Source organism: Luoshenia tenuis (assembly GCF_014384745.1).
Taxonomy (GTDB): domain Bacteria; phylum Bacillota; class Clostridia; order Christensenellales.
Window position 1 is genome coordinate 1 of record NZ_JACRSO010000002.1, and the last position, 114057, is coordinate 114057.

The window sequence follows — 114057 nt, forward strand, 5'->3', positions numbered from 1 at the left end:
GCGGCAGGTAGCACAATACGCAGTTGGCAGACATATTTATGCGTTTACGCATCCCGCGAAGAGCAGAGGGCTTCGCCCGCACATGAAATACCACCCGCTTGGCGGGTGGATGTTTATTGGCTTAATAGATTTATTGTTCGTCTTGCATTTGTTCTTGGTAGAGCCGCAGGGCGGTCGAAAGTTGATCGGGACAGGAGGTATTGCCGCGGCAGCGGATGCCGCTAAGCTTCTGGGCCACTTCGTCTACGCTTTGCCCCTCGCATAGCTTGGATAACCCCTGGAGATTGCCCGAGCAACCGGATTCAAAGCTCAAGTCGTGGATATGCCCGTCCTGTACGCGAAAGCGGATCTGACGCGAGCAGGTGCCGCGGGTCCTATAGGTAACAGCTACCCCGCGCGCGGCGTCCAAAGGCTCAACTCGTAGGGCGTTTTGGCTATGCATCATGGTATATTCCTCCTGGTTACAGCAATGTCGTTTGGTCATCCTCCTGCGGTGGAAGAGCGGGGATGGGGTTAGGATTGAGCAGCGCATCAATCAGCGCGCGGTATGCCAGGCCGGAGCGCTTTTTCCAGTTATTGCACAGCTCTTTGGCCAGCTCGCGCGTAGCGATGTTCAATTCCATTTGAAATAGCGTAACGCCCTGCTCCACTGCTTTGAGGGTAACCAGATATTCATCCTCGCTGAGCTTTTGGTAATCGGCCACTACCTGGTTTTCTTCCAGCAGCTCGGCCCGGCTGGCCAGGGCAAAGTGCTTGATTTCCAGCCGAAGCAGGGGCGGGATACGATCTAAAAATAGCTCAAGGGCTTGGTTGCCTTCCGCCGTCAGGTGGAAAGGACCACTGCGGCTCTGGCTATCCGGGCAAGCCAATAGGTTGTTTTCCACTAGCTCGAACAGGGCCTGCTGCAATTCAAAATAGTCCAGATACCCGGTCTGATCCATCAAGCGGATGAGCTGCTCGTTGGTGGGGGGCATGCGCAGCTGCTGGATCAAATAGAGCAACAGCAGCTTTTTATTGGCCAAAAGGGTATTCATATCCATCATTTCGTTTAAAACACCTCTTGTAATATTATACCCTATTTGCTGGGGATAGGCGAGAGATAAAGGACAAATAAAAAACTCTCTCTGCAAAACAGAAAGAGTTTTATACCGCCCTTAAGGCTCCCGTTATACAGCGAAATCTTTCAGCTGCTCTAACAGGTCTGCACAATCCTCGCTCTGAATTTCGAGGGTGATCGGCTTGCTCAAATCCAGCGAGAAGATACCCAGGATGGACTTGGCGTCTACGACATAGCGGCCGCTGCGCAAATCGATATCAAAGGCATAACGGGATACGATATCCACAAACTTTTTGACGCTCTCCGTCGTCGTCAACTGAACGGTAAGAGATTTCATGGTGACACCTCCTTGCTGTTTTAGGATCTCTTCGATCCAAAAATAGTATACCACAAAATGGCAATACATTAAACATAATTTACTTAACGTGACGTAAAGAAGTGCACAAAATAACTGCGTGAGACATGTGCATATTGTACAAAGCCGGCGGAACATGAACAGCTGGGCAGATTAGCCTTGATATAGAAAAACATCCGTCTATCGACGGATGTTTGTTGGTGGGGTTAAATGGGCTCGAACCATCGACCTCTACGATGTCAACGTAGCGCTCTAACCAACTGAGCTATAACCCCATATAAGCGCGGTGCTTTTTTATTATATCAAAAGAGTCAAAAAATGCAAGCCCTAATTTGGTTTTTTCACCAGCTGCGTTTGGATTTAACGCCGAACAGTATCCATGTGGATTTAATGCTATACGTGGTAAAAAATACTGCCCTTTTCGGGCTTGTCTCCACCTTGACACGCTCTGAACGGCAACGGTATAATAGACCTTGCAAGACAATCCTGTGGTGTGCGTCACGCTTTATTTTAATCCTACAGAGTTGATTTGGGAGCTTGGGTCTGGCGAGAACGGCCATGCCCTCTACGGGAGGGAAGGCCAGCGGCGCCAGTAAAGCACCCCCCTGCCACGAGGCGGGAGTTAAAATCAAAGTGAACGGCACAACGGGGACCGCCCTCCGGCGTTAAAACCGGGGGGCGTTTTTATTTGCCGCGGTCTTAATGGCGTGACAAGCTGTGCGCTTTATGCGATAATAAAATCATCGCAAAGAATCCATTGTAAAGGAGACTTGAAAGATGCTGTATCCTCAATTAACCGATAGCCGGATGGTGTTTGACTTAAATGGCGTGTGGGATTTTAAGCTGCTGGATGAGGGCCAGTGCCCGGCGGTGGATGGGCCGGTCCAGGATGCGATTCCAATGGCGGTGCCCTCCGCCTATAATGACCTTTATGAGGGAAGGGCGTTTAAAGAGCACGTAGGGGATATGGTTTACCAGCGCAGCTTTTCCGTCAGCGCGCCGATGCTGGAAAAACGCCTGGTGCTCCGCTTTTCCAGTGCGACGCATCAGGCCACCGTCTATTTGAATGGGAAATTATTGGGCAAGCATAAGGGCGGTTTTTTGCCCTTTGAGTTTGAGATCGGCCAGCAGGCGCGGCGTGGAGAGAACCTGCTGACGGTGATCGTCAACAATATCGTCGATTATTCCACGCTGCCTTGCGGGCGGCTGGTCACCGAGAAATATCCGGGGTTGGCGCCCATGGTGCGCAACTACCCTAATTTTGACTATTTCAACTATACGGGCATTATGCGGCCGGTAAAGCTTTATACCACGCCGCGGAATTATATCCGCGATATAACCGTGGTCGGGCATATGGACGGCAGCTTCTCCTATAAAGTAGATGTGCAGGGCGAGGGCGAGGTCGCCGTGGAGATGCTGGATCCCGACAAAAAATGCGTGTTTAAGGCGCAGGGGGCCAGCGGCGAGGGCAAGATCGAGAATGTACGGCTTTGGGCGCCCGAGAACCCGGCACTTTACGACCTGGTGGTGCGGCTGGCAAGCGGAGATGAGCAGGATAGCTATACCGAGCCGTTCGGCTTTAGGGATATTTCGATTCAGAACTGCCGGATCTGTTTAAACGGCAAACCTGTTTATCTTAAGGGGTTCGGCAAGCATGAGGACAGTTACGTCAACGGCCGCGGCTTTAACGAGGCGCTCAACGTAAAAGATGTGGGCCTGCTTAAATGGATCGGCGCTAACTCCTTCCGCACCAGCCATTACCCTTATAGCGAGGAGATGATGCGCCTTTGCGACCGCGAGGGCATCATGGTGATTGACGAGGTGCCGGCAGTTGGCCTGCATACCGCCTTTACCGCCACGGGCATGCTGGGCGGCGAGCCCAATGGCACCTGGCGCACCTTGCAGACCGCGCAGCACCACCGGGATGTGATCAACGACCTGATTGCCCGGGATAAGAACCATCCCTGCGTTGTAATGTGGTCAGTCGCAAACGAACCGGCCAGCGAGGAGGAGGGGGCCAGGGAATACTTTGAACCGCTGACTGTTTTGGCGCGGCAGCAGGATCCCCAGCACCGCCCGGTTACGATCGTGACCTATGAGGGTTCCAGTCCCGAAAAATGCAAGGTGGCCGAATTGTGCGATGTATTGGTTATCAACCGCTATCGCGGCTGGTATGATACCGAGGGGAACCTCCCCGGCGCGGCGGCTAAGCTGAAAGACGAGTTTGAACGCTTCCACGCCCGCTGCCCGGAAAAGCCCATCATGCTGGGCGAGTATGGAGCGGATACCATTGCCGGCATGCACGACGCCACGCCGACCCTCTTTAGCGAGGAATATCAGGTGGCGTACCTCGAGGCGTACAGCGAGGTGTTCGATTCGCTGCCCTATATTACGGGCGAGCACGTGTGGAACTTTGCGGACTTTGCTACGGCAGAGAATATCCGCCGGGTACAGGGCAATAAAAAGGGCATCTTTACCCGAGACCGCCGCCCCAAAATGGCTGCACATTACCTTAAAGGCCGCTGGACGGGGTTTGAAAAGGAATAGGGGACTGCTTACGACGAAAAAAGCCGGCGCGATCTTCGTGCCGGCTTTTACTGTGCTTTTTGTATTTTTTTAAGAGGCTTATCCTTGGCGGGAAATCTCTAAATTTCGCCTCCCAATTAAACAGCCTAGCGCCTATTGTACACTCGGCCTATGTCGTAGTATATAATAGTGACAGCTCTGAACGGGGCGCTAGTATATAATAGTGACAGCTCTGAACGGGGCGCTAATGTAAAACAAAAGCGCATCCAGGCTTGTCCGGGTGGCGCCGATGTTCATAACGAAACTTAAAAACAAAAATCCGAGTGTCCATATGGACACTCGGACTGGTCGGGGTGTAATTATATGATTTGATGAAACCTAGTAAAAGCAATGGTTTGCAGGCTGTAAGCAAGAGGCTTTTATCTAAGTTCTCAAAAGATAATTATCTTTTGCGGTAGTTCCTGTTTTAATTTCTGTATTCGCTTTTTTTTATCTTTATTTTTAAAGTGACTCATAAACATCAAAAGTCCCTTTAAAGCCATATCTGCGTAGTTTAATTTTCTTTATTCGCAGAGCCTCAGAATTCTGTACTTCATATGAAGTAAAATACCATATGGCGTCCGGTGATATTCTATCAACTATTTTCTTTATATAGATACTATCTACTTTGCCGTAACTGAATCCATATGAATATACTTTGTCAATGGTATGGTTAAGCTTCCTGAAAAAGTCATTATATTTTTTTATCGGTCCATCAGTATCTTTTTTGAACGACATTATCATATCATCCAAAAAGGAAGAATGAATAAGGGGACTTTCAGAGGTATTGTCGATAAAATCACCATACATCATATTGTCTTCTCCGTGTCCAAAAACAAGCTTTTGCCCCACTCGGTTATGTACATGGATGACCTTTTTTATTCCATATAACTTCTGCAGAGTTTTAGTATAGTTAAAAGTGAAAAATTGTGCATCTGGTTGAGAAAATAATGCTTTTAGTGTTGTTTTACAAGTGAATTTTCCATCATCAATTAGTAATTGTATACTTTTAATCCATAAACGGAAAAACTCCTGCCATATTTTGGAGCAGTAAATAAAACCGCTGGTAAGCATATCCATATAAAGTAAGTATTTTTCCATTAATTCATTATCTTCTTCATCTGTCTCACCTTCTTTGTGGTTTGCTTTCGGTAGTTTACCGTTAAAATTAATATATGCTAATGCTTCTTCAAAGTTACACCAGTTCTCTCCACACGCTTTGTCCATCGCATTTAATAAAATTTCTGCAGCAAACTCGTCGGGGGCTATATTTTTCAAGTCTTCCCAATATACTGTTTCATCACGCGATTGAAGTGTCTCTGGGTACATATCTATTAGAAATGACCTAAAATTATTATATTCTGTAGGGATTTTATGTGCAATATCAAATCCATTTCCGATTATAAATAAGGAACTCATAGTGTCCACCTCCAATCTAAATTACTATTATAATACATTGATGACAACCCAATTGAAAGTTCTTTCGTAAGAATTAGTATATTGCAAAATTTAAATCCAGCGTTACATAAATCAAAAAATCTGCTTTGAAATAATATTTTCAAAGGTTGGTCAAACGACTAAATTCGAACCCGAGCGTGTGCCGACGCTGCACATCCGCTCTCCTGGGGATTGACGAATTATACGTGGCTTCATCGCCTAGAGGCCGCTGGTCCGCTATCAGCCTATGTAAAAAAGAAACACCTGCTTGTACAAGCAAGTGCTTCTTTGGTCGGGGTGACAGGATTTGAACCTGCGACCTTTTGGTCCCGAACCAAACGCGCTACCAAACTGCGCTACACCCCGAAGAAATCGCGTCAACATCCAATAATATACACTAATCGCTGCGTAAAATCAAGCATTAGATCAATAAAATTATGCTTTTTTTGAGGGGTGAAATCTGGCATGCGGGGAGAAGAAACAATGAATTTACAAAATGGAGGTTTATCTAGGTTACAGGTTGTGATATAATATCTCAAGATATTGCAGGATTCGACGGAGAGGAGGGGCGCAATGGCAAAGAGTAAAATCAAGCGTAGCCGGCGCATTAAGCCCCGCTTTTTTGTTTTTATAGGCATTATCGTCATCATTGCCGTTTTGGTGATATGGAGCGTGCTGGGCGGGGCGACTAAGACCGCCGCCGTGCAGTGGGGCCAGCTGGGCAGCACGCACAGCGCCAAGGCCGTCCTGCTGCGGGATGAGCAGGTGATCAGCGCTGAGAGCTATGGCAAGATTATATACTTTGCAGCTGAGGGTGAGCGGGTGGCCAAAGACGCCAAGATCGCCGAGGTATTCCGTCCGCAGTTTACCGATAAGGATTTGCAGGAGTATTATACGGCCCAGCAGGCGGTGCTCAAACAGCAGCAGACCCTGATGCAGGATATCGTAAACGAGGATCTGACCAAGGTGTCCGATCAGGTGGATGCACAGTTTACCGAGATCGAGGCAATGGTGCGCAGCGGAGATGTGACAAGCTCCCTGCGGTTAGAGCGCGCCCTTAACAGCGCCCTGCAGGAGCGGCATACGACGTACCGCAACCTCATCACCGAGGACGACATACTGACCCAGCTTTACGCGCAGGAGGATGCGCTGCAGTCCAAGGTCGATCAGGCAAAGACCGAGGTGGTCGCTCCCTATTCCGGGGTGGTCAGCTTTTATTTGGACGGGCGTGAATCGCTGCTCAATCCGGAATCCATGGCGGAGTTGACGTATGAGACTGTGGAAACCGTGACTAAGGATGCAAAGGCCAAAGGTTCTACCGACGCGAACCCGCAGATGCCGCTTTTCAGAGTGGTCAATAACGCCAAGTGGTATGTGTTGATTTTATCCGATGGCGGCGCGGTGGAGCTTAACGCGGGGCAGAGCGTGAACCTTAATTTCTCAGGGTATGCAGGCGTAGATTATGCCGGGACTTGCACGGATGTACGACCTTCCGGCGATAACGCGCTATATGTCATCGAAATGTCACAGGATATCGGGGCGCTGCTTAGCGAGCGCAACCTGGATGTGACTGTGGGCAAGCAGATGGAAGGATTGAAAATACCGGCATCAGCGTTGCAAACGCAAGAGGGCGTGCGCGGCGTTTATGTAATAGATGGACAGGCTAAGACATTTGTCCCCGTCAAGGTTTTGGTGGAGGATGGATCCGCAGCCATCGTTGAGGCGTTGGGGTCTGAAAATCAGCTGGAGGTTAACCAGTTGGTGCAGATCAAGTAGCAAAGGAAAAGGTGAGATGGAATGACAGCGCAGATACCCCAGAACATTGCGCAGGTTTTCCAGCGAATGGAAGAGGCCAAGGTGCAGGCAGGCCGGACGGATACCGTCAGGCTGATTGCGGCGACAAAGACGCAATCGCCTGAAATCATCGACCTGGCCGCGCAATATGGGGTAAAAGAGGTCGGCGAAAACCGGGTTCAGGAGCTCAAGGATAAATTTCCTGCTGTTTCCAGTGATTTAAAATGGCATTTTATTGGACAGTTGCAGGTAAATAAGGTAAAATACATACTTGAGCAGGTTGTCATGATCCATTCACTGGATCGGATAGCCTTAGCGCAGGAGATCGAAAAGCGCGCCGCAAAAGCCGGGCTGGTCATGCCGGTCCTGGTTCAGGTCAATATTGGCCGGGAGATGGGCAAGGGCGGCGTTGCGCCGGATGAGGTCGAGTCCTTTATCCGCCAGATCGCGCCTTACGAGCACCTGTCGGTGCAGGGGCTGATGGCCGTTCCGCCGGCAGTGCCGGAGAGCGAGCAGGCCAGGCCTTATTTTAAGGCCATGCGCGAGATGCTTTTGGCGCTGCGGGACAAGCAGATTCCCCACATCCAAATGCGGGAATTGTCCATCGGGATGAGCCATGATTATGAAGTGGCCATCCAGGAGGGTGCCACTATGGTACGCGTAGGTTCCGCCATTTTTGGCAAGCGAAATTATTTAGTGTAAAATTTTAAGGAGGAGTTCCCTTATGGCTGGTAAAGTGTTTAACAAACTGTTGGATATGATCGGGCTCGAGGAGACCGTTATTGAAGAGGAAGATGAAGAGATGATGGACGAGGAGTATTACGAGGAGGAAGAGCAGGAGCCGGTGCGGCCTGCCCGCAATACTCATCGCGATAAAGGAGGGAAAGTGTTGCCTATGCCGCAGCAGCCGTCGTCTAACGCTATGAAGATGCTGGTTTATCAGCCGATGAGCTATGAGGATACCCAGAGCATTATCGACAATTTGAAGATGAAAAAGCCGATCATCGTCAATTTGGAGTTGCTGGAGGTAGACATCGCCCAGCGCGTGCTCGATTTTATGAGCGGCGCGGTGTATGCGCTCAATGGCAGCATTCATAAGGTATCCAAGGGTATCTTTGTGCTGGCGCCCATCAATGTGGATATCAGCGGAAATATTCCGGAGGAGAATAAGGGGCGCAGCAACAGCAGTTTTTTCTCGCTGGCCAATAAGCGGGAAGGCTAGGGATAACTTTTGGTAAACGCTTGGTACTATGTCTTTCAGGGCATTGAGTATTTTTTATCGGCACTGAGCTGGTGTATTATCATCAATACGCTGCTGAGTTGGTTTATGGAACCCGGACATCCGATCCGCATTTTTTTGGACCGGTTGACCTACCCGTTTGTGGCGCCGTTCCGTAAGATCGCTATGCGCATCGCGCGGAACCTGCCGATAGACCTGTCGCCGTTCTTTGCCCTGATAGCCTTACAGTTGCTAACCGTACTGATCAACGCGATCGGCGTTCGGGTCGGCATGAATTATTACTTTTAGGGATAGGATGAGATAACGTTGGAGGCGAAAGAGCAGGCGCGTTTTCTGGCACAGGCGGAAGACCGGCTGCGACGAACCTCGCGCAGCGGCCGAATCGAGTATCTCTATTTTGCCGATCCCGCGATGCGTGCGAATATCAATCGCCAGCTGTTGCCGCGCTATCCGGACTGCCAGATCCTATGGGAGGGCGGCTATCCAGGTGCGGAGCGTCAGGCGGCGGCCCTATGGCGGGATGACCCGGCACAGGTGGATCTGCCGATCTGCGCCCTGTCCTTTGAATGGGATGCGCGATATGGCACGCCGGAACATCGGGATATACTAGGGTCGCTATTGGGGTGCGGCATCACCCGCGAGCGGCTGGGCGATATCGTACTGGCGCAGTGCCAGGGCTGGTGCGTGGTTTCCCGGGAAATAGCGGATTATTTGATCGCCAACTGGGATTCCGCTGGCAGGGTGCGCTTGCGCAAGGTATCTAAAGTCGATTTCGACCAGATCCAAGTGCAACAAGAGCCGGTCAAAGTGATTCGGGATACGGTGCTTTCCCTAAGGTTAGATGCGGTTTTAGCCAGCGCCTTTCAGGTTTCGCGCAATATCGCCTCTGAATGGGTCAAGGCAGGACGCGTCAAGGTCAATTGGGTAGAATGTATGAAAACAGACCGCGCGCTCGCACAGGGGGACTGGTTATCCGTCCGCGGCAAAGGGCGCGCGCAACTATATGAGGTCGGCAACCGCAGCCAAAAGGGGCGCACCTGGGTGGAGCTCCATCGGCTGGGGGAGCCGGGCGCAAGGAGGTAGTGTATCCAAATGGGCTTAACCAAGGAAGATGTGTTTAAAAAAGAATTTTCAGTGGTGTTCCGCGGATATAAAGAGCGGGAAGTGGATGCCTTTTTGGATGAGGTTATCGCTACTTTTGATGAATGGGAAAAAGTAAAGGCGCAGATGCAGGAGGATATGCAAAAGCTGCAAAAGCGCATAGACGATTACGTCGCCCTTGAAGATACGCTGAAGGAGACCATTGTATCGGCTCAGCGCGCGGCGGCGGATATTACCGCGAAAGCGGAGCAGGAAAAAGAGGATATCCTGGCGCAGGCGATGGCGGATGCTGCCGAGATCCAGAGCGGCGCGCAGCACGACGCGGATGCCCTTTTGGGGGAAGCGACCCGGCGCTGCGAGGAGATCGAAGCGCAATATCGTACCATCGTTGCCAAAGGCAAGGATATGCGCGATGCGATCATGAAACTGGTCGCCTATCAAATGAAAGAGCTTGAGGACCTGCCGATGGGCGCGGAGCCGGAAGAGGCAAATGCCCCCGAGGAACAGGAGGAGCAAGCGTAAAAAGGTGCAGATGAGGGCCTGGAGATCCAGGCCTTTTATTTTTTAAAATATAGCGGCCCTTTTTTGGATACAATGGAAATATGGCTTAATAGGGATGATCAGAAGGGCTGGGTATCGCATGTTAAAAGAGATCAAAGAAGAGGAGCTGGCGCGCAGCAAATGGCTGGCGGCAGCTGAGCGGATGACGGAACGGCTGGAACGCACGGGTATCACACAATATGTCGAACTTCAGTTTGACCTGAAGCGGATGCTATGGCGCAGTTTTCTCTCGGGCATCGCCCGGGGGTTGGGCTATGTCATTGGGTTTACCGTGCTGGGCGCGTTTTTGCTGGTCGTCCTGCGTAAACTGGCGGAAACGCCGCTGGGCCAATCCATCGTAGGGTGGCTGGCAAACTGGCTGCAATAAAAACGGCCGGTGTCAATCCTGTGGGAAACCTCTAAAGATTGTATAATTTGTATCTGCTGCGCCTGCGCCTTTTATTAAGGCGCGGGCTTTTGCTGCTGCAGCATGTTCGAATGCATTAAATGTGTGGGCTGCTTTTAAGGCTAATTGCGTTGAAGAGCCGGGAACTACCCGTTTAAGGCATGCTTTGGCGATTATAACGTCAGCTTGCGCAAAATGCAGGCAATATGTGGTATAATGGTCGAAGTTCATCGCATGGAGGAAACTTATGCTCATTCTCATTACTATTTTGTTGGGGATCGCGCTGGATCAGGGCAGCAAATTTGCAGCGCTGCAGCTGCGCGACCTGCCGGGGGGAACCTATCCGTTGATCCCGGATGTTTTCCACCTGACCTACGCGGAAAACCGTGGCGCGGCTTTTGGCATTTTGCAAGGGCAGCAGTGGCTGCTGGTGGCCATGACGTTGGTGGTGGTGGCGATTATGCTGTTTCATGTCTACCATGAAAAGGATAAGCCCCGCATCTATAAATTTATGGTGGCCTGTTTGATCGCCGGCGCGCTGGGTAATTTGATCGACCGGGTGCGCATCGGATACGTGATCGACTTTTTTGATTGCCGGTTCATCCAGTTTGCCATCTTTAATGTGGCCGATACGCTGGTCTGCTGTTCGGTAGCCGGGCTGTGCATTTATTACATCTTTTTCTATGGAAAGGAAAAGCGTGCCCTTCCTGGGGCAGATGAACAGCCTAAGGGCGATGCCCATGAATGAGCCCATGCAGTGGCGGGTAGAATCTGAGGCGGCAGGAACCCGGCTGGATAGCTGTCTTTCCCAGCTTACAGGTTTGTCCCGCGCCCATGTGCAAAAGCTGATCGCCGGCGGCTGCGCCAGCCGCAATGGACGTGCCTGCAAACCCTCTGATAAAGTGCAGGAAGGGGATCTCATCGCACTGACCATACCCCAGGCTCAGGAATTAGCGGTGGAACCACAGGACATACCCTTGGATATCCGCTATGAGGACGGGGACGTGATCGTAGTGAATAAGCCCAGGGGCATGGTGGTACATCCGGCGCCGGGCACGCCTGACCATACGCTGGTCAACGCACTGCTTTACCATTGCAGGGATCTGTCGGGCATCGGCGGGGTACTGCGGCCGGGGATTGTACATCGGATCGATAAAGACACAACTGGCCTATTGATCGTGGCGAAAAATGACGCGGCGCACCAGGCCTTGGCGGAGCAGATCGCTAAGCGAACCTGCGGGAGGATCTATTGGGCATTGGTGGAGGGCGCCGTAAAAGAGGATGACGGACAGATCGTAACGCGGATCGGCCGCCATCCGACGGATCGAAAAAAGATGGCCGTGCTGCGGGAGCAGGAGGGGCGAGAGGCGGTCACCCATTACCGCGTACTGCGCCGTTATCCGCGGGAAACGCTAGTGGAATGCCGCTTGGAGACCGGGCGAACGCATCAGATCCGCGTGCATATGGCGCATATTGGCCATCCGGTGGTGGGAGATGCGACCTATGGCTACAAAAAGCAGCGTTACGCCCTGGAGGGGCAGTTGCTGCACGCCAAAGAGCTGCACTTTATCCATCCCGCTACGGGAGAGCCCGTTTCGGTGCAGGCGCCGCTGCCGGATGATTTTGCCGTACTGCTGCGTAAATTGGAAGCGCAGCTGCCAAAAAATACGGCCGAAAATGACGAAAAATAATAGACTTTTGCCCTGCCATGTGGTATGATGCCAAAAGGAAATGACCTTTAAATCGGTACCGTGAGACCGGCAAGGTGTAAAGTGGATTGAAGTAGGCGTGTGCCTTGCCGTACGACGGTAAGGCGCTTTTTTTATGCGGAAGTGAGGGGGAGCGTATGCGGGAAAAAAATGTGTTGATGGATGAAGCGGCTATGAATCGGGCGTTGGTACGGGTAGCGCACGAGGTGATCGAGCGCAACCACGGGGTGGACAAGCTGGTCATCGTAGGGATCCAGCGCCGCGGGGTGCCGCTTGCCAAACGGCTGGCGGATAATATCGGCAAAGTGGAGGATTGTCAGATCCCTGTGGGCGTCCTGGATATTACCTTTTACAGGGATGATTTATCCCTGCTCAACGAACAGCCCACGCTGAACAATACGGATATCCCCTTTATGATCACCGGCCAGCACGTGATACTGGTGGATGATGTGCTCTACACCGGGCGCACCGCCCGGGCGGCGATGGATGCGGTGATGGATATGGGACGGCCCAAGACCGTTCAGTTGGCAGTGCTCATCGACCGGGGGCATCGGGAACTGCCGATCCGCGCGGATTATGTAGGTAAAAATGTGCCTACCAGCAGCAGCGAGGCGGTACAGGTGCATGTGCAGGAGTTCGATTGGGAGAACCGCGTGGTGCTTTGCGAAAAGTAAAATGCTTTGAAACGGCCTGGGGCCGTTTGGGGATAGACGATGCAAAATGAGGAGGAGTAAGGGATGGACAACACAAAGAAGAACTGGGGGCAGATGACGCTGCTGGGCATCCAGCACGTATTTGCCATGTTTGGCGCCACAGTACTGGTGCCGCTGCTGACGGGGCTGGATACCTCGGTGGCGCTGTTTTGCGCCGGCGTAGGGACGATCCTGTTCCACCTGATCACCAAGCGCAAGGTGCCGGTATTCCTGGGTTCCAGCTTTGCCTTTATCGGGGCGATCCAGGTGGTGGCCAACATGATGAGCGGCGGCGCCGAGATGGGGACGCCTGAGTACATGGTCGGCCTGCAATACGCCACGGGCGGCATCATCTGCGCGGGCGCCATGTATCTGGTGCTGGCGTTGCTGGTCAAAGTATTCGGCACCGAGCGGGTGCGCAGCTTTTTCCCGCCGGTGGTTACCGGCCCGATCGTCATCACCATCGGCTTGATGCTGGCGCCGACGGCTATCAACAACATCGTAAACGATGCGGCGACCAGCGTGGCCCTGGAGGGGACGGCGCTTTTGAGCAACTGGATCGTCGCCGCGGTCACGATCATCACGATGATGGTGGTATCGGTCTTTGCCAAGGGCTTCTTTAAAATGGTTCCCATTCTGTTCGGCATCGCGGGCGGCTATATCGCCTCGCTGATCTTTACCTGGTGCGGCGTGCCCATGGTCAACTTCCAGCCTCTGGCAGAGGCGCAGTGGATCGGGCTGCCCAACTTCATGCTGCCGCTGTTTGATTGGCGCGCGATCGCGGTCATCGCGCCCCTGGCCATCGTGACCTTTGTCGAGCATATCGGCGATATCAGTGCCAACGGCGCGGTCGTCGGGCAGGACTTCTTTAAAGATCCCGGCCTGCACCGCACCCTGATCGGCGACGGTGTAGCCACGATGTTCGCCGGCCTGATCGGCGGCCCGGCCAACACCACCTATTCGGAGAATACCGGCGTGCTAGCGGCAACGCAGAACTATAACCCGGCCACGCTGCGCCTGGCGGCGATCTTCGCCATCGTCTTGAGCCTGGTAGGCAAGTTCGGCGGATTTTTGCAGACCCTACCCGGCCCCGTCATGGGCGGCATCAGCATCATCCTGTTTGGGATGATCGCCTCGGTAGGCCTGCGGACGCTGGTAGAAAATCAGGTAGACTTTAAGAGCAGCCGTAACCTGATCATCGTAGCGGTGATGCTGGTCATGGGCCTGGGCGGCGCGGCCTTCCAGATCAGCGATCAGATCAGCATCAGCGGCGTAGCGCTCAGCGCCATTATCGGCATCGTACTCAATAAGGCGCTGCCGGAGCGGATCGACAAAGCGGAGAAATAAAACTTTCAGGGGGCGGAGCTGGGAGCCCGCTCCCTTTTTATACCGGCCCTGCGCCGCACGAGGCGGGGGATGGTTTTGAAGTGGAAAAAATGGCGATGATAAAAGAAAGGAGTGCAACCATGGCTTTAGAATGCAAAGATCTGCTGGGGATGCAATACCTGAACCCGGAGCAGATCAATGAGATCATGCATACTGCCGAGCAGATGAAGCAGATTTTGCTGCAAAGCAGCAAAAAAACCCCGCATTTGCAGGGCAAGTCCATCGTAACACTTTTTTATGAGAACAGCACCCGCACACGGATGAGCTTTGAGCTGGCCAGCAAGTATATGAGCGCGGCCGCCGCCAATATTTCGGCCTCTACCTCCAGTGTACAAAAGGGGGAAACGCTGATCGATACCGGCCGCACCTTGGACCGGATGGGGACGGACCTGATCATTATCCGCCATCCCATGAGCGGCGCGCCGCACCTGCTGGCCAAACACGTAAAGGCCGGCGTGATCAATGCCGGGGATGGGATGAACGAGCACCCCACCCAGGCGCTGCTGGACCTTTACACCATGCGGGAGAAAAAGGGCGCGGATATAAAGGGACTGCGCGTGGCCATCGTGGGGGATGTGGCCCACAGCCGCGTGGCGCGTTCTAATATCTGGAGCCTGACCAAGCTGGGGGCGCAAGTGCGCATCTGCGCCCCGCGCACGCTGATGCCAGTGGAACTGGAAAAGACCGGTGTTCAGGTGACCAGCAGCGTGGAGGAGGCTGTAACCGGCGCGGATGTGGTGATGGGCCTGCGCATTCAGCTGGAGCGTCAGAAGAAGGGGCTGTTTCCCTCAGTAAAGGAATATAACGATTTTTATGGCCTTACGCCCAAACGGATTAAACTGGCGGACCCGGAGGTGCTCATCATGCATCCAGGCCCCATGAACCGCGGCGTAGAGATCTCATCGCAGGTAGCGGACAGCGCCGCCTCTGCGATTGACGAGCAGGTGACCAACGGCGTTGCGGTGCGCATGGCCCTGCTTTATATGCTGACCAGAAAGGGGAGTGTAAAATGAAACTGCTGATCAAAGGCGCGCGCGTGGTGGATCCTTCTCAGAAAATCGACGGCGTGCTGGATGTTTTGATTGAGGAAGGAAAGATCGCCAAGATCGCCCCAAATATCGATTATGCTGCTGGCGAGGTCGTAGATGCCGATGGCCTGACCCTGATCCCCGGTCTGGTGGATATCCACTGCCACCTGCGCGACCCCGGCCTGGAGTATAAAGAGGATATCGTTTCCGGCACCAAAGCGGCGGCGCGCGGCGGTTTTACCAGCGTGTGCTGCATGGCCAATACCAAACCGGTGGCGGATAACCCGGCGGTGATCGCCTATATTCGTGACAAGGCGAAAAACGAGGGAGCGGTTCACGTCTATCCCATCGGCGCGGCCAGCAAGGGTTTGGAAGGCAAGGAACTGGCCGAGATCGGCGAGATGAAGCGCGCCGGTGCGGTCGCCATCTCCGATGATGGCAAGCCCATCATGAACACGGGTTTTATGCGCTTGGCGATGGAATATGCCGCGGACTTTGGGCTGAAAGTACTGGACCACTGTGAGGATAGCGGCCTGGTGGACGGCGGCGTGATGAACGAGGGATACGTATCCACCAAACTGGGGCTGCGCGGCTCGGTCAATGTAGCCGAGGAGATTCATGTGGCGCGGGATATCCTGCTGTGCGAGCAGTACGGCCTATCCGCCCATATCTGCCATGTTTCCACCAAGCGCTCGGTTGAAATGGTGCGCCTGGCGAAAAAGCGGGGGATCAAGATCACCTGCGAAACCGCGCCGCACTATCTGGCGGCTACCGATACCTGGGTCGCGGAGAAGGAATATGATACCGCTACCCGCGTCAACCCGCCGCTGCGCACCAAAGAGGATCAGGAAGAGCTGATTAAGGGCCTGTGCGACGGGACGATCGATTGTATCGCCACGGACCATGCGCCCCATCACAGGGACGAGAAAATGGTGGAGTACGACCTGGCGGCCTCCGGCATCTCCGGTTTTGAGACGGCGTTCCAACTGTGCTATCAGGCGCTGGTGCTCTCGGGCAAGCTGGATGTAAGCCGGCTGATTGCCCTAATGACTGTGCAGCCCGCACAGATTCTGGGCCTCCCGGCCGGGACGCTGGCCGTGGGCGCGGCCGCGGATATCGCGCTGGTGGACCTTGACTGTGCGCAGACGATCCGGGTGGAGGACTTCCTTTCCAAGGGGAAAAATTCGCCCTTTGACGGGATGGCGGTTACCGGCCGCGTGGTGCATACGCTGGTGGATGGCGAGTGGGTCTATCGGGACGGCTGCATTGCCCCGCGCTTTGAGGACTAAGGAGGGAATAAGCATGATTGACCGGCTGATCGACGCGATCATTGAAAAGCAAAATCCCACGGCTGTGGGTTTGGATACCAAGTATGACTACCTGCCGGAGGATTTCCGCAAGGCCTTGATGGCCGGCGTCACCAAAGCGGATGTGGCCGAACGCGCGGCTAAAGCGGTATTTAACTTTAACCGAGAGATCATCGACGCGGTGTGCGATATCGTCCCTGCGGTAAAGGTACAGGTAGCTTATTATGAGATGGCGGGCCTGCCCGGCATGCGCTGTTTTTACGATACGCTGGCCTATGCCCGGCATCGAGGGCTGGTGACTATTGCCGATATCAAGCGCAACGATATCGGCGCCACAGCGCAGGCCTACGCGGCCGCTTACCTGGGTAGCATGTCCATCGAGGGGAAGGCGGTGGAGGCCTTCCCGGCGGATTTTGTAACGGTAAACGGCTACCTGGGTACCGATGGCATCAAGCCCTTTGCCGACGCCTGCCGGGAGAACGACAGGGGCGCCTTTATCCTGGTCAAGACCTCGAACCCTTCCTCGGGCGAGCTGCAGGATCTGAAGGTGGAAGATGGCCGCACCATTTACGAGGTGATGGGCGACCAGGTGTGCCAGTGGGGCGGCGAGCTGACCGGCAAGTATGGCTATAGCGACCTGGGCGCGGTGGTAGGCGCCACCTATCCCGAGCAGGGCGAGGCGCTGCGCAAAAGGCTGAAAAGCGTCTTTTTCCTGATCCCGGGCTATGGAGCCCAGGGTGCGGGCGGCAAAGAACTGGTGGGCTGCTTTGACGAGCGGGGCTTGGGCGGCGTGGTCAACGCCTCGCGCAGCATTCTTTGCGCCTATAAAAAGCAGGATACCACGGATTTTGCCCTGGCTGCCAAGCGGGAGGCCGAACGGATGAAGGCCGATATCGCCCAGGCGCTGGAACAGGCCGGAAAGCCCATGATAACCGAATGCGCGAAATAGAGGAGTGCCCTACATGAAGGATATTGAAGCACGCGTTATAAAAAATGAGCCAATCGCAAGCGGCATCTTTGAGCTGGTCGTGGAGTTGGGCCAGGAGGATATTGGCCGGGTACAGCCCGGGCAGTTTGCGCAGTTGCAGGTATCAAACGCGCCGCAGCTGCTGTTGCGCCGTCCGATCAGCATCAATAGCTATGATGAAGCGCATCATACCATGACCTTTGCCTATCAGGTAAAGGGCGAGGGCACGGCAAAGCTAGCGCTTTTGGCGCCGGGCCAGCTGCTCAAAGTGCTGGGCAGCTTGGGCAATGGCTTTTGGCCCAAACCCAGCATGAAAAAGATTTACGCGGTGGGCGGCGGCATCGGCGTGGCGCCGCTTAAGTATTGCCTTGAAAAATGGCCTCAGATCGCCTGGAAAGCCTATCTGGGCTTCCGCAGCGCTGAATTTGTCTATCAGCTGTCTCAGTGGCAGGCGCTCTGCCCGGATGGGGTGACCGTGGCCACGGAGGATGGTTCGCTGGGCCTGCGGGGTTTTGCCACCCAGCCGCTGGCCGAGGCGCTGGAAAATGGCGACCAGCCGGACATGGTGATCGCCTGCGGGCCGCTGCCCATGCTGAAAGCCCTGCAGAAGATCGCCCTGCAGTATCCGGATATCCCCTTTATGGCTTCGCTGGAGGAGCGCATGGGCTGTGGGATCGGCGCCTGTCTGGTGTGCAATTGCAGGATTCGTACCACCGAAGGAGAGCAAACCTATCGCCGCGTCTGCGCCGATGGGCCGGTATTCCCCCTGCGGGAGGTGATTTTTGAATGAGCAAGCCGAATTTGAATGTAGAAGTGTGCGGCGTAAAATTCAAAAACCCGCTGATCGCCGCCTCGGGTACCTATGGCTTTGGCCGGGAGTTTAATAAGCTATACGATATCGCTACGTTGGGCGGCATCTCGGTCAAGGGATTGACGCTAAAACCCCGCCTGGGCAACCCGCCCTCCCGCATCGCGGAGACCCCCATGGGGATGCTCAACAGCGTGGGGCTGCAAAACCCCGGGGTGGACGCCTTTATCGCCGAGGAACTGCCCTGGCTCAGGCAGCGGGACCTGGCGGTGATCGCCAACATCGCCGGCTCCACAGTGGACGATTACTGCCAGATGGCCGAAAAGTTCCAGAATCAGCCGGTGGAGATGCTGGAACTAAATATCTCTTGCCCCAATGTAAAGGAGGGCGGCGTCGCCTTTGGAACGCGGCCTGAATCGATCCTGGAGATTACCCGGCAGGTCAAGCGGCACGCTATGCAGCCCTTGATGGTGAAACTCTCGCCCAACGTGGCGGATATCGGCGAGGCGGCGCTGGCAGCCCAGGAGGGCGGCGCGGACGCGATCTCGCTGATCAACACGCTGACGGGTATGGCGGTGGATGTGCATAAGCGCAGGCCCATTTTAGCGAACGTTACAGGCGGGCTTAGCGGCCCGGCAGTCAAGCCGGTGGCGCTGCGTATGGTCTACCAGGCTTCGCACAAGGTCAAAATCCCGGTGGTGGGCATGGGTGGCATCATGACGGGGGAAGATGTGGCGGCCTTTATGCTGTGCGGCGCCAGCGCCGTTATGGTAGGCACGGCCAACCTGGCAGACCCGGTGGCCTGCCCGCGCATCCTGCGCGAGTTTGAGGAATATCTGGCGCGCGCAAAGGTCAGCCGCGCCAGCGACTTGGTGGGCAAGCTGGAAGTATAAGGCTATCATAAAAGCAGGCGTTATCCTAACGCCTGCTTTTTGCATACTATGAATTGCCTGTGCTATACTGAAAAAAAACGAAAAACGATGGCTTCCTTTGAGGTGACGATAATGGCAAATGTACGCAACAAGAAAAAGGATAAAAAGGTGCGGGCGCCTTTCCCGGTCAGCTACACGCTGGGAGAGGAGCTGTGCAATTCCATCTCCCATGGCGTAGGGGCGGTTTTTGCGGTGCTGGCGCTGGTGCTCATGCTGGTGCAAACCGTGCCGCAGGGGGACCCGTGGAAGACCGTATCCGCCGCCGTTTATGGGGCGTCGCTCATCCTGCTGTACACCATGAGCACGCTATACCATGCCTTTAAGCCCAACCTGGTCAAGCGAGTCTTTCGCATTTTTGACCACTGTACCATCTATTTTTTAATTGCCGGGACTTATACCCCTTATACGCTCAACACCCTGCGCGGGCCCTGGGGCTGGTCGCTTTTCGGGGTAGTATGGGGCATTACCCTGCTAGGCGTGGTGCTAAACGCCATCAGTATAGAAAAATTCAAGGTCTTTTCCAGCATCAGTTATATCGTAATGGGATGGGCGATCATCCTGGCCTTTAAACCGCTGTACGATAACCTGGCATCAAGCGGCCTATGGCTGTTGATAGGCGGTGGGGTGTGCTACACGCTGGGCATCATCTTTTACGCGCTTAAAAAGTGGCGCTATATGCACTCCATCTGGCATGCGTTTGTGCTGGCCGGCACGGTGATGCACTTTTTCTCCATCTATCTTTACGTGCTGGCCTAGCCTTCAATCAGAGCCAGCGCCTCGATCTGCGCGGCCTGGGGCGTAACGTAAAGCGTGCGCTGGTGGTCGTAAATCACCATGCCCGGTTTGGCGCCTGAAGGTTTACGCACGTATTTTCGGGGTGCATAATCCACGGCGATATTGCCCGACCCCCGCGAACGGGAATACCATGCTGCCAGCAGCGCGGCTTGTTGCAGAGTCTCGGGCGTTACCTGATTGGCGCTTTGCCGCACGATGACGTGAGAGCCGGGCGCGTCTTTCACGTGCAGCCACAGCTCGTCAGGCGCAGCGGTACGCAAAGTCAACCGGTCGTTTTGCAGGTTGTTTTTCCCTACCAGGATATCGATACCCTCCGGCGTTTGGTAGTGGTAGGGCTTGGAGGCCGCAACGCGGGCCTTTTTTTGTTTGGAGCGGGCATGGCTGGCATTAATATAGCCTTCGCGCTCCAGCTCCTCGCGGATCTCGGAGAGCTCCTCATTCGAGTCGCATTTATCCAAATTATCCAGCTGCCCCTCCAGGTAATCGATCTCCTCGGCCGTCTGGGCGATCTGGAGGGTAAGCTGTTCTACCGTGGTCTTGGCTTTGTTGTACTTTTTATAATACCGCTGCGCGTTCTCGGAAGGGGTAAGCTGCACATCCATCGGGATCTCCAGCGTACCGCACTCCGGGTCATAGTAGTTCGTGACTCGGGCGGCGGGCAGCCCGCCTTGCAGCTGATGCAGGTTGGCGGTCAGCAGTTCGCCGTACAGCCGCCAGGTTTCCATCTGGGCACAGTCTGCGATCTGCTCCTGCTGCAGGGCGCTTTTTTTTCGGCAGCGCTCCAAATGGGTCGATACGGCATGCACCATGGCGCTTTTGCGTTGTTTTGCCCGCATCTGCCGGTCCCGCAGTACGTAAAAGTCATCCAGCGCTTTGCAGGCCGAAGGGTAGCTCTTGAGATGGTCAAAATCGTAGCCGCGCGGCTCGAAGGGGAAGATCTCGGCCGGATGCTTCTCTGCATCCAGCACCAGCGTGGGATGAAAAGCACCTGCGCGCATTTCAGCAAAAAAATCCGCAATGCGCCGGACGATGCTGTCAAAGCGCATGGTCTCGGCATCGGGTATGGCCGCATGCTCGTCTCCGGCGCAGATCAGGCTGATTTGTGCCGCGGTAGAGGGGGCAAGGCCCATCACCTGGGTTTGAAGATGCTTGGCAAGCCCCAGCCCTGGCGCGCGGGATAAAAGCGCGGCAAGACCGGCTTCATCCAGGGTAAGCGGGTTGACCTTGTCCTGGGAAGGGGGCAGCGTATAATCCATGCCCGGCAAAATCTGTCGCACCCGGCTCATATCCGCGCTGACGCGGTGTGCCGAATCGATGATGCGGCCGCTTTCGTCCAGAAAAATGATGTTGCTGTGCCGCCCCATGATCTCCACCATCAGCCGGCGCTCCACCAGATCGCCCAAATCGTCCATCGCTTCAAAGGTGATCTCTACGATACGCTCCATCTCCAGCTGGCGCATCCCTAACACACGGCTGCCCTGCAGGTGCTTACGCAGCAGCATGCAGAACATGGGTGGCTGCATGGGGTTGGGCTTATTATGCCGGGTCAGGTGCAGGCGCGCCTGGCTGGCGTTTGCCGTCATCATCAGCAATCGGTTTTGCCCTTGTGAGCGGATCAGAATATGGATCTCGTCCTTTTCGGGCTGGTTCACCCGGTCTACACGGCCGCCGGCAATCGCCTTTGAGACCTCGGCACATACGGCGTGCAGCATCAATCCATCTAATGGCATATTTCAAAACTCCTTTGTAGTTGGCAGAATAATCATTTGAAGCAGTCTAATAGGTCTATTATACTGTATTTGCGGCGTATTGAAAAAGGTTTTTAAATTGCCTGACCCGCGGTGGGCGTGTTATAGTGTTAAAAAGAACATAAGTTCCCATTTTAGGAGGAAAAACGATGCGCTTGGATGGAAGAAAACCGGATCAGCTCAGGCCGCTAACGCTGATCCCTGGATTTATCAGTTCGGCCGATGGATCGGTGCTGATCCAGTGCGGCCAGACAAGGGTGATCTGCACGGCGATGGTTGAGGAGAAGGTGCCGCCGTTTCTGGAGGGGAAGGATCAGGGCTGGGTCACCGCGGAATACGCGATGCTGCCGGGTTCTACCCGTACACGTAAGGCGCGGGGCGGCTCAAAGCCGGATGGGCGCGGAGTGGAGATACAACGGCTGATCGGACGCTCGCTGCGCGCCGCGGTGGACTTGCAAAAGCTGGGCCCGCGCACCATTACGCTGGATTGCGATGTAATTGAAGCGGATGGCGGCACGCGCACCGCATCGATCTCCGGCGCATATGTGGCTTTGGCGCTCTGCTGCGATAAGCTGTTGCGGCAGGGATTGGTGCAGGAGAATCCGGTGATCCATCAGGTGGCCGCGGTTTCGGTCGGCAAAGTGGAGGACATTGCGGTTTTAGACCTGAATTATCCGGAGGACGCCAGGGCGCAGGTCGATATGAACGTGGTGATGAACGAGCGCGGCGATTTTATCGAACTTCAGGGGACGGGAGAGCACGACACTTTTAATGAAGCGGACCTTCAGGCTTTCCTGCGTCTGGCAAAGCTGGGAATCAAAGAGATCATGGCGGCGCAAACAGCCGCGTGTACCGAAACCAACGCGCAGGAGGGTTAAGGCCATGCAATTGGTGATCGCTTCTAATAATAAGGGGAAGATACGGGAGATCAAGGCGATCTTCTCGCAGCAATTTGACCCTATCGTATCGCTAAAAGAGGTAGGGATTGCCTTGGATACGGTAGAGGATGGGGACAGCTTTGAGGCCAATGCGCTGAAAAAGGCGCGGGAAGCCGCTGCGGCTTTGGAACAGCGGGGCATAGAGGCCGCGGTGCTTAGCGATGATTCGGGAATCGAGGTGGAGTACCTGAACGGTGCGCCTGGGATTTATTCCGCCCGATATGCGGGGGAACCCAGCGACGATGAGCGCAATAACCAAAAGTTGATTGCAGCGCTCCGGGAGGTGCCGCCTGAGCAGCGCGGCGCACGCTATGTGGCCTGCGTGATCTTGCTGATACCTGGGGAAGACCCTATCGTAGCCCATGGCTATTGGGCGGGGCAGATCGCACTGACCCCGGCGGGCGAGGGCGGCTTCGGCTACGACCCCTATTTTTATTTACCGGAATTCGGTTGCACAGCCGCTGAACTGAGCGCGCAAGCCAAAAATAGGATCAGCCACCGGGCAAAGGCGTTGCAGATGCTCTATACACGATATGAGGCAAAAAAGAAATGAGGATTCTGATCGTGAGCGATTCGCACGGCAGGATTGCGCCCGCGCTGCGCAAGGCGCGGGAGCTGGGGGAACTGTCGCTATTGCTGCACCTGGGCGACCATGGGGAGGACGGGAAGCAAATGGCACAGGCCTTGAAGATCCCTTGCCGTTGTATACAGGGCAACTGCGATTTGGGCAGCGGCCTACCCGAAGAAATGCGTCTTCCTTTGCCGGGCAACGGTTGGCTAATGGCCTGCCATGGGCACCGGTACGGCGTAAAATACACGCTTGACCGGTTATTTTACCGCGCCATGGAGCAGGATGTAAAAGTGGCGCTTTTTGGACATACCCACAGGCGGTATTTGCAGTGGGAAGGCGGCATCCTGCTGCTTAATCCCGGTAGCTGCGCGCAGCCTGCGGACGGGGCATGTTCAATGGCGCTGCTGGATGTGGATCGGGATCATTTTGAAGCCCGCCACATTTTTTTAGAAGAAATACCCGGCGGCGAATAATGTATAGTTTTTGCTAAAAAAATCCGTAAAAAGAGTTGACAAGCCGGGCCCTCGCTGCTATAATTCTATCTTGTCAGCCGGTTATGCGTGCGCCCTACTAAGTGAGGACGGTTGCCACACTCACGCTTTCGGTGCAAGGGTTTCTGCTCCAACAAGGCTTATGCGCCTGTAGCTCAGTTGGATAGAGCAACGGCCTTCTAAGCCGTGGGCCAGGGGTTCGAATCCCTTCAGGCGCGCCAGTAAGGTTGTTTGTGGTGAGTATAGTTCAGCTTGGTTAGAATGCCAGATTGTGGCTCTGGAGGTCATGGGTTCGAATCCCATTACTCACCCCATTTTTTTGTTGGGGTGTAGCCAAGTTGGTGAAGGCACGGGACTTTGACTCCCGCATTCGTAGGTTCGAGTCCTGCCACCCCAGCCATTTTACCTATGACCCATTAGCTCAGTTGGCAGAGCACTTGACTTTTAATCAAGGTGTCCGGAGTTCGAATCTCCGATGGGTCACCATTAACCCTATGGGATGCACCTTGTGGATATGCGGGCGTGGCGGAATGGCAGACGCGCCAGACTTAGGATCTGGTGCCCTCGGGTGTATGAGTTCAAGTCTCATCGCCCGCACCATTACTTTCATGCGGTAGTAGCTCAATGGTAGAGTGCCACCTTGCCATGGTGGATGTTGCGAGTTCGAGTCTCGTCTACCGCTCCATTTTGCGGGTGTAGCTCAATGGTAGAGTTCCAGCCTTCCAAGCTGGCTGTGTGGGTTCGATTCCCATCACCCGCTCCACTATTAGCTTAAATACCCAATTGCGGACCGCTAGCTCAGTTGGTAGAGCACCTGACTCTTAATCAGGGTGTCCAGGGTTCGAGCCCCTGGCGGTCCACCAGCTAAAACCTCAGTAAACGTCAGTGTTTGCTGGGGTTTTGCTTTATGTTCCTTTGGTGCGAAACACAAGTGATCATAAATATGCGGGGTGTTTCGCACCACATTTCTACCCTTTTGGCCCTAAAAATGTGTTACAAATAGTTGCGCGCTTCGGCAAAAGAAGCTATATTGTAGTTGTGAATTGTTACAATACAATTTGTTGCAGTCGCTCCCCGCGAGGGGAGCGTGGATTGAAATTGTTGCTCGCAAATAGTCCGCCCGATGAATATGGGTCGCTCCCCGCGAGGGGAGCGTGGATTGAAATAGGTTTTGCGGGGTCTGGCCTGTCCGGCGCGCTAACGTCGCTCCCCGCGAGGGGAGCGTGGATTGAAATAAAGTATTCCTGCCCGTCGCAGTCCTCACACGGCGGGGTCGCTCCCCGCGAGGGGAGCGTGGATTGAAATCTTTCTCCCGCCGCGCTTTGGTCTCGGGGGTCGCGTCGCTCCCCGCGAGGGGAGCGTGGATTGAAATTACCGGGCCACCGCGTAACCGTTCATCCGGCTGGTCTCTCCCTGCAGGGGGAGAGACGGTCGAAATTTTTATAGTCTGCTAAAGGATGTGTTTTAGCTCACTAAGCTTGTATCTTTTAGTAGCTTTACATGAAAGCGACCGCGCCTTAGCGCGGTCGCTGTTGTCATATAGACGTGACGGCGCAGAAAAAGCGCCATAAATCGCAAAGATTATTCATAACGCAAGGCTTAGCTCCCATACATTGGTCATAGGAAAAGGGGGTAGCTTTATGCGGATATGGATCTTGACAAAAAAGAATTTGGCGCGCGCCGGCATTATAGCGCTAGTTGCACTGGTGGCGGTCGGCGCGCTGTATTGGGGCGGCGGGCAAGCTGCCAGCAGTGTATTTGGTACGGCTAAAAAAGAACTGCCCGTTTATTCGGTGGAGCAAAGCAAAAAGAAGATCGCCATTAGCTTTGACGCCGCCTGGGGCGACGAAAAGACTAGCGATATCCTTTCGATACTGGATGAATACCAGGCAAAATGCACTTTTTTTCTCGTAGGGTTTTGGGTAGATAAATATCCTGAACACGTAAAGGAGATCGACGCTGCCGGACACGAGATCGGCAATCACTCCACCAATCATCCGCATATGGCCTCGCTATCCGAAGGCGAGATGCAATATGAGATCAAAACTACATCGGAAAAAATAACCGCTTTGACAGGCAAAGAGGTCAAGGTATTCCGCCCGCCTTTTGGCGAATACAACGATTCATTGATCAAGACTTGTAAAGGCATGGGGATTCAGGCCATACAGTGGGACGTAGACAGCTTGGATTGGAAGGAACAGGGCGTGCAGCCCATGGTAGACCGGGTGCTGAATAACGTAAAACCGGGATCTATCGTGCTTTTCCACAACAACTCAAAATATATTACAGAAGCGCTGCCTACGATTTTGAAAACCCTCAAAGACCAGGGATATGAAATCGTATCGGTCTCTGACCTCCTGCTGCCCGAACCAACCACGATCGATACACAGGGCATGCAGCATTCCGCTGAACCTACGCCTACAGCCGCGCCGGAGGAACAGCCGGAAGCGCCGCAGCCGGTTGCGGACGATTCGCCGGCCGCATAAAGATTTATTCAATATACCGCTATCACGGATAGCGGTATATTTTATTTTTGTTGGGAATATAAATTTTATAGACAATTATATTGACATAGCAATAATGTATTGATATTATACAAATGTAGACAAATTATAAATAATGTGGCGAATAAAAGCGTTTTTGCTCTGATATTCGCTGGAGCTTTTAATGTGCAAACGCTTGAGCTTTTCAACTTATATTTAAGAATCCAGAAGAGAGGTGATAAATGCAGATACGGCGATCCCGGCGACGCCAGACCGGAGCGGCAGACGGATTTGGCTGGCGGAGAAGTAGCCCACTGGGACGTGGCTTTGCCGAAAGAAGTTTTGAAAGAACTAGGGGGAAATATCATGAAGAAAGTAACCATAGGCGCGCTGGGGTTAGCGCTGAGCGCGATAATACTGCTTGCGGCCTGCACGCCGCAAGCAACGCAGGGCAGCACCGCTTCTGAGGCCTCATCTGCGCAGGAATCATCCAGCACCTCAGCAGCAAATGCAGACCCGGTTACCTTGGAGTTTTGGGATATGTTGTGGGGACCGGATGCCTATGCGACCGCGGCGGAAGAACTATCTGCAAAGTATACAGAAGTTGCGTCTAATGTTACCGTCAACTACACCAGCGTAGCGTGGAGCAATTGGTTTGAGCAGTATTCTACTGCGTTAGCATCCAATGCCGCACCTGATGTAGCCACTGGCGGCGGATACATGCCCTTTCAGTTTGCCGCCAGCGATGAAACGGCCGACCTGAAGTGGATCTATGACGAGTGGAAAAAGGAAGGCACGCTGGATGATTTCCTGGAAGATGACTGCGAGTACTGGAAATGGAACGATAAGTACCTGGCGATTCCTTCAGACAAAGATTTCCGTGTCATGATCATTCGTAAGGACTGGCTGGATGAAGCTGGGCTGTCCATGCCTAAAACCTGGGATGATGTATATGAGACGGCTAAGGTATTCAGCAAACGTGGTGATGGCATCTATGGTCTGACCCATGGCGCGCATACCGGCGGCACTGGAACGGTATTTATCCATTTCTTCGGCGCAAACTATGGTGGTATTCTGTACGACAAAGATGGCAACGCCAAGATCGATAACGAGGGAACCTATGCCATTCGCGATTTTCTGTTGAAATTGCGCAATGAGGGCCTGACCCCGGAAAGCGTTGCGACCCAGACGGGTGACGACAATGTGAAACTGTTTGCTTCTGGCAATGCGGGTATGATCATCACAAACAACGACCAACTCAAAACGATGTGGCAGTCTGGCTTTACGAAGGATCAAGTAGCCATCGTGCCGCCGCTGACAGCGCCCAACGGCAACAGCTATTCCGCCGTCAGCCGCAATGGGCAGATGATCTTCGAAGCTTCCCAGAATAAGCAGACGGCCATGGAATTCCTCAAATGGTTCAACGAGAACAGCGAGATCCTCTGGACGGAGGGTCAGCGCAATAATATTCCTGCCCGTATCAGCATTCAGAAAAACGATATGTTCAAGGGTGATTTCCGCGAAGAGACGATTAAGTCTTATGCTCCGGTTGGCCATCAGTTCATCTGGCCTGTGACGCATGGTATTCCTTCCGCGTCTTACGTTGAAGGGCAGAAGTATGATATGAAGCTTGTTCAGGGCGCTTATACGATGAATGATAACGATTTTAAGGCCTTAGCCAAGAGCCTAAACGACGAACTGCAAGCTACGATCGACGATATGGATAAATAGCCCGGAGATCGTCTGATCCGTTAAAACAAAGCAGAGGCAAAAGGCCTATGACAGGCGAAAGGAGAGGTAAAATGTCTTTGAAGTTAGGCATCATCGGTTATGGGAATATGGCGTCGGGCTGGCACGCAAAGATCCCCACACAGCTGCCGGAGGTGGACCTGGTGGCGGTGCACGACATCGACCCGGAGCGGGTGGCGGCGGCCAGGGCGGACGGGTACCGGGCTTACGACAGCCTGGGGGATTTTTTAAAGGACGAAGAGGTCAACTTTGTATTGGTGGCCACGCCCAATGACTTCCACAAGCCGCTGGCGATAGCGGTGATGGAGGCGGGGAAGAACGTGATGGTGGAAAAGCCGGCCACGCTGAGCGCCCGGGACTGGGAGGAGATGATGGCGGTATCATCCCGCACGGGCAGGGTGCTGACCGTGCACCACAACCGCAGGTGGGATTTGGATTACCTAAGCATGAAGCTGAATTTAAGCAAGGGTTATATCGGTAAACCCTATGCCATTACATCAGCCCATCAGCAGTGGCGCCCCGTGAAGGGGCCGCAGAAATGGCGGGATATTCCGGAGCATGGCGGTGGATTCTTTTACGACTGGGGGGTGCACCTGTGCGACCAGATTTTGATGCTGGATCCGGAGAATAAAGTCAAATCCGTATATCTGCAAACCAAAAGCATCCATCGTCCCCTAGTAGATGATTTTGCCAAATTGCAGCTGACGATGGCTGATGGATTGCTGATTGAGGTCTATTTAAGCACATATGTGCAAAAGCCGCTGCCGCGTTGGACGGTTTACGGCGACATGGGAACCTTTGATGTCAAGGACTTCGGCTGCCATGGCGGCACGGTCAAATCCATAGCCTACGAGGCATGCGGGATGCAGATGGAAAAAGAAGGGGAACCGGTGGAGTTCCCAATCGAAGTGGCGCAGGTGCGAGATGGCATCACCAGGGATGATGAACGGGAAGCCGGCGGCGCTGCCTGGGTGGAGCTGTACCGCAACCTGGCGGATGTGGTGGACAACGGCGCGGAATTGATCGTCAAGCCCGAGCAGGTGCTGCGCACCATGAAGCTGCTGGATGCGGCGTTCCAGTCCGCAAGGACGGGCGAAGTGGTTCACACGGATATTTAATCGATAGGCTTACCGGCAATAGACCCTGATAGACCCTCCTAAAGATATCAGGGCGTGTTCCCCTCTAAATTTGCAGCTGATTTGACACAGAAGAGCATGGCGTTTATATATTGAAGCGCCATGCTCTTTTACTGCCAACTGACGCAGCTGGCTGTGTTGGAATAAAAAGCACAGCGGATGCGTATGATGAACAAAAGGGTTGATTTGGGGAGGATGCGTAAAGATGGAGGGTCATCAGCCGACCAATACAGTGACGCTAATGGGAAAGGTACAAGGAGAGATCAGCTTCAGCCACCACGTGATGCAGGAAAAGTTTTATAAATTGACGTTGGAGGTCCCGCGGCTCAGTGGGCAGGTCGATGTGCTGCCCGTTACGCTGGCGGAGCATCTGATCGAAGGGATGGCGCTTTCAGATGGCGCACAGCTTTGGATCAAGGGGCAGCTGCGCTCTTATAACCGCTTAGTGGACGGCGCCAGCCGCCTGGTTTTAACGGTCTTCGCTTTGGACGCGGAGCTGATTGCAGATGACGGCATGCCTTTAAACGGCGGCCCCAATGAAATATTTCTGGACGGGTTTTTATGCAAACCGCCGGTATACCGTACAACGCCCTTTCAGCGCGAGATCGCTGACCTGCTGGTGGCGGTCAACCGGGCCTATGGCAAGAGCGATTATATCCCCTGCATCGCCTGGGGCCGCAACGCCCGCAAGGCCGGGCAGATGAAGGTGGGGGATCACGTGGTGCTGCAGGGTCGGCTGCAAAGCCGGGATTACCGCAAAACTTTGCCTGAAGGAGAAGTGACCCGTACAGCCTATGAGGTCTCCATCGTACGGTTAGATTTACTGTAAACCTATTACCGTGTAAAAACGCTGCTTTTAGAAAGCAGCGTTTTTTTGATGGCGGAAATGCCGGTTTTATAAGAATGTAGATTTTTTTCGCTGGAACGCCCTTTGATTTCGCACGCTAATATGTTAAAATAATAAAAAAGTTATCTTGAGCGCGGCAGGCGCGTCAGCAGGGTATGTTTTTTACGATTGCGTTGGCGTTCGCTGCACGGAACTGTTGCGGAATTAAGGATCATAAAAGGGGTGAGGCCGGTGCGCATCGCAAGAGTAGAACGGGATGGACAGGTTTTTTATGCGGCCGTAGAGGGGACGCTTCTCCGGCGGCTGGAGGGATGCATTTTTGATGAAGTCCGTTTGACGGATGAAACCTATCGTTTAGACGAGGCGCGGCTGCTTTCCCCGGTACAGCCCAGCAAGGTCGTGGCGGTAGGGATCAATTATGCCGACCATATGGAAGAAATGAAGCACCAAAAGCCGGAGGACCCGGTGATCTTTATCAAACCGGCTTCCTGCGTGGTCGGCCCGGATGAGCCGATCGTCCGCCCGCCGCAATCGGCGCGGGTGGATTATGAGGCTGAGTTGGGCGTGGTGATCGGCCGGCACTGCCAGCGGATCGGCGCAGACGAGGCTATGGATTATGTACTGGGCTTTACCTGCGTAAACGATGTGACCGCGCGGGATATACAGCAAAAAGACGGCCAGTGGACCCGGGCAAAAGGCTTTTATACCTTTGCGCCCATCGGCCCCTGGATCGAAACGGCGTTTGATTATACGCAGGCGGATGTGGAATCGCGCCTGAACGGGAAGGTCTGCCAGCACAGCAACACCCGCCTGTTGATGAACCCGATCCCTAAGCTCATCAGCTTTATCAGCCAGGTGATGACGCTGGAGGCGGGAGATGTGATCGCCACCGGTACGCCGGCGGGCATTGGGCCCATGGTGGCCGGAGATGTGGTGGAGATCGAGGTCGAGGGCATCGGGATACTGCGCAATCCGGTGATCGATTGGGAATGACGGGCATTGATGAGAAAGGAGTGGGTCAGCGGTGAGAAATGATGCAAAGGGTCTGGGGGAGGACATCCAGAACCTTTATAAGGCTATTTTGACGCTGCAAAGCGAAGAGGACTGCGTGCGCTTTTTTGAGGACCTATGTACCATACAGGAGCTCAAGGCGATGAGCCAGCGCATGGAGGTGGCCAAGCTGCTGCGCAAGGGCGGCACCTATCATGAGATCGCCGAGGCTACCGGCGCCAGCACGGCCACGATCAGCCGGGTCAACCGCTGCCTGATCTATGGGGCCGAGGGCTATACCACTGTGCTAAACCGCCTGGAAGCACAGGAAACACAGGAAAAATAAAGGGGTAAACATGAATCTGACAGAAAATTTAAATACGCCACAAAAACAAGCGGTTCTGCACACAGAGGGGCCGCTTTTAATTCTGGCCGGCGCCGGATCGGGTAAGACCCGGGTGCTGACCCACCGCATCGCCTACCTGATCCAGGAAAAGGGCGTGCGCCCCTGGAATATTCTGGCCATTACCTTTACCAACAAGGCTGCTAAAGAGATGAAAGAGCGCGTGCAGTCCCTTTGCGGCCCGGATGGCGACGAGGTCATGGTTTCTACCTTCCACTCTTTTTGCCTGCGCATTCTCCGCCGGGAGATCGAGCATCTGCAGCCCTTTACGCGGGGATTTACCGTTTATGACGCGGACGATCAGGATAAGCTGATGACCGCCTGCATCCGTAAGCTGGGGCTGGCGGAGAAGTCCTATCCTTCCTCCTGGGCGCTCAATAAGATCAGTAAGGCCAAGGACCGGGTGATCGGCCCGGATGAATACGTGAAGGAATTTGGCGGTAGCGAGCCGCTGGCAGCCCAGATCGCGGAGATTTACCGCACCTACCAGGATGCGCTGACGCAGTACAACGCGCTGGATTTTGACGATCTGATCATCAAGGCGCTGGAACTGTTTTACATGAACCCGGATGTGCTGGAGTACTATGCCCAGCGCTACCGCTATATCCATGTGGATGAATACCAGGATACCAACTACGCCCAATACATGCTGGTGCGCACACTCTCCATGGCGCACCATAACCTGTGTGTGGTGGGCGATGACGACCAGAGCATTTACGCCTGGCGCGGCGCGGATATCCGCAATATCCTGGAGTTTGAGAAGGATTTTAAGGACGCGGCGGTGATCTATCTGGAGCAGAACTACCGCTCTACCGGTAACATACTGGAGGCGGCCAATCAGGTGATCGCCCACAACGCCGGGCGCAAGCCAAAAAAGCTGTGGACGCAGAGCGGTAAGGGAGACCCCATCCAGGTGATGCAGGTCAACGACGAGCGGATGGAGGCCGAGTATGTGGCAGCCCGTATTCTGGATATGGTGGCGGGCGGCGAATACCGCCGGGCGGATATCGCGGTGCTGTACCGGCTCAACGCCCAGTCCCGCGCGCTGGAAGGCGCCTTTGTGCGCCACCGCATTCCCTACCGGGTATTTGGCGGGCTAAAATTCTATGCGCGCAAAGAGGTCAAGGACATCATGGCCTATTTGCGGCTGATGGTCAACCCTAATGATGAGATCTCGCTGCGGCGGATCATCAACGTGCCCAAGCGGGGCATTGGGGAAACATCGGTAAATCAGATCTTTGAGGCGGCGGCCAACCATGCCGATACGGCCATGGGCCTGATCTTAGATGAAGAGAAGATGAAGCAGCTGCTGCCCAAGGTTTATAAAAAGGTGGCGCCCTTTGGCGAGTTGATCGCAAGGCTGCTGGCCTTTAAGGAAATGATGCCTTTGCAGGAATTTGCCGAGCACCTGATCGAAGAGACCGGCATTGGCCCGGGTTACGAGGCGGATCAAAGCGAGGACGCCAAGGGACGGCTTGAAAATATCCAGGAGCTTTTGGGCGCGATCGGCGAGTTCGCCATCAATTTCCCTGAGGCTACGCTGGAGGACTATCTTGACAACGTGGCGCTGATTAGCGATCTCGATAATCTGGACGAAGGGCAAAGCGCGGTAACGCTGATGACGCTGCACTCGGCCAAAGGTCTAGAATTCCCGGTGGTATTTTTGTGCGGCATGGAAGATGGAATCTTTCCCCATCTGCGCATGAATAGCGACGAAGAGGCAAACATAGAAGAAGAGCGCAGGCTGTGCTATGTGGGCATGACCCGCGCGCGGGAACGGCTGATCTTAGTCTATGCCCAGCTGCGCACGCTCTTTGGCTTTACCCGCAGCTGCCTGCCCTCACGGTTTTTGCAGGAGCTGCCGGAAAGCTGCCTGGCGGGCGGACGGCGCCCGAGGACGCCCGAACCCAAGCAGGACGACCTGTTCGGTACGATGGGCGGCGCAAAACCAACCACAAAGAGAGGCGGTTACGGAACGTCTGCCGGCCGCGGCGCGTTCCCGGGGGGCTTCCCCGGCGGCGGCCCAAGCGTGAAAAAGTCCGCGCCGGCCGCGGTCAATAAGCCTGCGGATCTGTCCGCGATCAAACCCGGCGTAAAGGTACAGCACAAGCTCTTTGGCACTGGCCGGGTGATCGGCCTGAAGGGCGAGGGCGCAGGTACCATTGCCCAGGTGGCCTTTGAGGGCAAGGGCATAAAAAATCTGGCGCTATCCATGGCGCCGCTGGATGTTGTGGAGGAGAGTTAGATGGAGGACCCAAGGCTTATAAGGATGCGCCAGCTGGTAGACGAGGTGAACGAGCACGCCTACCGGTACTATGTGATGGATGCCCCCATCATCAGCGACGCACAGTGGGATAAGCTGTTTGATGAACTGCGGGACCTGGAAAAGGAGACCGGCACGATCCTGCCGGATTCGCCCTCCCTGCGCGTAGGCGGAACGATTTTGGAGGCCTTTACGCCGCATACCCACTTGGGGCCGCTTTGGAGCATGGATAAGGCTAAGACCCGCGAAGAAGTCGAAGTATGGGCCGCCCGGGCGGAAAAGCTGTGGGCCGCTTATAATGAGGATGCGGTGGAGAAGCTGCCGCCTATCCGCTATACGGTAGAATATAAGTACGATGGGTTGACCATCAACCTAACCTATCGGGAGGGGAAGCTGGCGCAGGCCGCCACCCGGGGCAACGGCCGCACGGGCGAGGCGATCCTGGAGCAGGTGCGCACCATTCCTACTGTGCCGCTTTCCGTGCCCTGCATGGATACCTTTGAGGTGCAGGGCGAGGGGATCATGCGCCTTTCCAGGCTGGAAGAGTATAATAAAACCGCGCAGGAGCCGCTGAAAAACGCGCGCAATGGGGCGGCAGGTGCCCTGCGCAACCTGGACCCCGGAGAGACCGCGCGCCGTAAATTGGATATATTCTGCTATAACGTAGGCTATTATGAGGGACAGCCGCCCTACCGCACCTATGCTGAGATGACCGCTTTCTTGCAGGAAAACCGCTTTCCGGTGGGCGAGTTCTTTCGCCCCTGCGAGGATCTTAATCAGGTCATGGAAGTAATCGAGCAGATCGACGCTACGCGGACGGAGCTTGATTACCTGATCGACGGCGCGGTCATCAAAATAGACGATCTGCGTACCCGCGAGGTACTGGGGCATACGGACCGGTTCCCGCGCTGGGCGCTGGCCTATAAGTTCTCCGCTGAGGAAATGACGACAGTAGTCGAGACGATCACCTGGGAGGTAGGCCGCACCGGAAAGCTGACGCCGCTGGCGCATGTCGCGCCGGTGGAACTGGCTGGGGCCACGGTAAAGCGCGCCACGCTGAACAACTTTGGCGATATCCAGCGCAAAAAGGTGCGTCTGGGCGGCAAGGTATGGATCCGGCGTTCCAATGAAGTGATCCCCGAGATCATGGGGGGCGTGGAGGATGCGGAGTATCCCGGAGAAGAGGTGCTGCCGCCAGAGGTCTGCCCAGCCTGCGGAACGGTGCTGGAAGAGATCGGCGCGAACCTGTTTTGCCCAAACTCCCTGAGCTGCCCACCTCAGCTGATCTGGCGGATGGTGCACTTTGCCTCCCGGGAGGCAATGGACATTGAAACCTTTAGCATCAAGACGGCGGAATTGCTGTTTAAAGAGCGGGATGTGCGCCAAGTAGCCGACCTGTACGCCTTAAAGGCTGAAGACTTGGTCGACCTTGAGGGCTTTGCGGAGAAAAAAGCGCAGCGCCTGCTGGATGAGCTGGAAAAGAGCAAGACCCGGCCGCTGGGCAACTTTCTGCACGCATTGGGCATTCCGGGCGTGGGGCGCAAAACGGCAAGGGATCTGGCCGAGCATTTTGGCTCGCTGGAGGGCCTGATGCAGGCCGATGCGCAGGAGCTGGAGCAGATCGACGAGATCGGCGGCATTATCGCCCAGAATATCGTGGGCTTTTTTGCAGATGGGCATATCCGCAATGGCATTGAGCGGCTGCTGGCTGCCGGCGTCGCCCCAGTGCACCAGGCGGTGGAAAAGGCGCAGGATAATTTCTTTACCGGAAAAACCTGCGTGCTCACCGGTACGCTATCCGAGCTGAAGCGGGATGAGGCCAAGGCGCTGATCGAGCAGGCGGGCGGCAAGGCTGTGGGCAGCGTTAGCAAAAAAACGGATTATGTCATCGCCGGGGAGGAAGCCGGCTCTAAGCTGGATAAGGCGCTGCAGCTGGGTGTGACGGTGCTCAGCGAGGCTGAATTTCTGCAAAAAATTGGATATTTGGGCAAATAGCGGTTTTATAACGATTGCGCGCCTTTTAATTTGCGCGCAATTCTGCTATAATAAATTTGAATAGTGCCTAAGGAGAGTGAGCATGTTGGAGCAACAGGTCGCAAGTATGACGGGGTACGGCCGGGCCACCGCGCAGATCGAGGGACGCGAGATGACGGTAGAGGTCAAGACCGTAAACCACCGTTATCTGGACATTGCCCTGCGCTTGCCCCGGGTCTTTTCTTTTTTAGAGGATGACATCCGAAAGATGCTGCAATCGCGCCTGAGCCGCGGGCATGTGGAGTTCTATGTGAATTACCGCAACCACCGGGATGATTCAAAATCAGTCGAGGCGGATGTGGCGCTGGCCAAAGCCTATATGGACGCCATCGGGCAGCTTAGCGCTAGCAGCGGCCTGCAAAATGATGTGACGCTGAGCTTTATCAGCCGCCTGCCCGAGGTGCTAAACGTTTCCGAGACGGAGGAGGATCAGGACGCGCTGCGGGAATTGATGCGCGGCGTACTTTCCAGCGCGCTGGATCAGCTCAAGGCGATGCGCTTGACCGAGGGGCAGGAGATGGTGCGGGACGTAAGCGGACGCATTGAGACCATCCTTGTGCTGGTGGGGCAAATCGAGGCGCGCTCTACGCAGACGGTGGACGAGTATTATCAAAAACTGCGCGCGCGGATAGCCGAGCTGCTTGAAAACGTGCCGGTGGATCCGGACCGGATCGCGACCGAGGCGGCGGTATTTGCCGATAAGGCTTCGATTGCCGAGGAAACCGTGCGCCTGCGCAGCCATATGCAGCAGTTTCTCGATACCCTGCGGGGCGAGCAGCCTTGTGGGCGCAAGCTGGATTTTATCGTGCAGGAGATGAACCGGGAGATCAACACTGTAGGCTCTAAAGCTTCGGATGCGGAGATCCTGTCTAAAGTGGTGGATGTGAAAAGCGAGATCGAAAAGATCAGGGAACAGGTGCAGAATATCGAATAGAGAAAAGAGATCAGGGTTTGGAGGAGTTATGAGCATCAGATTTATCAATGTCGGCTTTGGCAATATCGTATCGGCCAACCGACTGATTTCCATTGTAAGTCCAGAGTCGGCGCCGATCAAGCGGATCGTGCAGGACGCGCGGGACAGGGGACAGTTGATCGACGCCACCTACGGCCGTAGGACCCGGGCGGTTTTAATCATGGACAGCGACCATGTCATCCTCTCGGCAGTGCAGCCGGAAACCGTGGCCAACCGCTTGGATAATAAGGATAGCCAGACAATGGAGGATGATGAGGAGTCATGATCGCAAGGACGTACAATAAGGGCCTATTGGTGGTTATTTCAGGCCCAAGCGGCACGGGCAAGGGCACGGTATGCAAGCGCTTGCTTGAGAAACACCCGGAGATTAAGCTCTCCATCTCGGTGACCACACGCCAGCCCCGCAAGGGCGAGGTGGAGGGGAAAAATTATTTTTTCCGCACCGAGCAGGAGTTTAAACAGATCATGGAAGAGGGCGGCTTTTTAGAGTGCGCCCAGGTGTATGATTCTTACTATGGCACCCCTAAAAAGTACGTGCGCGAACAGATGAACGCCGGGCACGATGTGATTTTGGAGATCGATATCCAAGGGGCGCTCAAGGTAAAAGAGCGGTTTGAAGAAGGCGTGTTTATCTTCATTCTGCCGCCGTCTATGGAGGAGCTGCGCAAGCGCATCACCGGACGGGGGACCGAGAGTGAAGAGGCGATTTTAAAGCGGTTCCAATCCGCCTATCAGGAGCTGGATTTTATGAACCGGTATAACTATGTTGTGGTGAACGATGAGGTAGAGGCCGCCGCGGACCGGATCGCGGCCATCATCCAGGCGGAAAAGTGCCGCGTGGATCGCAACCATCACATCAACGAACAATTATTAGGAGGCGTCATTTAATTATGCTATACGATTACCTGGGAAAGTTGTTGGAAAAAGCGGATTGCCGCTATACGCTGGTGGTAGAGGTCGCTAAGCGTGCGCGCCAGCTGGTGGATGGGGCGGAGCCGTTGGTTGAAATGGACGAGCCCAACACGGTAACGATGGCGGTACAGGAAATCGTAGTAGATAAGATTACTTTTGAGGGTGTGCCCGAAAAGCGCGACTAAGCGCTGGGGGATTACCGGCCTTTAAGAGAGGGGAATTTGGGGATGTTGCAGGGTAAAAACGTGGTGCTGGGCGTAACCGGCGGCATCGCTGCCTATAAGGCGGCCGAACTGGCCAGCGCTATGGTGAAAAAAGGGATCGGCGTTTATGTCATCATGACCCGGCATGCTACCGAATTTGTCGCCCCGCTGACCTTTGAAACGCTGACCAACCACCCCGTGGTGGTGGATATGTTTATGCGCAATACCCCCTGGGAGGTAGAGCACATCTCCCTGGCTAAACGGGCGGATGCCTTTCTGGTCGCCCCGGCAAGCGCGAATTTTATCGGCAAGCTGGCCTGTGGAATTGCCGACGACATGCTGTCGACCACGGCCATGGCCACGACGGCGCCGATGGTGATCGCCCCTGCGATGAACATGAACATGTATGCCAGCGCCGCAGTGCAGGAGAACCTTGCCACTTTGCAGCGCCGGGGCGCGGTGATCGTCCCCCCGGGCGTGGGGCGCCTGGCTTGCGGAGATGTTGGGCCCGGGCGGCTGGCAGAGCTGCCCGAGATTCTGGATACGGTCTATGCCGCACTGGAGACGCGTCAGGATTTAGAGGGACGCATGGTTTTGATTACCGCCGGCCCGACGCGGGAGGCGATCGACCCGGTGCGCTTTTTATCCAACCGCTCCTCGGGCAAAATGGGCTACGCGCTGGCTGCGGCGGCTAAAGCGCGGGGCGCGCAGGTGCTCTTGATCAGCGGACCTACGCCCTTGCAGGCGCCGGCTGGCTGCCAGAAGATCGATGTGCTAAGCGCAAAAGAGATGTACGATGCGGTAATGGACCATTACGCGCTCAGCGATCTGATCATCAAGGCCGCCGCTCCGGCTGATTTTACGCCTAAGCGATATGCCGCCCAAAAGATCAAAAAGGTACCGGGCCAGGATGAGCTGGTGCTGGAATTGGAAAAGACGCCGGATATCGCCGCCGCTTTGGGCGCTGTCAAGGGCGAGCGGGTGCTGGTAGGCTTTGCGGCGGAAACGCAAGAGGTTTTACAGCATGCCAAAGAAAAGCTGCGGGATAAGAATATGGACATCATCGCGGTAAACGATGTTTCCCAGCCGGATGCGGGGTTTGACGTGGACACCAACCGGATCGTTCTGCTTAACCGGGATGGAGAGGAAAAGGCGTTGCCGCTGCTGAGCAAGCGTGAAGTGGCGGACCGGATTTTGGACGAGGCCATCCGCTATCTGGCTTGACGGTAAGGGAAAATAAGCGTGCGGCATTGCGTCCGTGCGCTTTTTATTTGTAGACTAAAAAGGGGGTGCAGCTATGCCGAAAGTGGCCCAGGTGATCGTCGATATCGCCCACAGCCAGGTGGACCGGGTGTTTGACTATGCCCTGGGGGCGCTGTGCCCTGTACCCGGCTCCCGCGTTAAGGTTCCCTTTGGGCGCACCCAAACTGAAGGGTATGTGGTCGCGCTGGCCAGTGAAACGCAGGTGCCGCAGGATAAGCTGCGCCCGATCACGGCTATCCTGGATGACGCGCCGGTGATCGCTCCGGCGCTGATCGATCTGGCTTTTTGGATGCAGCGGCACTATCACTGCCTGCTGGCAGAAGCCCTGCGGCTGATGCTGCCTCCGGGCTTGCGGGGAGAGCGCATCAAACCCAAACAGGCCCTGTTTGCCGCGTTGGCTGTGGGCGAACAGGCGGCGCTTGAGCTGGCACGGGGGCTTGCCCGCCGCGCGCCGCGCCAGGCGCAGGCACTTTTGGCGCTGATAGAGAGAGGGCAGGTATTGCCCGCTGCGGCGCTGGAAAAGGAGATACCCGGCGCACGAGAGGCGCTGCGCGCCCTGCAAAAAAAGGGCGCCGTCGTGTTGCGGCAACTAGAGGTAGGGCGCGGCGCCTATCAGGATCTTAAAATGGAAGCCGCGCAGGTGCAACCCCAGCTCAGCGCCGGACAGGCAGGCTGCGCGGATGCGATCATGCGCGGGGTGGAAGGGCATAGCGGCGTATATCTGCTGCACGGCGTGACGGGCAGCGGCAAAACGGAGGTTTATTTTGCCTGCCTCTCGCGCGTATTGCAAGAGGGGCGCACGGCTATTTTGCTGGTACCCGAAATATCGTTGACCCCCCAGATGGTGGCCCGCTTTCGCGCTCGCTTTGGCGCGCAGGCGGCGGTGCTGCACAGCCGCCTTTCCCTGGGGGAGAGGTTTGACGAGTGGTGGCGTATCCGCACCGGCCAGGCGCGGGTGGCCATCGGCGCGCGTTCGGCTATCTTTGCCCCGGTGGAGCAGCTGGGCCTGGTGATCATCGATGAGGAGCACGAATCCAGCTACCGGGCCGAAAACGCCCCGCGCTACGATGCGGTGGAGGTCGCCGCGCGCAGGGCGCAAAAGGAGGGGGCGACGCTGGTGCTGGGTAGCGCAACCCCTTCGCTGGAGCGCTATGCCGCAGCCAGGGATGGCCGCATTTCTTTGCTTGAGCTGCCAGAGCGTATCGGCGGGCGGGCGCTGCCCGCGGTGCAGGTGGCCGATATGCGCGAGGAGCTGGCAAGGGGCAACCGCTCGCTGTTCAGCCGCGCGCTTGCCGTACGCCTGAAAGGCTGCATGGCCCGGGGCGAGCAGGCGATCCTCTTTGTCAACCGGCGCGGGCACAGTTCTTTTGTATCCTGCCGCAGTTGCGGCTATGTGATGGAGTGCCCCAACTGCGCAGTCTCCATGAGCTACCACACCCATCCTGAACGGATGGTATGCCACTATTGCGGGCATACAGCTTCGGTGCCCCAGCTTTGCCCGGAGTGCGGCAGCCGCTACATCAAGTATTTTGGCGCGGGCACGCAACAGGTTGAAAAGGCCCTGCGGGAAATGCTGCCCCAGGCCCGAGTGCTGCGCATGGATCTGGATACCACCAAAACCAAGGGGGCCCATGTAGAGATTCTGGAGGCGTTTGAGCGGGGAGAGGCGGATATCCTGATCGGCACCCAGATGGTGACCAAGGGGCTTGACTACCCCAACGTTACATTGGTAGGCGTATTGGCTGCGGATATTACGCTGAATATTCCGGATTACCGCTCGCCAGAGCGCACCTTTCAGTTGATCACGCAGGTGGCGGGCCGGGCGGGCCGGGCGGATCTGAGCGGTCAGGTCGTGATACAGACCTATTCGCCCGAACATTATGCGATAGCTTTGGCCGCCCGACAGGATTATAAAGCCTTTTTTGAGCGGGAGATGCGCGCGCGCAAGGCCTGCCAGTACCCGCCATTTGCGGTATTTGCGCGGGCGCTTTGTTCTGCCGGCCAGCAGGATGAGGCGATGCGCGCCGCCAAGGGACTGCAAAAGTTTATTGCGCGCTATATGCAACAGCACTTTCCGCAGTGGGAGGGCTGTTGTTTGGCCAGCCATGTGCAGATGGCGCCACTAAGCAAGATCAAAAATGAATATCGCGCCCAGCTTTTGCTGCGGATCGCAAAAAATGATAAAATGAAATATGCACTGGAATACTTACAGGTAGCCTTTGAACAATGGCAGGCCCAGGAAAAGTGGAAGGGACATGCCTATTTTGAGATCAATCCGGTCAATATGGCCTAAACAAGCAGGAGGATGAGAGAAAATGGCGATTCGATCGATCGTATTTGAAGGGGATGCGCTGCTGCGCAAGAAATCCCGCATCGTGACGGATTTTAACGACCGTTTGCACGCGCTGCTGGACGATATGGCGGAGACCATGGCCGCGGCGGATGGCGTGGGCCTGGCCGCGCCGCAGGTAGGCATTTTGCGCAGAGCCGTGGTCATCGATGTGGGTGAAGGGGTGATCGAATTGATCAATCCCGAGATCGTCGCGACCGAGGGCGAACAGGACGGGCCGGAGGGCTGCCTGAGCGTGCCGGAGCGCCAGGGTATGGTCATCCGTCCCATGAAGGTCAGGGTCAAGGCGCAGGATCGTAACGGTAACTGGTTCGAGTTAGAGGGGGAAGAACTGCTGGCCCGGGCTTGCTGCCATGAGATCGACCATTTAGACGGCGTGCTTTTCATCGATAAGATGTACCAGGAGTGTAGCTTCGAAGAGGAAAACACGCAGGAGGAGCAGGGCGAATAATGCGCATTGTATTTTTAGGTACGCCGGAGTTTGCGGTGCCCTCGCTGGAGATGCTTTGCAAGGAGGGTTATGAGGTGGTGGCCGCCGTTACCCAGCCAGACCGGCCTAAAGGGCGGGGTAAAAAAATGCTGCCGCCCCCGGTCAAAGTTGCGGCGCAGGCGCTGGATATTCCGGTGTTGCAATTTGAACGCATCCGCAGGGCCGAATGCGTGGCGCAGCTGGAAGCTTTGGATATGGATTTAATGATCACGGCGGCCTATGGGCAGATCCTCTCTCCCAAAATTCTGGGGTTGCCGCGTTCGGGCTGCATCAACGTGCACGGTTCGCTGCTGCCCGGCTACCGTGGGGCGGCGCCTATCCAGTGGGCGATCATGAACGGCGAAAAGACCACGGGTATTACCACGATGTTTACCGACGCGGGAGTGGACACTGGAGATATGCTGCTGCGCCGTGAAACCCCTATCGGCCCGGATGAGACCGGCGGGGAATTATATGCGCGCCTGGCCGATATCGGCGCCCAGGTGCTAAAAGATACGTTGCGCGAACTGGAAGCGGGTACGCTCACGCGCACGCCTCAGGACGAAGGGCAAGCCTCTCATTATCCGATGATCGATAAAAAAGTGGCCTATATTCATTGGGACCGCACGGCCGCGCAGCTGCACGACCATTGCCGTGCGCTGGACCCGGCGCCCTTTGCCTGGACGCGGCTGGAGGGACAGAGCTTTAAGATCGCAAGGATCGATCCCGTGGAATGGGCAGGCGAAAAGCGGCAGCCGGGCACGATTTTAGCGGCCGACCCCAAGGCGGGGCTGATCGTCGCCTGCGGCGATGGCGCGGCGCGCGTGGGCAGGCTGTTGGCGCCGGGCGGCAAGTGGATGAGCGATAGCGAGTACCTGCGCGGCAAAAAGCTGCCGGTCGGCGCAATTTTTGAGCCGTCCTTGCCGCTATGACCGGGTTGGATGCGCGCAGGCAGGCCTATGATGCCTTGCGCGATATTGAAAATAAGGGCAGTTTTGCAAACCTGCGCCTGAAAAAGACGCAGCTGGACGATGAGCGGGATGCGCGCCTGACGACCCAGCTGATCTATGGCACGCTGCAATGGCAGATCTATCTGGACTATTGCCTGCAGGGCTACATTCGCGCCAAAAAAGTACACCCGGGCGTGCGCACGCTTCTGAGGATGGGCGCCTACCAGATCTTGAAAATGGACCGGGTGCCGGATTCTGCTGCCTGCAACAGCTGTGTCGAGTTGGCAAAAGCCGTAGGGCTGGGTCGGCTATCCGGCTTTGTCAACGGCGTGCTGCGAAATCTGTCCAGGACAAAGGATAGTATTTTGCTGCCGGATGAAAAAAAGCAGCCCACGCTGCGGTTATCCGTGGAATTTGGCTGGCCGCTTTGGCTGGTGGAATACTTTATCGGCGCGCTGGGCCTGGAGGAGGCCTCCGGGCTGCTGCGCCATCAAATGGATTATGGAGAAGTATGCATCAAGCCCAACCGGCTTAAAGTGAGCCCGGCGCAATGGGACAGCTGGTGCGCGGACCAGGCGGAGCGGCTGCGCCCCGCGCCGCTGGCGGGGGATGGATACTACTGGAAAGGCGTGCCCGCGCAGGAGCCGGCCTTTAACGAAGGCTGGTTTACCGTACAGGGGGAGGCTTCCCAGTTGGCTGCGCGGCTGGTGGAGGCGCGGCCAGGGCAAAAAATACTGGATCTGTGCGCTGCGCCAGGCGGAAAAAGCTGCGCAATGGCCATGGAAGCGCAGGGTAAAGCGCTCATCACGGCCTGCGACCTGCACGGCCACCGGGTTCAGCTAATCGAAAAAAATGCGCACCGGCTAAGGGTGGCGCTTGAAACGCTGCAGTGGGACGCTTCGCAGCCGCGGCCGGCCTGGAACGATGGTTTTGACGCCGTGTTGGTGGACGCCCCCTGCTCCGGCCTGGGGCTGCTATGGGAAAAGCCGGACCTGCGCCACCGGGTCGTTGCGCAGGACATTGCGGCGTTGGCAAAGCTGCAACGGGATATTCTGCACTGCGCGGCCCGCTACGTGCGCCCGAGCGGGCGGCTGGTCTATGCGACTTGCACCATGACGCATGAAGAAAATACGGAGCAGGTACGGGATTTCCTATCCAGCCACACCGATTACGAACAGGACGATTTTTCGCCGCTTCTGCCTTCGGGCCTAAAAGCCCGCGTGGCAGACGGCGGATTGCAGCTGTATCCCCATGTGGATGGAACGGCAGGGTTTTATATGGCGCGCTTCAGGCGCAAGGAGAGGTAATGGAAGGCAAAGCATTATTGGATTTTTACCCAGAGGAATTGGAGGCCTATTTTAAGGCGCGGGGTCTGCCGGCTTATCGGGCTAAGCAGGTCTTTTCCTGGCTACATAAAGGGCGGGGGATCGACGAGATGACCAATCTGCCCAAAGCGCTGCGCGAGCAGCTGGCCCAGGGCATGCGGCTGGGCGGCGTGCGCATTGAAAAGAGTGTGACCAGCAAGCTGGACGGCACGGTCAAATTCCTGTTTGCTCTGGAGGACGACAATATTATCGAAGGCGTACTCATGCATTATAAGCATGGGGATACGCTTTGCATTTCCAGCCAGGTTGGCTGCCGGATGGGTTGCGCCTTTTGCGCCTCTACCCTTGCGGGCCGGGTGCGCGACCTGCACGCGGGAGAGATGCTGGGGCAGGTACTCTCCGTCAATCGCCTGCTGGAAGAAAAGGGCGGGCATATTTCTAATATAGTGATGATGGGCAGCGGTGAACCGCTGGATAACTATGAGGAGTCCATCCGCTTTTTGCGCCTCGTATCCCACCCGCAGGGGGTGCAGATCGGGCTGCGGCACATCTCGCTGTCCACCTGCGGCCTTCCCCAGCAGATCAGGCAGCTGGCCCGGGAGGGGCTACCGGTGACGCTGTGCCTGTCGCTCCATGCGCCGGATGATGCGCTGCGCCGCGAGATCATGCCCATCGCCCGGCAATATGGGCTGGATGAAGTGATGCAGGCCATGCGGGATTATGTACAGGCCACGGGGCGAAGGGCGATTTTTGAATACGCGCTGATCCGCGGCGTAAACGATGCGGATGAGCAGGCGATGCGCCTGGCTAAGCTGGTGCGCGGGATGCAGTGCCATATCAACCTGATCCCCATTAACGCCGTTGTAGAGCGCAACTGGGCGCCGCCGCCTGCTAGCCGTATTCAGGGCTTTTTAAATGTATTGAATAAATGCGGCGCATCTGCTACCATCAGAAGGGAAATGGGCGACGATATCGAGGGCGCATGCGGCCAGCTGCGCAGGCGCTATTTGGAGCGGGAGGAACCCTCATGCAATATTCAGCCGTAACCCACCGCGGCTATGTGCGGGAACAAAATGAAGATGCCTATTATTTACCCGGGGCAGAGGGCGCGCCTGGCAATTTGGCCATTGTGGCCGATGGTATGGGCGGCCACCGCGCGGGCGAGGTAGCTAGCGCCATGGCCGTGCGCAGCGCGGTTATCGCCTTTGGCCGGTTGCAAGATACGCCGGGGATGACGCTGCGGGAAAAGATATTCCAGGCGATGAACGAGGCCAACCGGGAGGTATATGAGGCTACCCAGGAAAGCGAGCAATACGCCGGTATGGGCACCACCATGACCTTGGCTGTACTGGATGAGGAAAAGATCGACCTTGGGCACGTGGGGGACAGCCGCGCCTATCTATTTCACGAGGGCGCGCTGCGCCAGATCACGCGGGACCATACCCTGGTGCAGCAGCTGATCGACCTTGGCGAATTACTGCCTCAGGAGCGGCGCGGGCATCCGCAGGGCAACATCATAACCCGGGCTCTGGGCACGGCGCGCATTGTGGATGTAGACCTGATCGAGGAAAAATGGCAGCGTGGCGACATGCTGCTGCTTTGCAGTGATGGGCTGACCGGCGCGGTAACGGATGAAGAGATCGCCGCGGTTCTTGGCGGGCAGGAGCCAAGAGAGGCGCTGCAAACGCTGCTGGGCCTGGCGCTTAAGCGCGGCGGCCGTGACAATATTACTATAGCGTTGATATTGCACGGAGGTGACGCGCAATGAAGGACCGCTTGGAGGGCCTGGTCATAGCCGATACCTTCGTACTGCAAGAGCGCATCGGCGCCGGGGGGATGGCCCTGGTCTACCTGGCCAGGCGGGTGAGCGATGGTTTGCCGGTGGCGGTCAAGATCCTGCGCAACGAGCTGGCGGAGGATCAGGTTTACGTGCGCCATTTTTGGCGGGAGGGTGAAACCCTGGCCAACCTATCCCATCCCAATATTGTCAATATTTATGGAATTGGCGAGCAGGATGACTTATTTTATATGGTCATGGAATATCTGCCTGGGCAAACGCTTAAACAATACATAGACCAGCGCGGCGTGCTGGAAGTGGACGAAGCGCTGGATATCGCCATGCAGATCTGCAATGCCATGCAGCATGCACACCAGAATAACGTGATCCATCGGGATATCAAGCCGCAAAACGTGATTTTGAGTCGGGAAGAAAATGGGCATATCCACGTAAAAGTCATGGATTTTGGCTTGGCCAAACCCGTGACCTCGGCCACGCGCACGATGATGGACGGGGTGCTGGGCACCGTGCAGTACATCTCCCCCGAGCAGGCCAGAGGCGATGCGGCAGGTAAGGGCTGCGACATCTATTCGCTGGGTGTTTTGATTTACGAAATGGTCACCGGAACCGTGCCTTTTAAGGGGGATACGCCGGTGGCGATCGCGCTGAAACACATCCAGGAAACGCCGCCGCCGCCCACCGTGTTTGCCCCGCAGCTGCCCAGGGCTTTGGAAAAAATCATTTTAAAAGCTATGGAAAAAGAGCCGGGCAAACGATATTCCAGCGCCAAAGCCATGTGCAGGGATCTGGAAATGGTGGGTCTGTACCCGGAGGGCGATTACGTCCAGGATGAATATGTGGACGATAAGACCCGTATGATCGACTTAAAGGATCACCTGCCTGGCGATGATGAGTGGGAAGATGAGGATGAAGCGCCGGCAGGGAAGGATCCTGTAGCCGTGGGGCGCATCGTGCGTATCTTCGTGGCGATGGTCATCGTTTTAGGGTTACTACTGACGATGTTTTTTATTGGCAACCGGATGATCCAGAACAGCGATACCCGGGTCAACATTAAAATGCCTTCCGTAGTGGGGCAGACCGAGCAGGATGCCACCCATGTCCTGCGGGACGAACGCAACCTGCGCGTCAATATTAAACAGGAGCGTAACGATACGGTGCCAGCGGGAAATGTAATTGAACAGTACCCGCTGCCAGAGGCGATCATCAAAGAGGGTGAAACCGCTACGCTGATCGTGAGCATCGGCCCGGAAAATGTGGATGTGCCGGACCTGAAAGGCATGCAGCTGGATGCCGCGCGCACGGAGCTGGAGCGGGCAGGGCTTGAGATCGGCAACGTTTATGAGGAGAGCAACACGTATAAACCGGGCTATATTTTTAGACAGGAGCCCGCGGCGGGAGAATCCATCACGGCGGGTGAGGCGGTGGACATCTTTGTCAGCGCACAAGATGAATAGATAGAGAGAAAAAAGAAAATGGGGGGACGCTTGACATGAGTGAACTGTATGAGCGACCGATCCGCTTGGTGCAAAACCGCATCGGGCGCAACTACCTGGGCGGCAGGGAGACGGACCGTTTCCGTGGCCTGCCGCAGGAGCAGTGTGTGGACGACGACCGGCCGGAATCCTGGGTAGGTTCTACTACGCGGGTCAATCGCCTGGAGCTGGGAGAGGACCCGAATAAGGGGATGGCCTACGCGGCCCTGCCCGGCGGTGGGCAGATGCTTTTAAAGGAGCTGATCGACCAGGCGCCGGAACAGTTTTTAGGCGCAGCGCATGTGCGCCGCTGCGGCGCGGATACCGGCGTGCTGGTCAAGCTGTTGGACGCGCAGCACCAGCTGGGCCTGCAATGCCATCCAGATCGCAAGGATGCCATGAAGTATTGGAATTCTCCTTACGGCAAGGAAGAATCCTGGTACATCATCGGAAAGCGCACGGACGCGGATGAGCCGCCTTATGTGCTGCTGGGCTTTAAAGAGGGCGCCAGCATTGAAGAATACTCCAAATATTATTTTGCCGGCGACGTGCCCAGCATGGAAAAAATGTGCCACAAGATCCCTGTAGAGGTGGGACAGATGTTCCATGTGGCGGCAGGCTGCCCCCATGCCATTGGCGGCGGATGCTTTGTGATCGAGGTGCAGGAGCCTTCTGATATCACATTGGGTGCGCGGCGCAAGCATTTTGACGACCCGGCGCAGGAGGCGGCGTTTGACGAACGGACCATGCGCTGTTATCATTACGAGGGCGCCAGCTATGAGGAGAATCTGGCCAAATACTTGGTGGAGCCGGAGGTTCTCCAGCAGACGCCGCAAGGCCGGGAGCTTAAGCTGATCGGCCGGCCGTATACCAACTACTTTTCTGCAACGCGGCTGGAGGTAACAGGGCGTTTGCAGCCTACGCAGACTGGCGCCTTTACCATCGCCATCGTTTTATCCGGCAGCGGTAAACTTGAAACGCGTGCAGAGAGCATGCAGGTAAAACAGGGGGACGAGATTTTTCTGCCTGCGGGCGCCAAAGATGTGGCCTGGCAGGCGGATGGCGATGGGCTTTGTGTGATTTGCAGCCACCCGCCAGAGATATTTTAGCGCATTTTAAATTGGAGGTTTGAACTTGTCGGTACAAGAGGATCAGCTAAAAACCGGAATCATCCTGCAGGGCATCGGCGGATACTATGAGGTGCTGGATGCCGCGGGCCGGGTGCATACCTGCAATGCAAGGGGAAAACTCCGCCAGGAGGTGGGCAAACCCCTGACGGGAGATCATGTATCCTTTTTACCGGCCAAGGATCAGCAAAACGGACGTATTGAGCACATCCGCCCCCGTAAAAATCAGCTGGTACGCCCGCCCGCCGCGAATATCGACCAGATGATCGTCGTGATCACGGCCGGTGTACCCGCGGCGGACCTGCTGCTGTTGGACAGGCTGCTGATTCAGGCGGAGCAGTGGGAGATGGAAGCGGTGCTCTGCATCAACAAATGCGATATGGATGAAGATGGCCGTGTAGAAGAGGGCATCCGCCGGGAATATGCGGCTACGGGTTATCCGGTGCTATCCGTTTCGGCTAAAAACGCGGAGGGGATTGATAACATTACCGCCCGCCTGAAGGGGAAGGTCACCTGTTTTGCGGGGCAATCCGGCGTGGGCAAAAGCTCGCTGATCAACCTGCTGCTGCCGGGAGAGGAAATGGAGACCGGAGGTCTCAGCAAAAAACTGGCGCGCGGGCGGCATACCACACGCCGGACGCAGTTATTGCGCGCCGGGCCGGACACCTTTATTATGGATACGCCGGGCTTCAGCCTTTTTGAGACCAATATTGGCGATCCGGAGCTTTTACAGGAATACTATCCCGAATACCGTTCTTACCAGGGGCAGTGCCGCTTTAACGGCTGCCTGCACGACCGGGAGCCGGATTGTGCTGTGCGCCAGGCAGTTGCCGAAGGGGAACTGGCCAAGGGAAGACATGAGCGCTACCGCACGTTGCTTTCGGAGGCGCGCGAACAATGGAGGAGACAATATGATTAAGATCGCACCATCGATTTTAGCGGCGGATTTTGCGGCTATGGGGCAGGAGGTAGCTTCCCTGCAGGCGGCGGGGGCGGACCTGGTGCATGTGGATGTGATGGATGGGCGCTTTGTGCCGAATATCTCGCTGGGGCAAGGGATGGTACAGGCCATCCGAAGGAATACGGCTTTGCCGCTGGATGTGCATCTCATGATTGAAGAGCCTGAGCGCTATATCGGTGAATTTGCCGCTGCCGGGGCGGACGTGATCTCCGTCCACGCGGAGGCCACGCGGCATTTACACCGGGCGCTGGGCCTGGTACGCGAAGCTGGGGCAAAGGCAGGCGTCGTGCTCAATCCGGCTACCTCGCCGGAGGTTTTGCGCTACATTTTGGATAAGGTCGATCTGGTACTGGTGATGACGGTCAACCCCGGCTTTGGCGGGCAGGCGTTTATCCCGCAGATGCTGGAGAAGATCGCCTACGTCCGCCGGATGATCGACGAATCCGGATATGCGATAGACCTTGAGGTAGACGGAGGGATTGATGCGCGAACCGCCCGGCAGGTGGCTGCCGCCGGGGCCAATGTGCTGGTGGCAGGTTCGGCCGTATTCGGTGCGCAGGACCGCGCGCAGGCCATCGAGGAGCTTAAAAGCCATGCGCGCGTTTGATTGCCTGATCGTACTGGGCGGCGCCCGGCCGCCGCTGGAACAATTGCGTGGCCTGGCGCAGGCGGCGCGGTGGGTGATCGCTGCGGATAAAGGCGCGGAATACCTGTTAGAGGCTCAGGTGCCGATCGACTACCTGGTGGGCGATATGGATTCGCTCCCGCCGGAGCGGCTGCAGGATTCGGCGCTTGCGCATACCGAAGTTAAACGCTATCCGACCCATAAAGACGATACCGACGCCATGATCGCGGCCGAGCTGGCGTTGGCCCTGGGCGCCGGTTCTATCGTATTTGCGGCGGCGCTGGGTACGCGGCTGGATCACATGCTGGGCAACATCCAGATCCTTTATAAATTGCATCGGGATGGCGTGCGGGCACAGATCGTGCAGGGGAGGGCGCGTGCTTTCGTGGGCAGCGGATGCTTTACCATTGAGGGAGAAGTAGGCGATACGGTCTCGCTGTTTCCGCTGGGCCGGGCGCATATTGCCGATACGAGCGGCTTGGAGTATCCGGTTATGGATGCGGACCTGCCCATAGACCGGCCCTTGGGCGTGAGCAATGTGCTGACCGAGCCTCAAGCCGCAGTAACCGTTGAAAACGGATACGTCCTGGCCGTGATTCCGGGTGAAGATTAGCGTAAAAGCTGGTATCCAACGATTTACGTAAAACAAAAGAAACAATAAAATATCGCTTTTAAAAGCGCGCACCAAATTGATGCGGCATACGTATACTACAGTATGTTCAAGCAAAAGGGGGTGGGCGCTTTGGGCAGGTGCCGCGCAACAAGGGGAAGGTCCTCCGGTTGTACGAAAGTGCTGGGTATATTACTGATCGCCGTGGGATGTATCCTGATTATTTGCTGCATCCCATCCTGGTTTTGGGCGCTTATCACCGGCGCAGCATTTATCATAGCCGGCGTATTATTTTTGAAATGCCGCTAGTGAAAATGGAGGAGGGGTTATCAATGAAATTTATCTGTATCCGTGCACCCAAATGCCTGCGCGGGATTTTGCGCAGGTTTACAGGCAAGAACAACGGCTAAAGCCCTGCAACAATCACATAAGGTGAAAAGAAAAAAGCGAAGATCGGTTTGATCTTCGCTTTTCTATACGTTTTGCCTCGATACGAGCCATTAGATGGCGCGCTGAACCTTGCCGGAGCGCAGGCAACGGGTGCATACATGCATCTTTTTCGTGGTGCCGTCCACCATCACGCGAACCTTCTGAATGTTGGGCGCCCAAATGCGGCGGCTCGCACGGTGGGAGTGGCTGACAGCGTTGCCGCTCATCACACCCTTTTTGCAAATCTCACAATATTTAGCCATATCTGATTCCACCTCCTTCAAGGTAGGCCTTTAAATCTATCCATAAAACAAAAGTATTTTACCATTGTTTGTGATAATTTGCAAGCTAAAATCGTAATCTAAATTAAAATTAAACTTGTCGAAATCCCTCTAAATCGATTGAAAACAGGCGATTGCGGGCAACCTCCAGATAACATGGTTGCGAATTCGCGTAAAATATCGTATGATATATGGGATAAAAAGTATTTTGCGCAAAGCGGCCGATAGGAGGTAACGTGTATGGCAGCAAAAATTATAAATGATTTAGGGTATATCAGCATAACCGATGACGTCATCGCGACGATTGCGGGTACCGCGGCTGTGGAATCATACGGCGTCGTGGGCATGGTTGCCAAGCGGGCTACCGATGGGATCATGGAGCTTTTGGGGCGCGATAATATCATGCGCGGCGTCCGGGTAGATACTTCGAACGACCGTTTGGTGATCAACCTGTACATCATCGTACAGTATGGCATCTCCATCGCCCAGGCGGGCTCTTCGCTGGTGGAAGCGGTCAAATTCAATGTGCAGAAGCTAACCGGCCTGGAAGTGGATAGCGTTAACGTTATGATCCAGGATATCCGCGTGTAAGGGCTTGGTTGAGGGAGGAAAACAGAATTGTCTATTCAGGCGTTAGACGGGCAGGGCCTAAAACAGATGATCTTGGCTGGCGCAGCATTGCTGGAGGCAAATGTTGCGCATTTGAATGCTTTAAACGTGTTCCCGGTGCCGGATGGCGATACGGGCACCAATATGTCGCTTACGCTGAGCGCCGTCGTGCGCGAGCTGAGCGCGCTGGATGACCAGGCGGGGACGGATGTGGTTTCTGCGGCCGTAGCGCGCGGCTCTTTGCGCGGGGCACGGGGCAACTCGGGCGTAATTTTATCCCAGTTGTTCCGCGGCTTTTCTAAAGCCATGACCGATAAGGCCATGATGGATGCGGCGCATTTTGCAAGCGCCGTGCAATCCGGCGTTGAGATGGCTTATAAAGCCGTGATGAAGCCCAAAGAGGGTACGATTTTAACCGTGGCGCGCGCCATGGCGGATACGGCCAAGCGCGCCGCGCGCAGCGGGCTGGATGTTTTGGGCGTATTGGACGCGATGTTGGAGCAGGGCCAGATCACCCTGGACAAGACGCCGGATATGCTTCCGGTGCTCAAGCAGGCCGGCGTAGTAGACGCGGGCGGAAAAGGGCTCTTGCTGATCTATACGGGTTTCCGTTATTCGATCCTGGGCCAGCCGCTGCCCGAGGGCGCCGCTGTAGAAAAACAGCGCGAGATCGAGGTGGAATCCACCGCTAGTGAGGTGGCGGAATTCAAAAGCCTTGCGGATATTAAATTTGGCTATTGCACGGAGTTCTTTGTCGTCCGTCTGAAAGAGGGCGTGGGCGAGGCGCAGCAGGATGACCTGCGCGACAAGCTGGGCGCCATCGGGGATTCCATCGTCGTGGTGGGCGACCCTGAGATGATCAAGGTACACGTACATACCAACAATCCCGGCCAGGCATTGCAATACGCGTTGGAGCTGGGCGAGCTTGGCCCGGTCAAAATTGAAAATATGCGTGAGCAGCACCGAGAGATCATGCGTAAGCAGGGCAGACCTGTGGACGAGGATGCGGCGCCTGCGGCGCAGGAAAAAGAGGTTGCCCTGGTATCGGTTTCCGTGGGCGAAGGGATCGGTAGCATCTTTAACGATCTGGGAGTGGACCGCCTGATCGAAGGCGGACAGAGCATGAACCCCAGTATTGAGGATATCGCCCGAGCGGTGGAGGAAACCAACGCCAAAACGGTGTTTGTGCTGCCCAATAATTCCAATATCATCCTTGCGGCCCAGCAGGTAAAGGATATTTTACCGGATCGCAGGGTCGAGGTGATTCCCAGCAAGTCGATTCCGCAGGGCATCTCGGCGATCCTCGCTTTTAACCTGGATAGCAGCGTGGAGGAAAATGTTGAGCGCATGACCGATGCGCTGGCCTCTGCCCATTGCGCGCAGATCACCTATGCGGTGCGAGATACGGAAAATGGCGAGTTTACCATTAAAAAAGACGATATTCTCGGCCTTTTTGACAGCCAGATCCAAATTGTGGGTAACGATGTGGATACGGTCGTTAAAGACCTGTTAGTCAAATGTATTGGCGACTGTGAGATCGTTACCGGATTTTATGGGGAGGATGTCAGCGAGCAGGCGGCTGGAGCCTTGCGGGATGCTTTGGAAGAACAGTTCCCGGATTGCGACATCGAGATGCACTTTGGCGGGCAGCCGCTCTACCATTACATTTTCTCGGTAGAGTAAGCGCTTATATAAGGTGTGGAAGAAAAGGGGCGGAAAGCGCCCCTTTTTTTGATAGAACGGCGGGGGAGGAGCTGTAATGGAAGCACCCATCAGCGTTTTGCCGGGCATTGGCCCCCAACGGGCAAAACTATTGGAAAAACTGAATCTTTTCACGGTAGACGACCTGCTGCATTTTCTGCCCAGAGGGTACCGGGATTATAATCAAACCACGTTGATTGCCCAGGTGGAGCTGGGCGAAGAAGTGGTGATCCGTGCGCAGTTGGCCTCGCAGCCGCGGGAAGTGCGCCTGCGTGGCGGGATGACGCTGATCCAGGTGAAGATCGAGGACGACAGCGGTTTGATCGAATGCGTTTGGTTTAACCAGCCGTTTATGAAGCGGGCCTTGACGGGTGAGGATTCCCTTTACTTTATTGGCCGGGCTTCGCGCCGGCAGGGGCGGGTGCAGCTGCTAAACCCCACGATAGAAAAGCTGAATCCCGCTAAAGACGAGGCGCTGCCGCTGATGCCGGTCTATCCGCTGACACAGGGCATCTCGCAAAAGGTGATGCGCAACCTGGCGATCGCAGCGTTAGAGTACAGCCGGGGGAAGATCGCAGACGCGCTGCCGCAGCGGTTGAGGCAATATTGCGGCCTTTGCGAGGCTGGGTTTGCCATAGAAAATATCCATTTCCCAAAAGACCGGGAGGCACTGCGTCTGGCGGGGCGCAGGCTCTCTTTTGAGGAGTTGCTTTATTTCCTGGCGGCGGTGGCGCATTTAAAAGGAGAACGCCTGGCCCTGACGGATGGACAGGCCTGCATTTACGATGCAACTAAATTCAATGCCGCCATAGAAGCCCTGCCCTACGACTTGACTGGGGCGCAGCGCCGGGCGCTGGATGAAATTCTGGCCGATATGGCGCAAAACAAGCCCATGAACCGTTTGCTGCAGGGCGATGTTGGCTCGGGTAAAACGGCAATCGCAGCGCTGGCCCTGTATGCGGTATATCTTTCCGGCCGCCAGGGCGCTTTTATGGCGCCCACGGAGATTTTGGCCGCGCAGCATGAAGAGAGCCTTAAAGAGTTTTTAAAGCCGCTGGGCGTGCGTATCGCACGATTAAGCGGGGGCATGCCCGCAGGCAAACGGCGGGATCTGCTGGCCTTTTTGGAAAGGGGGCAGATCGACGTCTTGGTGGGTACGCATGCACTTTTGCAGGACGATGTGCGCTTTCAGGCGCTGGGGCTTGTGGTGACCGATGAGCAGCACCGTTTCGGCGTTGGCCAGCGGGCGCGTTTGGCCGATAAAGGCAAGGGCGTAGACGTGCTGGTGATGTCGGCCACGCCGATCCCGCGGACGCTTTCGTTGATCTTGTACGGAGATTTAGACGTTTCAGTCATCGATGAGCTGCCGCCGGGGCGCCGCCCGGTGCAGACCAGCATGGTACCCGAGCGCAAACGCGCGGATATGTACCGGTTTATCTTAAAAGAGGTCGCCGCCGGCGGCCAGGCCTACATCGTCTGCCCGCTGGTCGAACAGAGTGAAACCCTTGAAGTACACTCCGCGCAGGAGCTCTACCGCCAGCTGGCCAAGGGCCCGCTCAAGGAGATCGCGTTGGGATGCGTGCATGGCAAAATGCGCCCAGCGGAAAAGGAAGCGGCGATCAGCGCCTTTACGGCGGGAGAGATCAAAGTGCTGGTGGCGACCAGCGTGATCGAGGTAGGGGTAAATGTACCCAACGCATCTATTATGGTGATCGAAAATGCCGAGCGGTTTGGATTAGCTCAGCTGCATCAGCTGCGCGGCCGGGTGGGGCGGGGCAGCCGGCAGTCCTACTGCTTTTTAATGGGCGGGGATCTATCTCAAACGGCGCGGGAACGGCTGGAGCTGCTTACCCAGACGCAAAACGGATTTGAGCTGGCCCAAAAGGATATGGAGTTAAGGGGCCCAGGTGAATACTTGGGCACGCAGCAGCATGGTACGTTGGACAGTCAGCTGCTTAGGCTGACGCAGAACTTGCAGGAAGTTTATGAGGTGCGCGAAATCGTCGAAATGCTAAGCTCTGATGCAAACTGGCAAGTGGAAGCCGAACTGGTTTTTAAGGCCGCGATGGCCCGCCATGTAAAACGGTTAAAGAGCATAGCCATGAATTAAATAAAATCAAGCGAGCGCAAAATACCGTCAGGGAAAACCTGGCGGTATTTTTGTAAAAATTGCCTGTATGCTCAAAAAGCATAATGCAAATTATAGTGCTGTGGAATCAACGATTTCGCAAAAAAGTGGTAACCGACATTTACCAGCTTAAAAAACTCCCGGCTGGGAGAACATAGGTTTAAGCTGATGCAAGGGAGGTGAGCACAAGTGGCACGTAATAGCAGCAACCGTCTGGTTGTACCGGAAGCGCAGCAGGCGATGGATACGATGAAGTACGAGATCGCTCGCGAGCAGAACGTGAACCTGAAGCAGGGTTACAATGGCGATTTGACCTCTAAGGAGAACGGGACTGTCGGTGGTTACATGGTTAAGCACATGATCGAGCAGTACGAGCGGAATATGTCCAAATAACCTAAGACCATTAAATCTGATCCTAAATTCCATTGAAAGGAGGTGAATCAAAATGGCGAATAGCTCCAACCGTATTGTTGTCCCCGAGGCTAAGCAGGCTATGGATAACATGAAGTATGAAATCGCGAAGCAGCTGAACGTGAACCTGAAGCAGGGTTACAATGGTGACCTGACTTCTCGTGATGCTGGTTCCATCGGCGGTGGTATGGTAAAGTCGATGATCGAGCAGTATGAGCGTTCTATGGCGAACAAATAGTTTTAGCGATAAGCTAAATTGAAGCGGCAGTTAAGCAAAAGCTTGGCTGCCGCTTTTTATTTGTGAAAAACAGGGCAGGCTTCGGCTATCCACATCATATCCCGACGATAAACGCCATAAAATGCAACAATGAGAAGCATACGTGAAGGAGGGATTGGGGTGGATTTGCGAAAACCCCGCAAATGGCTGGCCAAGCATGGCGCCAGTACGGTGCTGGTTTTGGCGGTGCTGATGATTTTTACCTTGACTTTTGGAGATAAAATTTTACCGGTCTGGAAGGAAAATGAGCTGAAACCCATTTATGGGGCGGAAACCCAGGAGAAGGTGGGCGCGGTAGTCTGCAATATCTACTGGGGCACCGAGTATGTGCCGGATATCCTCAAGGCGCTTAAGGAGCGGGATATTAAGGCCACTTTTTTTATTGGCGGCATGTGGGCTAACGACAACCCGGAGGTTCTTAAGCAAATCGTATCTGATGGCCATGAGATCGGCAGCCACGGCTACAGCCATAAGATGCACAGCAAGCTATCGCTGGATGAAAACGTAAAAGAAATGGAAAAGGCGGCTAACGCCATTGAACCGATCACGGGAACGACAATTTCCCTTTTTATGCCCCCATCTGGCGATTTTGGGCAGGCGACGTTGCAGGCGGCTAAACAGCTGAATTATAAGACGATCATGTGGTCTTGCGATACCATCGACTGGCGCGACCAGCAAGACGATGTGCTGCTGGGGCGCGTGCAAAAAAAGATGGCGCCCGGCGGCATTATCCTGACCCATCCAACCGCGGCCACGGCGCGCATCTACGGGCAAATGCTGGATTACCTGACCGGCCAGGGCTACAGGCTTTGCCCGGTGGGAGAGTTGATTGCCGCTGAGGATTGATGAAGGCGGAGAAAACGGTTATACTAGGGGAAAACACGTTAGTAGAATACAGGAGATAAAGCACGGATGAGCAAACAGTTTTTTGAGCATACATTACCCAATGGCGTGCGGCTGATCGCCGAACCCATTCCTTACTTCCGCTCCGTAGCGGTGGGCATCTGGGTGCGTACCGGCTCGGTGAACGAGCGGGAGGAGCAAAATGGCTACTCTCATTTTATCGAGCACATGCTTTTTAAAGGGACCGGACGGCGCAGCGCCATGCAGATCTCCAGCGAGATCGACGAGATCGGCGGGCAGCTCAACGCTTTTACATCGAAGGAATGCACCTGTTACTACGCTACGGTACGCGATGAGCATATCGACATCGCCATGGATGTGCTCAGCGATATGTTCCTGCATTCGGCGTTTGACCCGGCCGAGATCGCAAAGGAAAAGGGCGTAGTCATCGAGGAGATCCATATGGTGGAGGATACACCGGAGGACTTGGTACATGAACTGTCGTCCAGCCTCTATTTTGCGGGGCATCCGTTGGCCCGTCCCATCCTGGGGCCGGAGCAGAATATTGCTGGTCTCGATCGTGCGGGGCTGGTAGGCTATTTTAACGAACGCTACGGCCCGGAGGAGATCGTTATCGCCTGCGCGGGCAAAATCGATCCTGAGCGATTTGTAGCCCTTTGCGAGCAGCATTTTGGCGGGTACAAGGCAGCGCCCACCGCGGTCAAGGATAAAGTGCCGCCCGCAACGGGAGATAGTAGCGAAGTCCGCTATAATGGGCGGGTCAAGGATATCGAGCAGCTGCATTTTTGCCTGGCGCTACCGGGCGTGGATTCGGAAAGCGAAGATATCTATACTTTGTCTGTTTTAAGCAATATCCTGGGCGGGGGCATGAGCTCGCGGCTGTTCCAGTCCCTGCGGGAAGAGCACGGGCTGGTGTACACGATCTATGCTTATCCCACCGTTTACCAGGCTGGCGGCAAGCTGGCCATTTATGCGGCGTTAAACGCTTCTCAGGGGGTAAAAGCGGCGCAGCTGATTGAGGAAGAATTGAACCGGCTTAAAGATGATTTGACTCTGGAAGAAGTGACCAAGACCAAAGAGCAGCTGAAAGGCAATTATATCCTGGGGCAGGAGTCTACCTCAGCGCGGATGAGCGCTATCGGCAAGGGCAAGTTGATGCGTAATTTCGTGCGGACGGAAGACCAGATCCTGTCTTTGATCGAACAGGTTACCCTGCAGGATGTGCGCAGGCTGTTTTCGCAGATGATGGAGTCGGACCGGCGCTATCTCTCCCTGGTGGGAAGGATCGAGCGGGAAGAGCAGATGTGCAAAGCCCTGGGGATCAATTTTTAAGAAATTCAGGATAGCAAAAGGCGCGGAATCATTCCGCGCCTTTTTGATGTGCAAAGGTTAATTTACTTTTCGTAGCAATTTACGATCTCGCCGTAGAAGTAGGTGTGGAAATCCCCGTCGCCATAGTAGCGCTGCAGAATATCGGGACAGACCAGCGTAGGCTCCATGCTCTGCTTGGCGATAACTTTGCACTCATAGTGCAGTTCGCATTCGCCTACGATCGGCGCCGCAACGCTTTGGGCGGCCTCTGCCGTCAAACCGCAGGCCGCAAATTTATCGCCCTCGCGTCCGGATCGGGTCCCGCAATAGCCCAGCTCCTTTTTCATATCATGCAGCGGAATGCTGACGGTAAAGTTCTTCATCTCGTTAATGGCCTTAAAGCTGTGGCGGGAATAGCGCACCATGACGACAAAGACCGGCTTGCCCCAGTAAACCCCTACAGAGCCCCAGCCAATGGTCATGGTATTGGGCGCGTCCAAGCTGCCGGTGTTTAAAAATACGCCGCCGTTTCCCAACTGCCGGGTGACAAGATCCATTTTATCGGTATAATCTAACTGATTCATTACAAAATCCCTCCTTCAAATACTATATGCCCATTATAAAATCCTTATTTTGGAAATGCAAGCGGCGTACATGGAATGTATGGTTTTGGAAATACTAGGGGTAAAAAGGGAGGGAATACCGTTTATGGAAAACAAAAGATTGATCCCTATATTATGTGTGCTGCCCGTTGTGGCGCTGCTGGTGGGCGGCGGCGCCGCATATATCGGCAATAGGACTGGGCCCAGCACCCTGCCGCAGGAGATTGCCGCACAAACTACGCCTGCGCCGACAGCTGCTCCCACTGTGCAGCAAAGCGCTGCACCGGAGGAGGAAGCCGGTGCGCTGCGGGAGAGCGTGAACCAGGATACCAAAATCGTATTGGAGAAAAAATTTATCCAATGCGGCCATACCGTGGAGAAGACGCTCCCCCAGCAGAGCTATGCGGGTATGACGGAAAATGAGCTGGCTAAAGCCGCCAGCCCGGCAAAAGTGGAGAGCTTCAGCGCGAAAAAGGTGATCTTGTCGCAGGAGTCTGAGGGATATTGCCCGGATCATGCCAAGCTGCAATGGAAGGATGATGCGGTGGAGATCCTCTGCCCCAATGAAGAGGGCCAGTTGGTGCTGAAAAAGAAACTGGAGCTCTCGCTGGAACTGATGCCAAAGGAAGTACGGGAAGAGCTGGAGCAGGGAATTCTGTTTGGATCCCTTGATGAAGTGGAGCAGTGGCTGGAGGATATCGCCAGCTGATTTGACAGCCCCGGTATTTTCAGCGTATAATTTGCAAAAAGCGCATGAAATGGGGTTAAGATGATGCAGCAATCCATTGAAGAATATATCGTAGCGCTGGCACAGCGTGCAAAAAAAGCATCCCGCCAGCTGGCGCAGTTGACCAGCGCCCAAAAAGATGCGGCGCTTGAAGCCATGGCGCAGGGACTGGAGGCGAATACGGCGCAGATTCTGGTGGAAAACGCCAAGGATATGGCGGCCGGAAGGGAAAACGGTCTGTCTGCCGCGCTGCTGGACCGGCTGGCGCTAGATGAAAAGCGGCTGGCCCAGATGGCGGAAGGGCTGCGCAGCGTAAAAGCGCTGGAGGACCCGGTCGGCGAAGTGGAAGGTATGGTCAAGCGGCCTAACGGTCTTTTAATCGGTTGCCAGCGGGTGCCCATGGGCGTTGTGGCGATCATCTACGAAGCGCGCCCCAACGTGACCAGCGATGTGGCGGGGCTTTGCATCAAGGCCGGCAATGCAGCAATTCTGCGCGGGGGCAAAGAAGCTTTGCACAGCAACCTTGCGCTGTCCAAGGTGCTGCGCGATGCGCTTAAGGGTACAGATTGCCCTGAGGATGCGCTGTTGTATATCGACCAGGGCGGCCGGGAGGCGACGACATACCTGATGCAGCTCAACGGCCTTGTAGATGTGCTTATCCCCAGAGGGGGCGCGGGGCTGATCCAGCATGTGGTTAAAAACGCTACCGTACCCGTGATCGAAACGGGCGTTGGTAACTGCCACGTATTTGTAGATGAAACGGCGAAGATCGATCAGGCCATCGATATCGTCATTAATGGCAAGACGACGCGTCCGGCGGTGTGTAACGCCCTGGAGACGCTGCTGGTCCATCGTTCCATTGCGGCCGAGTTTTTACCCCGCTGTGCCCAGAAGCTGAAAGAAAAGGGCGTTGAAATTCGCGGCTGTCAAAGAACGCGCGAATGGATACCGGATGCTTTGCCTGCCAGTGAAGAAGATTATGCCACGGAGTTTTTGGATTTGATTCTGGCCGTTCGCGTCGTTGACGGTTTGGATGAGGCAATAGCCCATGTCCAGCGCTATTCCACCGGCCACAGCGAATGCATCGTCACCGAGAATTATTCCAATGCGCAGGCCTTTTTGCAGCAGGTGGACGCGGCTGCGGTATATGTCAATGCCTCCACCCGCTTTACAGATGGCTTTGAGTTTGGTCTGGGGGCGGAGATCGGCATCAGCACCCAAAAGCTGCACGCCAGAGGACCCATGGGGCTTAAAGCTTTAACGACCACGAAATATATCGTTTACGGAAGCGGACAGATCCGCTGACGGGAACTAAGTTTTAAAGGCGCTGTGAGCGAGGCTCACGGCGTTTTTTTTATTTAAAGTTGGTTTTAGTTTAAAAACAGGCTTTATAAAACCCTTTTAATTTAAAGTTTTTTCTGTTAATATAAAACTAGATATAGATAAAAGAACAGGATAAAAGCAAACGGGTCGTTTGCAAACTGTTAACCAAACGGGAAAATTGAATACGAAGGGGAGAATTGTGCATGAAAGTCTATGAGACAGCGGACATTCGGAACATTGGCATCGTAGGGCACGGCAGCGAGGGTAAAACCACCCTGACCGAGGCTATGCTGTTTGCGGCCAATGTGATCGAAAGGATGGGCCGGGTAGAAGACGGCACCACCACCACGGATTTCGACCCCGAGGAGGCGAAACGGGGCATCTCAATCGGCGCTGCCATGGCGCCCGTCGAATGGAACAACTGTAAGATCAATGCGATTGATGTTCCGGGTTATTTCGACTTTGTGGGCGAAATGGTCGGCGCGCTTCAGGTTTCAGACAGCGCACTTATCGTACTGGGCGCTACCACAGGTCTGCGCGTGGGCGCGGAAAAAGCATGGGCTTATTGTGAGCAAAACGGCATTGGCAAAGTCTTCGTCGTCAATCAAATGGACCGCGAAAATGCGGATTTCAACAAAGTTTTAGCAAGTGTACAAAATAAATATGGTTCTTCTGTCATTCCTTTGCAGCTGCCGATTATGGAGGGTGGCGTATTCAAGGGCTATATCGATTTGCTGGCGATGAAAGCCGCAGAATTTTTGCCCAAAGGGCAGATCAAAGAAATTGAAATTCCCGCAGCACTGCAGGATGAGGCAGCTTCACTGCGCGAGCAGATGGTGGAAGCGGCTGCAGGCAGCGATGATGATTTAATGGAAAAATATTTTGCCGATGGCGATCTGGAGCAGGCTGATTTGGAAAAGGGTCTGAAGATGGGGATAGCAAACGGCAGCGTAGTGCCGGTGCTGTGCGTATCGGCGCTGATGGATCAGGGTATCGGGGCGCTGATGGACTTTATCTGCAAATTTATGCCCAACCCCGCCCAGCACGCGCCGGTAATCGGCACGCAGGTGAAAGGCGGCGCGGAGGTCGAGCTGACTGCCGACCCCAACGGCCCGTTTGTCGCCCAGGTCTTTAAGACCATTGCGGACCCGTTCGTCGGTAAGCTCTCCCTCTTTAGGGTGTGGAGCGGTACGCTTTCGTCCGACGCTACGATCAGCAATGCAAACGTAGATAAATCCGTGAAGATCAGCAGTCTTTCCATCCCGAGAGGTAAAAAGCAGATCGCGGTGCCCAAGCTTTGCGCGGGCGATATCGGCGCCATCGCCAAACTGCAAAACACGATGACGGGGCATACCCTGTGTGCTTCGTCCAACCTGATCACCATGCCCGAGATCCAGTTCCCCGCGCCCTGCATCTCGCTGGCGGTGGCCGCTAAAAAGCAAGGTGATGAGGATAAGGTCTTTGCGGGGTTGCACCGGTTGGAGGAAGAGGATCCTACCTTTACGCTGAAAAAGCAGTCTGAAACGACGGATACCCTGATCTCCGGCCAGGGCGAACTGCATTTGGAAGTGATCTGCGCCAAGCTGAAAAATAAATTCGGCGTTGAGGCGGCGCTTAATACGCCCATCGTGCCCTATCGGGAAAGCATCCGCAAGCCTGTGAAGGCGGAAGGGCGGCACAAAAAGCAGTCCGGCGGGCATGGACAGTTCGGCCATTGCTGGGTAGAGTTTGAACCTATCTCCGATGGCTCGGCTGATTTTGAATTTGTTGATAAGGTAGTCGGCGGCGTGGTACCGCGCCAATATATCCCGGCGGTGGAAAAGGGCCTGCGCGAGAGCATTCGCCACGGCGTACTAGCGGGCTATCCGGTGGTGGGCATCCGCTGTACGCTGTATGATGGTTCCTATCACCCGGTGGATTCTTCCGAAATGGCCTTTAAGGTCGCGGCCAGCCTGGCCTTTAAAAAGGGCTGCGAGCAGGCCTCTCCGGTCTTAATGGAACCCATCTATCAGATGGATATTCTGGTGCCGGATAAATATATGGGCGATGTGATCGGCGATATGAACCGGCGGCGCGGGCGTATTTTGGGGATGAATCCCGTTGGGGATGGCATGCAGCAGGTAACCGCGGAGGTTCCACTGTCGGAAGTGTTTACGTACGCGACCGATCTGCGCTCCATGTCCCACGCGCGCGGCTCGTTTACGATGCAGTTTGCACGGTATGAGGATGTGCCGGCCAATATTTCGGCTAAAGTGATCGAAGAAGCCAAAAAGAGGATGGCTGACGAGGAGTAAGGAATTGCTTAAAAGCCCTGCCAACTGGCAGGGCTTTTTTATGTAAACGCTTTTTTACTTGACAAAGCTCGGAAGGGATGCTTAAATAAATTTAAGATAAGTCCGCTTGAAGTGCGGTATCGATGTATTGGAGAAGCAAAGACGCTTAGACCAATTTGGTCTAGGCGTCTTTTTTTATCTATTTTATTGAAATAGAGGCAGAGGAAGTGGAACAAATGGCAGAATGGTTGACGCTAGACAAATTGTGCGCGCTCCCGGAGCTAAACGGACTTAAACGCGTTACGCCTGAAGTAGTTGGCGACTCCGATATAGCCGGTATATTCGTGCTGGAGCATGAGGAGGCGATCAACTGGATCCCAAAGGACGGATTTGTCTTGACGAGCGAAAGTTTTGTTCGAGAGGGAAAGATGCAGCCTGATAACTTTATCGCAGCCCTTAAATCCCACGGCTGCACGGGGTTGGGCATAAAGGTAGATTGTGAGCTGAAACAACTGCCGCCTGCGCTCATAAAGGCGGCCAACCAACAGCAACTGCCTTTGGTTGAGATACCCCATTACTATTCTTTTGGCCAAATCATGCGTGTAGAAAGGGAACAGAGCCTCCGCTTTGCGCTGAATCGAATGGAGCAAATGCAACGGGCTATTTCCCGGCTAAGCGATCTATACTATTCGCGCGCCGGTATGGAAAGGCTGCTAAAAGAAATCGCCCAAACGCTAGGTGCCGCTATCTTTTTAACCGATACTGGTTTTAAGGTGTTGGTGAGGCGTATTTTTGGCGGAGAAAAATGGCTTGAATGCCAGGAAAAGCTGCGATTGCTGACGGAAGCGAACACACAGCTGTGCCAGCTCAATGATACGAACGGGAATTACCGGCAATTTATGTTGGGAGAGCGTACTGCCCGTTTTTATGTGCAGGCCGTACCTGACGCGAATATTTACCTATGTATCTTTTCGGAAATTAATGATTTAGAACAGGAACAGCGGCTTTATGTTCAAAGAGCAGCGGATATCCTATCGTTGGAGTGGTCGCGCAGCGGAGGTATTGAACGCAGCAAGGAGGTCCATGAATCCTTTCTTGAGTTTTTAAAAACTGCATCTGAAAAGAGCGAATATGAAGTGATAAGCCGCTGCGCACAATATGGCTTTGACTATAAGCGCAAGCGCGTTTGTTTGACATTCATGCCCCAGGACTTGGACGCTGACGTTTGGAATACAGCTGACGCACGGGATGCGATCGTACAGCTAATAAAGAGCGATGCGAAAGATTGCCTATCCTATATCTGTTCTGGTTCCAATAGTATGACGGTATTTTTACTGTTCTCTAACCGAATCTCTTCAACCATGGCCGTTGCCGCGGCACAGCAGATTGGCAAGCGCTATCTTTTACAGCAGCGCGCCTGCGGGCTGAAGCTATGTGCGGGCGTAAGCCGATGTTACCAGCGAACCAGTGCAATAGGGACTGCCTACTGCGAGAGTATAAAAGCCATCCAGCTGGAGCGGGAGCTGGGTCGGAAGCCGGAGTTAGCGTTGTACCGGGACGGAATGATCTATCAATTGCTACGCCAGCTGTCCTGGCAGGAATTAGAAAATATTTGTCAAGATCAGATACAGTCCCTGGCAGACTACGATAAAACCTGCGGCTCTGCGCTGATCCAGACGCTTAAAACGTATTTTGAGTGCCAATTTAATCTTTCCGCCTGCGCCGCAAAATTATCGATCCACCGCAATACCATGCGCCAGCGTATGGAAAAGATCGAGAGCTTGTTGCAGGCAGACCTTGAGGCAGCGGCAAATGGCTACGCGCTATATGCCAGCCTGTGTGCATGGGAGCTGCTTGCGGGGGAGGAGAAGGAAAAAGGAATGCGCCCATTGCAAAAGGAGGCCTAGCCCGCAGGAGCTGGCGTTGGAGATAATTAAAGTGAGCCAGGTTTAATCGAGAGGCCGCCGACTGCATAACCGCACCCGAAATAAATAGGGGGTACAGGAATGACCCTGTACCCCCAATCTAGCTGTCTTTTATAACTGGCTTATTCAATGGGAATGTTGCGTGCCTTTTCGACCTGCTCGCCATTGATTTTAGGCAGATTCACGCTCAACACGCCATCCTTATAGGCGGCCGAGATCTTGGCGTCGTCAATGCCGTCCAGACTGAAGCTGCGCTGCATGTGGCCGACGCGCCGCTCGTTAAAGACGTAGTTTTCTTTTTCTTCTTTGCGCTCGCTGTCCATGTTGGCGGCAATCGTCAAAACGTCGCCCTCCACCTTCAGTTCGATCTTATCCTGCGGTACGCCCGGCAGTTCAGCCTCCATCAGGTAATGGTCGCCTTTATCTTTTACATCTACGCGAAAAGCATTGCCACTAAAGAAGCTATCCCGGAAGAAGGGGGCGAAGAAGCTATCGTCAAACAGCTGCGGCAGGTTATTGTCACGGCGATGACCACGGAACGGAACCATATTATACATAAAGAAACCTCCTTTGCGCTCATCGGCGCATCATTTTTATTAGCTTGGCTCTTGGGGGACCCTTTTATTCTCGTTCCCCTTTGAACAGCTTTAGTATAACTTAATAGTCAAAGAAAGTCAAAGAATATAAATTCGAAAAAAATCCGTTTTGGGCGATGAAATGAGTTTAGCGCAGCAGCTCTTTTCCTTGCGCCCGCAAGCGCGCTTTTTCATAGTTTTAGGGGCAAAAAGAATTTCCGTTTGCCAACTCTGTCCTAGGTGCAGTAAAATAGAGCCATATCACGAAAGGCGGAGGATGGAAAAGATGATCGCAACAGTATGTCTCAATCCTTGTATCGATAAAACGGTCAGCATTTCAAGCTTTGTGTATGGCGGTATGAACCGCATTATAGAAAAGCGGGAAGACGGCAGCGGCAAAGGAATCAACGTGGCGATCGCTGCCCGACGCATTGGCTGTGAATCCGCTGCGCTTGGATTTATGTATCAGGAGAATTACGCGCCTATTGAAGCGCGTTTAAAGGCCGAGCAGGTCCCGTTTGACTTTGTATGGTGCCAGGGCGCCGTACGGACCAATACTAAGGTATTGGATCTGGAAAAGTCCATTATTACCGAGATCAATGAAAGCGGCACGCCGGTTACGGATAAAAATATCGAGGCCATGAAAGCTTCTGTACGGGAATGGAGCCAAAAGGCGGACCTGATGGTATTCTCAGGCAGCGTGCCTGCCGGATGTGGCACGCAAATCTACCGGGAATTGATGGCGGCCGCACGCCCGGGCACCCGCTGTATTCTGGATACCGAGGGAGACCGGCTATTAGAAGGCCTTAAGCAAAATCCGTATCTGATCAAACCCAATACGTTTGAATTAGAGACCATTGTAGGACGCAGCCTGCAAACGCCGCAGGAGGTTTATAAAGCCGCCACCACTTTGGTGGACCGGGGCGCGCAGCTTGTAGCCGTTTCCATGGGCGGCGACGGCGCGCTGATTACGGATGGAAGCGCGTGTTATTATTCTGAGGCGTTAAAGGTAGCGGTCAAGAGCACCGTTGGCGCTGGGGACTCGATGGTGGCGGCTTTTTGCAAGGCTATTGAAGGCGGCCTTTCTCTGGAAGAGGTATTCCGCTATGGCGTAGCGGGCGGCACTGCCGGGGTGATGACAGAGGGGACGGAGTTGATCCGCCGGCAGGATTTTGAGCAAGTGATGGGGCAGGTCAAGGTCCAAAAAATTGCGTAAAGGATACATGCAAAAGCGGCGGTTATCCGCCGCTTTTTTTACTTCATTTGGTTCAACTTCTGGCTGATGGGGCAAAGGGGGATACACAATAAAAACCAGTAAAGGGTATAAAGAGGGCAGATTTGCCCTAACAGGTTGAAGCGTTTATCGGAATAATCCCAGACGCCCATATTCAGTTTTTTGTTGACCACGCAACCCACGGCAAATTCTACCGCCGTGATACAACCTGCTCCGGCCAGACTTTTAGCCAGCACCTTGCGTTTCCCCATCTTCTGGTTCACTTTGCACAACGCAACCAGGCAAGCGCCGCCGGTCAGCGCCATGGTCCAATGGGTACGCTTACGCCAGGCCAGCTCCAGCAGGCTGTAGCCCATTGCACCCAGGCCAAAAATGGCCAGATTTTTTCCGCGCGGAGAGGACATAGGCTAGATGTCGCCCCGGGTCAGGTTATCGGCATAATCGCACAGGCTTTCGTATGAATTGATGTGGTCTGCGCGATAGCCCATAGCTTGCTTAACGTAAAAGGGAAGGGTCTCATAAAACGCGCTGGCTTTGGGGTCCTGCTCGATCAGGTTATATAGATCGCTGTACTTTGTCATATTCATCACCTCATCCCTAGTGTGGGCCGCACCGCGACGCATTATGTGTGGGGAAAATTACCGAGTTTAGGTAAATGGATTTTTGGTAAAATAGTTGTATGATTGGCTAAAAAATCCATAAAATATACTTGCCTCCCCCGGCGGTTCATGCTATAATATGCTGGTCGCGAGTTCTAGCCGATAAATGTGGAGAGATGGCTGAGCTGGTCTAAGGCGCACGACTGGAAATCGTGTATGGGCTAATACCCCATCAAGGGTTCGAATCCCTTTCTCTCCGCCATGTTGCGAGTGCGTTCGCAACAGTTATCCCGTCCTTTGCAGGGCGGGATTTTTGTTACTCCGCCGTTTCTTGCGCCTATGGCGCACGCACCAGGTTTAAAGGAGAGAGCAATGTCAGACCGGTTAAATGAAATCCTAAAGCAAGCGCAGCAAGATGAGAATGTGCGTAGCGCCGTTCTTTACGGATCGCGTGTAAATTGCGAAATACAGCCCGACCCATACCAGGATTATGATCTTTATTTCATCGTCCAGACGGTTGAACGCTTTGACGTCTCCAGTATATCCGGCGTGAAGCTTAGTTTTGAACCGAGCAGGGTATATCCGGAGCTATTTCCAGATGAATGCGTATACCTCATGTTGTTTGAAGACGACAGCCGGGTGGATTTAACGGTTTGTACCCTCAAAACCTTCTTGGAAAAGCATAATAAGGGCGAATTGATGCGGTGCCTTCTGGATAAGGACGGAAAGATACCCTCACTGAACCAAAGCGATGCCAGCGGAACGTGGGTAAGCCCCATGGACGAAAAAACGTTTCAGAATACCTGCTCGGAATTTTTCTGGGAGATACAAAATATGGTGAAAGGCCTGAAACGAGATGCGCTATCCTATGCTATGTTTATCCGGGATATTTCGCTGAGGGATATGCTCAACCGCCTTATCGACCAATGCATAGGGATTCGGAACGATTTTAAAGTATCGGTGGGCACGCTTGGCAAATTTAGAAAAAACTATCTGACGCAGAGCGAATATGACCTTTATCAAAAGACGTACCGATCCAATACCCAGCAGGATCGCATCGATTCATTATTTTATATGCTGGATTTATTCAGCTTGATGGGAAAATGGGTAGCCGCAGCGCGCCGCTTTGATTATCCGAAAGACAAGGAGCAGGTGGTGCGCGATTATCTGCAAAGGGCAGGATTGAAGGGCGAGTAGAAAGCTGTTTGCACCAATTTGCAGATTTTTGGCGCGTATGAATTCGTAATGCTTTAGGAGATAAAATGGCAGCATACGGATCTTACATTGAACGCGGCGGCCAGATGTGGTATAAAATGAATAGCGTCCTATAACTAGAGCTGTGAAAAGGAGTAGCCATGAACCATACGATCATCCGCGTACTCCCCGGCAGCATTGCCGAGGAAATTGGGCTGGAGAGGGGCGACGCCCTCGTATCGATCAACGGCCAGCCCATCGTTGACCGGATCGATTATGAATATTTTATCGCGGAAGACGCCCTGGTTTTGCAGATCCTGACCAAGGATGGGCAGCAGGTTGAGGTGGAGATCGAAAAGGACCCGGAAGAGCATATGGGCCTGGTCTTTGAAAATGAATTGATGGATCATATGCATAAATGTGCCAACCATTGCCTGTTTTGCTTTGTCGATCAGCTGCCCGAAGCGGCGCGCGATAGCCTGCACTTTAAGGATGACGACTGGCGCCTTTCCTTCCTAATGGGCAACTACATTACCTTGACCAACGTGACCGAGCGGGAGTTTGAGCGTATTCTGGCGCGCAGGCCCAGCCCCATGTTTATCTCCGTCCACGCTACGGACCCTGCGGTGCGCTGCCACATGCTGGGCCATAGGCAGGGGGGCAAGCTGATGGACAGGCTCTGCCGAATGGCGCAGGCCGGGATCTATTTCCACACACAGGTGGTATTTTGTCCAGGGATCAATGACGCAGCGGTCTTAGACCGCACCATTGATGAACTATCGGCCCTGTACCCGCACTGCGCCTCCCTGGCGGTGGTGCCGGTGGGGCTTACCGGCCACCGGGAAGGATTAACGCCCCTGCAGCCGGTAGGCGCTATGGAGGCAGAGGCGCTGATCTTGCAGGTTGCCGCCTGGCAGGAAAAGCTTTTATCCAAGCTGGGGACGCGTTTTGTTTTCGCGGCGGATGAGTTTTATACCAAGGCTGACCATCCTCTGCCGCCGGGGGAGGCGTACGAGGGGTATCCGCAGATTGAAAACGGTGTGGGGCTGGTCCGCCAGTTCCAGGATGAATTTAGGGAAGCGTTGGCGGCTCACCCGGAGGGAATACGGCAAATTTGTGCCTGCAGCGTCGTAACAGGATGTTCGGCGGCGCCATATATCGCTGAATTATGTGATATAATAAATAGTAAGGCGGCTGCGGTGCGCGTATTCCCGGTGGTAAACCGCTTTTTCGGGCCGAGCGTAACGGTGGCCGGGCTGGTGACCGGGCAGGATATCCTGCATACGTTAAAAGGCGCGCAGCTTGGCGAGAAAGTCCTTCTGCCGCGCTGTATGCTGCGCAGTGGGGAAAGCGTGTTTTTAGACGATACGCCGCTGGCCGATCTACAGGCTGCGTTGCAGGTGCCGGTTGAAGTTGTAGATGTGGATGGGGCTGCATTTTTTAGCGCCCTTCAAAGAAAAACTGTTTTGTAATAGGTAAGGAGCAACCATGATTAAACCCTTAGTCGCCATTGTTGGCCGCCCCAATGTGGGCAAATCCACTTTTTTTAACCGCATAGTGGGTAAGCGCGTCTCCATCGTGGAGGATACGCCTGGCGTTACGCGCGACCGGATCTATGCGGATGCGGAGTGGCTAAATTACCACTTTACCTTGGTGGATACCGGTGGGATAGACCTGGCCAGCGAGGACGTGCTGCTTTCTCAAATGCGCGCGCAGGCGCAGATCGCCATCGATACGGCAGACGTCATCTTATTTATGGTGGATGCCAAACAGGGGCTGACAGCTGCCGATGAAGAGGTGGCTGATTTTCTGCGCCGTTTTAAAAAGCGCGTGATCCTGATCGTCAATAAGGTGGATAACTACCCCAAACTTGATAATTACTATGACTTTTATGCTCTTGGGCTGGGCGATCCCTGGGCGGTTTCCGCCGGGCAGGCGCTGGGTCTGGGCGACGTGCTGGATGAGATCGTTTCCCATTTTCCGGAGGAATCCCGCGGCGATGAGGAAGAGGATATCCTGCATATCGCCGTGGTAGGCAAGCCCAATGTGGGCAAAAGCTCTCTGGTCAACACCATCCTGCGAGAGGAGCGGGTAATCGTCAGCGATATTCCCGGCACCACGCGGGACGCTATTGACACGCCTTTCCAGGAAGGAGAGGACCGGTATACCATCATCGATACCGCTGGGCTGCGCAAAAGGGGACGGATCGAGGACGAATCCATTGAGCGATACAGCGTTATCCGCACGCTGACCGCCATACGGCGCTGCGATGTGGCCCTGGTCTTGGTGGACGCCCAACAGGGCGTGACCGAGCAGGATACCAAGATCGCGGGCTATGTGCACGAAGAGGGAAAGAGCAGTATCATCATCGTCAATAAATGGGATTTGATCGAAAAGCAGACCAATACCATGGAGAAGATGCGCAAACAGGTGCTCAGCGACCTGAGCTTTATGGATTACTCGCCCGTGCACTTTATCAGCGCTAAAACCGGGCAGCGCACCCAGAAAATATTGGACATGGTCAAGGCCAATTACGCCGAGGCGACAAAGCGTATCCCAACTGGCCTGCTCAATGACGCGCTGGGAGATGCCACGGCCGCCATCCAGCCCCCGAGCGATAAGGGGCGCCGGCTGAGAATTTATTATATGACTCAGGTCGGGGTCAAACCGCCGCACTTTGTCTTGTTTGTGAACGATCCGGAACTGATGCATTTTTCTTATCTCCGGTATTTAGAGAATTATCTGCGCAAGACTTTCGGTTTTAGCGGCACGCCCATCAAATTCTCTCTGCGTGCGCGGGGTGAAAAGGGAGGCAGAATGAAATGATCTGGCGCATCGTCCTATCCGGCGCGATCGGCTATTGCTTGGGGTGCATCATCTCGGCGCTGATCGTGGGAAAGATATTTGGAAAGATCGATATACGCGATCACGGGAGCGGCAATGCGGGCTCTACCAACGTCCAACGGGTTCTGGGCTGGCGGTATGGTTTTTATACGTTGGCTGGAGATGCGCTCAAAGGCGTTGTCGCCGTCGCAATCGGATGGCTCTTGGCAGGAGAGATCGGCGGCTATGTTGCGGGCGTATGCGCTGTGATCGGGCACAACTGGCCGGCCTTTAGCCGCTTTAAGGGTGGCAAGGGGATCGCCACTTCGGTCGGCGTCGTGCTGATGACGATGCCGCTGTGCGGTGGGATCGTGTTGGCCATCGGGCTGATCGTGATCTTTGCCACGCGTTATGTGTCCCTGGGCGCGGTGATCGCCGCCGGCTCGCTGATGATCGTGGGGACGCTGCTCAACCTGCACAACTATTGGGCCATGGGTACGGCGCTTTTGCTGGGGGCGATGGCGATCTTTTCCCACCGGGCCAATATCAAGCGGTTGATCGGGCATACCGAACGCAAGATCGGCACCCCCAAAAAGGATGATAAAGGGCCGCAGGCTTAGCGGATACGTAAGATGAAGCGCGATGATAAACTCGCGCTTTTTTGCTGCCCATAAAAAGCGCGCGATTATTTCAAAATCCATGCATGCAGCCAGTCCTTGGCACATAGGAATAGAAAAGACAAGACCATGGGGAAATGCTAAGGGAGGGGTTTTGGGATGGAAAAATTTGACCTTTATTCAGATATCGCGCAGCGCACCAACGGGGATATTTATATCGGCCTGGTCGGGCCGGTGCGCACCGGCAAATCCACCTTTATCCAAAAATTTATGGACCTGATGGTGCTGCCCAACGTGCAGGACGCCTACGCCCGCGAACGCGTGATCGACGAGATGCCCCAAAGTGGGGCGGGACGCACGATCATGACCACGCAGCCCCACTTTGTCCCGAACGAGGCTGTGGCTGTAGAGGTGCAGCAGGGCGCTGTCCTAAAGATCCGCCTGGTGGATTGTGTGGGTTACCTGGTGCGCGGCGCGCTGGGCTACACCGAAGATGGGGAAGAGCGCATGGTGCGCACGCCCTGGTTTGAACAGGATATCCCCTTTAAAGAGGCGGCGGAGATCGGCACGCGCAAGGTGATCGCCGATCACTCCACCATCGGCATGGTCATCACCACGGACGGCAGCATCACGGATATTCCGCGCCCGAGCTATATCGAAGCGGAAGAGCGCGTGATCGCCGAGCTGAAAGAGCTGGGCAAACCCTTCGTGCTGGTGATGAACACCATCCACCCGGAGGAGGAAGAAACGCAGAAGCTGGCCGAGACGCTGGCGCTGAAATACGATGTGCCGGTCAAGGTACTAAACGTCATGCAGATGACGCTGGACGACATCCTCTCGATCCTATCCGATGTGCTCTTTGAATTCCCGCTGACCGAGATCGCCTTTGAGATCCCCCGCTGGATCCAGGTGCTCTCGCCGGAGCACGAACTGGTAGCAGAGCTGCTGGATACCATCCGCACAACGTCTGAGGATATGTCCCGGGTACGGGATTATAGCCAGTTCCTGGAGGCCTTTAGCGAATCAGAGCGCATCACGGGCGTTGAGATGGGCGATATTAACCTGGGGCAGGGTAAGGTCACGCTGGATGTCGTCACCCAACCCTCGCTGTATTATCAGGTGCTCTCTGAAGAGTGCGGCTTCCCGGTGGAAAACGAATACTGCCTGTTTGCGTTGCTCAAACAGTTAGCGGCGGCCAAACAGGAGTACGACCGGGTGGCGGAGGCCATCCGCAGCGTACGGGAGACCGGGTATGGCCTGGTTTCACCTACGCTGGAAGAAATGCGGCTGGAGGAGCCGGAGATCGTCAAGCAGGGCGGCCGCTTTGGCGTAAAGCTCAAGGCCAGCGCACCCTCGCTGCACATGATGCGGGTAGATATCGAAACCGAGGTATCTCCGGTAGTAGGGACGGAAAAACAGAGCGAGGAGCTGGTCAAATACCTGCTATCCGAATTTGAGAACGATCCGCAGCAGATTTGGCATACCAATATTTTCGGCAAGTCGCTGCACGAGCTGGTCAAAGAGGGGCTGTCTAATAAATTAGCCCGTATGCCTGAGGATGCCCAGATGAAGATCGCAGAGACTTTACAGCGCATCATCAACGAGGGCAGCGGCGGATTGATCTGCATCCTGTTGTAAGCCTTATTCACTCAAAGCGGAGCCCGAAAAAAGGGCTCCGCTTTTTGCCGCCTCCGCCGGGTTATGATATAATACCCCTGAAAAAAGGAGGGATACGCGCGATGGGATTTGACGATGCGATGCGCGCGCTGCTGGGAGAGGCTTATCCAGCCTATGAAGAGGCGATGCGCGCCCCGGCGGTCAAAGGACTGCGTTTCAACCCTTTAAGAGGAGACCTGGTTAAACTAGAGGCGCTATTGCCTTGGCAGGGGCAGCCTGTGCCCTGGTGTCCGGAGGGGCGCATTCTACCGGAAGGTATACGGGCTGGGCGGTACGCGCTGCACGCTGCCGGCGTTTATTATTTGCAAGAGCCCAGCGCCATGGCGCCCGCCGTACAGCTGAAGGTGCAACCGGGCCAGCGGGTGTTGGATCTTTGCGCCGCGCCGGGCGGTAAATCCGGACAGTTGGCCGCGGCCTTACAGGGAGAGGGGCTGCTGATCGCAAACGAACCGGTCATGAGCCGGGCACGCGTGCTGGCGGAGAACCTGCAGCGGCTGGGCGTTGAAAATGCGATCGTAACGGCAGAAAAGCCGCAGATGTTGGCAAGGCGCTTCCCGGGGTATTTTGACCGTATTTTGGTGGACGCGCCCTGTTCGGGAGAGGGCATGTTCAGGCGAAATCCGGATGCGCGCCAGGAATGGCAGGAGGGGAGCAATGCAGGCTGTGCGCTGCGCCAATCCGAGATTCTGGAGGCGGCTTATCAAATGTTGAAACCCGGCGGGAAATTGGTTTACTCCACCTGCACTTTTTCAACGATCGAGAATGAACAGGTCTGCCAGGCTTATCTGGATGCGCATGCCGACCTGTCGCTGGAAGAGGTGCCGCTGTTCCCGGGATGGGAGATGGGGTTCGGCGGCGTCGGCGCGCGGTTATATCCTCATCGCCTGCAGGGCGAAGGGCAGTTTTTAGCTGCCTTTATAAAGGCGGACAAAGACGGGGAGGAGGAGCGCGAACCGGATAAGATAAAAGCCGTTTTACACAAACCCTCGCGCGCCATGGCGGATTTTTTTGCCGCCGCATTGCCAATGCGGCCGCTTCCAGAGCGGGTGATTTGCTGGGGACGGCAATGCTTTGCGTTGCCGCAAGATGCGCCGCCGTTAGATGGGCTTAAAATCGTTCTCCCCGGCCTTCAGCTGGGCGAAGACCGGGAACGGTACTTTATTCCTGCACATGCTTTGGCATTGGCTACGGCCCCGTTTACGTCCGCACAGGGGCCATTGCTGAATTATGCTGCCGAAGATGCGGAAATTCTGCATTATCTGCGGGGAGAGACCTTTAGCATCTCAAAAGAATTGGAGGGGTGGCATAGGATCGCCGTGCAGGGATTTCCCATCGGTTGGGTCAAAGCCGTGCAGGGGAGGGCGCAGAACCATTTGCCCAAAGGGCTGCGGCTGACGGGTGAGATTGCTTGGCGCTATGCCTAAGGGGAAAGAAGAAGTTATAGGAGAAAAAAGCAACGCACTAAACGCACTAAAAGAAAAAAGAGCGCAAGCGGTTCTTCACGCGAGCGCTCTTTCGCTTTGAAGCGAATATTTAAGAAGTAGAGGGTAAAAGGAAAACAGACCAGATATAATCTGGTCTGTTCTGGTGCGAGACACAGGACTTGAACCTGCATGAAGTTGCCTTCACATGGACCTGAACCATGCGCGTCTGCCAATTCCGCCAGTCTCGCATACGGAATTAATGGTGGAGGGGGATGGATTCGAACCATCGAAGTCGAAGACGGCAGATTTACAGTCTGCTCCCTTTGGCCGCTCGGGAACCCCTCCATGTTGGAGCTGGTGATGGGACTCGAACCCGCGACCTGCTGATTACAAATCAGCTGCTCTACCAATTGAGCTACACCAGCAGGAGTAGGAACGAGAACTATTATATCACAAAGCTTTCCGTTTAGCAAGTGTTTTTTTATTGGTGCCTCAGAGTGGAATCGAACCACCGACACAGGGATTTTCAGTCCCTTGCTCTACCGACTGAGCTACCGAGGCAAGGTGGCGACCTGGAAGGGGCTCGAACCCTCGACCTCTAGCGTGACAGGCTAGCGTTCTAACCAACTGAACTACCAGGCCATAAATGGTGGGCCTTCAGGGACTTGAACCCCGGACCAACCGGTTATGAGCCGGCCGCTCTAACCAACTGAGCTAAAGGCCCATGACCGCAAGAAAAATGGTGACCCCTAGGGGAATCGAACCCCTGTTACCGCCGTGAAAGGGCGATGTCTTAACCGCTTGACCAAGGGGTCATGCCTATACTGGTCGGGGTGGAGGGACTCGAACCCCCGGCCCCATGCTCCCAAAGCACGTGCGCTACCAAACTGCGCTACACCCCGGGGCTATTCGCTCGCACTTGCGCCAGCGACGAATATAAATATACAACAAGACTTGCGGCTTGTCAAGGCAAATTTACAAAAAGTTCCGCCTTATTTCTCGCTAAAAATCTATATCCATCTTGCTATTGGGGCCGGCGCCTGTCGAATGATGGAAAAACTTGCGAAGGCGGCCCTTTGCGCTTATAATATTATATTGTAACGATATAAAATGTGGGGAAAGTGAGGCTTTGCATGCCGCAGATAGAGGAGCAATATACCGCCGATAGATTGGCCGGCGATATGGCCTGGGTGATGAGCCGGCTGCCGGAAGGTAAATGCAAATATAAAATTGAAACCTATGGCTGCCAGATGAACGCGCACGATTCTGAAAAGTTAGCGTTCATGCTGGATAGCATGGGTTATATCGAAGCCGGAAACGGCGAAGAACTAGATTTGATCATATTCAATACCTGCTGCGTCAGAGAGCATGCGGAATTAAAAGTGCATGGCAATGTGGGCGCGCTGCGGAAGCGCAAAGAGGAAGATCCGAATCTGATAATAGCAGTTTGCGGGTGCATGATGCAGCAAAAAAGCGTCGCCCGCGACCTGGTCAAGAAATATCCGTTTATCGATATCGTATTTGGGACCCATAATCTACACACTTTCCCGGCGCTGCTGCGGCGGTGCCTGGAGGGGGAACCGGTGCGGGAGGTTTGGGAGCATAACGACGCTTTGGCCGGCTCGAATCTGCCGGCCCATCGCAAAGATGGGGTAACGGCCTATGTCAACATCATGTATGGGTGCGATAACTACTGTACCTATTGTATCGTCCCTTATGTGCGCGGACACGAGCGCAGTCGGCCGCATGCCGAAATTCTGGAGGAAGTCTCACGAGTGGCGGCGCAGGGATATGGCGAGATCATGCTGCTGGGGCAAAACGTCAATTCCTATGGGCACGGTATGGCGGAGGAGTGGGATTTTGCCGGACTGCTTGAACAGATCAGCCGGATCGAGCCTGTAAAACGCATCCGCTTTATGACGTCCCATCCCAAAGATCTGTCGGACCGGCTGATTGAAGTCATGGCTTCTAACCAGAAGGTATGCAGCCAGCTGCATCTGCCGGTACAGTCTGGCAGCAGCGACGTTTTACGCAGCATGAACCGGCGCTACACCCGGGAGGATTACCTGCGCCTGGTGGACAAGCTGCGCGGCCGCGTTGGAGAGCATATTGGGCTTACGACCGATATTATCGTAGGTTTTCCCGGAGAAACGCAGGAGCAGTTTCTAGAAACGCTCTCCTTGGTACAGCAGGTACGCTATCACGCCGCCTATATGTTCATGTATTCCCCACGTCAGGGGACGATTGCCGCGCAAATGCCCGATCAGATCCCGGAGGCCGTTAAAAAAGAGCGGCTGCATCAGCTGATCGAGCTGCAAAATAGCATTACCGGCCAAATCCATCAGGGCCTAATCGGTAAGGTGGAGCCGGTTTTGGTGGAATCGCGCTCCAAACGGGACGCGCATGCGGTATCGGGGCGGACGGATGCCGGGCGCATGGTCACCTTCCCGGGCGGGGATGACCTGATCGGCAAGATGGTTCCTGTCAAAATTACACAGGCGAACCCCAATACCCTGGGGGGAGAACGGATCGACGAGGCTTTTTAACCATAACGTTTAAGAAAGAGGTATAAGCAAATGGGTGAGATGAAAGAAGTATACGAACACGCACAGTCTTTGGGGCAGGCTTTGGCCGATTCCCCGATTTTTACGCGTATGCAAACGGCGCAGGCCGCAGTTGAACTGAGCGGTGTAGCCAGCGCCTGCATCGCCCTTTACCAAACCAAGCGCAACGAATTGCAGCAGTTGATGGCCACTGCCGGCGCCACGCCGGAGCAGATCCATGCGGCCAGCGAGGATTTGGAACTGGCGGAAAAAGCCTTAAACGAGAATGACGAAGTAAAAGAGCTGCTGGAAGCCCAGGCGGCTTTCCAGCAGATGATGAAACAGGTCAACGCACTCATCGGCTTTTACGTAGGCGGCTCCGCCTCGGGCGAGGGGAGCTGCAGCGGGTCCTGCGAGAGCTGCGCCGGTTGCCACTAATTAAAGAAATGAACGCTGCAAAGGATGAAATTAGGAGAAAAGAATGGCTGAACTGACCCCTATGATGCAGCAGTACATGCGCACCAAGGAAGAATATAAAGACTGCATTTTGATGTACCGTCTGGGCGATTTTTATGAAATGTTCTTTGACGATGCGCTGGTCGCTTCCAAAGAGCTGGAGATCACCCTGACGGGCAGGGATTGCGGACTGGAAGAACGGGCGCCCATGTGCGGCGTCCCCTTTCATGCGGTAGACGGGTATGTCAACCGGCTCATTGAAAAGGGATACAAGGTAGCCATCTGTGAACAGATGACGGATCCTGCCGAGTCCAAGGGCCTGGTTGAGCGCGAGGTCCTTCGGGTGATCACCCCGGGTACGGTGATCGAAACAGCCATGTTGGACGAGAAAAAGAATAATTACCTCGCCTTCCTCCATAGCGACCGGGATGTGGCCGCCATGGCGTGGAGCGATTTGTCCACCGGCGAATTCTCGGTGCGCACCTTTGCCATTGCAGACGGATGGGAAAACCTGTTCGTCAATGAACTGTTCTGTTTGCAGCCGGCCGAGATCCAGGCCAGCCCGTATATGGCCGAGAGATTAAAAAATATCGAGTGGCCGCGGCAGATCCCCGCGCTGCACATAGCCCCGGAGGAGGATTTTACCGACCCTGAGGCGCGCAAGGCGCTTGAAAAACAGTTTGGCCGCCAGCCGCTGGAGGAACTCAATTTAAGCGATGCGGCCATCCAGTGCTGTTGGGCGATGCTGCATTATCTTTATCAGACCCAGAAGCGCTCTCTCAAGCACTTTGGGCGCATATCCGTCCAGGGAGACCAAAGTTACATGGTTTTGGATATGGCGACCCGGCGGAATCTGGAGCTTACGGAGACCATGCGCAGCCAGAACCGCAGAGGTTCGCTTTTGTGGCTGCTGGATAAGACGCAAACGGCGATGGGCGCGCGCTGCTTACGCGGATGGATCGAACACCCGCTCATCCAACAAAAGCCGATTTTGGAGCGGCTGGATGCGGTAGAATGGTTTACCGAAAACCTGATGCTGCAAGATGAGTTGAGCGCTTATCTAAAAAAGATATATGATATTGAGCGTTTAGCCGCGCGGATCGCCTACGGTTCCGTCAATGCGCGGGATTGTCTGGCGCTTTCGCAATCCCTGGCGGTATTGCCCGAGATCATCAGCCTGTTACAGGAGGCGCCGGTGACACTGATCCAGACGCTGTGCGGGCGGATCGACCCGTTCACCGAGGTGACCGATCTGCTTAACAGCGCTATCGCACCGGAGCCGCCCATCTCCGTGCGGGAAGGCAAGATGATCGCGCCGGGTTATAACGAGGAGCTGGATGAACTGCGGGCGGCGTCCGCGCACGGCAAAGAATGGATCGCCGCGCTTGAGGCCTCCGAGCGGGAAGAGACGGGGATCAAAAACCTCAAGATCGGCTTTAACAAGGTATTTGGCTACTATATTGAGGTGACCAAGTCTAACCTTGCTCAAGTGCCCTACCGCTATGTGCGCAAACAGACCCTGGCCAATGCCGAGCGCTATATCACCCAGGAACTCAAAGAAATGGAAGAGACGATCTTGGGGGCGGAAGAAAAGAGCGTGCGGTTGGAATATGTGCTCTTTACTGGCGTTCGGGATTATTTAAACGAACAAGTGCCGCGCTTCCAACAGACTGCAAAGGCCCTGGCTGCCATTGATGCGCTATGTTCTCTGGCCCAGGTTGCCCGCGAAAATGGGTATGTAAAACCGGATATAGATGAGTCTGGCGTATTGGATATCAAACGCGGACGCCACCCGGTGGTGGAAAAGACGCTGTCTAGGCAGCAGTTTGTCCCCAACGATGCGTATCTGGATCAGGATGAGGGTCGTTTGGCCATCATTACCGGGCCGAATATGGCCGGTAAAAGCACCTTTATGCGCCAGGTGGCGCTGATCGTACTGATGGCGCATATCGGTTCCTTTGTGCCGGCTAAACAGGCGCATATTTGCCTGGTGGACCGAATTTTTACCCGCGTGGGCGCCTCGGATGACCTGGCCGCCGGGCAAAGTACCTTTATGGTAGAGATGCACGAAATGGCCGAGATATTAGCCCAGGCGACCAGCCGCAGCCTGCTGATCTTGGATGAGATCGGGCGGGGGACCAGCACATTTGATGGGCTCAGCATCGCCTGGGCGGTGGTGGAGCATATTTGCGACGACCAGATCCTGGGCGCTAAGACCCTGTTTGCCACGCATTATCATGAGCTGACAGAGCTGGAAGGGCGCCTGCCCGGCGTTAAAAACTATTGCGTAACGGTGCGCGAGCATGGGGAAGACATCATATTCCTGCGGCGCATCAAGCGCGGCGGGGCGGACCGCAGTTTTGGCATACAGGTGGCCCGTCTGGCGGGCCTGCCGGAAGATGTGTTAAAGCGCGCCCGCCAGATCTTAAAGCGGCTGGAAGAAGCGGATATCAACAACGGTTCTATCGGGGCCAATATCCTGGCGGCTCCCGGCGCATCTTCCGCGCAGATCGATCTCTTCGTACCGGTGCAGGCTGCGCCGGAGAGCAACCCTGTCGTCGAGCAGCTGCGGGATATGGATATCGGAAACATGACGCCGGTAGAGGCCATCGGCGTATTGTATGACCTGCAACAACAGGTTTTGGAAAAGGAGTAGAGCATGGGGCGGATCAACGTACTATCTAAAGAAACGGCGAACTTGATCGCCGCTGGCGAGGTGGTTGAGCGCCCGTCTTCTATCGTCAAGGAATTGGTTGAAAATGCCTTTGATGCCGGAGCCAGCGCCGTTACGGTGGAGATTCGGTCCGGCGGCATACAGATGGTGCGCGTGACGGACAATGGCTGCGGTATGGATGAAGAGGACGCGCTGGCCTGCTTTAAAAGTCATGCCACCAGCAAAATGCGCGATGCGCAGGAGCTGGATCATATCCGTACAATGGGTTTTCGCGGCGAGGCGCTGGCCTCTATCGCCGCGGTTTCCCGCGTGACGCTGCGCACCCGCATGCAGGATAGCGATATCGGCACGCAGGTGCGGATGGAAGGCGGTACGCTGATCGCCAAGGAAGAGGCGGGCTGCCCGGAAGGGACGACGCTGATCGTTGAAGATCTGTTTTATAATACGCCCGCCCGTCTCAAGTTTTTAAAGCAGCCCCGCAGCGAAGCGGGATATGTCTCCGACCTGATCGCGCGGCTGATCCTAACGCACCCGGAGATCGCGCTAAAGTTCATCGTGGACGGGCGGCTGATCTACCATAGTCCGGGCGACGGGGACCTCAAAAGCGCGGTTTATACCGTTTATGGCCGAGAGGGAGCAACGGGCGTATTGCCCGTTGCGTTGGAGGATTCGGGCATTAGCATCTCCGGGTATGTTGGCTTGCCCAGTCTGGCGCGCGGCAACCGCGCCAGGGAGACCTTTATCGTCAACGGCCGTTATGTGCGGGATGCCATCCTGGCTAATGCGGTAGAAACGGCGTATGATACACGCTTAATGATCAACCGCTTTCCATTTTTTGTGCTTTGCATTGTGGTCGAGCCTGAGGAAGTGGATGTCAACGTCCATCCCAATAAACTGGAGGTGCGCTTTCGCAATCTAGATGTGGTGCGCGCGCAGGTGCACAGTGCAGTGGTTAACGCGCTGCAGGCGCAAACCGAGGCGGCAAGGCCCCGGTTGCGGCCGCAGCCCGAAGCGGAGCTCCCTAAGGGTACTTGGATCCCCTCGCGGCGGGATGAGGTGCAAGACAAAAGGCAAGGCCAGCAGACCACGCAAGCGGAAAACCGTCAGGAACCGGCGCCCCTTGGTGAAAGGTCTGCACCTTTCACCCCGCAGATGCCGCCCAAGCGAGAATACAACCGGGATTCAACGCTTCATCTGGCCGAGTTATTGAAGCAAAATATCGCCGCCCGTACAGGACCGGCGAAAACCTCCCTGGGGGAAGGGGCTGGGCCGGAGGTTCATGTCACAAAGGCTAAGGTGGAGGCGCTGCGCACAGACGTTGCGCCGGACCGGGCGCTGCAGCAAGAGCAGGTCGTCTTAACGCCGGAGCCGGATGGAAAAGATGCTACAACGGTCTTAGAGCCCACGGTCTCCGAGCGCAGCCGGTTGATTGGCACGGCTTTTGAAACGTATATCATTTTGGAGATGGACAAGCGCGTACTGCTGATCGATCAGCATGCCGCGCATGAGCGTTTGCTTTACGAAAAGTATACGGCCCAGATCGAGGCGCAGCAGGTCGCCAAGCAGCCGCTGCTGGTCCCTGCTGTGGTTACGCTTACGCCCAGCGATAAGGTGCGGCTTTTGGAAAAGCAGGACTGGTTCAGCCAGCTGGGATTTGAGATCGAGGATTTTGGGGATAATGCTATCCAGATACGCACGGTTCCTTTGGTGATGGGGAATCCGCAGCCGCAGAGTTTTTTTAACGAGCTGTTGGATCGCAGCGACGATATGCGCGTGCGCGCTCCGCTGGATCTAAAGCGGGATCGGATTGCGCAAATGGCCTGCAAGCACGCGATCAAGGCGGGAGACAGCCTGTCAAAGGAGGAGATCAACGCATTGCTTGCGCTGATCGAAAAGGAAAAGACGCCGTTGACCTGCCCGCACGGACGGCCGATTTTTATCGCGATTACGAAAAGTGAGCTGGAGAAACGATTTGGACGCATACAGTAACAGAAAAAAGCCGGTAGTCGCCCTGGTGGGGCCCACGGCGTCCGGCAAAACGGCGTTATCCATTGCTTTAGCTAAGGCGACGGGCGGCGAGATCGTCTGTGCGGATTCCATGCAGATCTATCAGGATATGAATATTGGTTCGGCCAAACCTACGCCTGAGGAAATGGCAGGTGTTCCGCACCATATGTTATCGGTAGTATCGCCCTTTCAAAGTTTTTCCGCCGCCGCGTACCAGGAGATGGGACGCCCTATCCTAGAGGACATTGCCGCAAGAGGCAAGCTCCCGCTGGTCGTAGGCGGCACGGGCCTGTTTATCGATGCGATCCTGCGGCCAATGACCTTTGGCGATGCGCCTGCCGACCCTGCGCTGCGCGCAAAGCTGGAGGCGGAAATTGAGCAAGAAGGGATCGCGGCGGTTTATAAGCGGCTGATCCGGCTAGATCCTGCTTCGGCGGAGCGCATCCATCAAAATGACCGAAAGCGCATTGTCCGCGCTTTGGAAGTCATACTCCTGACGGGGAAGCCTCTGCCGCCCAGCCGCAAGTTGTACTTGCGTAAACCTATGGTGTATAATACAATTATGTTTGCACTCGATTGGCCGAGGGAATGCTTATATCAGCGCATCGACCAGCGAGTTGACCAAATGCTCAAGGTCGGTTTGCTTGAAGAAGTTTCCCATTTAAAAAAGATGGGATGTAATTCTCAAATGCAATCCATGCAGGGGCTGGGGTATAAAGAACTGTTGGGATACCTGGACGGCGCTTGTTCGCTGGAAGAAGCGGTCGCTCAGATCAAACAGGATTCCCGGCGGTATGCCAAACGGCAGATCACCTGGTTCAAGGCCGATCCGCTTGTGCAATGGTTGCCGGGCCAGCAGCCCGTATCCAGTATGGTGGATACGGTGCTCGCGGCTTTAAAGGCATATGAATTTGATTCCTCGAACGATTGAAGTGAAGATAGGAGTTTGACTGCCATGACGAACGCTAAAAATACCACAAATTTACAGGACCTGATGCTCAACCAAATCCGCAAAGAACATATACCGTCAACGATTCATCTGGTCAATGGGTTTCAGCTGCGCGGCCTGGTGCGCGGCTTTGATAACTTTGTCGTCCTGTTCGAGTGTGACGGCAAGCAGATGATGATCTATAAACACGCGATCTCCACTGTTACGCCGCAGCAGGCGATCATGGTCAAGGATTTAATGAATACCCCTGCGTCTGAAGATTAAAACAGGGTAGAAGGCGTCAGATGAAGAAGGGATAAAAATGACAATTTCAGATAGCATGCAAGCCATCGGCGCGCTGTGGCATATCTCGCCAGCCGTATTAGAGGCAGTTTCAAAGGCGGAAATGCGCGCAAAGCGGGCTCAGTCGTTGATCGATGAGGTCGCAAAAGTCAATCAGGCCAGGGTGCTGGCTGCATTTCAGAAGGAAAAAGTCGCCCTGCGCCACTTTGCCCCGACCTCTGGGTATGGCTACGATGATACCGGCCGGGATACGCTGGACGCTTTATTTGCGGATGTTTTAGGGACGGAAGACGCCCTGGTGCGCCCGCAGATCGCCTCTGGCACGCACGCGCTGGGCCTGGCGCTGTTTGGCCTGCTACGCCCGGGCGATAAGATGTTTTCCATCGCCGGGGCGCCTTATGATACGCTGGAAGATGTTATCGGCATGAAGAGCAACCGGGATGGCTCGCTGTCTTCCTGGGGGGTTGGTTATCTGCAGTCTGCGCTGAACGATGAAGCAGAGTTCGACCTTGAATATATTCGCCTGTGCCTGGAAAAAGAGGAAAGTATTCGGCTAATCTTCATCCAGCGCTCGCGTGGCTATGCCTGGCGCCCCTCCTTATCCGTGCAGAAAATCGATGAGGTGATCCGCTATATCCGCCAGATTCGGGATGATGTGTGCATTGTAGTGGATAATTGCTATGGTGAATTTACCCAGACACGCGAACCACAGGCCGATGTGCTGGTGGGTTCGCTAATCAAGAATCCCGGCGGCGGTCTGGCGCCAACCGGCGGTTATATCGCCGGCAAGAAGGCCTGCGTCGAAAAAATCGCAGAACGGTTTACTACGCCGGGGATCGGCAAAGAGGTGGGTTCTTATTATGCCAGTTATCAGCCCTTTTATCAGGGGCTGTTCATGGCGCCGACGGTCGTTGCCGCCAGTTTAAAAACGGCAGAGTTATTCGGCCATCTTTACAGTAACCTGGGCTTTGATGTGCTGCCCAAGCCGGGCGACAGCCGCTACGATATCATCCAGTCGATCCGGTTTGGCGCGCCTGACCCGTTGATCGCTTTTTGCCAGGGGATACAAACCGCATCCCCGGTGGATAGCTTTGTGGTGCCTGAGCCTTGGGATATGCCGGGCTATCAGCACCAGGTCATCATGGCCGCGGGCGCCTTCACCCAGGGCGCTTCTATTGAGATGAGTGCCGACGGGCCCATCCGCCCGCCCTATACCGCCTATTTTCAAGGCGGGTTGACTTATGAGCATGGGCTGCTGGGCGCATTGGTCAGCCTGCAAAAAATGGTCGACCAAAAAATCGTTAAATTATGATCTTATAACCGAACGGACCGACAGTTACGGCAGGGTAGAGAAGGGGGAGTGCTGCTTTCATGAAAAACCCAAGCGCAGCTGATCAGCCAAAATACTGTATTTTAGACGAAGAAAAGATTTGCGATGATTGCGGCGAGTGCGACCGCTGCGATCTGGACCCGAATAAAATCTGTGATAATTGCTGCCATTGTATCGACACGGATACTGATTATGGTGAGATCGAAATCGATGGCATCTATACGGATATCGAGAGCATCGAGCAGATCGAGGAAAAAGAGAGCTAAATACTATATAATTGAAAAAAGGGCGGAGATGATCAATCTTCGCCCTTTTTTTTATTACTATTATCTTGATTATGGTCGAGTTCCATTTTGCTACCGCCGTCCTGTTCGTGAGCGCTTTGACGCAATACCACGGCCCTAGCAGCGCTGCGGCGCTGATCCTCCGCGATTGCGGCGTAGTGCCTGCGCGTGGTATTCACGTCGCTGTGGCCCAGTACATCTGCCACCAGATAGATATCGCCGGTTTCCCGATAAAGGGAGGTGCCGTAGGTGCTCCGCAATTTATGCGGGGTTATTTTCTTTAACGGCGTACTGGCTGAGGCGTATTTTTTAACCAGCTCCTGTATGCTGCGGTTGCTCATCCGGCGTTTTTGGATGGACAGAAACAGCGCGTCCTCGTGCCCTGGGAGCGTGGTTATCTCGCGGCGCTGCGCCAGATAATGGGTCAGTGCATCGTTCACCTCGTCGCCGAAGTAAATAATCGCCTCTTTGCCGCCTTTTCGGATGATCTTGAAGCAGCGATTATGAAAATCGATATCCGATATATTTAACCCTGTGCACTCGCTAATACGGATGCCGGTTCCTAGAAAAACTGTTAGAATGGCTACGTCGCGCACCTTGGTATAACGGTGATACTGCTTTTGCTTATCCGTTAGCACGGTGCCCGTTTCAACACTATCCAGCAAACGCGCAACCTCGTCCGGCTCTAAACGGATGATCGCCTTATCGCGAATCTTCGGGGTCACCATCAGCGATACGATGTTGCTTGAGATCTGCTGTGTCCGGTAATAGTATTTGAAAAACGAGCGCAGAGAGGCCAACTTTCTCGCTTTGCCGCGTTCCTGATTTTCGTGCTCATGTTCGTCTTTTTCGTAATAATTCAGGTAATCCAAATACATCTCCAGATCCGCCAGGGTAATGGCCTCCAAATCCTTAACGGTCAAAGCCTGCATATCCTTATCCTGAAAATAAGGAATATCTTTTAGCAGATAATCGAAGAATACGCGCAGATCATAAGCATAATTGATGCGCGTCAATAAAGTCGTTGTCGACTCGATGCCGATAAAGTAATCAAAACAGAAGGGCGGCAAAGAGAGCATTAACTTGCGCAATTTTTCGATCTGGCGGCGTCTCAGGGATTGCTGCGCTTTCTTTTTTTGCTGATCGGCCATAATCCACAGCCTCCAATGCTTCCACAGCTATGTGCTGTGGATAATTGTGGATAACCGCGAGTTTTCCACAGCTTCAATTATAAGTTATCCCGTCTTTTTTGTCAATACTCTGCGTAAAACTTGTGTTTTGCGCAGAGTTATAAAAGTTCACAAAGAGGGATCGCGCTCCTCTGCTCAGCTTATGCTGATGCAGCGCTTCCAACATTTAGCTTTCTTAGGCAAATGAAAAAGCACGTCGGGTTTTTAACCGCAAACGTGCTTCACTTTCTTGACTTGTTTGTAAATCCCTCTAAAAGAAACTTAGTCGATCTCGATGGCTGGCGCCTTCTCCTGAACGGATAGATGGCGATTTGCTTTGATCTGCCCGCGCGCCATTTCATCGCAACGATTATTTAGCGGGTTGTCCTGATGTCCGGGTACCTTAACCCATTCTACGCTGTGACGCTGGGTTTCAGCTAAAATCGCGCGCCATAGGTCTTGATTCTCAACCGGCTTTTTAGTGCTGGTTTTCCAGCCGTTACGCTCCCAGTTTTTGAGCCAGCCTTTTTGAAAGGCATTGATCAAGTAGCTGCTGTCCGAGTGTAATTTTACCGTGCAATTTTCCTTTAGTGCTAAAAGCCCCTGCAATGCAGCGAACAGCTCCATTCGGTTATTGGTCGTATCCGGAATGTACCCACTCAGCTCTTTCGTGTGTGGGCCATATTGTAAAATAACCGCCCATCCCCCGGGCCCCGGGTTCCCCGAGCAAGCTCCATCCGTATATACGACGACCTCTTTCATGATTGCTCTTTACATCCTTTCAACGCACTCTAACATACCTGCTTATTTTATCAGTTCACGCAGCTTAAGGCAATACTATTGTTTTTTTTATGAGCGCCAAACTATTTAAAATTGCGTGCAAATATATATTGAATTTTGTATAGGCTTTTATTGACATAAGACCTATAGAATGATATAATTTTATACGTTGCAAGGCCAATTATAGGGGCATGATGTAATTGGTAACATGGCAGTCTCCAAAACTGCTCTCGAGGGTTCGAGTCCTTCTGCCCCTGCCAACGGCATTTGCGCCGTATTGGGTACCGTCATTTACTTCGGTAAGTGGCGGTATTTTTATATTCAAAGTGGCCAGGCACTGTAATGCTTTTTAATTGCAAAGCCAAAGGCACTTACAGTAGTGCCTTTGGCCGATTTCATTATGCTATTTATACTTCGCGCTGTGCCTGACGTATTTCATTTAAAACCCGATTGCTTATTTGCGCCGCATGCGGGGCGGGCTCACCTAAATAGTAACCCTGTAAGTAACTCACGCCACAGCGTATCAACGTATCCATTTCGCTGCGGGTTTCCACTCCTTCGGCAATCACCTGAATACCCCGTTCCCTGGTGTAGGAGAGTAAATTGCTCAAAATCTTTTGCCTATCTTCGTCGATATCGATATCCCGAACGATGGACATATCGATCTTGACATACTGAGGAGATAAATAAAGCAGCATCGCTTCCCCATTATAGCCTGTGCCATAATCGTCCAGCGCTAATGCGGCGCCCCATTTTTTTGTATATTCCTTTTTTAGCGTGACAAATACATCGTTTTGCTTTTCCTCTTCCGTTAGCTCCACGACGATGCGCGACAGATAGCGCTCATAACGTTTTTCAAAAAGCGCAAGATCCTGCAAGGAAAGGGTTTGGTTGGCGATGGAATTGATAAAGATATGGCAGCTGCCCTCTACCCCCTCCAAGTTAGCAAAAGCATCCATTGCATTAAACCAGGTCAGCCGTTCGATTTGGTATAGCTTGGATTGTGAACGCGCCAGCGTTAAGATCTCCTGAGGCGTAATCAGAGAAGCCGATTTTGAGCGAATCAACGCCTCATAGGCAAAAATCTTTCCATCATGCGCGTCTACAATAGGCTGAAAATGGTACTCAAATAGCTTTTCTTCGATAAATCGGTTGATCTCTTCACTGTTCTCCAATATATAAGAGCCTGCCTGATATTCATTCCGGTCAAACTGCCGAACTTCGCCTTTTACCGTATGCTTGACGGTGTACATGGCAAAATCCGCAAAACGAATGAGCTCTTCATAGGTGTTTGCATCCTTCGGGTACCAGGATACGCCCGCAGAAGCTTTGACTTTAAACAGCGCATTATCTGGCAGCGGAAATAGCGTGTTGCTGATCTGCTCCCGCATATTTTGAATGGCAGAAAACGCGCGAGCCTCCTGTGCATAACCGTAGATGAATAGGTAGAACTCATCCCCGGAAACACGGGAAATTACCGCCCGGCGCGGTGCGTATTTTTTAAGCGTCCTGGCCATGCAGCGGATATATTGATCGCCAAAATCGTGCCCATAAGTATCGTTGATATATTTTAAATTATCTAAATCGAACATGACCATAGCGCTGCACTTCAGCTGGTCTTTATTGAGAAACAGTTGATCCAGCCTGGCATAAAACGCTCTGCGGTTGAGCAGATTAGTCAGCAAATCATAGTCGCGCTCGTATTCGATCTTCCGCTTTTCGATAACCTCTTGGGTAATATTTTCGATAATGCCATATATCTTGTTATCGCCTTGCTCAATCAGCTTCATGCGTACCCATTGCGATTGGCCTAGGGCGTCTTTGATCTTATAGATTTTTGCCCCTTCTGGCTCAATCGATTCTAAACAATCTTTTAACCCCTGCATGATTTGTGTAAAGGTGTCCGCATCTGTGTATCCATAATCCTTCTCGTTATCGTGCGCAATTCCCACGATCTCGAAAAAGTGTTTGGTATAAATAACGGTTTTTTCATCCTTCCTGTACTCAAACGCGCCAATCGCAACACTGGCGCTTTCGATGATCGCACTTAGCCGAGAAGCTGATTCAGCCACATTGCTGCTGAGAGATTCGACAGCGGATGCCAGCTCGTCGATCTCTGCGATCCGCGTTCGCTCAAATTTAACCGGCAGATGAGGATTGCTGCTGCGCACCTTTTTAACAAGCTGTGTGATCGGGCTGGTGACGATGCGCGTCATGATGACCACACTCAAAAGGCCGATCAACAACACAATGCCCACTGCGATCAACACCGTTTTTCGCATCGCCTCTGAAAAACTAAATAGCCTGTCCCCCTCCAGGATCCCTACCAGCCCCCATTGCTCGTCGACAAAGGGAGTATTGCTGTTATATAACTGAAAGTACTGGATGCATCCATAAACATCCTTAGTCATGTTGCCCTGCTTCTGGATCTGATGACAGGTGCCGTACTGCGTCTGTAAAGCGAAACTAGTCGTTTCTTCGCCGCCAATCTGCTGCTTATAAACCGGCCCGTTGGCCAGCAGATTCTCAAATACCAGCATTTCAGAATCATCAGCGGTATGTAGGCCTAAGAGGTAGGAACCCGTTTTATCGTTTGCAATTTCATCGTAGGGCAGCAACTTTTTAATATAGTCTGTCGAAATCTCCACACCTAATACGCCGTAAGTTTCGCCGCTTTCTGCGCGGAGCGGTACAGAATAAGTCATGATTTCGATGTCATTTGGCGATAAACGAAAGGGTCGGCTCCAATACCCCAGGTCGCCGTATTGAATATCCGGATATTCCTGAGCCGCACGATAGGGCTTATAATAAAAGTCGTAGGTAGTGTTTTCGGTTTGGGTTAAATCGAACTGCGGGCTCCAGTTGGTATCCATGGATATCCCCAGTTTCTGCGTAATTTCTGACGGCGCGACCTCAACCATTATATCGCTATCATCATCCGCATTGGACAACGGATCAAGATCGCGGAAGTATATCCCCGCTTTCTTATCCCCGGCCCTATCCGTATCCAGAATGAGGAAAGCACCGGTGACGGATTGCTTTCGCAGCATATATATTACGTTTTGAGAGTTCGCCTCAAGAATTTCACTCGCCAGCGCTGGATTATTTTCAATCTCGGCATAACTGGCCCCTTTGGCAGCTAACGTTTGGCTGGCGGCGCTTTGGATGGATTGAACAGAATCATCCAGTTTGGACCAGCGCTGGATCATCTCATTTTCCAGGTAGTTTTTACGGTTGATTACCCGCTCGTTCAAAATATCCACGGCATTTTGGTTCATTTGGTCCAATATACCGCCCAATATAATGCTTCCGCCAAACAGGCTCGTTTGGAGCAGCAGTACGACGATCATAGGGATCATCAGCTTGCGCATCATAGACGTGCCCTTGCCCTTTATATGGCGCATGCTGCTCCTCATCTCCTCTCGGCTGACTTTTTTTAGGAATTTACCGCCTCATCCAAATCCTCTTTCAACTGGGCAAACCAGGCATCAAAATTCTCATCCGTATCATATTGTGCGATGGCCTCCTCGCGGGACATTCCCCCGGCCATCAATTCCACAATAGCGTCCCTGTCGGCTTTAGCTTTGTCGATCATCGAATTCTCCAATACAGCACGGGCATTGGTTCCATTTTCAAAAGCCTTACTGGTATACAGCTCATATTCGTTTACCGTTTCAACGGCGACCGGCATGGAAACCTTAAGATTCTCCGTCACCGCTGAGGGCTCCAATTGATCCAGAGCGCTAAGCAGCAGCTCTGCGTCATTCGCCGCCGTCTTGACCGGCAGATAGCCAGATTCAATTGAAAAGGCGATGTTTCGCTCTTCCTGTGTAAACCATTTCAAAAATTCAAGCGACGCGCGCTCCCGCTTCTCGTCCGTCTTGCTTACGACCATGCCCGCCCCCTGCTGTACGGCAACCTTAGTGCCGTTTTCAAAACACGGCGTGGGCAATACGCTGACTTCAATAGGATAGCTTTCCTCGTCATTTACCACAACGTGGTCCGGAAAGTAGGCGGCACCAGAAGTAGAGCCGACCAGCGCAATTAAATCGCCCGTCTTTGCATCGTCTGAACGGAAACGCCCATAATGGGCAAAGTATCCGTTAATATAGGGAATATAAAAATTATCCCAAAGCTTGCGTAAGATTTCTTGATCGCAGTTAAGGCTGACCTTTCCGTCAGTCACCTGAAAAATTTCGGTTCCCAATTGCTTGCAGCCTATGATCATATAATTTGCCATCGCATCCCGCCCAAAAAAGGCCTTCCCATCATTCGGCTCGGGGGTCAGGCTATCCGTCCACTCATAATAAGCCTGCGCGGTTTTTGTCAACCCTTCGATGGTCGAAAGCGCATCTGTCGATGCGCCGGTTGCCTGTGCAAACTTGTCCCAATCGGTTTGGTTAAGCATAAATACTTCCGTAGATTTTGCCGTCGGAAAGATTTTTAGCTTACTCCCCTCGCCAATACGCCCTTCTTCCAGATATTCGGGAATATACTGCGCCAGCTCTTCTTCCGTCATATACTGCCCAATATCGGCAACCAGCCCCATTTGGTCGATCTGGTACGCGGTATCGGCATAGGCGGCGAAGATTTCAGGAATCTCGCCCATCCCTACTTTTTTATTGGCGGCATCTACTACTTTTTCAGTCAAATCATTTACGCTGCCCTGCCCGATGGTTTCGACGACGATCCCTTTTTCGAGACCCATCGTCTCGTTAAACTCACTCACCAGCGCATCAAACGCCATTTTTTGCGGTCCATTATAATAATGCCATACCTCAATCACAGTGGGATTTTCAGCATCCAGCTGGCCATTCTGTTCATCTTGCGGATTGCAACCCGGTACAAGGAACAGGCCGCAGCATAACGCCCCGATTAGAAATGTTGAAAAAATACGCTTCATACCCTCATCATCCTCGTTTCTCAAAATGCATCTGCCGAATGCCAAAAAACAAGCTATGGCACACGAGTGTACAATAGCATATTCAATTCATTATAGCATTTACTAAAGGGCCTGTCCATCGCTGCAGATTTTAATAAAAAGAAATAAAAGAGCTGCGCTAATGCACAGCTCTTTTATAAATCCGATTAATGCTACCCTTACTTAGGATAGACCTTTACATCCATGTTCACACCGATAGCTTTGCCCAACTGATAATTCGGCGCGGGCGCTTCGGCCTTAGGAGCCTCAGGGGCCGCAGCAGCAACGCTCTTGCCCTCCTGCTGCTCTTTGCGAGCTTTAAAGAAGTTCAGTGCCACCTGCGGGAAGAGCGCGTAGCTGAGCACATCCTCTTCCTGCTGAATCCACTCGGCGCACTCCGCGCGGTATTTATCCATCTCGGGCGGGATATCATCCGCCGGACGATGGGTAATCACGGGCTCATCGCCAATGATTTTCTTACGAACTTCCTCATTGACCGGAGCGGGCAACTGACCGTATTCGCCACGGAGCAACCCCTTGGTCTCCTTGGAGTTCATCTTATAGCGTTCCCCCATCAGCACGTTCAAAACCGCCTGCGTACCGACGATCTGGCTGGTAGGCGTCACCAACGGCGGATACCCCATATCCTCGCGCACACGCGGTACTTCTGCCAATACATCCATCAGCTTTTCGCTGGCATTTTGCTGCTTCAGCTGGGAGATCAGGTTGGAGAGCATTCCGCCCGGCACCTGATAAAGCAGCGTATTGATATCCACGCTCAGCACCTTGGGATCCAGGAACCCGTCGGCCTTCAGGCGATCGGCCACCTTGCGGAAGTGCACGGCGATCTCGCTGAGCTGCTGGAGATCCAGGCCAGTATCGTACTGCGTACCCTTAAGGGTCGCGACCAACGGCTCGGTGGCCGGCTGTGAGGTACCGTTGCCCAGCGGGGACAGCGCCGTATCTACGATATCCACGCCCGCCTCAATGGCTTTCATCAGCACCATATCGCCGGTACCACTGGTGTTATGCGTATGCAGCTGGATCGGCACTTTGACCTTCTCCTTGAGTTGTTTGACCAGCTCATAAGCATCAAACGGCAGCAAAAGGTTCGCCATATCCTTGATGCAGATCGAATCGGCTCCCATGGCCTCAAATTTCTGCGCCAACTCAACGAAATATTCCGTCGTATGGACAGGACTGATGGTATAGCTCATCGCCAACTGGGCGTGACCGCCGTACTTTTTGATGGACTTGACAGCCTGCTCCATGTTTCGGGTATCGTTCAAGGCGTCAAATACGCGGATGATATCGATACCGTTTTCAATGGACTTTTTCACAAACTCATCGACCACATCGTCGGCGTAATGCTTGTAGCCTAAGATGTTCTGGCCGCGCAGCAACATCTGCAGTTTGGTATTGGGCAGAGCCTTGCGCAATTGGCGCAGCCTCTCCCAGGGGTCCTCGTTCAAAAAGCGCAGGCAGGAATCAAACGTAGCGCCGCCCCACACTTCCAGCGCATGGTAGCCCACCGCATCCAGCTTATCGCAGATCGGCAGCATCTCATCTAAGCGCATACGCGTCGCGGCCTGCGATTGGTGCGCATCGCGCAGGATCGTATCGCAAATCAAAACTTTAGCCATAATTTACCTCCATGTTTATTTGGCAAACATAGAAAGGAATACGCCGGCGGCAACGGCCGAGCCGATAACGCCCGCAACATTCGGTCCCATGGCATGCATCAGCAGGAAGTTCTTGGGATTCTCCTTCTGTCCCACCACCTGAGATACACGCGCCGCCATCGGAACTGCCGAAACACCAGCAGAGCCGATCAGCGGGTTCACCTTGCCACCGGTGACCTTGTACATGATCTTGCCGAAAAGCACGCCGCCCGCCGTACCGAAAGCAAAGGCGATTAGGCCTAGGGCAATAATCAGCAACGTATCCGCCTGTAAGAATCGCTCCGCATTGGCGGTTGCGCCAACAGTCACGCCCAGGAAGATCGTAACGATATTGATCAGCTCGTTCTGCGCGGTCTTGCTGATACGATCCACGACCTTGGATTCGCGCATCAGGTTACCCAGCATCAGCATACCGATCAGCGGTGCGGCCGAGGGCAGTAACAAGGCGACAATAATCGTAACAGCGATGGGGAAAATGATCTTCTCTGTCTGAGAGACCGGACGCAGCTGCTCCATGATAACGTTGCGCTCTTTTTTGGTCGTCAGCGCTTTCATAATCGGCGGCTGGATAATCGGCACCAGCGCCATATAAGAGTATGCGGCCACAGCGATGGGCCCTAAATAGTCGGGAGCCAGCCGGCTGGTAACGTAGATGGCCGTCGGGCCGTCCGCACCGCCGATGATACCGATGGAAGCGGCAACGTTAACGTCAAAGCCCAGCAGCAGTGCGCCGATAAAGGCCACAAAGATGCCCAGCTGCGCGGCAGCGCCCAAAAGCAGGCTCTTGGGATTGGCGATCAGCGGACCAAAGTCCGTCATCGCGCCAATACCCAGGAAAATCAGCGGCGGATAGACGCCAAGTTTTACGCCTTGATATAGGTAATATAGCAATCCGCCCACCTGTTGGACCTGTGTTGTCCCATCCTCTGCGACATAATAGGTCGGCTCGGCCATCAGGCCGCCCATGGGCAGGTTGACAAGCAGCATACCAAAGGCGATAGGCAAAAGAAGCAACGGTTCATATTGTTTTACAACGGCCAGATAGATCAGCACACAGGAAACCAGCAGCATTACTGCCTGCTGCCAAGTAATGACAGAAAAGCCGGTATCCTGAGCGAATTTCAATAAAGTCTGGCCCAGATCGATATCAAACATTTTTCAACATCCTTTCCAAGGCCCTTACGTAAAGAAGGACGGATTATTCGATCGTAGCCAGCACATCGCCGGAGTTGACGGCAGCACCCTGAGCGATCTGCACGCTGGTCACCTTGCCATCGCAGGGCGCAAACAGCTCGTTCTCCATCTTCATGGCTTCCAGCACGAACATGACGTCACCGCTCTTGACCGTATCGCCAACCTTGACGTTAATGCTCAAAATGGTGCCCGGCATCGGCGCGGCCACCGTTTCCCCATTACCAGAAGCGGCAGGAGCAGCAGCAGGAGCCGGTGCGGCGGCGGGAGCGGGAGCTGCAGCAGGCGCAGCGACCGGAGCGGCAGCCGTGCCCGTTACTTCTTCAACTTCAACTTCATAAGAAACACCGTTAACATTCACAACAAACTTGCGCATTATGTGGTTCCTCCTCTAATTTACTCTAGGATAAATGCAGTGCTCGCAAACCGTTTTACTTATTGGGGATGATCTCACGAATCGAGCGAATCGCGATATGGCCCTGATCCAGACCCGTAAAGGCCGCAACCGCCGCTGAAATCGCCACCACCAAGCTCTGCTCAGCATTCGCAGCAGGCTTTGCCGGCGCTTGTGGTTTTACAGGTGTGTTAGCCGCTGCAGATGCAGCGGGCTGCTTGCCAGCCGTCATCTTACCGACGATCAGGCCCATGATCTTGATTAACAAGATTACGAGCAGAAGTCCGGCAAAGACGATGATCAAGCCAATTACAGCAACCGTCAAACCATACAAAAGTTTGTCCATACTCTCTTTCCACCTTTCCCTCTACATTTTGTTTAGGATACACCCTACGGATTGCTTATATAAAAGCCAGAATAGAATCCGTTTTGGGAAAGGCAGGTGCCCTTATCAAAAAAAGCCCCAACCTAGCCCAAATTCTAATATTCTACATTTAACCTTTTTTTCCTGCCTCTGGTCGATATTTTTTATTCTAAGGCCTGTTTTAAGCCACAAACGATTGTGCAGCCGCGTAAAATAATGTCTTTATCTTGTGGCATAAGCGTTAACGCTTTACAGTAGCCCTTTTATTTCCGCTCGATCAAAAACCATTGCGGGGCATTTTCTGTCTGGTTTGCAAAAACCAGATGCAGCGCCGTGTATTCGGCCTCCTTTAGCGTTTTAAGCCATTTAGTCAAGGCTTCCGCCTCTTGCCTGCCCTCAGTATGCCCCGGATACGCGCAGATCGATACGCGCCCGCCCGGCCGTAAAAGGCTGAGTGTCGATACAATGGCTTTTTGAGTAGAAGGCCAAAGCGTTTTAACGGCACGATCCCCGGCCGGAAGATAGCCCAGGTTAAACATACATGCGGCCACGGGCGCCTGTACATACCGGGCCAGGTGTTCATGGCTGTCCAAGATCAGTTGACAGCGGCCATCAAGCGCCTGCTCTTCCAGTTTTTCGCGCGTGCGCGTCAGAGCGAGCTGTTGTACATCAAAGCTAAAAACCCGCCCCAGCTCCCCCACCTGTTTAGCCAGAAAAAGCGTATCATATCCGTTGCCGGCGGTGGCGTCAATAACCTGCTCTCCCGGCTTTACCACCTGAGAGATAGCCCAATGGGAAAAAGCCCTGGCGCTTTCCGGCAGCGGCACGAGCCCGCTTTGACTTTCTTCTAATACACCCATCTTCTATATCCCCTTTTGCCCTTGGCTTAGGCATGCAGCCCGCAGACCTGTTTGATCTGGCGCAGTTCCTCATCCGTCAACGGGCGCACAGCGCCGATAGGAAGGGTGCCCAGCGTCAACGGCCCCATGGCTGTACGCTCCAGCGATACGACTTCGTGCCCTACCGCCTCGCACATCCTCCGGATCTGCCGGTTACGCCCCTCGCGGATAGCAATCTCTATATCGGAGTAGATCGCGTTGCTTCGCAAGATCCGCACCTTTGCCGGCGCAGTCATCCGCCCGTCTAAGGGCAGGCCTTCTCGCAACCGCTGGGCCTGTTCGGGCGTCAGTTTGCCCGCGATGCGCGCGCAATAGGTCTTATAGATCCGGTGGCGCGGATGCATCAGCGCAAAGGAAAGATCCCCATCGTCGGTCAGCAGCAGCAGCCCGCTGGTATCGTAGTCCAGCCGGCCTACCGGAAAAAGCCGCGGTGCGCCGCCGGGCAGCAGATCCACGATCGTCTTGCGGCCTTGCGGGTCGTAAAGCGTAGTCATCACCCCGCGCGGCTTGTGCATTAGCCAATACGTATGCAACATGACCGGGGTCACGGTTTTACCGTCTACCGTCACGCTGTCTTTTTCTTCATCTACCTCAAATCCCATCTGAACGATTTGCTCGCCGTTGACCGTGACCCGTCCAGATGCAATGATCTCCTCGCACTTTCTGCGGGAAGCCACCCCGCACTGCGCTAAATAACGTTGAAGCCGCACGCCTTATCGCCCCTACTCTCATCATTACTCACAGCTACCAGTATAACCCAAATGGACGGTATTTGGAAAGATGAGGTTTTTAAAGAAAAGCGTTCTTGCATGCTGTTTTCAACCGTGATAAGGTAGAAAAAAGGGGGCATAGTGATGGAACAAAATAGCTATTGCGAAATAATAGCCGACCAGACCGAGCGGGCGCTGTGGGAAGTCAAAAACGTGATCGACTGCATTCCGGACGCGCTTTGGGACCGCATCTATTGCGACATGCCGCTTTGGAAGCATGTTTATCATACCTTGCATTCGCTGGACCAATGGTTTATTAACCCTATAGTCTATGCGCAGCCGCCCTTCCATCGCCATGCGCTCAATGATTTGGATGTGGTAGCCGAAGGCTATCTGTCCCGGGACGAGATCCAGCGTTATGTTCAGACCGTATCCGAGAAAATTCGCGCTTACTTAACCGAGCTTACGGATGAACTGCTTTTAAGCTGTCCGCAGAGCTGCCCCTATACTCGGTTTACGCTGATACTGGCGCAGCACCGTCACCTCCACACGCATATGGGGATGCTGATGGGCTACATCATTGCGGAAACGGGGCAGTGGCCGCGCGTATTAGGACTGACGCATGAAATTCCTTCGCAGGGATACGATAAATATTTTTAGTAAAAAGTAAAGCCGCCTTGTTAGGCGGCTTTATCATTCCATTGTTTAACTACGCGTTGGTGTTGTCGCCGGGCGTGCAGCACTCTTTTTGCTGAAGCCCTTCAACAAATTTTTTGATCTCACACAGCACCTGTGGCACAATGTCCACGATGCGGTCGTACGGCGAGTTGCACTGGGTGGGCATGACCCGCATCTGATCCTCAGAGGCCACTAAAAAGGCCACCGGGGTCAGGGATATACCGGCGCTGGTTCCTCCCGCAAAGGGAAACCGGTGCGTATCGTCCGCCGCAGTGGGCGTACCCGGTGCGGGATTGCCGTATTCCCCACCTCCGGCGACGAAACCGAAGCTGACCTTGGATACCGGAACGATCACCGAGCCGTCGTCTGTCTGCATCGGGTCGCCAATAATGGTATTGACGTCGATCATATCTTTAATATTTTCCAGCGTGGTTTTCATGATGTTTTCGATCGGATGATTCACGTGCTATTTCCTCCCATTCATACGCCGCATCCGGAACCATAACATCAGGATATGGCGCAACTTTACTGTTATTATGGTTTGAAAAACAAATTCCATGCACGTTTTTTGGAATTCGGGCAGCACCGTTGCGCTGTAGTGCGACATTTCTCCTGCGCGCGTTGAAAGGACCGAAGCGCCGCAGGATACAATGGTTTGCAGATACCCGCAGATCAGTGCGGTTTTATCCGCGTAGCCGCCGATTCCCAGGCGAAACTTAAAGTACAGCTGTCTAAAGCGCAGGTAAGGAAGTATGGGTCCCTTTAGACGGATATTTTGTTTTGGGCGCAGCTTGGCCACTTGTATGCGCTCTTGCAGCCAATCAACCAGCACTGCTTCCTGGAGGAGCTGCTGTTTTTTTCCAAAGATCAGAATATGCCACGCCCCGTCCTCGGCCTTTTGAAAAGTTACTTTCCGCGCAAAAAGAGTTGCGCGGAAAAACGACGCGCGCAGTGCCATATCCTTTCCCTCTTGCGTTATATTGACATTGGCTTCTAAGCGCACGCCGCAAAAAAATATAAAGGACAGGAGCAGCGCCAGCCCAGCAAATAAAAAAAGAATACCTGCATCCATCGGTTTTGGAACGCCCCTTCCCTATCTGATGGATCTAGTATTCCTTTTGATTGGCAAATTCATACAATCGGACTAAGATTCTGTATCTTTATCTTCCGTCTCCAGGTCAAGCGCGGCTTCCGATGCGCCGGTATCTTCCAAATGGATCTGCTCCTGCTCGGGCGGCAGGCGCCACTCATCCCGGCCCGGCAGATCCTCTATCCGCTCCAGCCCAAAATGCCGCAAAAATTCATCCGTTGTCCCCAGCAGCATTGGCCGGCCGATGCTCTCTTTGCGCCCTACCTCCTGGATCATGTTCTTTTTCATCAGGGAGTTGATCGCATACTCGCAGCGCACCCCGCGGATCTGCTCGATCTCCGCCCGGGTCACCGGCTGACGGTATGCTACGATAGAGAGCGTTTCCATCACAGCCTGGGATAAAGACTGTTTCCGCTTAGGAAACAGCAGTTTCTCCACCACCGTGCCATGTTCGTTTTTAGAGCCCAACTGTACTTTATCGCCGAATTTGATCAGCATTAGTCCGCTGTCCGGCCGGGCATATTTTTCGTCCAGTGCATCTAAAGCGTCGTACACCTGCGCCAGGGAAACCTCCAACCCCTTGGCCAGCTCCTTGCGGGTTAGCGGATCGCCGCTGACAAATAAGATCGATTCAATAAGTGCCGCCAGGGCAATTTTATCCATTCGTTTCTCTCCTCTACGCTTTAACCGGTTTAGCGACGGCGTGGATATAAATCTCGCTAAAGGCATTATCCTGCGCTACCTGTAGCCGGCCGGCCTTCAGCAGCTCCAGCAGCGCTAAAAAGGTGGTCACCACGGCAGCGCGCTCGTAACGGCCCTCGAACAGCTCGTGGAAGGTGACTTGCCCATTCTCGCGGATAATTTTTCTAAGGTACTGCATCCGGTTTTCGATGGTATAAACGTCGCTGTCGATCTTATCGCTGAAAACATTGGGCCTGTCGATATCCTGCGCTTGGCTCATCACGGCGGCAAAGGCTTCAATAAGCGCGTCTATGGACATGTTCTGCAGTTCGACCGGCCGCTCTTTGGTGATCCATTCCTCCGGCAGCTTAAAAAAGACGTTTTTATAGGTTTCCTCCAGCGCGCGGAGATTTTCACCCGCTTCTTTATACTTCTTGTATTCCGTCAATTGCCGGATCAGCTCCGCCTCCGGGTTCTCCTCCTCTTCCACCGTTTCGGCGGGTTTACGGGGCAGCAAAGAACGGCTTTTGATATACAGCAAATTGGCGGCCATAGCTAAAAACTCGCTGGCCGTATCCATGTCCAAATCGTCCAACTGGCGCATATAGGCCATGTATTGCTCGGTGATCTCGGAAACAAAGATATCTTCGATCTGGATCTGCGCCCGGTTGACCAGGTGCAAAAGAAGATCAAGAGGCCCGTCAAAATCCCCTAAGTGAAAGACATATGCCATAGCTACGCCACCTTATAATCCCAAAAGGGTAAAAAGCCAAACGAACAGCTCGACCATATGCGCCAGCAAAAAGCCTACGATATTGCTCAGGATACCGCTGGTAAAGCCCAACAGTACCAGGGCCATCAGGAGCAGAGGTCCATACTTTTCAAAGGTCCACATGGCCTTTAGGTTGCGCGGATGAATAAAGTTTTTCACGATATTATATCCATCCAACGGGGGCAGCGGGATCAGGTTAAATACGCAAAGCACCAGGTTGATCGATACCATTTCGGATACGATATTGTACCAGATATTGCCATAGGCGCCATAAAACAGCATAGCGACCAGTATACCGGTAAAGACGAAGCCGATGATCAGATTCATTAGCGGCCCGGCGAGGGACACCCATAGCATCGCGTGTCGCCCGCGCATCCGGCCCGGGTTGACCTGTACGGGCTTGGCCCAGCCGAACCCGGCGATCAGCAGCATCAGCATCCCCAGTATATCGATATGGGCAAAGGGATCCAATCTCAGCCGCCCGGTAAGCCGCGGGGTATCATCCCCCAGCCGGTCAGCTACCCATGCGTGCGCATATTCGTGAAAGGTAAAGCCCACAAACAGCGCCGGCAGGCGGTATAAAATCGTCATCAAACTCAGATTGCCTATCATATTTATCTCCAAAACAATTATTCAAAACAATTTATTTATGATAGCATGCTGTACAAAAGGATGTCAATTCATACACCTGGATAAAGCAAAGCCGCCGGGCACAGCGCCGGCGGCCTTATAAAGGCTTGGATCATTCCTGGTGGAACCATCGCCCCAGTATCTTATTAAGGTGATCGGCATATTCGGCCTTGGCTACGGCGCTCTCTGCGATCAGCGGGATGCGCGTTAGCTCATGGTCGCCCTCGGTTACGATCAGCTCGCCCAGCGGTTGCCCCTGTTCGACGGGAGCGTTTACCTCCTGCTGCAGATTGACCTGGGTCTGTACCTGGCGCGGAGCGTTTTTAGACATCAGGAGGCTATAGCCCTCCTGCGTGACCGCGTTGACGGTAAACTCCTTACCGTTGATAACGTTGGATTGCCCGTATACCTGGTTGGGCTGGATCACGGATTGCAGCTGAAAGGTATTAAAACCAAAGTTCAGCAGGTCGCTGGCCTCCTGAAAGCGCACTTTGGATGAGGGCGCGCCTAAAATCACCCCGATCAGCCGCACGTCGCCGCGCTTGGCGGTAGCGCTCAGGCAAAAGCCCGCTTCCTGGGTAGAACCGGTCTTGATTCCGTCCGCCCCGTCGTAAGTCTGCAATAATTTATTGGTGTTGCTCAGCATGGTCTCCCGGTTATTGGCGTGCTGAAGATAATCCAGCCAGATCGTGCTGTATTGAAAATAGACCTCGTGCTTGATCAGCTCCCGGCTCATGATCGCCACGTCGTGTGCGGTAGAGTGGTGCCCCTCTGCCGGCAGGCCCGTGCAATTTTTAAACAGCGTCCCTTCCATTCCCAGTTCCTGAGCGCGGGCGTTCATCCGGTCCACAAAGGCCGCTTCGCTGCCGGCTACCCGTTCAGCCATGGCCACGCTGGCATCGTTGCCCGAAGCGACGATGATGGATTTGATCAGGTCGCTTACCGTGTATTGGCCTCCCTCATCCAACAACACCTGGGAGCCGCCCATCCCCGCCGCATTTTTACTGATGGTCAGCACTTCGTCCAATGCGATCTCACCCCGGTCGATCGCCTCCATGACCAGTACCAGGGTCATCACCTTGGTCACGCTGGCAATGGGCATCTGTTCGTCCGATTTATATTCGAACAGGACCTCGCCGCTGACCGGATCCATCAGCAAGGCGGATTTGGATTGGAACTCGTAATCAAACGCCTCCTGCGCCCTTGCGTTCTGGAATGGCAGTACCAGGATCGCCAGCGCCAGCAACAACACCAGATATCGATTAAGCTTGCATTTCAAATTGACCCCTCCCCAAATCATGGCATCTCGCGCACAAAATTAACCCCTGTACATATGGTCTATGCCCAGGGGTTACAAAACATGTCTATATTATGTTTTTCTGCCGGATTTTGGGGGCGAAATCCCCTACAGCGCAGCCAGGATGGTATCGATCAGCGCGGTAAAGCGCGCCTCAACGGCCTTACCCGTCTCCATAACCTCCTGGTGAGAAAGGGGCTGATCCAGTATTCCAGCGGCCATGTTGCTGATGCAGGAAAGGCCCAGCACCCGCATCCCACAGTGGTTGGCCACGATCACCTCCGGCACGGTGGACATGCCCACCGCATCGGCGCCCAACGTGCGCAACATCCGTATTTCGGCCGGCGTTTCAAACGAGGGGCCGCTCATCATGGCGTAGACGCCTTTTTGCAGGCTGAATCCGCATTGCTTTGCGGCGCTGCCGGCCAAAGCGATCAGCTCCCGGTCATAAGCGCGGGACATATCCGGAAAGCGCGGGCCGAACGCGTCCAGGTTGGCCCCGATCAGCGGATTATTGCCGGAAAAATTGATATGGTCTTCTATGGCCATCAGATCCCCGGGCTGAAACTGCTGATTGACCCCGCCGGCGGCATTGGTCACGATCAAGGTTTCAACGCCTAGCGCGCTGAGCACCCGCGTGGGAAACGTCACCTGGGCCATATCATAGCCCTCGTAATAGTGGAACCTCCCGCACATCAACACGATGTCCTGGCCCTGATGGCGTCCAAAGGCCAACTGGCCGGCATGTCCAGGCACCGTGGTCTTTGGAAAATGCGGGATTTCCGCGTAAGGGATCGTCTGCATCTTTTTACAATGCTTAGCGTAATTGCCCAAACCGCTCCCCAGGATGACGGCCACTTTAGGGCGCAACTGCGTTTGTGCTTTGATAGCCTGCACGGCTTGCTCGAACCGGCTCATTTTTTACCACCTCGTCTTTAGTATATCAACTGACCAGCCACCCTGAAAGGCCGCTTAAAATCCAGGGCGCCAAGAATGCCTCAAACAATACGACGCCTAACAAGATCACTCCACCAGCGCAGCAGGAGGACAGATAGCTCTTTTTCCGGTCTAGCGGCATATGCAGGTGCATGATTTTGAGCCGCAGTGCTTCGGTAGACATCTGGATCGACTTAAGAGCGAGAAACCACAGCACCGGCAAAAGGATGAGCGATGGGATAAACAGCGTCAAAAATGCGGCCAGCGCCCCTTTAAAACCCCATACATAACACATGGAAGCCAGCGTAAACCCCTGTGAAAAGCCCCGGACCCCCACGATCGCCAGCGCGACCGGCGGGCCCAAAACCGTAAAACCGGATAGCGTGATCAGGATCAGCGCCTGATAGTGTGTAAACAGCGAGCGCTGCAGCGTTTCAGACAAAGGTCTTGCCGTATTATCGGTCACCACGCCCAGGATGCTTTGCAATCCATCGCGCTGCCCATCCGGCAGTATCTTAACCGTCACCATTCCGCTGACCAATCCGATCAGAAAAAAGAAGAGGATGAGCAGATACAGCCCAAAATTCTCCTTCAGGTGTGCGGCCAAGCGGCCGCTTAACCTCCCTGTCAAGCTGATGCATCCTCCTCTCCCTTTGGTTTGTCCTGCGCATATCATAACCTATGCACCAAAGGGAAGGGGTATGCTTAGCGGCTGCGCACTTTATCGGCCACCATGGCGATGAACTCGCTATTGGTCGGCTTGCCGCGGTTTTCCTCTATGGTATATCCAAATAAAGAGTCAATGGCCTCTAAATTGCCCTTTTTCCAGGCGACTTCGATGGCGTTACGAATCGAACGCTCCACGTTCCCTGGGGTGGTATTGAACTTTTTGGCTACTGCGGGATAGATTTTTGTGGTGATCAACGTTGAAATATCCCGCTCGTCCATGGTCAGCAATATCGCTTCGCGCAGATATTGATAGCCCTTGATGCTGGCAGGTACGCCCACCTGTAAAATGATGCGGGAGACCCGCTCTTGTGGGATCATGGTCAAAAGCAAAATCTTATCGGCGAGCTTTTGCACGTCAAAAGGCCTTTTTTCAATCAGCTTGCAGCCCAGCGCCTCCAGGTGCTGGGTAAACCGTCCGTCTGGAAGCATGGAGGTGACCACGACTTTGGGCAGGTAATCCTCCGTGCGCTCGTAGAGCTTTTGCAAAACGGCAATGCCATCCAGCTCGGATATGATCAAATCCAGCAGGATATACTCGGGCCGCGTTTTTAGCACCAGCTCCAGACCCGCCCTTCCGTCAAAGGCCTGTCCGATCACGTCAAAAACCTGCGTTGCCTCCAGCGCGCTGGTCATAGCGCCGATCAAAAAATCGTTTTTGTCAATAATGACGACGCTGTGCCGTTTATCCAATCAAACTACCCCCAACCTCGTTTTTTAACATTATACCACTTCTACGGTTCTTGTGCTAACATCCACTCTATAAACATACCATATCCACGCGTTGGATCATTTACAAATACGTGCGTGACCACGCCTACCAGGCAGCCGTTCTGGATGATCGGGCTGCCGCTCATCCCTTGTACGATGCCACCGGTACGGCTTAAAAGTTCGGGATCGGTAACGCGCAGCACCATGCTCTTGGGCGTCGGCGTCCCCTGCTGGGTCACCCGCTCGATCTGGCAGGTATAGCGTTGAGGCCCGCTGTCGTCCAGCGTGGTTACGATTTGTGCCTCTCCCGGCTGCACGGTAGAATGCAGGCCGATGGGAATGCTGCGGCCTTTCAGTAGCGTTTCTAAAGCGGCGTAGGAATGGCCGTACAGGCCAAAGGCGTTATTTTGGGCGATGTCCCCCAGCGCCAGCGGCTGGTCAAAAAAATCTCCCTGCAGCTCGCCAGGTTCCCCCACCTTGCCCTGCTGGATACCCAGAACATGCGATTCGTAGATTTCGCCGTTTTTAACCGTCAGATAATTGCCGGTATCGCTGTCCGCAATGCCATGGCCCAGCGACCCATACCATTTTTGTGCGGGATCTAAATAGGTCAGCGTGCCGACGCCGGCAGTAGAGTCCCTGACCCAGAGCCCCAGCCGCCAAACGGAATCCTGCGGATCCAGGATCGGCGTCAGGCTGACATCCATCTCCTTACCCGAGCGGCTGATATGCATTTGCAGCGGATCGCTGTTGCCCACATTGATCAATTCAGATAGATGTACAGCGTTTTGCACTTCCTGTCCGTTAACGCTCAAAATGGTATCGCCCGCCAAAAGCCCGGCTTCATTGGCGGGGTTGCGCAAATTCCCGTAAGAATCCATGATATCCGAAGTGCCGACGACCAGGGCGCCTTTGGTATAAAGCGCCACGCCGATAGCCTGCCCGCCCAGCATCACGTTTTTCTCCGGCGTCACCTCAAGGGCCACCTGCTTTACGGGGATGCCCAGTATCTCAAGGGTCAGCTTATCTTCTCCGGGCTGCTGCGCCAAAAGATCTACATTGCCGCCCGTATCCGATAAAGTGGTTCCCATCAGCTTGGTCACCGCTGTATCGTTTTTTTGCGCGGTAAACAGCCCCGGGATCTCCAGCGTATAAGCCTGGCCTTCGGAAATTAAAATATGGTCTGGAATGGCAAAAATTTGCCGGACAAAGGGAGAGTTTGCGCCGGCGACGACGGCCAGCGCGCAAACCCAGCCTACTATTTGCTTGATTCGGGTCTTCATTCGATCACACCTTCGCTCCTTAATATTTCTTTAGGATTGGCGAAGGCCCTATGATTCTATACCCTTTGACGCAATTTTTTGCGAATGGTTTGCGCTTGCCTAAGGATCGCCCGGGCATGTTCCAGGTCGATCTTTGTGATTTGTGCCCCGGCGTTCATCCGGGCGATTTCCAAAATGCGCGCCTCATCGTCCAGCGGCGTGAGTTCTACGGTGGTATCCTCTCCGTTTTCCGTCTTGCGCACCAGTAAATGCTCATCGCCAAGCGCAGCGATCTGGGATAGATGCGTCACGCTGATGACCTGGCGGTCGCTGGCCAGCCGGCACATCTTTTCACCCACCGCTTGTGCGATACGCCCGCTGATGCCGGTATCGATCTCGTCAAAAATCATGCAGGGGATATCGTCTGCCGTAGCGCTGATATTCTTGATCGCCAGCATGATGCGTGACAGCTCGCCGCCGGACGCGATCTTTGCCAGCGGCATCAGCGGCTGGCCGGGGTTGGGGGAGATCAAAAACTCCACCTGGTCGATCCCGCTGCTCTGTAACCGGTCGCGGAAGGTTTCATCATCCTGCGGAAGGGGGGCAAAAACGGTTTTGATCTCCAGCTTCTGCATGCCCAGATCCTGTAGGTGGCCTTTTAGCGCCGCTTCAAAGCTTTGGGCGGCGTGCATCCGTTTTTCGTGCAACGCCAGCGCCTTCTCTTTTGCCGCCTGGAACAGTGTGCTTTCCTCGTTTACCAGCTGTTCGATATGCGCCTCGCTGTCCTGCAGTTCGGCATATTCCTGCTCGATGCTTTCGGCGTATGCCAATATCTCCTCGATAGAGCTGCCGTATTTGCGTTTGAGCTTATAGATCTGATTCAGCCGTTCTTCTACGCTGTCCAAACTCTCGCCAGCATCCTCCCAGCCGCTATCTAGCGCATGGAGGTCGCCGTCGATATCCTCCAGGGCATAATATACCTCCGAAAGCTTGGCGTGTAGGGCCTCAAAGGGCTGGTGTATGCGGGTCATGCCCCCGATGGCCGATTGAACCTCGCCCAGGATATCCAGGGCGCTTTGCGCATCCTCTCCGCCTTCAAAAAGCGCCTGGCGCGCAAAGGCAAGGGTCTGCATGATCTGTTCCCGGTTTTGCAAATAACTGCGCCTTTCGGCTAGTTGTTCTTCTTCGCCGGCCGTCAGCTGGGCGGAGTGGATATCATCCAGCTGAAAGCGCAGCATTTCTATCCGCCGGGCCTTTTCCTGCTCGCTTAATCGGCTGCTGTCAAGGGCTTTTCGCACTTCGCGCCAGGTGGAAAAAATGCGCCTGTATTCGCTGAGTTCCTGCAAAAAATCATCGCCGGCAACCCGGTCCAAAAACGCGCGGTGCCGCGCCGCGCTCAGCAGCGATTGGTGCTCGTGCTGCCCGTGGATATCCACCAGCAGCGCGGATAGCTGCTTTAATTGAGAAACGGATACCAGATGGCCGTTGATCCGGCAGATATTTTTCCCCGCCAGCGTAATATCCCGGGAAAGGATCACGTTTTCCGGATCGTCAGGATCGTCATAACCCTGCTCTTGCAGATGGTGGATGGCCGCATGCCCTTTGGGCAGCGCAAAAGCCGCCTCCACCTGCGCCCGCTGGGTGCCATAGCGGATCAGCCCGCGGTCCGCCCGCTCTCCCAAAGCCAGGTTGACCGCGTCTATTATAATGGATTTACCCGCGCCGGTCTCGCCCGAAAGGATATTGAGTCCCGGGCCAAAGGGCACCTCCAAATTTTCGATCAAAGCGATATTATGGATGGTCAGGCGATAAAGCATGTTGGCTCCTTACTTCATCATTTCCTTGAATTTAGCGACCAGCACCTGCGCGGCGTCATTGTCCGGCGCGACTACTAAAATGGTATCATCTCCGGCTATACTCCCCACGATCTCGGGCCAGCGCATGCTGTCGATGGTATTGCCGGCCGCATGGGCGCTGCCCGAAAGGGTTTTGATGATGATTAGGTTGTTCGCCGCCACAATGGAGAGCACAGCCTCCGAAAATACGCGGATAAAGCGATTGGTCATCACCTTATCGGCTTTATCTACGGTTGCATATTTATAGGTATTGTTCGGCGTTAGCACTTTGACCAGCCGCAACTCTTTGATATCCCGCGAGATCGTGGCCTGAGTGACCTCGTACCCCGTTTCGCGCAATGCCTCGGCCAAATCTTCCTGCGTTTCGATATCGTTTTTATCGATGATATCCAGTATCATGGCGTGTCGTCCCGATTTCATGCGTCATCCCCCTTTATGCTTTTACTTCCGGCAGTTCTTCAGCCATGCTCCATTCAGAAAATTTACTATGCAATAATTGATAAAAGTTGCGCCCCTTTAACCGGATAAAGGTAGCCTGCGACTTGGCGCGGGTGATCTCAATGCGCAGCTTGTTGGAAACCGTAAGCAGCGTCTCCCCATCTAGCGCCAGCTGCGCATCCTTATCCGCAGCGGTCAAAACCAGCTCGATCTTGCTGTCGGCCCCCACCACGATAGGCCGGGAGTACAGCGTGTGCGCGCAGATCGGCGAGAGCAGAATACACTCCAGGCTGGGCGCAAGGATCGGCCCGCCCGTAGAGAGCGCGTAGGCCGTCGAGCCCGTAGGGCTGGAAACCACCACGCCGTCTGACATATAGCGATCTACATACTGCCCATCGATATAGATCTGCACCCCGATGATGCGCGAAAATGCCCCGCGGGAAAGCACCACATCGTTTAAGGCGATATGCTCGGCCGCCTGTGGATGGCCGATGACGCGCGCCTGCAGCATCATGCGCTTTTCTAAAGCGTAGTCCGCCTGAACGATGCGCCGGGCGACCTCCTGCACGTTATCTACCTCAGCCTCGCTCAAAAAACCTACGCGGCCCATATTGATCCCCAACACGGGAATATCCGCGGCGGCAGCCTCCCGGGCAGCGTGGAGAATCGTTCCATCGCCACCCAAGACCAATACCACGTCGCACCCAGCGATCAAACCGGCGCGATCTACCCCCAGCTCCGGCCGTTTGAGCACGCCGGCACAGTATTCATCCATTCGGACAGCGGCCCCATAATGTTCCAGCGCGTCTACCAGCTGGCCCGTTACCCGAAAGCCTACGTCCTTTTCATGGTTTACCCAAATCGAAACCTGCACCGCGCAACCTCCTTCAGCTTCATACAGTAATAATTGTACTGCTTTATGAATATTTATTCAACTATATTTTTTTAAATATTCGGAACTATTCGCTGTTTAGAAAGCAGCCTCAGCAAATTGAGGGAAATGAAAAAGCGGGACAGGCAGCGGTACAAATATCGCTGTCTATCCCGTATCGGCCCTAAACTTTATGCGCTTCATGCGCCTGCGCCACTACGCTGCGGCAATCCAGCGGCGCGGGCGGAATATCGGCCGCGCAGGCGTAAAGTAAAAACTCGATATTCCCCTCCGGCCCCGTAATAGGCGAAAACGAAAGACCCTGCGGAGAAAAACCACACGCTGCCGCAAAGGCGACGGCCTCCTCAACGACCTCAAGGTGCACCTTGGCGTCACGCACAACACCCTTTTTTCCGACTTTGTCCCGGCCGGCCTCAAACTGAGGTTTGATCAGGGTGACCAGCTGCGCCCCCGGTTCAAGGCACTTGACCAGCGCGGGCAAGATCAATTTAATGGAGATAAAGGAAACATCCATCACCGCCAGCTCCAGCGCATCTTGAAACCAGCCTTTTTCCATCGCGCGGGCGTTGCAGCGCTCCATTACCACTACCCGTTCATCCTGGCGCAGCCGCCAGTCCAGCTGGCCATATCCTACATCCACCGCGTAAACCTTGCGCGCGCCCTTTTGGAGCAAGCAATCGGTAAAGCCTCCCGTGGAGGCGCCCACGTCTATCGCGGTTTTGCCCGCTGCCTTTATGGGGAAAACCTCCAGCGCCTTTTGCAGCTTTAACCCGCCACGGCTGACAAAGGGATGCACTTTGCCCCGAACCTGCAGTGCCTCCCAATCCTTTTCCGGCACTATTTGGGAGGCTTTAAGCGCCTTTTCTTCCCGAATGTAGACCGCGCCGCTCATCACAAGCGCCTTGGCCTTTTCCCGGCTGGGCGCCAGCCCTTTATCGACCAGCAGCACATCCAACCTCTGCTTATTGTTCTCCATCGATTTCCTCCAAGGCAACTGCAAGCTTTTCAGCCAGGCTCGCAGCATCCATACCATAACGCGCCATTAAAGCCGCGCGCGCACCGTGTTCGATAAATTTATCGGGATAGCCCAAGTTTAGAAAGCGTGCCCCTGTCCCCTTGCGCAGGAGGAACTGTCCCACAACCGCGCCAAATCCGCCGATCAGGACATTGTCCTCCAGCGTTGCGATCAACGGAAAGGTGTGAGCCATCTGACTGAGCATCTCCTCGTCCAGCGGCTTAATAAACCGGGCGTTGACCACGGAGATCGCCTTTCCCCGTTTCAGCAGCCGTTCCCGGATGTTCAAAGCCTCCTCCACCATGTTTCCTGAGGCGATCAGTACACCGTCATCCCCTTCGCGCAGCCGGGTCCATTTGCCCAGCTGAATGGGAGGCAGCGTATCGTCATTGGGCAAGCGGGATACGGCTTTCGAATAGCGAATCGCGCAGGGTCCATCCAGCGTCAGAGCGAATTCCATCATTTTGCGCAATTCGTCCGCATTCGCCGGCGAAAGGATCGTCATATTGGGCAACGGCAGCAGCATTGACAGGTCAAAAAGGCCTTGATGAGTCTCCCCATCCTCTCCCGTTAGACCCGCACGATCCAGCGCGAAGACGACGGGCAGGTTTTGCAGGCACACATCGTGCAAGATCTGGTCAAACGCGCGCTGGGCGAAGGTAGAATATACGGCAAAAAAGGGGCGCAGGCCCTGCGTAGCCAGCCCTGCCGCCAGCGTCACCCCATGCTGCTCGGCGATGCCAACATCAAATAAACGTTGAGGGAACATCTGGCGAAAGGGCGTAAGCCCTGTCCCCTCCACCATCGCGGCCGAAATAGCGATGATCTTTTCATTATGCATGGCCATCTTGGTCAAGTGCTGGCCAAAAGTGGCGGAGAAGGTAATGCTCTGGTCCTTTTCTTTCATGCCGGTATCGATAAAGAAGGGCGCTACGCCATGATACCGCTCCGGAAAGATCTCTGCGCGCTCATATCCCTTGCCTTTGCGGGTCACCACGTGCACAAAAACCGGCCGGTCATACTCCTGTGCGCTGGTCAGAATCTGCTCTAATTGCCCGATATCGTGCCCATCAACCGGCCCTAAATACTTAAATCCCAGCTCTTCAAAGAGGACGCCAGGCACGACAAGGTATTTTAAACTATTTTTAATTTTTTCTACAAAGCGCTTGGTGGGCGGGCCTATTACCGGGATGCGCTCCACAAAGTCCTCCGTCCAGCGCTTGACGCCCGTGTAGGTCCGTCCGCTGCGGATCTTGGACAGGTGCATGGATACGGCGCCCACGCTGTGGGAGATGCTCATATCATTATCGTTTAGAATGACGATGATTTTGCTGGGGCACTGGCCCGCATCATTCAGCGCCTCAAAGGCCATTCCGCCACTTAGGGCTCCATCGCCAATAACGGAAATCACGGAAAAGTCATCCCCTCGCTGATCCCGCGCGCGGGCAATGCCCAGCGCAGCGGATACCGAGGTGCTGCTATGCCCGGTATCAAAGGCATCGTGGCAGCTTTCCGCACGCTTGGGGAAGCCGCTTAACCCATCCATCTGCCGCAAAGAGGCAAACTGCGCTTTGCGGCCGGTGAGCAGCTTATGTACATAAGCCTGATGGCCTACATCCCAGATGATCTTATCCTGGGGGCTGTTAAAGATTTTGTGGATCGCCAACGTCAGCTCTACCACCCCCAGATTGGAGGCCAGATGCCCGCCTGTCTGAGAAATAGATTGCACGAGAAATTGACGAATCTCCCCGGCCAGCTGTTCCAGTTCGGGGATGTTCATATCCTTTATATCCTGTGGCGAATGGATGTCATCCAACGACTTATACATTTTACTCCCATTCATCCTCCCTAACCCGGGAAGGCTATTTATGCTTTTGCCGGCCAATATGGAAAAAGGCCAGTACGCGCCCGGCGCGCAGCAGAATATTTGTAGAGTGTACCAGTGCAAACCGCTTACCGGCGGCCTTGCCGCCTACCGTCAGGGCCGCTACAACACTGCTGATGATAATATTGAGCAGCGCAGATGGCGTTGCCGGCGCCAGCACCACGATGCGCAGCACGATGGCCGCACTGGCTGCGCCCGAAACGATCCCGCACACATCCCCGACAACGTCGTTGCAAAAGCTGGCTACCTGGTCGGTATGCTGCAGCAAAAAGACGCACTGCTGCGCGCCGTGCACCTTTTTGGAAGCCATGGCCAAAAAGGGCTTAGGACCAGCGGCCGTAGCAGCGATGCCGATAATATCAAACACGATGCCCAGCGCGATCAACGCGATCAAAATCAAAATAGCTACCAGAAGCGGTACGCTGCCCAACAGCACCTCGGCAACAAAGCTGATTCCGCCGGATACGATCAGCGTGATCAGCGCGATCTTAACCGCCCAGTAGTTTTTCTTTTTTCTTCCCCGTTTGGCTTTGTCTCCGCCGCTTTTCCGTTTTAACGGGATATCCGCATCTTCTTTAGGCAAGTGCGCACCCTTTCTTTCCAAGCTATACTCTTATCTATGCGCCAAATTTATGGCGTATGGTCTTTAAATAAAAAAAGGTGGTGGCAAAATGAGTAAACCTTGCGGCTTCAGGTCTAGTAAGGTTTCCCCGTCTGCTACTCCCCGTCGCCGAAAAGA

General features: G+C 54.4%; 109 protein-coding genes, 20 tRNA genes, 1 other RNA gene and 1 CRISPR repeat array. Of the genes, 84 read left to right on the plus strand and 46 right to left on the minus strand.

Annotated features, from left to right (window positions below; genetic code table 11):
• Positions 1-130: 130 nt before the first annotated feature.
• From H8699_RS04785 to H8699_RS04800, 4 genes are all read right to left on the minus strand, one after another.
• Complete coding sequence (locus H8699_RS04785; protein ID WP_330605152.1) at positions 131-445, minus strand: TIGR03905 family TSCPD domain-containing protein; 315 nt, start codon at positions 443-445, stop codon at positions 131-133.
• Positions 446-461: 16 nt separating this feature from the next.
• Positions 462-1043, minus strand: a complete 582-nt coding sequence (locus tag H8699_RS04790; protein WP_249284727.1) for a DUF4364 family protein — start codon at positions 1041-1043, stop codon at positions 462-464.
• A 123-nt stretch (positions 1044-1166) separates the two neighbouring features.
• A complete protein-coding gene (locus H8699_RS04795) occupies positions 1167-1394 on the minus strand; it encodes an HPr family phosphocarrier protein (RefSeq protein ID WP_138295829.1) in 228 nt (75 codons plus the stop codon).
• Between the two features lie 216 nt (positions 1395-1610).
• A tRNA-Val gene (locus tag H8699_RS04800) sits at positions 1611-1687 on the minus strand.
• Positions 1688-1892: 205 nt separating this feature from the next.
• On the opposite strand from H8699_RS04800, the gene ssrS reads away from it, so the two are divergent.
• A non-coding RNA gene (gene ssrS, locus H8699_RS04805) (6S RNA) lies at positions 1893-2068 on the plus strand.
• A gap of 121 nt (positions 2069-2189) precedes the next feature.
• Positions 2190-3959 carry a beta-glucuronidase gene (uidA, locus tag H8699_RS04810; protein WP_249284728.1) on the plus strand — a complete coding sequence of 590 codons (1770 nt, stop codon included), beginning with the start codon at positions 2190-2192 and terminating at the stop codon, positions 3957-3959.
• A gap of 480 nt (positions 3960-4439) precedes the next feature.
• Here uidA and H8699_RS04815 read toward each other — a convergent pair whose 3' ends face one another.
• Both H8699_RS04815 and H8699_RS04820 read right to left on the minus strand, forming a co-directional pair.
• On the minus strand, positions 4440-5396 hold the full coding sequence (locus H8699_RS04815; protein ID WP_249284729.1) for a bacteriophage abortive infection AbiH family protein: 957 nt from the start codon (positions 5394-5396) through the stop codon (positions 4440-4442).
• Positions 5397-5703: 307 nt separating this feature from the next.
• Positions 5704-5780, minus strand: a tRNA-Pro gene (locus H8699_RS04820).
• Positions 5781-5987: 207 nt separating this feature from the next.
• Between H8699_RS04820 and H8699_RS04825 the strand changes: the two genes are divergently transcribed.
• The 17 genes from H8699_RS04825 to trhA all read left to right on the plus strand — a co-directional run bounded on the left by H8699_RS04825 (position 5988) and on the right by trhA (position 20080).
• Positions 5988-7190, plus strand: a complete 1203-nt coding sequence (locus H8699_RS04825) for an HlyD family efflux transporter periplasmic adaptor subunit (protein WP_249284730.1) — start codon at positions 5988-5990, stop codon at positions 7188-7190.
• Positions 7191-7211: 21 nt separating this feature from the next.
• Positions 7212-7910 (plus strand): YggS family pyridoxal phosphate-dependent enzyme, encoded by a 699-nt coding sequence (locus tag H8699_RS04830; protein WP_249284731.1) that lies wholly within the window; start codon positions 7212-7214, stop codon positions 7908-7910.
• 22 nt (positions 7911-7932) lie between these two features.
• A complete protein-coding gene (locus H8699_RS04835) occupies positions 7933-8430 on the plus strand; it encodes a cell division protein SepF (protein ID WP_138295833.1) in 498 nt (165 codons plus the stop codon).
• A 9-nt stretch (positions 8431-8439) separates the two neighbouring features.
• Entirely contained in the window at positions 8440-8736 is a 297-nt protein-coding gene (locus tag H8699_RS04840) for a YggT family protein (protein ID WP_249284732.1), read from the plus strand.
• A gap of 18 nt (positions 8737-8754) precedes the next feature.
• Positions 8755-9531 (plus strand): YlmH family RNA-binding protein, encoded by a 777-nt coding sequence (locus H8699_RS04845; RefSeq protein WP_249284733.1) that lies wholly within the window; start codon positions 8755-8757, stop codon positions 9529-9531.
• Positions 9532-9540: 9 nt separating this feature from the next.
• Positions 9541-10071 carry a DivIVA domain-containing protein gene (locus tag H8699_RS04850; protein WP_249284734.1) on the plus strand — a complete coding sequence of 177 codons (531 nt, stop codon included), beginning with the start codon at positions 9541-9543 and terminating at the stop codon, positions 10069-10071.
• 118 nt (positions 10072-10189) lie between these two features.
• Complete coding sequence (locus tag H8699_RS04855) at positions 10190-10477, plus strand: DUF5665 domain-containing protein (protein WP_147518890.1); 288 nt, start codon at positions 10190-10192, stop codon at positions 10475-10477.
• A gap of 265 nt (positions 10478-10742) precedes the next feature.
• Complete coding sequence (gene lspA / locus H8699_RS04860) at positions 10743-11243, plus strand: signal peptidase II (protein ID WP_249284735.1); 501 nt, start codon at positions 10743-10745, stop codon at positions 11241-11243.
• Positions 11236-12186 (plus strand): RluA family pseudouridine synthase, encoded by a 951-nt coding sequence (locus H8699_RS04865; RefSeq protein WP_249284736.1) that lies wholly within the window; start codon positions 11236-11238, stop codon positions 12184-12186. Before lspA ends, H8699_RS04865 begins: the two co-directional genes overlap by 8 nt.
• 155 nt (positions 12187-12341) lie before the next feature.
• Complete coding sequence (gene pyrR, locus H8699_RS04870; RefSeq protein ID WP_138295840.1) at positions 12342-12878, plus strand: bifunctional pyr operon transcriptional regulator/uracil phosphoribosyltransferase PyrR; 537 nt, start codon at positions 12342-12344, stop codon at positions 12876-12878.
• Positions 12879-12941: 63 nt separating this feature from the next.
• Entirely contained in the window at positions 12942-14243 is a 1302-nt protein-coding gene (locus H8699_RS04875) for a uracil-xanthine permease family protein (RefSeq protein WP_249284737.1), read from the plus strand.
• Between the two features lie 119 nt (positions 14244-14362).
• Positions 14363-15295, plus strand: coding sequence for an aspartate carbamoyltransferase catalytic subunit (locus H8699_RS04880; RefSeq protein ID WP_249284738.1), 933 nt, complete (start codon positions 14363-14365; stop codon positions 15293-15295).
• Positions 15292-16599 (plus strand): dihydroorotase, encoded by a 1308-nt coding sequence (locus H8699_RS04885; RefSeq protein ID WP_249284739.1) that lies wholly within the window; start codon positions 15292-15294, stop codon positions 16597-16599. The genes H8699_RS04880 and H8699_RS04885 overlap by 4 nt, the downstream gene beginning before the upstream one ends.
• A 13-nt stretch (positions 16600-16612) precedes the next feature.
• The gene (gene pyrF, locus H8699_RS04890) at positions 16613-17566 is read left to right on the plus strand and encodes an orotidine-5'-phosphate decarboxylase (RefSeq protein ID WP_249284740.1); all 954 of its coding nucleotides are present in this window, start codon (positions 16613-16615) and stop codon (positions 17564-17566) included.
• Between the two features lie 13 nt (positions 17567-17579).
• Positions 17580-18374: a dihydroorotate dehydrogenase electron transfer subunit gene (locus H8699_RS04895; protein ID WP_249284741.1), complete on the plus strand. Its 795-nt coding sequence runs from the start codon at positions 17580-17582 to the stop codon at positions 18372-18374.
• Complete coding sequence (locus tag H8699_RS04900) at positions 18371-19285, plus strand: dihydroorotate dehydrogenase (protein ID WP_249284742.1); 915 nt, start codon at positions 18371-18373, stop codon at positions 19283-19285. The genes H8699_RS04895 and H8699_RS04900 overlap by 4 nt, the downstream gene beginning before the upstream one ends.
• 111 nt (positions 19286-19396) lie before the next feature.
• A complete protein-coding gene (gene trhA / locus H8699_RS04905) occupies positions 19397-20080 on the plus strand; it encodes a PAQR family membrane homeostasis protein TrhA (RefSeq protein ID WP_249284743.1) in 684 nt (227 codons plus the stop codon).
• Here trhA and H8699_RS04910 read toward each other — a convergent pair.
• Positions 20077-21849 carry an Rqc2 family fibronectin-binding protein gene (locus H8699_RS04910; RefSeq protein ID WP_249284744.1) on the minus strand — a complete coding sequence of 591 codons (1773 nt, stop codon included), beginning with the start codon at positions 21847-21849 and terminating at the stop codon, positions 20077-20079. The two genes, trhA and H8699_RS04910, sit on opposite strands and share 4 nt — an antisense overlap.
• A gap of 167 nt (positions 21850-22016) precedes the next feature.
• Here H8699_RS04910 and rph point away from each other — a divergent pair, with 167 nt between their 5' ends.
• The 36 genes from rph to H8699_RS05090 all read left to right on the plus strand — a co-directional run bounded on the left by rph (position 22017) and on the right by H8699_RS05090 (position 51220).
• Positions 22017-22745 (plus strand): ribonuclease PH, encoded by a 729-nt coding sequence (rph, locus tag H8699_RS04915; protein ID WP_249284745.1) that lies wholly within the window; start codon positions 22017-22019, stop codon positions 22743-22745.
• Positions 22746-22749: 4 nt separating this feature from the next.
• The gene (gene rdgB, locus H8699_RS04920) at positions 22750-23358 is read left to right on the plus strand and encodes an RdgB/HAM1 family non-canonical purine NTP pyrophosphatase (RefSeq protein ID WP_249284746.1); all 609 of its coding nucleotides are present in this window, start codon (positions 22750-22752) and stop codon (positions 23356-23358) included.
• Positions 23355-23849 carry a metallophosphoesterase family protein gene (locus tag H8699_RS04925; protein WP_249284747.1) on the plus strand — a complete coding sequence of 165 codons (495 nt, stop codon included), beginning with the start codon at positions 23355-23357 and terminating at the stop codon, positions 23847-23849. Before rdgB ends, H8699_RS04925 begins: the two co-directional genes overlap by 4 nt.
• Before the next feature lie 162 nt (positions 23850-24011).
• Positions 24012-24088: transfer RNA gene (locus H8699_RS04930), tRNA-Arg, on the plus strand.
• 15 nt (positions 24089-24103) lie between these two features.
• Positions 24104-24181: transfer RNA gene (locus H8699_RS04935), tRNA-His, on the plus strand.
• A gap of 9 nt (positions 24182-24190) precedes the next feature.
• Positions 24191-24267, plus strand: a tRNA-Gln gene (locus H8699_RS04940).
• Between the two features lie 10 nt (positions 24268-24277).
• A tRNA-Lys gene (locus H8699_RS04945) sits at positions 24278-24353 on the plus strand.
• A 30-nt stretch (positions 24354-24383) separates the two neighbouring features.
• Positions 24384-24467: transfer RNA gene (locus tag H8699_RS04950), tRNA-Leu, on the plus strand.
• 10 nt (positions 24468-24477) lie between these two features.
• Positions 24478-24552, plus strand: a tRNA-Gly gene (locus H8699_RS04955).
• 4 nt (positions 24553-24556) lie between these two features.
• Positions 24557-24630, plus strand: a tRNA-Gly gene (locus tag H8699_RS04960).
• 24 nt (positions 24631-24654) lie between these two features.
• A tRNA-Lys gene (locus H8699_RS04965) sits at positions 24655-24730 on the plus strand.
• A gap of 203 nt (positions 24731-24933) precedes the next feature.
• A CRISPR array of direct repeats spans positions 24934-25239; the repeat unit is 33 nt; unit sequence GTCGCTCCCCGCGAGGGGAGCGTGGATTGAAAT.
• A 268-nt stretch (positions 25240-25507) separates the two neighbouring features.
• On the plus strand, positions 25508-26353 hold the full coding sequence (locus H8699_RS04970; protein WP_249284748.1) for a polysaccharide deacetylase family protein: 846 nt from the start codon (positions 25508-25510) through the stop codon (positions 26351-26353).
• Positions 26354-26716: 363 nt separating this feature from the next.
• Complete coding sequence (locus H8699_RS04975; protein WP_249284749.1) at positions 26717-28081, plus strand: ABC transporter substrate-binding protein; 1365 nt, start codon at positions 26717-26719, stop codon at positions 28079-28081.
• A 71-nt stretch (positions 28082-28152) separates the two neighbouring features.
• Positions 28153-29217: a Gfo/Idh/MocA family protein gene (locus H8699_RS04980; RefSeq protein ID WP_249284750.1), complete on the plus strand. Its 1065-nt coding sequence runs from the start codon at positions 28153-28155 to the stop codon at positions 29215-29217.
• A 223-nt stretch (positions 29218-29440) separates the two neighbouring features.
• Positions 29441-30064, plus strand: coding sequence for a single-stranded DNA-binding protein (locus H8699_RS04985; protein WP_249284751.1), 624 nt, complete (start codon positions 29441-29443; stop codon positions 30062-30064).
• Positions 30065-30313: 249 nt separating this feature from the next.
• Positions 30314-31075 carry a fumarylacetoacetate hydrolase family protein gene (locus H8699_RS04990; protein ID WP_249284752.1) on the plus strand — a complete coding sequence of 254 codons (762 nt, stop codon included), beginning with the start codon at positions 30314-30316 and terminating at the stop codon, positions 31073-31075.
• Positions 31076-31106: 31 nt separating this feature from the next.
• The gene (locus H8699_RS04995) at positions 31107-31418 is read left to right on the plus strand and encodes a YerC/YecD family TrpR-related protein (RefSeq protein WP_171026040.1); all 312 of its coding nucleotides are present in this window, start codon (positions 31107-31109) and stop codon (positions 31416-31418) included.
• A gap of 10 nt (positions 31419-31428) precedes the next feature.
• A complete protein-coding gene (locus H8699_RS05000) occupies positions 31429-33720 on the plus strand; it encodes an ATP-dependent helicase (RefSeq protein WP_249284753.1) in 2292 nt (763 codons plus the stop codon).
• Complete coding sequence (gene ligA, locus H8699_RS05005; protein ID WP_249284754.1) at positions 33721-35733, plus strand: NAD-dependent DNA ligase LigA; 2013 nt, start codon at positions 33721-33723, stop codon at positions 35731-35733. It abuts the gene before it with no gap.
• 82 nt (positions 35734-35815) lie between these two features.
• Entirely contained in the window at positions 35816-36706 is an 891-nt protein-coding gene (locus tag H8699_RS05010; protein ID WP_249284755.1) for a YicC/YloC family endoribonuclease, read from the plus strand.
• A 28-nt stretch (positions 36707-36734) separates the two neighbouring features.
• On the plus strand, positions 36735-37010 hold the full coding sequence (gene remA, locus H8699_RS05015) for an extracellular matrix/biofilm regulator RemA (RefSeq protein WP_138295860.1): 276 nt from the start codon (positions 36735-36737) through the stop codon (positions 37008-37010).
• Complete coding sequence (gene gmk, locus H8699_RS05020; protein ID WP_138295861.1) at positions 37007-37633, plus strand: guanylate kinase; 627 nt, start codon at positions 37007-37009, stop codon at positions 37631-37633. The genes remA and gmk overlap by 4 nt, the downstream gene beginning before the upstream one ends.
• Before the next feature lie 2 nt (positions 37634-37635).
• Complete coding sequence (rpoZ, locus tag H8699_RS05025; RefSeq protein ID WP_249284756.1) at positions 37636-37842, plus strand: DNA-directed RNA polymerase subunit omega; 207 nt, start codon at positions 37636-37638, stop codon at positions 37840-37842.
• A gap of 42 nt (positions 37843-37884) precedes the next feature.
• Positions 37885-39084 carry a bifunctional phosphopantothenoylcysteine decarboxylase/phosphopantothenate--cysteine ligase CoaBC gene (gene coaBC / locus H8699_RS05030; protein WP_249284757.1) on the plus strand — a complete coding sequence of 400 codons (1200 nt, stop codon included), beginning with the start codon at positions 37885-37887 and terminating at the stop codon, positions 39082-39084.
• Positions 39085-39157: 73 nt separating this feature from the next.
• Positions 39158-41416: a replication restart helicase PriA gene (priA, locus tag H8699_RS05035; protein ID WP_249284758.1), complete on the plus strand. Its 2259-nt coding sequence runs from the start codon at positions 39158-39160 to the stop codon at positions 41414-41416.
• Positions 41417-41438: 22 nt separating this feature from the next.
• On the plus strand, positions 41439-41924 hold the full coding sequence (gene def / locus H8699_RS05040) for a peptide deformylase (RefSeq protein WP_147517951.1): 486 nt from the start codon (positions 41439-41441) through the stop codon (positions 41922-41924).
• Entirely contained in the window at positions 41924-42874 is a 951-nt protein-coding gene (gene fmt / locus H8699_RS05045) for a methionyl-tRNA formyltransferase (RefSeq protein ID WP_249284759.1), read from the plus strand. Before def ends, fmt begins: the two co-directional genes overlap by 1 nt.
• Entirely contained in the window at positions 42871-44199 is a 1329-nt protein-coding gene (gene rsmB, locus H8699_RS05050) for a 16S rRNA (cytosine(967)-C(5))-methyltransferase RsmB (protein ID WP_249284760.1), read from the plus strand. The genes fmt and rsmB overlap by 4 nt, the downstream gene beginning before the upstream one ends.
• On the plus strand, positions 44199-45263 hold the full coding sequence (gene rlmN / locus H8699_RS05055) for a 23S rRNA (adenine(2503)-C(2))-methyltransferase RlmN (RefSeq protein WP_249284761.1): 1065 nt from the start codon (positions 44199-44201) through the stop codon (positions 45261-45263). Before rsmB ends, rlmN begins: the two co-directional genes overlap by 1 nt.
• On the plus strand, positions 45245-45985 hold the full coding sequence (locus H8699_RS05060; RefSeq protein ID WP_249284762.1) for a Stp1/IreP family PP2C-type Ser/Thr phosphatase: 741 nt from the start codon (positions 45245-45247) through the stop codon (positions 45983-45985). Before rlmN ends, H8699_RS05060 begins: the two co-directional genes overlap by 19 nt.
• Entirely contained in the window at positions 45982-47469 is a 1488-nt protein-coding gene (pknB, locus tag H8699_RS05065) for a Stk1 family PASTA domain-containing Ser/Thr kinase (protein WP_249284763.1), read from the plus strand. Before H8699_RS05060 ends, pknB begins: the two co-directional genes overlap by 4 nt.
• A 35-nt stretch (positions 47470-47504) precedes the next feature.
• Positions 47505-48596: a class I mannose-6-phosphate isomerase gene (locus H8699_RS05070; protein ID WP_249284764.1), complete on the plus strand. Its 1092-nt coding sequence runs from the start codon at positions 47505-47507 to the stop codon at positions 48594-48596.
• 25 nt (positions 48597-48621) lie between these two features.
• On the plus strand, positions 48622-49533 hold the full coding sequence (gene rsgA, locus H8699_RS05075; RefSeq protein ID WP_249284765.1) for a ribosome small subunit-dependent GTPase A: 912 nt from the start codon (positions 48622-48624) through the stop codon (positions 49531-49533).
• Positions 49526-50182: a ribulose-phosphate 3-epimerase gene (gene rpe / locus H8699_RS05080; protein ID WP_249284766.1), complete on the plus strand. Its 657-nt coding sequence runs from the start codon at positions 49526-49528 to the stop codon at positions 50180-50182. The genes rsgA and rpe overlap by 8 nt, the downstream gene beginning before the upstream one ends.
• Entirely contained in the window at positions 50169-50813 is a 645-nt protein-coding gene (locus H8699_RS05085; protein WP_249284767.1) for a thiamine diphosphokinase, read from the plus strand. Before rpe ends, H8699_RS05085 begins: the two co-directional genes overlap by 14 nt.
• Before the next feature lie 167 nt (positions 50814-50980).
• Positions 50981-51220 (plus strand): hypothetical protein, encoded by a 240-nt coding sequence (locus H8699_RS05090; RefSeq protein WP_249284768.1) that lies wholly within the window; start codon positions 50981-50983, stop codon positions 51218-51220.
• Between the two features lie 90 nt (positions 51221-51310).
• Here the strand turns inward: H8699_RS05090 and rpmB are convergent, their stop codons facing one another.
• Complete coding sequence (gene rpmB / locus H8699_RS05095) at positions 51311-51502, minus strand: 50S ribosomal protein L28 (RefSeq protein ID WP_138295876.1); 192 nt, start codon at positions 51500-51502, stop codon at positions 51311-51313.
• 258 nt (positions 51503-51760) lie between these two features.
• Here rpmB and H8699_RS05100 point away from each other — a divergent pair, with 258 nt between their 5' ends.
• The 7 genes from H8699_RS05100 (at position 51761) to H8699_RS05130 (ending at position 58842) form a co-directional block, all read left to right on the plus strand.
• The gene (locus tag H8699_RS05100) at positions 51761-52111 is read left to right on the plus strand and encodes an Asp23/Gls24 family envelope stress response protein (RefSeq protein ID WP_138295877.1); all 351 of its coding nucleotides are present in this window, start codon (positions 51761-51763) and stop codon (positions 52109-52111) included.
• 27 nt (positions 52112-52138) lie between these two features.
• The gene (locus H8699_RS05105) at positions 52139-53812 is read left to right on the plus strand and encodes a DAK2 domain-containing protein (protein WP_249284769.1); all 1674 of its coding nucleotides are present in this window, start codon (positions 52139-52141) and stop codon (positions 53810-53812) included.
• Positions 53813-53888: 76 nt separating this feature from the next.
• The gene (gene recG, locus H8699_RS05110) at positions 53889-55940 is read left to right on the plus strand and encodes an ATP-dependent DNA helicase RecG (protein ID WP_249284770.1); all 2052 of its coding nucleotides are present in this window, start codon (positions 53889-53891) and stop codon (positions 55938-55940) included.
• Positions 55941-56147: 207 nt separating this feature from the next.
• Positions 56148-56351 carry an alpha/beta-type small acid-soluble spore protein gene (locus H8699_RS05115; protein ID WP_138295880.1) on the plus strand — a complete coding sequence of 68 codons (204 nt, stop codon included), beginning with the start codon at positions 56148-56150 and terminating at the stop codon, positions 56349-56351.
• A gap of 52 nt (positions 56352-56403) precedes the next feature.
• A complete protein-coding gene (locus H8699_RS05120) occupies positions 56404-56607 on the plus strand; it encodes an alpha/beta-type small acid-soluble spore protein (protein ID WP_138295881.1) in 204 nt (67 codons plus the stop codon).
• 159 nt (positions 56608-56766) lie between these two features.
• Entirely contained in the window at positions 56767-57492 is a 726-nt protein-coding gene (locus H8699_RS05125) for a polysaccharide deacetylase family protein (protein ID WP_249284771.1), read from the plus strand.
• Positions 57493-57558: 66 nt separating this feature from the next.
• Positions 57559-58842, plus strand: a complete 1284-nt coding sequence (locus H8699_RS05130; protein ID WP_249284772.1) for a M16 family metallopeptidase — start codon at positions 57559-57561, stop codon at positions 58840-58842.
• A 62-nt stretch (positions 58843-58904) separates the two neighbouring features.
• On the opposite strand, the gene H8699_RS05135 is transcribed toward H8699_RS05130, so the two are convergent.
• Positions 58905-59405 (minus strand): flavin reductase family protein, encoded by a 501-nt coding sequence (locus tag H8699_RS05135; protein ID WP_249284773.1) that lies wholly within the window; start codon positions 59403-59405, stop codon positions 58905-58907.
• Between the two features lie 124 nt (positions 59406-59529).
• Between H8699_RS05135 and H8699_RS05140 the strand changes: the two genes are divergently transcribed.
• The 4 genes from H8699_RS05140 (at position 59530) to H8699_RS05155 (ending at position 65653) form a co-directional block, all read left to right on the plus strand.
• A complete protein-coding gene (locus tag H8699_RS05140) occupies positions 59530-60132 on the plus strand; it encodes a hypothetical protein (RefSeq protein WP_249284774.1) in 603 nt (200 codons plus the stop codon).
• A 63-nt stretch (positions 60133-60195) separates the two neighbouring features.
• On the plus strand, positions 60196-61455 hold the full coding sequence (locus tag H8699_RS05145; protein ID WP_249285108.1) for a glutamate-5-semialdehyde dehydrogenase: 1260 nt from the start codon (positions 60196-60198) through the stop codon (positions 61453-61455).
• A gap of 221 nt (positions 61456-61676) precedes the next feature.
• Positions 61677-63767: an elongation factor G gene (gene fusA, locus H8699_RS05150; RefSeq protein WP_249284775.1), complete on the plus strand. Its 2091-nt coding sequence runs from the start codon at positions 61677-61679 to the stop codon at positions 63765-63767.
• Between the two features lie 215 nt (positions 63768-63982).
• Complete coding sequence (locus tag H8699_RS05155) at positions 63983-65653, plus strand: PucR family transcriptional regulator (protein ID WP_249284776.1); 1671 nt, start codon at positions 63983-63985, stop codon at positions 65651-65653.
• 140 nt (positions 65654-65793) lie between these two features.
• Here H8699_RS05155 and H8699_RS05160 read toward each other — a convergent pair whose 3' ends face one another.
• The gene (locus H8699_RS05160) at positions 65794-66228 is read right to left on the minus strand and encodes an Hsp20/alpha crystallin family protein (protein ID WP_147517932.1); all 435 of its coding nucleotides are present in this window, start codon (positions 66226-66228) and stop codon (positions 65794-65796) included.
• Between the two features lie 304 nt (positions 66229-66532).
• Here H8699_RS05160 and pfkB point away from each other — a divergent pair, with 304 nt between their 5' ends.
• Entirely contained in the window at positions 66533-67462 is a 930-nt protein-coding gene (pfkB, locus tag H8699_RS05165; protein WP_249284777.1) for a 1-phosphofructokinase, read from the plus strand.
• 38 nt (positions 67463-67500) lie between these two features.
• On the opposite strand, the gene H8699_RS05170 is transcribed toward pfkB, so the two are convergent.
• Both H8699_RS05170 and H8699_RS05175 read right to left on the minus strand, forming a co-directional pair.
• Positions 67501-67884, minus strand: a complete 384-nt coding sequence (locus H8699_RS05170) for a putative ABC transporter permease (protein WP_249284778.1) — start codon at positions 67882-67884, stop codon at positions 67501-67503.
• A 3-nt stretch (positions 67885-67887) separates the two neighbouring features.
• Positions 67888-68067 carry a hypothetical protein gene (locus tag H8699_RS05175; RefSeq protein WP_138295891.1) on the minus strand — a complete coding sequence of 60 codons (180 nt, stop codon included), beginning with the start codon at positions 68065-68067 and terminating at the stop codon, positions 67888-67890.
• 182 nt (positions 68068-68249) lie between these two features.
• On the opposite strand from H8699_RS05175, the gene H8699_RS05180 reads away from it, so the two are divergent.
• The 7 genes from H8699_RS05180 (at position 68250) to H8699_RS05210 (ending at position 75814) form a co-directional block, all read left to right on the plus strand.
• Positions 68250-68341: transfer RNA gene (locus H8699_RS05180), tRNA-Ser, on the plus strand.
• A gap of 110 nt (positions 68342-68451) precedes the next feature.
• A complete protein-coding gene (locus H8699_RS05185; protein WP_249284779.1) occupies positions 68452-69276 on the plus strand; it encodes an aminoglycoside 6-adenylyltransferase in 825 nt (274 codons plus the stop codon).
• Positions 69277-69434: 158 nt separating this feature from the next.
• Positions 69435-70745, plus strand: a complete 1311-nt coding sequence (locus H8699_RS05190) for a DUF512 domain-containing protein (protein ID WP_249284780.1) — start codon at positions 69435-69437, stop codon at positions 70743-70745.
• A 16-nt stretch (positions 70746-70761) separates the two neighbouring features.
• Complete coding sequence (gene der / locus H8699_RS05195) at positions 70762-72099, plus strand: ribosome biogenesis GTPase Der (protein ID WP_138295894.1); 1338 nt, start codon at positions 70762-70764, stop codon at positions 72097-72099.
• A complete protein-coding gene (gene plsY, locus H8699_RS05200) occupies positions 72096-72716 on the plus strand; it encodes a glycerol-3-phosphate 1-O-acyltransferase PlsY (protein WP_249284781.1) in 621 nt (206 codons plus the stop codon). Before der ends, plsY begins: the two co-directional genes overlap by 4 nt.
• A gap of 156 nt (positions 72717-72872) precedes the next feature.
• Positions 72873-74351 (plus strand): stage IV sporulation protein A, encoded by a 1479-nt coding sequence (gene spoIVA / locus H8699_RS05205; protein WP_249284782.1) that lies wholly within the window; start codon positions 72873-72875, stop codon positions 74349-74351.
• Positions 74352-74452: 101 nt separating this feature from the next.
• Positions 74453-75814: an RsmB/NOP family class I SAM-dependent RNA methyltransferase gene (locus tag H8699_RS05210; RefSeq protein WP_249284783.1), complete on the plus strand. Its 1362-nt coding sequence runs from the start codon at positions 74453-74455 to the stop codon at positions 75812-75814.
• A 161-nt stretch (positions 75815-75975) separates the two neighbouring features.
• Here H8699_RS05210 and H8699_RS05215 read toward each other — a convergent pair.
• The 8 genes from H8699_RS05215 to H8699_RS05250 all read right to left on the minus strand — a co-directional run bounded on the left by H8699_RS05215 (position 75976) and on the right by H8699_RS05250 (position 76716).
• Positions 75976-76062 (minus strand) — tRNA-Leu (locus tag H8699_RS05215).
• 12 nt (positions 76063-76074) lie between these two features.
• Positions 76075-76159: transfer RNA gene (locus H8699_RS05220), tRNA-Tyr, on the minus strand.
• A 4-nt stretch (positions 76160-76163) separates the two neighbouring features.
• A tRNA-Thr gene (locus H8699_RS05225) sits at positions 76164-76239 on the minus strand.
• A gap of 60 nt (positions 76240-76299) precedes the next feature.
• A tRNA-Phe gene (locus H8699_RS05230) sits at positions 76300-76375 on the minus strand.
• 4 nt (positions 76376-76379) lie between these two features.
• Positions 76380-76456 (minus strand) — tRNA-Asp (locus tag H8699_RS05235).
• Positions 76457-76461: 5 nt separating this feature from the next.
• Positions 76462-76538, minus strand: a tRNA-Ile gene (locus tag H8699_RS05240).
• Between the two features lie 16 nt (positions 76539-76554).
• Positions 76555-76629 (minus strand) — tRNA-Glu (locus H8699_RS05245).
• 10 nt (positions 76630-76639) lie between these two features.
• A tRNA-Pro gene (locus H8699_RS05250) sits at positions 76640-76716 on the minus strand.
• Between the two features lie 231 nt (positions 76717-76947).
• On the opposite strand from H8699_RS05250, the gene miaB reads away from it, so the two are divergent.
• The 8 genes from miaB to H8699_RS05290 are packed head-to-tail and all read left to right on the plus strand — an operon-like array spanning position 76948 to position 86321.
• Entirely contained in the window at positions 76948-78360 is a 1413-nt protein-coding gene (miaB, locus tag H8699_RS05255) for a tRNA (N6-isopentenyl adenosine(37)-C2)-methylthiotransferase MiaB (RefSeq protein ID WP_249284784.1), read from the plus strand.
• Positions 78361-78390: 30 nt separating this feature from the next.
• Positions 78391-78795, plus strand: a complete 405-nt coding sequence (locus tag H8699_RS05260; protein ID WP_249284785.1) for a YlbF family regulator — start codon at positions 78391-78393, stop codon at positions 78793-78795.
• 43 nt (positions 78796-78838) lie between these two features.
• Positions 78839-81469 (plus strand): DNA mismatch repair protein MutS, encoded by a 2631-nt coding sequence (gene mutS / locus H8699_RS05265; protein WP_249284786.1) that lies wholly within the window; start codon positions 78839-78841, stop codon positions 81467-81469.
• A gap of 3 nt (positions 81470-81472) precedes the next feature.
• A complete protein-coding gene (gene mutL / locus H8699_RS05270; RefSeq protein ID WP_249284787.1) occupies positions 81473-83476 on the plus strand; it encodes a DNA mismatch repair endonuclease MutL in 2004 nt (667 codons plus the stop codon).
• On the plus strand, positions 83460-84425 hold the full coding sequence (gene miaA / locus H8699_RS05275) for a tRNA (adenosine(37)-N6)-dimethylallyltransferase MiaA (protein ID WP_249284788.1): 966 nt from the start codon (positions 83460-83462) through the stop codon (positions 84423-84425). Before mutL ends, miaA begins: the two co-directional genes overlap by 17 nt.
• 24 nt (positions 84426-84449) lie before the next feature.
• On the plus strand, positions 84450-84707 hold the full coding sequence (hfq, locus tag H8699_RS05280; protein WP_147517920.1) for an RNA chaperone Hfq: 258 nt from the start codon (positions 84450-84452) through the stop codon (positions 84705-84707).
• 37 nt (positions 84708-84744) lie between these two features.
• Entirely contained in the window at positions 84745-86037 is a 1293-nt protein-coding gene (locus H8699_RS05285; protein ID WP_249284789.1) for a methionine gamma-lyase family protein, read from the plus strand.
• A gap of 59 nt (positions 86038-86096) precedes the next feature.
• Positions 86097-86321 carry a hypothetical protein gene (locus H8699_RS05290; RefSeq protein ID WP_249284790.1) on the plus strand — a complete coding sequence of 75 codons (225 nt, stop codon included), beginning with the start codon at positions 86097-86099 and terminating at the stop codon, positions 86319-86321.
• A gap of 32 nt (positions 86322-86353) precedes the next feature.
• Here the strand turns inward: H8699_RS05290 and H8699_RS05295 are convergent, their stop codons facing one another.
• Together H8699_RS05295 and rnhA are read right to left on the minus strand one after the other, a co-directional pair.
• Entirely contained in the window at positions 86354-87490 is a 1137-nt protein-coding gene (locus H8699_RS05295; RefSeq protein ID WP_249284791.1) for a tyrosine-type recombinase/integrase, read from the minus strand.
• Between the two features lie 300 nt (positions 87491-87790).
• Entirely contained in the window at positions 87791-88270 is a 480-nt protein-coding gene (gene rnhA, locus H8699_RS05300) for a ribonuclease HI (protein WP_138295905.1), read from the minus strand.
• Positions 88271-88473: 203 nt separating this feature from the next.
• On the opposite strand from rnhA, the gene H8699_RS05305 reads away from it, so the two are divergent.
• Positions 88474-88548: transfer RNA gene (locus H8699_RS05305), tRNA-Trp, on the plus strand.
• A 147-nt stretch (positions 88549-88695) separates the two neighbouring features.
• On the opposite strand, the gene H8699_RS05310 is transcribed toward H8699_RS05305, so the two are convergent.
• From H8699_RS05310 to H8699_RS05345, 8 genes are all read right to left on the minus strand, one after another.
• The gene (locus H8699_RS05310) at positions 88696-91692 is read right to left on the minus strand and encodes an EAL domain-containing protein (protein WP_249284792.1); all 2997 of its coding nucleotides are present in this window, start codon (positions 91690-91692) and stop codon (positions 88696-88698) included.
• Between the two features lie 32 nt (positions 91693-91724).
• Complete coding sequence (locus H8699_RS05315) at positions 91725-93191, minus strand: extracellular solute-binding protein (RefSeq protein WP_249284793.1); 1467 nt, start codon at positions 93189-93191, stop codon at positions 91725-91727.
• Between the two features lie 197 nt (positions 93192-93388).
• Complete coding sequence (locus H8699_RS05320; protein ID WP_249284794.1) at positions 93389-94852, minus strand: oxaloacetate decarboxylase subunit alpha; 1464 nt, start codon at positions 94850-94852, stop codon at positions 93389-93391.
• A gap of 15 nt (positions 94853-94867) precedes the next feature.
• Positions 94868-96046 (minus strand): sodium ion-translocating decarboxylase subunit beta, encoded by a 1179-nt coding sequence (locus tag H8699_RS05325; protein WP_249284795.1) that lies wholly within the window; start codon positions 96044-96046, stop codon positions 94868-94870.
• Between the two features lie 43 nt (positions 96047-96089).
• Positions 96090-96458 carry a biotin/lipoyl-containing protein gene (locus tag H8699_RS05330; RefSeq protein ID WP_138295910.1) on the minus strand — a complete coding sequence of 123 codons (369 nt, stop codon included), beginning with the start codon at positions 96456-96458 and terminating at the stop codon, positions 96090-96092.
• A 55-nt stretch (positions 96459-96513) separates the two neighbouring features.
• Positions 96514-96822, minus strand: a complete 309-nt coding sequence (locus tag H8699_RS05335) for an OadG family transporter subunit (RefSeq protein WP_249284796.1) — start codon at positions 96820-96822, stop codon at positions 96514-96516.
• A gap of 281 nt (positions 96823-97103) precedes the next feature.
• Positions 97104-97700, minus strand: coding sequence for a tRNA (mnm(5)s(2)U34)-methyltransferase (locus H8699_RS05340; RefSeq protein ID WP_249284797.1), 597 nt, complete (start codon positions 97698-97700; stop codon positions 97104-97106).
• A 26-nt stretch (positions 97701-97726) separates the two neighbouring features.
• On the minus strand, positions 97727-98449 hold the full coding sequence (locus tag H8699_RS05345; RefSeq protein WP_249284798.1) for a pseudouridine synthase: 723 nt from the start codon (positions 98447-98449) through the stop codon (positions 97727-97729).
• A 144-nt stretch (positions 98450-98593) separates the two neighbouring features.
• Between H8699_RS05345 and H8699_RS05350 the strand changes: the two genes are divergently transcribed.
• A complete protein-coding gene (locus tag H8699_RS05350) occupies positions 98594-99109 on the plus strand; it encodes a hypothetical protein (protein ID WP_249284799.1) in 516 nt (171 codons plus the stop codon).
• A gap of 49 nt (positions 99110-99158) precedes the next feature.
• Here H8699_RS05350 and ytfJ read toward each other — a convergent pair whose 3' ends face one another.
• The 16 genes from ytfJ to H8699_RS05430 form a co-directional block, all read right to left on the minus strand.
• On the minus strand, positions 99159-99590 hold the full coding sequence (gene ytfJ / locus H8699_RS05355; protein ID WP_243125647.1) for a GerW family sporulation protein: 432 nt from the start codon (positions 99588-99590) through the stop codon (positions 99159-99161).
• A 3-nt stretch (positions 99591-99593) separates the two neighbouring features.
• Positions 99594-100199: a hypothetical protein gene (locus H8699_RS05360; RefSeq protein WP_249284800.1), complete on the minus strand. Its 606-nt coding sequence runs from the start codon at positions 100197-100199 to the stop codon at positions 99594-99596.
• 72 nt (positions 100200-100271) lie between these two features.
• Complete coding sequence (scpB, locus tag H8699_RS05365) at positions 100272-100880, minus strand: SMC-Scp complex subunit ScpB (protein ID WP_249284801.1); 609 nt, start codon at positions 100878-100880, stop codon at positions 100272-100274.
• Between the two features lie 13 nt (positions 100881-100893).
• A complete protein-coding gene (locus tag H8699_RS05370; RefSeq protein ID WP_249284802.1) occupies positions 100894-101631 on the minus strand; it encodes a segregation and condensation protein A in 738 nt (245 codons plus the stop codon).
• 12 nt (positions 101632-101643) lie between these two features.
• Positions 101644-102282, minus strand: a complete 639-nt coding sequence (locus tag H8699_RS05375; RefSeq protein ID WP_249284803.1) for a site-2 protease family protein — start codon at positions 102280-102282, stop codon at positions 101644-101646.
• Between the two features lie 130 nt (positions 102283-102412).
• Positions 102413-103579, minus strand: a complete 1167-nt coding sequence (locus H8699_RS05380) for a D-alanyl-D-alanine carboxypeptidase family protein (RefSeq protein WP_249284804.1) — start codon at positions 103577-103579, stop codon at positions 102413-102415.
• A gap of 126 nt (positions 103580-103705) precedes the next feature.
• On the minus strand, positions 103706-104515 hold the full coding sequence (locus H8699_RS05385) for a purine-nucleoside phosphorylase (protein ID WP_249284805.1): 810 nt from the start codon (positions 104513-104515) through the stop codon (positions 103706-103708).
• A 25-nt stretch (positions 104516-104540) separates the two neighbouring features.
• Entirely contained in the window at positions 104541-105164 is a 624-nt protein-coding gene (locus tag H8699_RS05390) for a stage II sporulation protein M (RefSeq protein ID WP_249284806.1), read from the minus strand.
• A 74-nt stretch (positions 105165-105238) separates the two neighbouring features.
• Positions 105239-105952: a sporulation initiation factor Spo0A C-terminal domain-containing protein gene (locus tag H8699_RS05395; protein WP_249284807.1), complete on the minus strand. Its 714-nt coding sequence runs from the start codon at positions 105950-105952 to the stop codon at positions 105239-105241.
• 41 nt (positions 105953-105993) lie between these two features.
• Positions 105994-107253, minus strand: coding sequence for a SpoIVB peptidase (spoIVB, locus tag H8699_RS05400; RefSeq protein ID WP_249284808.1), 1260 nt, complete (start codon positions 107251-107253; stop codon positions 105994-105996).
• 56 nt (positions 107254-107309) lie between these two features.
• On the minus strand, positions 107310-109049 hold the full coding sequence (gene recN, locus H8699_RS05405; RefSeq protein WP_249284809.1) for a DNA repair protein RecN: 1740 nt from the start codon (positions 109047-109049) through the stop codon (positions 107310-107312).
• Positions 109050-109058: 9 nt separating this feature from the next.
• Positions 109059-109508 carry an arginine repressor gene (locus H8699_RS05410; protein ID WP_249284810.1) on the minus strand — a complete coding sequence of 150 codons (450 nt, stop codon included), beginning with the start codon at positions 109506-109508 and terminating at the stop codon, positions 109059-109061.
• A 13-nt stretch (positions 109509-109521) separates the two neighbouring features.
• A complete protein-coding gene (locus H8699_RS05415) occupies positions 109522-110400 on the minus strand; it encodes an NAD(+)/NADH kinase (protein WP_249284811.1) in 879 nt (292 codons plus the stop codon).
• Positions 110401-110581: 181 nt separating this feature from the next.
• A complete protein-coding gene (locus H8699_RS05420) occupies positions 110582-111394 on the minus strand; it encodes a TlyA family RNA methyltransferase (protein WP_249284812.1) in 813 nt (270 codons plus the stop codon).
• On the minus strand, positions 111381-113261 hold the full coding sequence (dxs, locus tag H8699_RS05425) for a 1-deoxy-D-xylulose-5-phosphate synthase (RefSeq protein WP_249284813.1): 1881 nt from the start codon (positions 113259-113261) through the stop codon (positions 111381-111383). Before dxs ends, H8699_RS05420 begins: the two co-directional genes overlap by 14 nt.
• Positions 113262-113295: 34 nt before the next feature.
• Entirely contained in the window at positions 113296-113901 is a 606-nt protein-coding gene (locus tag H8699_RS05430) for a hypothetical protein (protein WP_249284814.1), read from the minus strand.
• Positions 113902-114057: the final 156 nt, after the last annotated feature.

What these genes read in the sequence shown, in the direction of transcription:
- H8699_RS05100 (WP_138295877.1), top strand. Translation starts at nt 51,761, where the DNA reads ATGGCAGCAAAAATTATAAATGATTTAGGGTATATCAGCATAACCGAT.
- rlmN (WP_249284761.1), top strand. Translation starts at nt 44,199, where the DNA reads ATGGAAGGCAAAGCATTATTGGATTTTTACCCAGAGGAATTGGAGGCC.
- H8699_RS05340 (WP_249284797.1), bottom strand. Translation starts at nt 97,700, where the DNA reads ATGGGTGTATTAGAAGAAAGTCAAAGCGGGCTCGTGCCGCTGCCGGAA.
- der (WP_138295894.1), top strand. Translation starts at nt 70,762, where the DNA reads ATGATTAAACCCTTAGTCGCCATTGTTGGCCGCCCCAATGTGGGCAAA.
- spoIVB (WP_249284808.1), bottom strand. Translation starts at nt 107,253, where the DNA reads ATGAAGACCCGAATCAAGCAAATAGTAGGCTGGGTTTGCGCGCTGGCC.
- lspA (WP_249284735.1), top strand. Translation starts at nt 10,743, where the DNA reads ATGCTCATTCTCATTACTATTTTGTTGGGGATCGCGCTGGATCAGGGC.
- H8699_RS05160 (WP_147517932.1), bottom strand. Translation starts at nt 66,228, where the DNA reads ATGTATAATATGGTTCCGTTCCGTGGTCATCGCCGTGACAATAACCTG.
- dxs (WP_249284813.1), bottom strand. Translation starts at nt 113,261, where the DNA reads ATGTATAAGTCGTTGGATGACATCCATTCGCCACAGGATATAAAGGAT.
- rdgB (WP_249284746.1), top strand. Translation starts at nt 22,750, where the DNA reads ATGCAATTGGTGATCGCTTCTAATAATAAGGGGAAGATACGGGAGATC.
- ligA (WP_249284754.1), top strand. Translation starts at nt 33,721, where the DNA reads ATGGAGGACCCAAGGCTTATAAGGATGCGCCAGCTGGTAGACGAGGTG.
- def (WP_147517951.1), top strand. Translation starts at nt 41,439, where the DNA reads ATGGCGATTCGATCGATCGTATTTGAAGGGGATGCGCTGCTGCGCAAG.
- H8699_RS05155 (WP_249284776.1), top strand. Translation starts at nt 63,983, where the DNA reads ATGGCAGAATGGTTGACGCTAGACAAATTGTGCGCGCTCCCGGAGCTA.
- H8699_RS05385 (WP_249284805.1), bottom strand. Translation starts at nt 104,515, where the DNA reads ATGAGCCGGTTCGAGCAAGCCGTGCAGGCTATCAAAGCACAAACGCAG.
- H8699_RS04895 (WP_249284741.1), top strand. Translation starts at nt 17,580, where the DNA reads ATGAAGGATATTGAAGCACGCGTTATAAAAAATGAGCCAATCGCAAGC.
- H8699_RS04790 (WP_249284727.1), bottom strand. Translation starts at nt 1,043, where the DNA reads ATGATGGATATGAATACCCTTTTGGCCAATAAAAAGCTGCTGTTGCTC.
- priA (WP_249284758.1), top strand. Translation starts at nt 39,158, where the DNA reads ATGCCGAAAGTGGCCCAGGTGATCGTCGATATCGCCCACAGCCAGGTG.
- H8699_RS05130 (WP_249284772.1), top strand. Translation starts at nt 57,559, where the DNA reads ATGAGCAAACAGTTTTTTGAGCATACATTACCCAATGGCGTGCGGCTG.
- coaBC (WP_249284757.1), top strand. Translation starts at nt 37,885, where the DNA reads ATGTTGCAGGGTAAAAACGTGGTGCTGGGCGTAACCGGCGGCATCGCT.
- gmk (WP_138295861.1), top strand. Translation starts at nt 37,007, where the DNA reads ATGATCGCAAGGACGTACAATAAGGGCCTATTGGTGGTTATTTCAGGC.
- remA (WP_138295860.1), top strand. Translation starts at nt 36,735, where the DNA reads ATGAGCATCAGATTTATCAATGTCGGCTTTGGCAATATCGTATCGGCC.
- trhA (WP_249284743.1), top strand. Translation starts at nt 19,397, where the DNA reads ATGGCAAATGTACGCAACAAGAAAAAGGATAAAAAGGTGCGGGCGCCT.
- H8699_RS05310 (WP_249284792.1), bottom strand. Translation starts at nt 91,692, where the DNA reads ATGCGCCATATAAAGGGCAAGGGCACGTCTATGATGCGCAAGCTGATG.
- H8699_RS04970 (WP_249284748.1), top strand. Translation starts at nt 25,508, where the DNA reads ATGCGGATATGGATCTTGACAAAAAAGAATTTGGCGCGCGCCGGCATT.
- rnhA (WP_138295905.1), bottom strand. Translation starts at nt 88,270, where the DNA reads ATGAAAGAGGTCGTCGTATATACGGATGGAGCTTGCTCGGGGAACCCG.
- recN (WP_249284809.1), bottom strand. Translation starts at nt 109,049, where the DNA reads ATGCTTTATCGCCTGACCATCCATAATATCGCTTTGATCGAAAATTTG.
- H8699_RS04975 (WP_249284749.1), top strand. Translation starts at nt 26,717, where the DNA reads ATGAAGAAAGTAACCATAGGCGCGCTGGGGTTAGCGCTGAGCGCGATA.
- H8699_RS04885 (WP_249284739.1), top strand. Translation starts at nt 15,292, where the DNA reads ATGAAACTGCTGATCAAAGGCGCGCGCGTGGTGGATCCTTCTCAGAAA.
- H8699_RS05145 (WP_249285108.1), top strand. Translation starts at nt 60,196, where the DNA reads ATGCAGCAATCCATTGAAGAATATATCGTAGCGCTGGCACAGCGTGCA.
- H8699_RS05375 (WP_249284803.1), bottom strand. Translation starts at nt 102,282, where the DNA reads ATGATAGGCAATCTGAGTTTGATGACGATTTTATACCGCCTGCCGGCG.
- H8699_RS05140 (WP_249284774.1), top strand. Translation starts at nt 59,530, where the DNA reads ATGGAAAACAAAAGATTGATCCCTATATTATGTGTGCTGCCCGTTGTG.
- H8699_RS04875 (WP_249284737.1), top strand. Translation starts at nt 12,942, where the DNA reads ATGGACAACACAAAGAAGAACTGGGGGCAGATGACGCTGCTGGGCATC.
- H8699_RS05320 (WP_249284794.1), bottom strand. Translation starts at nt 94,852, where the DNA reads ATGGCTAAAGTTTTGATTTGCGATACGATCCTGCGCGATGCGCACCAA.
- H8699_RS04910 (WP_249284744.1), bottom strand. Translation starts at nt 21,849, where the DNA reads ATGCCATTAGATGGATTGATGCTGCACGCCGTATGTGCCGAGGTCTCA.
- mutL (WP_249284787.1), top strand. Translation starts at nt 81,473, where the DNA reads ATGGGGCGGATCAACGTACTATCTAAAGAAACGGCGAACTTGATCGCC.
- H8699_RS05060 (WP_249284762.1), top strand. Translation starts at nt 45,245, where the DNA reads ATGCAATATTCAGCCGTAACCCACCGCGGCTATGTGCGGGAACAAAAT.
- H8699_RS05370 (WP_249284802.1), bottom strand. Translation starts at nt 101,631, where the DNA reads ATGGCATATGTCTTTCACTTAGGGGATTTTGACGGGCCTCTTGATCTT.
- pknB (WP_249284763.1), top strand. Translation starts at nt 45,982, where the DNA reads ATGAAGGACCGCTTGGAGGGCCTGGTCATAGCCGATACCTTCGTACTG.
- H8699_RS05000 (WP_249284753.1), top strand. Translation starts at nt 31,429, where the DNA reads ATGAATCTGACAGAAAATTTAAATACGCCACAAAAACAAGCGGTTCTG.
- H8699_RS05315 (WP_249284793.1), bottom strand. Translation starts at nt 93,191, where the DNA reads ATGAAGCGTATTTTTTCAACATTTCTAATCGGGGCGTTATGCTGCGGC.
- miaB (WP_249284784.1), top strand. Translation starts at nt 76,948, where the DNA reads ATGCCGCAGATAGAGGAGCAATATACCGCCGATAGATTGGCCGGCGAT.
- H8699_RS05135 (WP_249284773.1), bottom strand. Translation starts at nt 59,405, where the DNA reads ATGAATCAGTTAGATTATACCGATAAAATGGATCTTGTCACCCGGCAG.
- pfkB (WP_249284777.1), top strand. Translation starts at nt 66,533, where the DNA reads ATGATCGCAACAGTATGTCTCAATCCTTGTATCGATAAAACGGTCAGC.
- H8699_RS04835 (WP_138295833.1), top strand. Translation starts at nt 7,933, where the DNA reads ATGGCTGGTAAAGTGTTTAACAAACTGTTGGATATGATCGGGCTCGAG.
- H8699_RS04985 (WP_249284751.1), top strand. Translation starts at nt 29,441, where the DNA reads ATGGAGGGTCATCAGCCGACCAATACAGTGACGCTAATGGGAAAGGTA.
- H8699_RS04795 (WP_138295829.1), bottom strand. Translation starts at nt 1,394, where the DNA reads ATGAAATCTCTTACCGTTCAGTTGACGACGACGGAGAGCGTCAAAAAG.
- rpmB (WP_138295876.1), bottom strand. Translation starts at nt 51,502, where the DNA reads ATGGCTAAATATTGTGAGATTTGCAAAAAGGGTGTGATGAGCGGCAAC.
- H8699_RS04785 (WP_330605152.1), bottom strand. Translation starts at nt 445, where the DNA reads ATGATGCATAGCCAAAACGCCCTACGAGTTGAGCCTTTGGACGCCGCG.
- H8699_RS05120 (WP_138295881.1), top strand. Translation starts at nt 56,404, where the DNA reads ATGGCGAATAGCTCCAACCGTATTGTTGTCCCCGAGGCTAAGCAGGCT.
- H8699_RS04880 (WP_249284738.1), top strand. Translation starts at nt 14,363, where the DNA reads ATGGCTTTAGAATGCAAAGATCTGCTGGGGATGCAATACCTGAACCCG.
- H8699_RS04855 (WP_147518890.1), top strand. Translation starts at nt 10,190, where the DNA reads ATGTTAAAAGAGATCAAAGAAGAGGAGCTGGCGCGCAGCAAATGGCTG.
- uidA (WP_249284728.1), top strand. Translation starts at nt 2,190, where the DNA reads ATGCTGTATCCTCAATTAACCGATAGCCGGATGGTGTTTGACTTAAAT.
- scpB (WP_249284801.1), bottom strand. Translation starts at nt 100,880, where the DNA reads ATGGATAAAATTGCCCTGGCGGCACTTATTGAATCGATCTTATTTGTC.
- H8699_RS04830 (WP_249284731.1), top strand. Translation starts at nt 7,212, where the DNA reads ATGACAGCGCAGATACCCCAGAACATTGCGCAGGTTTTCCAGCGAATG.
- rpoZ (WP_249284756.1), top strand. Translation starts at nt 37,636, where the DNA reads ATGCTATACGATTACCTGGGAAAGTTGTTGGAAAAAGCGGATTGCCGC.
- rph (WP_249284745.1), top strand. Translation starts at nt 22,017, where the DNA reads ATGCGCTTGGATGGAAGAAAACCGGATCAGCTCAGGCCGCTAACGCTG.
- rsmB (WP_249284760.1), top strand. Translation starts at nt 42,871, where the DNA reads ATGACCGGGTTGGATGCGCGCAGGCAGGCCTATGATGCCTTGCGCGAT.
- pyrF (WP_249284740.1), top strand. Translation starts at nt 16,613, where the DNA reads ATGATTGACCGGCTGATCGACGCGATCATTGAAAAGCAAAATCCCACG.
- H8699_RS05010 (WP_249284755.1), top strand. Translation starts at nt 35,816, where the DNA reads ATGTTGGAGCAACAGGTCGCAAGTATGACGGGGTACGGCCGGGCCACC.
- H8699_RS05170 (WP_249284778.1), bottom strand. Translation starts at nt 67,884, where the DNA reads ATGTCCTCTCCGCGCGGAAAAAATCTGGCCATTTTTGGCCTGGGTGCA.
- H8699_RS04815 (WP_249284729.1), bottom strand. Translation starts at nt 5,396, where the DNA reads ATGAGTTCCTTATTTATAATCGGAAATGGATTTGATATTGCACATAAA.
- H8699_RS05290 (WP_249284790.1), top strand. Translation starts at nt 86,097, where the DNA reads ATGAAAAACCCAAGCGCAGCTGATCAGCCAAAATACTGTATTTTAGAC.
- H8699_RS05210 (WP_249284783.1), top strand. Translation starts at nt 74,453, where the DNA reads ATGGGATTTGACGATGCGATGCGCGCGCTGCTGGGAGAGGCTTATCCA.
- H8699_RS05325 (WP_249284795.1), bottom strand. Translation starts at nt 96,046, where the DNA reads ATGTTTGATATCGATCTGGGCCAGACTTTATTGAAATTCGCTCAGGAT.
- H8699_RS05360 (WP_249284800.1), bottom strand. Translation starts at nt 100,199, where the DNA reads ATGGATGCAGGTATTCTTTTTTTATTTGCTGGGCTGGCGCTGCTCCTG.
- recG (WP_249284770.1), top strand. Translation starts at nt 53,889, where the DNA reads ATGGAAGCACCCATCAGCGTTTTGCCGGGCATTGGCCCCCAACGGGCA.
- H8699_RS05260 (WP_249284785.1), top strand. Translation starts at nt 78,391, where the DNA reads ATGGGTGAGATGAAAGAAGTATACGAACACGCACAGTCTTTGGGGCAG.
- H8699_RS04865 (WP_249284736.1), top strand. Translation starts at nt 11,236, where the DNA reads ATGAATGAGCCCATGCAGTGGCGGGTAGAATCTGAGGCGGCAGGAACC.
- H8699_RS05350 (WP_249284799.1), top strand. Translation starts at nt 98,594, where the DNA reads ATGGAACAAAATAGCTATTGCGAAATAATAGCCGACCAGACCGAGCGG.
- rpe (WP_249284766.1), top strand. Translation starts at nt 49,526, where the DNA reads ATGATTAAGATCGCACCATCGATTTTAGCGGCGGATTTTGCGGCTATG.
- H8699_RS04925 (WP_249284747.1), top strand. Translation starts at nt 23,355, where the DNA reads ATGAGGATTCTGATCGTGAGCGATTCGCACGGCAGGATTGCGCCCGCG.
- H8699_RS05070 (WP_249284764.1), top strand. Translation starts at nt 47,505, where the DNA reads ATGAGTGAACTGTATGAGCGACCGATCCGCTTGGTGCAAAACCGCATC.
- H8699_RS05330 (WP_138295910.1), bottom strand. Translation starts at nt 96,458, where the DNA reads ATGCGCAAGTTTGTTGTGAATGTTAACGGTGTTTCTTATGAAGTTGAA.
- mutS (WP_249284786.1), top strand. Translation starts at nt 78,839, where the DNA reads ATGGCTGAACTGACCCCTATGATGCAGCAGTACATGCGCACCAAGGAA.
- H8699_RS05295 (WP_249284791.1), bottom strand. Translation starts at nt 87,490, where the DNA reads ATGGCCGATCAGCAAAAAAAGAAAGCGCAGCAATCCCTGAGACGCCGC.
- H8699_RS05175 (WP_138295891.1), bottom strand. Translation starts at nt 68,067, where the DNA reads ATGAATATGACAAAGTACAGCGATCTATATAACCTGATCGAGCAGGAC.
- spoIVA (WP_249284782.1), top strand. Translation starts at nt 72,873, where the DNA reads ATGGAAAAATTTGACCTTTATTCAGATATCGCGCAGCGCACCAACGGG.
- H8699_RS05285 (WP_249284789.1), top strand. Translation starts at nt 84,745, where the DNA reads ATGACAATTTCAGATAGCATGCAAGCCATCGGCGCGCTGTGGCATATC.
- H8699_RS05185 (WP_249284779.1), top strand. Translation starts at nt 68,452, where the DNA reads ATGTCAGACCGGTTAAATGAAATCCTAAAGCAAGCGCAGCAAGATGAG.
- H8699_RS04980 (WP_249284750.1), top strand. Translation starts at nt 28,153, where the DNA reads ATGTCTTTGAAGTTAGGCATCATCGGTTATGGGAATATGGCGTCGGGC.
- hfq (WP_147517920.1), top strand. Translation starts at nt 84,450, where the DNA reads ATGACGAACGCTAAAAATACCACAAATTTACAGGACCTGATGCTCAAC.
- plsY (WP_249284781.1), top strand. Translation starts at nt 72,096, where the DNA reads ATGATCTGGCGCATCGTCCTATCCGGCGCGATCGGCTATTGCTTGGGG.
- H8699_RS04850 (WP_249284734.1), top strand. Translation starts at nt 9,541, where the DNA reads ATGGGCTTAACCAAGGAAGATGTGTTTAAAAAAGAATTTTCAGTGGTG.
- H8699_RS05190 (WP_249284780.1), top strand. Translation starts at nt 69,435, where the DNA reads ATGAACCATACGATCATCCGCGTACTCCCCGGCAGCATTGCCGAGGAA.
- H8699_RS05335 (WP_249284796.1), bottom strand. Translation starts at nt 96,822, where the DNA reads ATGGACAAACTTTTGTATGGTTTGACGGTTGCTGTAATTGGCTTGATC.
- fusA (WP_249284775.1), top strand. Translation starts at nt 61,677, where the DNA reads ATGAAAGTCTATGAGACAGCGGACATTCGGAACATTGGCATCGTAGGG.
- fmt (WP_249284759.1), top strand. Translation starts at nt 41,924, where the DNA reads ATGCGCATTGTATTTTTAGGTACGCCGGAGTTTGCGGTGCCCTCGCTG.
- H8699_RS05420 (WP_249284812.1), bottom strand. Translation starts at nt 111,394, where the DNA reads ATGGAGAACAATAAGCAGAGGTTGGATGTGCTGCTGGTCGATAAAGGG.
- H8699_RS05410 (WP_249284810.1), bottom strand. Translation starts at nt 109,508, where the DNA reads ATGAAATCGGGACGACACGCCATGATACTGGATATCATCGATAAAAAC.
- H8699_RS04900 (WP_249284742.1), top strand. Translation starts at nt 18,371, where the DNA reads ATGAGCAAGCCGAATTTGAATGTAGAAGTGTGCGGCGTAAAATTCAAA.
- H8699_RS05085 (WP_249284767.1), top strand. Translation starts at nt 50,169, where the DNA reads ATGCGCGCGTTTGATTGCCTGATCGTACTGGGCGGCGCCCGGCCGCCG.
- H8699_RS04825 (WP_249284730.1), top strand. Translation starts at nt 5,988, where the DNA reads ATGGCAAAGAGTAAAATCAAGCGTAGCCGGCGCATTAAGCCCCGCTTT.
- pyrR (WP_138295840.1), top strand. Translation starts at nt 12,342, where the DNA reads ATGCGGGAAAAAAATGTGTTGATGGATGAAGCGGCTATGAATCGGGCG.